The organism is Aliagarivorans marinus DSM 23064 (assembly GCF_000429485.1).
Lineage (GTDB): Bacteria > Pseudomonadota > Gammaproteobacteria > Enterobacterales > Celerinatantimonadaceae > Aliagarivorans > Aliagarivorans marinus.
In genome coordinates this window covers 1-114,291 of record NZ_AUBY01000009.1, presented here as the reverse complement: position 1 = coordinate 114,291, position 114,291 = coordinate 1, and the positions used below count along the sequence as shown (strand labels likewise).

116 protein-coding genes and 2 rRNA genes are annotated in these 114,291 nt (G+C 54.9%); 56 read left to right on the top strand and 62 right to left on the bottom strand.

The window, feature by feature from the left end; all coding sequences use genetic code 11:
* Positions 1-20: 20 nt before the first annotated feature.
* From cls to G461_RS23040, 3 genes are all read left to right on the top strand, one after another.
* Complete coding sequence (gene cls / locus G461_RS0102385; RefSeq protein WP_026970629.1) at positions 21-1,469, top strand: cardiolipin synthase; 1,449 nt, start codon at positions 21-23, stop codon at positions 1,467-1,469.
* 8 nt (positions 1,470-1,477) lie between these two features.
* Complete coding sequence (locus tag G461_RS0102380) at positions 1,478-1,783, top strand: YqfO family protein (RefSeq protein ID WP_026970628.1); 306 nt, start codon at positions 1,478-1,480, stop codon at positions 1,781-1,783.
* A 160-nt stretch (positions 1,784-1,943) separates the two neighbouring features.
* Positions 1,944-2,933: a GGDEF domain-containing protein gene (locus G461_RS23040; protein WP_157360215.1), complete on the top strand. Its 990-nt coding sequence runs from the start codon at positions 1,944-1,946 to the stop codon at positions 2,931-2,933.
* A 66-nt stretch (positions 2,934-2,999) separates the two neighbouring features.
* Here G461_RS23040 and G461_RS0102370 read toward each other — a convergent pair whose 3' ends face one another.
* Both G461_RS0102370 and G461_RS0102365 read right to left on the bottom strand, forming a co-directional pair.
* Positions 3,000-4,526 (bottom strand): hypothetical protein, encoded by a 1,527-nt coding sequence (locus G461_RS0102370; RefSeq protein WP_026970627.1) that lies wholly within the window; start codon positions 4,524-4,526, stop codon positions 3,000-3,002.
* A 146-nt stretch (positions 4,527-4,672) separates the two neighbouring features.
* Positions 4,673-5,173: a CBS domain-containing protein gene (locus G461_RS0102365; protein ID WP_026957504.1), complete on the bottom strand. Its 501-nt coding sequence runs from the start codon at positions 5,171-5,173 to the stop codon at positions 4,673-4,675.
* A 229-nt stretch (positions 5,174-5,402) separates the two neighbouring features.
* On the opposite strand from G461_RS0102365, the gene G461_RS0102360 reads away from it, so the two are divergent.
* The gene (locus tag G461_RS0102360) at positions 5,403-6,314 is read left to right on the top strand and encodes a LysR family transcriptional regulator (RefSeq protein WP_026957503.1); all 912 of its coding nucleotides are present in this window, start codon (positions 5,403-5,405) and stop codon (positions 6,312-6,314) included.
* A 68-nt stretch (positions 6,315-6,382) separates the two neighbouring features.
* On the opposite strand, the gene typA is transcribed toward G461_RS0102360, so the two are convergent.
* Positions 6,383-8,209, bottom strand: coding sequence for a translational GTPase TypA (typA, locus tag G461_RS0102355; RefSeq protein WP_026970626.1), 1,827 nt, complete (start codon positions 8,207-8,209; stop codon positions 6,383-6,385).
* 476 nt (positions 8,210-8,685) lie between these two features.
* Between typA and glnA the strand changes: the two genes are divergently transcribed.
* The 4 genes from glnA to glnG all read left to right on the top strand — a co-directional run bounded on the left by glnA (position 8,686) and on the right by glnG (position 13,291).
* Positions 8,686-10,092 (top strand): glutamate--ammonia ligase, encoded by a 1,407-nt coding sequence (glnA, locus tag G461_RS0102350; protein ID WP_026957501.1) that lies wholly within the window; start codon positions 8,686-8,688, stop codon positions 10,090-10,092.
* Between the two features lie 115 nt (positions 10,093-10,207).
* A complete protein-coding gene (locus G461_RS0102345) occupies positions 10,208-10,744 on the top strand; it encodes a DUF4124 domain-containing protein (protein ID WP_026970625.1) in 537 nt (178 codons plus the stop codon).
* An 84-nt stretch (positions 10,745-10,828) separates the two neighbouring features.
* Entirely contained in the window at positions 10,829-11,872 is a 1,044-nt protein-coding gene (gene glnL / locus G461_RS0102340; protein ID WP_245587138.1) for a nitrogen regulation protein NR(II), read from the top strand.
* Between the two features lie 9 nt (positions 11,873-11,881).
* Positions 11,882-13,291 carry a nitrogen regulation protein NR(I) gene (gene glnG / locus G461_RS0102335; RefSeq protein WP_026957499.1) on the top strand — a complete coding sequence of 470 codons (1,410 nt, stop codon included), beginning with the start codon at positions 11,882-11,884 and terminating at the stop codon, positions 13,289-13,291.
* Positions 13,292-13,295: 4 nt separating this feature from the next.
* On the opposite strand, the gene G461_RS0102330 is transcribed toward glnG, so the two are convergent.
* Entirely contained in the window at positions 13,296-14,171 is an 876-nt protein-coding gene (locus G461_RS0102330) for a LysR family transcriptional regulator (RefSeq protein ID WP_026970623.1), read from the bottom strand.
* A 121-nt stretch (positions 14,172-14,292) separates the two neighbouring features.
* Here G461_RS0102330 and metE point away from each other — a divergent pair, with 121 nt between their 5' ends.
* Positions 14,293-16,575 (top strand): 5-methyltetrahydropteroyltriglutamate--homocysteine S-methyltransferase, encoded by a 2,283-nt coding sequence (gene metE, locus G461_RS0102325; protein WP_026970622.1) that lies wholly within the window; start codon positions 14,293-14,295, stop codon positions 16,573-16,575.
* 85 nt (positions 16,576-16,660) lie between these two features.
* On the opposite strand, the gene G461_RS0102320 is transcribed toward metE, so the two are convergent.
* From G461_RS0102320 to G461_RS0102300, 5 genes are all read right to left on the bottom strand, one after another.
* Positions 16,661-17,983, bottom strand: coding sequence for an anaerobic C4-dicarboxylate transporter (locus G461_RS0102320; protein ID WP_026970621.1), 1,323 nt, complete (start codon positions 17,981-17,983; stop codon positions 16,661-16,663).
* Positions 17,984-18,278: 295 nt separating this feature from the next.
* Positions 18,279-18,851, bottom strand: coding sequence for a DNA topoisomerase family protein (locus G461_RS0102315; protein ID WP_026970620.1), 573 nt, complete (start codon positions 18,849-18,851; stop codon positions 18,279-18,281).
* Positions 18,852-18,993: 142 nt separating this feature from the next.
* Positions 18,994-19,467: a DUF494 family protein gene (locus tag G461_RS0102310; RefSeq protein WP_026957494.1), complete on the bottom strand. Its 474-nt coding sequence runs from the start codon at positions 19,465-19,467 to the stop codon at positions 18,994-18,996.
* 1 nt (position 19,468) lies between these two features.
* A complete protein-coding gene (dprA, locus tag G461_RS0102305; RefSeq protein ID WP_026970619.1) occupies positions 19,469-20,569 on the bottom strand; it encodes a DNA-processing protein DprA in 1,101 nt (366 codons plus the stop codon).
* Positions 20,570-21,637: a LysM peptidoglycan-binding domain-containing protein gene (locus tag G461_RS0102300; protein WP_051333301.1), complete on the bottom strand. Its 1,068-nt coding sequence runs from the start codon at positions 21,635-21,637 to the stop codon at positions 20,570-20,572.
* A 98-nt stretch (positions 21,638-21,735) separates the two neighbouring features.
* Between G461_RS0102300 and def the strand changes: the two genes are divergently transcribed.
* The 5 genes from def (at position 21,736) to G461_RS0102275 (ending at position 27,456) form a co-directional block, all read left to right on the top strand.
* Positions 21,736-22,245: a peptide deformylase gene (gene def, locus G461_RS0102295; RefSeq protein ID WP_026957491.1), complete on the top strand. Its 510-nt coding sequence runs from the start codon at positions 21,736-21,738 to the stop codon at positions 22,243-22,245.
* Between the two features lie 13 nt (positions 22,246-22,258).
* Positions 22,259-23,218, top strand: a complete 960-nt coding sequence (gene fmt, locus G461_RS0102290; protein ID WP_026970617.1) for a methionyl-tRNA formyltransferase — start codon at positions 22,259-22,261, stop codon at positions 23,216-23,218.
* A complete protein-coding gene (rsmB, locus tag G461_RS0102285; protein ID WP_026970616.1) occupies positions 23,208-24,524 on the top strand; it encodes a 16S rRNA (cytosine(967)-C(5))-methyltransferase RsmB in 1,317 nt (438 codons plus the stop codon). Before fmt ends, rsmB begins: the two co-directional genes overlap by 11 nt.
* Before the next feature lie 91 nt (positions 24,525-24,615).
* Positions 24,616-25,992: a Trk system potassium transporter TrkA gene (gene trkA / locus G461_RS0102280; RefSeq protein ID WP_026970615.1), complete on the top strand. Its 1,377-nt coding sequence runs from the start codon at positions 24,616-24,618 to the stop codon at positions 25,990-25,992.
* A gap of 15 nt (positions 25,993-26,007) precedes the next feature.
* Complete coding sequence (locus G461_RS0102275; protein WP_026970614.1) at positions 26,008-27,456, top strand: TrkH family potassium uptake protein; 1,449 nt, start codon at positions 26,008-26,010, stop codon at positions 27,454-27,456.
* Between the two features lie 31 nt (positions 27,457-27,487).
* On the opposite strand, the gene G461_RS23035 is transcribed toward G461_RS0102275, so the two are convergent.
* Positions 27,488-27,721: a hypothetical protein gene (locus G461_RS23035; RefSeq protein WP_084428942.1), complete on the bottom strand. Its 234-nt coding sequence runs from the start codon at positions 27,719-27,721 to the stop codon at positions 27,488-27,490.
* Positions 27,714-28,109: a SirB2 family protein gene (locus G461_RS0102265; protein ID WP_026970613.1), complete on the bottom strand. Its 396-nt coding sequence runs from the start codon at positions 28,107-28,109 to the stop codon at positions 27,714-27,716. The genes G461_RS23035 and G461_RS0102265 overlap by 8 nt, the downstream gene beginning before the upstream one ends.
* Before the next feature lie 211 nt (positions 28,110-28,320).
* Here G461_RS0102265 and G461_RS26200 point away from each other — a divergent pair, with 211 nt between their 5' ends.
* The 4 genes from G461_RS26200 to G461_RS0102245 all read left to right on the top strand — a co-directional run bounded on the left by G461_RS26200 (position 28,321) and on the right by G461_RS0102245 (position 30,401).
* On the top strand, positions 28,321-28,467 hold the full coding sequence (locus tag G461_RS26200) for a hypothetical protein (protein WP_169720128.1): 147 nt from the start codon (positions 28,321-28,323) through the stop codon (positions 28,465-28,467).
* 127 nt (positions 28,468-28,594) lie between these two features.
* Complete coding sequence (locus tag G461_RS0102255; protein ID WP_026970612.1) at positions 28,595-28,909, top strand: DUF1820 family protein; 315 nt, start codon at positions 28,595-28,597, stop codon at positions 28,907-28,909.
* Positions 28,906-29,238, top strand: coding sequence for a hypothetical protein (locus G461_RS0102250; RefSeq protein ID WP_026970611.1), 333 nt, complete (start codon positions 28,906-28,908; stop codon positions 29,236-29,238). Before G461_RS0102255 ends, G461_RS0102250 begins: the two co-directional genes overlap by 4 nt.
* A gap of 194 nt (positions 29,239-29,432) precedes the next feature.
* Positions 29,433-30,401, top strand: coding sequence for a LacI family DNA-binding transcriptional regulator (locus tag G461_RS0102245; protein ID WP_026957483.1), 969 nt, complete (start codon positions 29,433-29,435; stop codon positions 30,399-30,401).
* Position 30,402: 1 nt separating this feature from the next.
* Here the strand turns inward: G461_RS0102245 and G461_RS0102240 are convergent, their stop codons facing one another.
* Genes G461_RS0102240 through G461_RS0102230 form a run of 3 tightly spaced genes read right to left on the bottom strand, consistent with a single transcriptional unit; the run spans position 30,403 to position 32,600 of the window.
* Positions 30,403-30,726: a YdbL family probable chaperone protein gene (locus tag G461_RS0102240; RefSeq protein WP_026970610.1), complete on the bottom strand. Its 324-nt coding sequence runs from the start codon at positions 30,724-30,726 to the stop codon at positions 30,403-30,405.
* Between the two features lie 9 nt (positions 30,727-30,735).
* The gene (locus G461_RS23030; RefSeq protein WP_051326466.1) at positions 30,736-30,927 is read right to left on the bottom strand and encodes a YnbE family lipoprotein; all 192 of its coding nucleotides are present in this window, start codon (positions 30,925-30,927) and stop codon (positions 30,736-30,738) included.
* Entirely contained in the window at positions 30,882-32,600 is a 1,719-nt protein-coding gene (locus G461_RS0102230) for an intermembrane phospholipid transport protein YdbH family protein (protein WP_026970609.1), read from the bottom strand. The genes G461_RS23030 and G461_RS0102230 overlap by 46 nt, the downstream gene beginning before the upstream one ends.
* A gap of 148 nt (positions 32,601-32,748) precedes the next feature.
* Here G461_RS0102230 and G461_RS0102225 point away from each other — a divergent pair, with 148 nt between their 5' ends.
* Positions 32,749-33,093, top strand: a complete 345-nt coding sequence (locus G461_RS0102225; protein WP_026970608.1) for a DUF2500 family protein — start codon at positions 32,749-32,751, stop codon at positions 33,091-33,093.
* A 22-nt stretch (positions 33,094-33,115) separates the two neighbouring features.
* Here G461_RS0102225 and G461_RS0102220 read toward each other — a convergent pair whose 3' ends face one another.
* Positions 33,116-34,003, bottom strand: coding sequence for a DMT family transporter (locus tag G461_RS0102220; protein ID WP_026970607.1), 888 nt, complete (start codon positions 34,001-34,003; stop codon positions 33,116-33,118).
* A 127-nt stretch (positions 34,004-34,130) separates the two neighbouring features.
* Here G461_RS0102220 and G461_RS0102215 point away from each other — a divergent pair, with 127 nt between their 5' ends.
* From G461_RS0102215 to G461_RS25330, 4 genes are read left to right on the top strand one after another with little or no spacing between them, the layout of a single operon-like run.
* On the top strand, positions 34,131-34,580 hold the full coding sequence (locus tag G461_RS0102215; RefSeq protein WP_051333300.1) for a DUF2214 family protein: 450 nt from the start codon (positions 34,131-34,133) through the stop codon (positions 34,578-34,580).
* Between the two features lie 2 nt (positions 34,581-34,582).
* The gene (locus tag G461_RS23025; protein ID WP_035479006.1) at positions 34,583-35,566 is read left to right on the top strand and encodes an alpha/beta fold hydrolase; all 984 of its coding nucleotides are present in this window, start codon (positions 34,583-34,585) and stop codon (positions 35,564-35,566) included.
* On the top strand, positions 35,481-36,380 hold the full coding sequence (locus G461_RS0102205) for an HAD family hydrolase (RefSeq protein WP_245587134.1): 900 nt from the start codon (positions 35,481-35,483) through the stop codon (positions 36,378-36,380). The genes G461_RS23025 and G461_RS0102205 overlap by 86 nt, the downstream gene beginning before the upstream one ends.
* An 18-nt stretch (positions 36,381-36,398) precedes the next feature.
* A complete protein-coding gene (locus G461_RS25330; protein WP_026970604.1) occupies positions 36,399-37,553 on the top strand; it encodes a hypothetical protein in 1,155 nt (384 codons plus the stop codon).
* Positions 37,554-37,564: 11 nt separating this feature from the next.
* On the opposite strand, the gene G461_RS0102195 is transcribed toward G461_RS25330, so the two are convergent.
* Entirely contained in the window at positions 37,565-38,407 is an 843-nt protein-coding gene (locus G461_RS0102195; protein WP_026970603.1) for a substrate-binding domain-containing protein, read from the bottom strand.
* 85 nt (positions 38,408-38,492) lie between these two features.
* Here G461_RS0102195 and G461_RS0102190 point away from each other — a divergent pair, with 85 nt between their 5' ends.
* Positions 38,493-39,680, top strand: coding sequence for a BaiN/RdsA family NAD(P)/FAD-dependent oxidoreductase (locus G461_RS0102190; protein ID WP_035479001.1), 1,188 nt, complete (start codon positions 38,493-38,495; stop codon positions 39,678-39,680).
* Between the two features lie 146 nt (positions 39,681-39,826).
* On the opposite strand, the gene chrA is transcribed toward G461_RS0102190, so the two are convergent.
* Positions 39,827-40,963, bottom strand: a complete 1,137-nt coding sequence (gene chrA, locus G461_RS0102185; protein ID WP_026970601.1) for a chromate efflux transporter — start codon at positions 40,961-40,963, stop codon at positions 39,827-39,829.
* Between the two features lie 103 nt (positions 40,964-41,066).
* Here chrA and G461_RS0102180 point away from each other — a divergent pair, with 103 nt between their 5' ends.
* From G461_RS0102180 to fabG, 4 genes are all read left to right on the top strand, one after another.
* On the top strand, positions 41,067-41,975 hold the full coding sequence (locus tag G461_RS0102180) for a LysR family transcriptional regulator (RefSeq protein ID WP_026970600.1): 909 nt from the start codon (positions 41,067-41,069) through the stop codon (positions 41,973-41,975).
* 198 nt (positions 41,976-42,173) lie between these two features.
* Positions 42,174-42,989, top strand: coding sequence for a hypothetical protein (locus G461_RS0102175; protein ID WP_026970599.1), 816 nt, complete (start codon positions 42,174-42,176; stop codon positions 42,987-42,989).
* Positions 42,990-43,218: 229 nt separating this feature from the next.
* Entirely contained in the window at positions 43,219-43,653 is a 435-nt protein-coding gene (gene hpaR, locus G461_RS0102170; protein ID WP_026970598.1) for a homoprotocatechuate degradation operon regulator HpaR, read from the top strand.
* Between the two features lie 272 nt (positions 43,654-43,925).
* Positions 43,926-44,657: a 3-oxoacyl-ACP reductase FabG gene (gene fabG, locus G461_RS0102165; protein WP_026970597.1), complete on the top strand. Its 732-nt coding sequence runs from the start codon at positions 43,926-43,928 to the stop codon at positions 44,655-44,657.
* 72 nt (positions 44,658-44,729) lie between these two features.
* On the opposite strand, the gene phaC is transcribed toward fabG, so the two are convergent.
* The 4 genes from phaC to G461_RS0102145 form a co-directional block, all read right to left on the bottom strand.
* Positions 44,730-46,544 carry a class I poly(R)-hydroxyalkanoic acid synthase gene (phaC, locus tag G461_RS0102160; protein WP_026970596.1) on the bottom strand — a complete coding sequence of 605 codons (1,815 nt, stop codon included), beginning with the start codon at positions 46,542-46,544 and terminating at the stop codon, positions 44,730-44,732.
* 115 nt (positions 46,545-46,659) lie between these two features.
* Complete coding sequence (locus tag G461_RS0102155) at positions 46,660-47,010, bottom strand: phasin family protein (RefSeq protein WP_026970595.1); 351 nt, start codon at positions 47,008-47,010, stop codon at positions 46,660-46,662.
* Positions 47,011-47,061: 51 nt separating this feature from the next.
* Positions 47,062-48,267, bottom strand: coding sequence for an acetyl-CoA C-acetyltransferase (locus G461_RS0102150; RefSeq protein WP_026970594.1), 1,206 nt, complete (start codon positions 48,265-48,267; stop codon positions 47,062-47,064).
* Positions 48,268-48,281: 14 nt separating this feature from the next.
* Complete coding sequence (locus G461_RS0102145; RefSeq protein ID WP_026970593.1) at positions 48,282-49,028, bottom strand: SDR family oxidoreductase; 747 nt, start codon at positions 49,026-49,028, stop codon at positions 48,282-48,284.
* An 820-nt stretch (positions 49,029-49,848) separates the two neighbouring features.
* On the opposite strand from G461_RS0102145, the gene phrB reads away from it, so the two are divergent.
* Positions 49,849-51,246, top strand: coding sequence for a deoxyribodipyrimidine photo-lyase (gene phrB / locus G461_RS0102140; RefSeq protein WP_026970592.1), 1,398 nt, complete (start codon positions 49,849-49,851; stop codon positions 51,244-51,246).
* A gap of 18 nt (positions 51,247-51,264) precedes the next feature.
* On the opposite strand, the gene G461_RS0102135 is transcribed toward phrB, so the two are convergent.
* The 8 genes from G461_RS0102135 to G461_RS0102100 all read right to left on the bottom strand — a co-directional run bounded on the left by G461_RS0102135 (position 51,265) and on the right by G461_RS0102100 (position 58,557).
* Entirely contained in the window at positions 51,265-52,128 is an 864-nt protein-coding gene (locus G461_RS0102135; RefSeq protein WP_051333299.1) for a DMT family transporter, read from the bottom strand.
* A 46-nt stretch (positions 52,129-52,174) separates the two neighbouring features.
* On the bottom strand, positions 52,175-52,864 hold the full coding sequence (locus tag G461_RS0102130) for an aspartate/glutamate racemase family protein (protein WP_026970590.1): 690 nt from the start codon (positions 52,862-52,864) through the stop codon (positions 52,175-52,177).
* 10 nt (positions 52,865-52,874) lie between these two features.
* A complete protein-coding gene (locus G461_RS0102125; protein WP_026970589.1) occupies positions 52,875-53,120 on the bottom strand; it encodes a DUF2164 domain-containing protein in 246 nt (81 codons plus the stop codon).
* A gap of 10 nt (positions 53,121-53,130) precedes the next feature.
* A complete protein-coding gene (locus G461_RS0102120; protein WP_051333298.1) occupies positions 53,131-54,087 on the bottom strand; it encodes an alpha/beta hydrolase in 957 nt (318 codons plus the stop codon).
* A gap of 84 nt (positions 54,088-54,171) precedes the next feature.
* Positions 54,172-55,152, bottom strand: a complete 981-nt coding sequence (locus tag G461_RS0102115; RefSeq protein WP_026970587.1) for a glycine betaine ABC transporter substrate-binding protein — start codon at positions 55,150-55,152, stop codon at positions 54,172-54,174.
* Between the two features lie 208 nt (positions 55,153-55,360).
* Positions 55,361-56,605 carry a quaternary amine ABC transporter ATP-binding protein gene (locus G461_RS0102110; RefSeq protein WP_026970586.1) on the bottom strand — a complete coding sequence of 415 codons (1,245 nt, stop codon included), beginning with the start codon at positions 56,603-56,605 and terminating at the stop codon, positions 55,361-55,363.
* Entirely contained in the window at positions 56,598-57,497 is a 900-nt protein-coding gene (locus tag G461_RS0102105; protein ID WP_026957458.1) for an ABC transporter permease, read from the bottom strand. The genes G461_RS0102110 and G461_RS0102105 overlap by 8 nt, the downstream gene beginning before the upstream one ends.
* Positions 57,498-57,564: 67 nt before the next feature.
* Entirely contained in the window at positions 57,565-58,557 is a 993-nt protein-coding gene (locus G461_RS0102100) for an ABC transporter substrate-binding protein (protein ID WP_026970585.1), read from the bottom strand.
* Positions 58,558-58,682: 125 nt separating this feature from the next.
* Between G461_RS0102100 and G461_RS0102095 the strand changes: the two genes are divergently transcribed.
* The gene (locus tag G461_RS0102095) at positions 58,683-59,183 is read left to right on the top strand and encodes a MarR family winged helix-turn-helix transcriptional regulator (RefSeq protein WP_342664359.1); all 501 of its coding nucleotides are present in this window, start codon (positions 58,683-58,685) and stop codon (positions 59,181-59,183) included.
* A gap of 10 nt (positions 59,184-59,193) precedes the next feature.
* Here the strand turns inward: G461_RS0102095 and G461_RS0102090 are convergent, their stop codons facing one another.
* From G461_RS0102090 to G461_RS23015, 9 genes are all read right to left on the bottom strand, one after another.
* Positions 59,194-60,312, bottom strand: coding sequence for a helix-turn-helix transcriptional regulator (locus G461_RS0102090; protein ID WP_026970583.1), 1,119 nt, complete (start codon positions 60,310-60,312; stop codon positions 59,194-59,196).
* A gap of 208 nt (positions 60,313-60,520) precedes the next feature.
* A complete protein-coding gene (locus tag G461_RS0102085; RefSeq protein WP_026970582.1) occupies positions 60,521-61,501 on the bottom strand; it encodes an ABC transporter substrate-binding protein in 981 nt (326 codons plus the stop codon).
* 204 nt (positions 61,502-61,705) lie between these two features.
* The gene (gene rimO, locus G461_RS0102080) at positions 61,706-63,112 is read right to left on the bottom strand and encodes a 30S ribosomal protein S12 methylthiotransferase RimO (RefSeq protein WP_026970581.1); all 1,407 of its coding nucleotides are present in this window, start codon (positions 63,110-63,112) and stop codon (positions 61,706-61,708) included.
* A gap of 131 nt (positions 63,113-63,243) precedes the next feature.
* Entirely contained in the window at positions 63,244-64,152 is a 909-nt protein-coding gene (locus G461_RS0102075) for a helix-turn-helix domain-containing protein (RefSeq protein ID WP_026970580.1), read from the bottom strand.
* Positions 64,153-64,183: 31 nt separating this feature from the next.
* Positions 64,184-64,666, bottom strand: a complete 483-nt coding sequence (locus tag G461_RS0102070) for an SRPBCC domain-containing protein (protein ID WP_084428936.1) — start codon at positions 64,664-64,666, stop codon at positions 64,184-64,186.
* 86 nt (positions 64,667-64,752) lie between these two features.
* Positions 64,753-65,589: an SDR family oxidoreductase gene (locus tag G461_RS0102065; protein WP_026970578.1), complete on the bottom strand. Its 837-nt coding sequence runs from the start codon at positions 65,587-65,589 to the stop codon at positions 64,753-64,755.
* A 9-nt stretch (positions 65,590-65,598) separates the two neighbouring features.
* The gene (locus G461_RS0102060) at positions 65,599-66,474 is read right to left on the bottom strand and encodes an alpha/beta hydrolase (RefSeq protein ID WP_026970577.1); all 876 of its coding nucleotides are present in this window, start codon (positions 66,472-66,474) and stop codon (positions 65,599-65,601) included.
* 172 nt (positions 66,475-66,646) lie between these two features.
* Positions 66,647-67,636 (bottom strand): DUF2860 domain-containing protein, encoded by a 990-nt coding sequence (locus G461_RS0102055; protein WP_026970576.1) that lies wholly within the window; start codon positions 67,634-67,636, stop codon positions 66,647-66,649.
* A gap of 85 nt (positions 67,637-67,721) precedes the next feature.
* Entirely contained in the window at positions 67,722-68,624 is a 903-nt protein-coding gene (locus G461_RS23015) for a DMT family transporter (protein WP_051333296.1), read from the bottom strand.
* Between the two features lie 151 nt (positions 68,625-68,775).
* Here G461_RS23015 and G461_RS25325 point away from each other — a divergent pair, with 151 nt between their 5' ends.
* On the top strand, positions 68,776-69,636 hold the full coding sequence (locus tag G461_RS25325; protein ID WP_026970575.1) for a helix-turn-helix domain-containing protein: 861 nt from the start codon (positions 68,776-68,778) through the stop codon (positions 69,634-69,636).
* On the opposite strand, the gene G461_RS0102040 is transcribed toward G461_RS25325, so the two are convergent.
* Positions 69,633-70,154, bottom strand: coding sequence for a cysteine hydrolase family protein (locus G461_RS0102040; protein WP_026970574.1), 522 nt, complete (start codon positions 70,152-70,154; stop codon positions 69,633-69,635). The two genes, G461_RS25325 and G461_RS0102040, sit on opposite strands and share 4 nt — an antisense overlap.
* Positions 70,155-70,259: 105 nt before the next feature.
* On the opposite strand from G461_RS0102040, the gene G461_RS0102035 reads away from it, so the two are divergent.
* Complete coding sequence (locus G461_RS0102035; protein ID WP_051333295.1) at positions 70,260-71,204, top strand: GlxA family transcriptional regulator; 945 nt, start codon at positions 70,260-70,262, stop codon at positions 71,202-71,204.
* On the opposite strand, the gene G461_RS0102030 is transcribed toward G461_RS0102035, so the two are convergent.
* Positions 71,201-71,638 (bottom strand): CreA family protein, encoded by a 438-nt coding sequence (locus G461_RS0102030; RefSeq protein WP_084428966.1) that lies wholly within the window; start codon positions 71,636-71,638, stop codon positions 71,201-71,203. The two genes, G461_RS0102035 and G461_RS0102030, sit on opposite strands and share 4 nt — an antisense overlap.
* Positions 71,639-72,024: 386 nt before the next feature.
* On the opposite strand from G461_RS0102030, the gene aspA reads away from it, so the two are divergent.
* Positions 72,025-73,458, top strand: a complete 1,434-nt coding sequence (aspA, locus tag G461_RS0102025) for an aspartate ammonia-lyase (RefSeq protein ID WP_084428932.1) — start codon at positions 72,025-72,027, stop codon at positions 73,456-73,458.
* A 223-nt stretch (positions 73,459-73,681) separates the two neighbouring features.
* Entirely contained in the window at positions 73,682-75,073 is a 1,392-nt protein-coding gene (locus G461_RS0102020; protein ID WP_026970570.1) for a DUF4397 domain-containing protein, read from the top strand.
* A gap of 74 nt (positions 75,074-75,147) precedes the next feature.
* Here the strand turns inward: G461_RS0102020 and dbpA are convergent, their stop codons facing one another.
* The 10 genes from dbpA to G461_RS0101970 all read right to left on the bottom strand — a co-directional run bounded on the left by dbpA (position 75,148) and on the right by G461_RS0101970 (position 83,557).
* Positions 75,148-76,533, bottom strand: a complete 1,386-nt coding sequence (gene dbpA, locus G461_RS0102015) for an ATP-dependent RNA helicase DbpA (protein ID WP_026970569.1) — start codon at positions 76,531-76,533, stop codon at positions 75,148-75,150.
* Between the two features lie 141 nt (positions 76,534-76,674).
* Positions 76,675-77,916, bottom strand: coding sequence for an MFS transporter (locus G461_RS0102010; RefSeq protein ID WP_245587133.1), 1,242 nt, complete (start codon positions 77,914-77,916; stop codon positions 76,675-76,677).
* Positions 77,917-77,983: 67 nt separating this feature from the next.
* On the bottom strand, positions 77,984-78,763 hold the full coding sequence (locus tag G461_RS0102005; protein WP_026970567.1) for a TatD family hydrolase: 780 nt from the start codon (positions 78,761-78,763) through the stop codon (positions 77,984-77,986).
* Between the two features lie 4 nt (positions 78,764-78,767).
* On the bottom strand, positions 78,768-79,541 hold the full coding sequence (gene tatC, locus G461_RS0102000; protein ID WP_026957442.1) for a twin-arginine translocase subunit TatC: 774 nt from the start codon (positions 79,539-79,541) through the stop codon (positions 78,768-78,770).
* On the bottom strand, positions 79,534-79,959 hold the full coding sequence (gene tatB / locus G461_RS0101995) for a Sec-independent protein translocase protein TatB (RefSeq protein WP_026970566.1): 426 nt from the start codon (positions 79,957-79,959) through the stop codon (positions 79,534-79,536). The genes tatC and tatB overlap by 8 nt, the downstream gene beginning before the upstream one ends.
* Positions 79,960-79,961: 2 nt before the next feature.
* Entirely contained in the window at positions 79,962-80,177 is a 216-nt protein-coding gene (gene tatA / locus G461_RS0101990; RefSeq protein WP_026957441.1) for a Sec-independent protein translocase subunit TatA, read from the bottom strand.
* Between the two features lie 28 nt (positions 80,178-80,205).
* On the bottom strand, positions 80,206-81,834 hold the full coding sequence (gene ubiB, locus G461_RS0101985) for a ubiquinone biosynthesis regulatory protein kinase UbiB (protein ID WP_026970565.1): 1,629 nt from the start codon (positions 81,832-81,834) through the stop codon (positions 80,206-80,208).
* Positions 81,831-82,430 (bottom strand): ubiquinone biosynthesis accessory factor UbiJ, encoded by a 600-nt coding sequence (locus tag G461_RS0101980; RefSeq protein ID WP_026970564.1) that lies wholly within the window; start codon positions 82,428-82,430, stop codon positions 81,831-81,833. The genes ubiB and G461_RS0101980 overlap by 4 nt, the downstream gene beginning before the upstream one ends.
* An 8-nt stretch (positions 82,431-82,438) precedes the next feature.
* A complete protein-coding gene (ubiE, locus tag G461_RS0101975) occupies positions 82,439-83,191 on the bottom strand; it encodes a bifunctional demethylmenaquinone methyltransferase/2-methoxy-6-polyprenyl-1,4-benzoquinol methylase UbiE (RefSeq protein WP_026970563.1) in 753 nt (250 codons plus the stop codon).
* A 114-nt stretch (positions 83,192-83,305) separates the two neighbouring features.
* Entirely contained in the window at positions 83,306-83,557 is a 252-nt protein-coding gene (locus G461_RS0101970) for a hypothetical protein (RefSeq protein WP_026970562.1), read from the bottom strand.
* 343 nt (positions 83,558-83,900) lie between these two features.
* On the opposite strand from G461_RS0101970, the gene G461_RS0101960 reads away from it, so the two are divergent.
* The 7 genes from G461_RS0101960 to G461_RS0101930 all read left to right on the top strand — a co-directional run bounded on the left by G461_RS0101960 (position 83,901) and on the right by G461_RS0101930 (position 93,157).
* The gene (locus G461_RS0101960) at positions 83,901-84,335 is read left to right on the top strand and encodes a hypothetical protein (protein ID WP_157360214.1); all 435 of its coding nucleotides are present in this window, start codon (positions 83,901-83,903) and stop codon (positions 84,333-84,335) included.
* A 129-nt stretch (positions 84,336-84,464) separates the two neighbouring features.
* Positions 84,465-85,142, top strand: a complete 678-nt coding sequence (locus G461_RS0101955) for a GntR family transcriptional regulator (RefSeq protein WP_026970559.1) — start codon at positions 84,465-84,467, stop codon at positions 85,140-85,142.
* A gap of 63 nt (positions 85,143-85,205) precedes the next feature.
* The gene (prpB, locus tag G461_RS0101950) at positions 85,206-86,120 is read left to right on the top strand and encodes a methylisocitrate lyase (RefSeq protein ID WP_026970558.1); all 915 of its coding nucleotides are present in this window, start codon (positions 85,206-85,208) and stop codon (positions 86,118-86,120) included.
* 55 nt (positions 86,121-86,175) lie between these two features.
* On the top strand, positions 86,176-87,303 hold the full coding sequence (gene prpC / locus G461_RS0101945) for a bifunctional 2-methylcitrate synthase/citrate synthase (protein ID WP_026970557.1): 1,128 nt from the start codon (positions 86,176-86,178) through the stop codon (positions 87,301-87,303).
* Between the two features lie 50 nt (positions 87,304-87,353).
* On the top strand, positions 87,354-90,029 hold the full coding sequence (gene acnD, locus G461_RS23005) for a Fe/S-dependent 2-methylisocitrate dehydratase AcnD (RefSeq protein WP_051333294.1): 2,676 nt from the start codon (positions 87,354-87,356) through the stop codon (positions 90,027-90,029).
* Entirely contained in the window at positions 90,022-91,194 is a 1,173-nt protein-coding gene (prpF, locus tag G461_RS0101935; protein WP_026970556.1) for a 2-methylaconitate cis-trans isomerase PrpF, read from the top strand. The genes acnD and prpF overlap by 8 nt, the downstream gene beginning before the upstream one ends.
* Before the next feature lie 64 nt (positions 91,195-91,258).
* The gene (locus G461_RS0101930) at positions 91,259-93,157 is read left to right on the top strand and encodes a propionyl-CoA synthetase (RefSeq protein ID WP_026970555.1); all 1,899 of its coding nucleotides are present in this window, start codon (positions 91,259-91,261) and stop codon (positions 93,155-93,157) included.
* A gap of 16 nt (positions 93,158-93,173) precedes the next feature.
* Here the strand turns inward: G461_RS0101930 and G461_RS0101925 are convergent, their stop codons facing one another.
* Genes G461_RS0101925 through G461_RS0101915 form a run of 3 tightly spaced genes read right to left on the bottom strand, consistent with a single transcriptional unit; the run spans position 93,174 to position 96,382 of the window.
* A complete protein-coding gene (locus tag G461_RS0101925; RefSeq protein WP_026970554.1) occupies positions 93,174-94,526 on the bottom strand; it encodes a sigma-54-dependent transcriptional regulator in 1,353 nt (450 codons plus the stop codon).
* Complete coding sequence (locus G461_RS0101920; protein WP_026970553.1) at positions 94,501-95,010, bottom strand: hypothetical protein; 510 nt, start codon at positions 95,008-95,010, stop codon at positions 94,501-94,503. Before G461_RS0101920 ends, G461_RS0101925 begins: the two co-directional genes overlap by 26 nt.
* Positions 95,000-96,382, bottom strand: coding sequence for a sensor histidine kinase (locus tag G461_RS0101915; RefSeq protein WP_026970552.1), 1,383 nt, complete (start codon positions 96,380-96,382; stop codon positions 95,000-95,002). Before G461_RS0101915 ends, G461_RS0101920 begins: the two co-directional genes overlap by 11 nt.
* Before the next feature lie 402 nt (positions 96,383-96,784).
* Between G461_RS0101915 and G461_RS0101910 the strand changes: the two genes are divergently transcribed.
* Both G461_RS0101910 and asd read left to right on the top strand, forming a co-directional pair.
* On the top strand, positions 96,785-97,132 hold the full coding sequence (locus tag G461_RS0101910) for a hypothetical protein (RefSeq protein WP_026970551.1): 348 nt from the start codon (positions 96,785-96,787) through the stop codon (positions 97,130-97,132).
* A 153-nt stretch (positions 97,133-97,285) separates the two neighbouring features.
* On the top strand, positions 97,286-98,395 hold the full coding sequence (asd, locus tag G461_RS0101905) for an aspartate-semialdehyde dehydrogenase (protein WP_026970550.1): 1,110 nt from the start codon (positions 97,286-97,288) through the stop codon (positions 98,393-98,395).
* Between the two features lie 64 nt (positions 98,396-98,459).
* Here the strand turns inward: asd and G461_RS0101900 are convergent, their stop codons facing one another.
* Entirely contained in the window at positions 98,460-98,858 is a 399-nt protein-coding gene (locus G461_RS0101900) for a GlcG/HbpS family heme-binding protein (protein ID WP_026970549.1), read from the bottom strand.
* A gap of 262 nt (positions 98,859-99,120) precedes the next feature.
* On the opposite strand from G461_RS0101900, the gene G461_RS0101895 reads away from it, so the two are divergent.
* Together G461_RS0101895 and G461_RS0101890 are read left to right on the top strand one after the other, a co-directional pair.
* Positions 99,121-99,402, top strand: a complete 282-nt coding sequence (locus G461_RS0101895) for a hypothetical protein (protein WP_157360213.1) — start codon at positions 99,121-99,123, stop codon at positions 99,400-99,402.
* Positions 99,403-99,444: 42 nt separating this feature from the next.
* Entirely contained in the window at positions 99,445-100,467 is a 1,023-nt protein-coding gene (locus tag G461_RS0101890; protein WP_026970547.1) for a GGDEF domain-containing protein, read from the top strand.
* 4 nt (positions 100,468-100,471) lie between these two features.
* Here the strand turns inward: G461_RS0101890 and G461_RS0101885 are convergent, their stop codons facing one another.
* On the bottom strand, positions 100,472-101,161 hold the full coding sequence (locus G461_RS0101885; protein ID WP_026970546.1) for a hypothetical protein: 690 nt from the start codon (positions 101,159-101,161) through the stop codon (positions 100,472-100,474).
* 136 nt (positions 101,162-101,297) lie between these two features.
* Between G461_RS0101885 and G461_RS0101880 the strand changes: the two genes are divergently transcribed.
* The 5 genes from G461_RS0101880 to G461_RS0101860 all read left to right on the top strand — a co-directional run bounded on the left by G461_RS0101880 (position 101,298) and on the right by G461_RS0101860 (position 105,443).
* A complete protein-coding gene (locus G461_RS0101880; protein WP_026970545.1) occupies positions 101,298-102,110 on the top strand; it encodes a hypothetical protein in 813 nt (270 codons plus the stop codon).
* A gap of 16 nt (positions 102,111-102,126) precedes the next feature.
* The gene (locus G461_RS0101875) at positions 102,127-103,158 is read left to right on the top strand and encodes a Gfo/Idh/MocA family oxidoreductase (RefSeq protein ID WP_035478981.1); all 1,032 of its coding nucleotides are present in this window, start codon (positions 102,127-102,129) and stop codon (positions 103,156-103,158) included.
* A 61-nt stretch (positions 103,159-103,219) separates the two neighbouring features.
* Positions 103,220-103,924 carry a sulfite exporter TauE/SafE family protein gene (locus tag G461_RS0101870; protein WP_026970543.1) on the top strand — a complete coding sequence of 235 codons (705 nt, stop codon included), beginning with the start codon at positions 103,220-103,222 and terminating at the stop codon, positions 103,922-103,924.
* Positions 103,925-103,979: 55 nt separating this feature from the next.
* The gene (locus G461_RS0101865; RefSeq protein WP_026970542.1) at positions 103,980-104,405 is read left to right on the top strand and encodes a secondary thiamine-phosphate synthase enzyme YjbQ; all 426 of its coding nucleotides are present in this window, start codon (positions 103,980-103,982) and stop codon (positions 104,403-104,405) included.
* A 111-nt stretch (positions 104,406-104,516) separates the two neighbouring features.
* Positions 104,517-105,443, top strand: a complete 927-nt coding sequence (locus G461_RS0101860) for a LysR substrate-binding domain-containing protein (protein WP_026970541.1) — start codon at positions 104,517-104,519, stop codon at positions 105,441-105,443.
* Positions 105,444-105,445: 2 nt separating this feature from the next.
* Here the strand turns inward: G461_RS0101860 and focA are convergent, their stop codons facing one another.
* Positions 105,446-106,879 (bottom strand): formate transporter FocA, encoded by a 1,434-nt coding sequence (gene focA / locus G461_RS23000; protein WP_051333293.1) that lies wholly within the window; start codon positions 106,877-106,879, stop codon positions 105,446-105,448.
* A gap of 175 nt (positions 106,880-107,054) precedes the next feature.
* Positions 107,055-107,366: a GIY-YIG nuclease family protein gene (locus tag G461_RS0101850; protein ID WP_245587131.1), complete on the bottom strand. Its 312-nt coding sequence runs from the start codon at positions 107,364-107,366 to the stop codon at positions 107,055-107,057.
* 168 nt (positions 107,367-107,534) lie between these two features.
* Between G461_RS0101850 and G461_RS0101845 the strand changes: the two genes are divergently transcribed.
* Positions 107,535-108,206, top strand: coding sequence for an AAA family ATPase (locus tag G461_RS0101845; protein WP_026970539.1), 672 nt, complete (start codon positions 107,535-107,537; stop codon positions 108,204-108,206).
* Here G461_RS0101845 and G461_RS0101840 read toward each other — a convergent pair.
* Positions 108,203-108,517: an MGMT family protein gene (locus G461_RS0101840; protein ID WP_026957415.1), complete on the bottom strand. Its 315-nt coding sequence runs from the start codon at positions 108,515-108,517 to the stop codon at positions 108,203-108,205. The two genes, G461_RS0101845 and G461_RS0101840, sit on opposite strands and share 4 nt — an antisense overlap.
* Before the next feature lie 2 nt (positions 108,518-108,519).
* On the bottom strand, positions 108,520-108,921 hold the full coding sequence (locus tag G461_RS0101835) for an SMI1/KNR4 family protein (protein ID WP_026970538.1): 402 nt from the start codon (positions 108,919-108,921) through the stop codon (positions 108,520-108,522).
* A gap of 96 nt (positions 108,922-109,017) precedes the next feature.
* On the opposite strand from G461_RS0101835, the gene G461_RS22995 reads away from it, so the two are divergent.
* Genes G461_RS22995 through G461_RS0101820 form a run of 3 tightly spaced genes read left to right on the top strand, consistent with a single transcriptional unit; the run spans position 109,018 to position 111,098 of the window.
* A complete protein-coding gene (locus tag G461_RS22995) occupies positions 109,018-109,503 on the top strand; it encodes a cupin domain-containing protein (protein WP_035478972.1) in 486 nt (161 codons plus the stop codon).
* The gene (locus G461_RS0101825) at positions 109,500-110,426 is read left to right on the top strand and encodes a Gfo/Idh/MocA family oxidoreductase (protein WP_026970537.1); all 927 of its coding nucleotides are present in this window, start codon (positions 109,500-109,502) and stop codon (positions 110,424-110,426) included. The genes G461_RS22995 and G461_RS0101825 overlap by 4 nt, the downstream gene beginning before the upstream one ends.
* A gap of 21 nt (positions 110,427-110,447) precedes the next feature.
* A complete protein-coding gene (locus G461_RS0101820) occupies positions 110,448-111,098 on the top strand; it encodes an alpha/beta hydrolase (protein WP_026970536.1) in 651 nt (216 codons plus the stop codon).
* A gap of 531 nt (positions 111,099-111,629) precedes the next feature.
* Here G461_RS0101820 and rrf (G461_RS0101815) read toward each other — a convergent pair.
* Positions 111,630-111,745 (bottom strand): 5S ribosomal RNA (gene rrf, locus G461_RS0101815).
* Positions 111,746-111,894: 149 nt separating this feature from the next.
* Between rrf (G461_RS0101815) and G461_RS0101810 the strand changes: the two genes are divergently transcribed.
* Complete coding sequence (locus G461_RS0101810; protein ID WP_026970535.1) at positions 111,895-112,569, top strand: YoaK family protein; 675 nt, start codon at positions 111,895-111,897, stop codon at positions 112,567-112,569.
* Here G461_RS0101810 and cowN read toward each other — a convergent pair.
* On the bottom strand, positions 112,566-112,856 hold the full coding sequence (gene cowN / locus G461_RS0101805; RefSeq protein ID WP_026960547.1) for a N(2)-fixation sustaining protein CowN: 291 nt from the start codon (positions 112,854-112,856) through the stop codon (positions 112,566-112,568). The two genes, G461_RS0101810 and cowN, sit on opposite strands and share 4 nt — an antisense overlap.
* 266 nt (positions 112,857-113,122) lie before the next feature.
* Here cowN and G461_RS22990 point away from each other — a divergent pair, with 266 nt between their 5' ends.
* A complete protein-coding gene (locus G461_RS22990) occupies positions 113,123-114,037 on the top strand; it encodes a hypothetical protein (RefSeq protein WP_035478969.1) in 915 nt (304 codons plus the stop codon).
* 181 nt (positions 114,038-114,218) lie between these two features.
* On the opposite strand, the gene rrf (G461_RS26585) is transcribed toward G461_RS22990, so the two are convergent.
* Positions 114,219-114,291 (bottom strand): 5S ribosomal RNA (rrf, locus tag G461_RS26585); the annotation flags it as partial.

Sequence of the window (114,291 nt, the reverse complement as noted above, 5' to 3'; positions counted from 1 at the left end):
ACGGTTAGTGCGGAGGCTGAGTGTTTTCAACCGTATTCTCTTGGTTGGTTGTCGCAGCCTATGCCTTAATGGTTGGCGCAACCACCGTGCAGGTCATTCTCAAACGCCGCCCGGTTGGGGTCACCCTCTCTTGGCTACTCCTGATCTACGCCATTCCGCTGCTAGGGGTGGTCTGCTACCAAGCCTTTGGTGAGCGTTACTTGGGCCGCTTTCGTGCCCGCCGCGCCCGCAATATGGAGCGCAAGTACAAGCTCAATATCAACCGTTCACGCCAATCGGCCTTCACCACTGAAACCGCCCAGTCACCCACCGCCGAACCACTTAACCGCCTCACCCAAGGCCTACTGGGGCTGCCGATTACCACCGGCAATAAGCTGGAGAACTACGATGACTCGCTACAGGCACTACAGCGGCTAAAGCAGGATATCGATGATGCCGAATCGCGGATCTTGCTCGAGTTTTACATTGTAGAGACCGGCGGGCTGGTCGATCAGTGCCTGCAAGCCCTGTGCGATGCCGCCCAGCGCGGGGTAGCAGTGATTCTGCTAGTCGACTCGGTGGGCTCGCGTAACTTTCTGCGCTCGCCCTGGAGCGAGCAGCTGCGCCAGCATGGCGTAAAACTGGTCGAGGCGCTGCACGCCAACCCACTGCGGATGCTACTGCAACGGATCGATCTGCGGCTGCACCGCAAGATTATTGCCATCGACTACCGGATTGCCTACGTCGGCTCGATGAATCTGGTGGACCCACGCTTTTTTAATCGCGACCCTCAGCTCGGCCAGTGGGTCGACCTGATGATTCGCATCAAAGGACCGGCGGCTGCCAACCTCGATGCCATCGTTGCCTACGACTATGAGATGGAAACCGGCATCAGCGTGCTGGAAGATTTCAGCAAGCTAAACTCGATTGCTCCTGCAGGTAACCAAACCGTGCAACTGCTGCCTTCTGGTCCGGGTATCTTCGGTGAACATATCCTGCGCCTGCTGCTCACTTCCATCTATGTGGCGCGCAGCCAGATCATCCTCACCACGCCCTATTTTGTGCCCGACGAAAGCCTGCACACCGCACTGGTCAGCGCCGCGCTGCGTGGGGTGGATGTGCAACTGATCCTGCCCAAGCGTAACGACTCTCGCTTAGTGCGCTATGCCAGCCACTCCTTCTATCAGGAACTGTTGGAAGCGGGGGTGAAGATCTATCAATTTAATGATGGGCTACTGCATACCAAGAGCCTGCTGATCGACAACAGTGTCGCGCTGGTTGGCACGGTCAATTTGGATATGCGCAGCTTCACCCTCAATTTTGAGGTGACTAGCATCATCGACGATCAAGAGTACTGCGCCGATCTGTGCCGGATTATCCAGAGCTACCGCGCACGTAGTGAGTTGGTTGAGCTGTTGCGTTGGCGTAAGCGGCCCTTACACCGGCGCATCACCGAGAACTTTGTTCACCTGATTAGCCCGCTACTTTAGGAGCCCCCATGATCAAACTTGAGTTCTTTGTTCCCGAATCCCATCTTGAGGCGACTAAGCAGGTGGTATTCGCCGCCGGTGCCGGTCGCATTGGCAACTACGACAGTTGCTGCTGGGTTACCGAAGGTCGCGGACAGTTTCGTCCACTGGCTGGCGCTGATGCCTTCATTGGCCAACAAGGCAAAGTGGAAGTGCTCACCGAATTTAAAGTGGAGTTAGTACTCGAAGCCGCCCTCAAAGATGCTGTCGAGCAAGCACTGCTGAGTGCCCATCCTTATGAAACGCCAGCCTACCAGTTTATCGCATTGCTATGAGAGCATTAACCAAGGTCTACACTAACTAACATAACCGCTAAACCTGCAAGGACTGCTTCTGTTAGCCCACGTTGAACGCATCTTAGCCATCGGCACGGCGCAACAAGCGCACGAAGACCAGTATCCAACCCGCATCGTAAACTTGTTGGCGCTTTGGGCTGTGCCACTGACAACGATTAATGGCATCTTTCAAGCACTTAGTTTCGACATCAGCACCCTGTTCATCTCGGTGTACCTCGGGTTGCTAACGCTCGCCTATTTCACCACGCTGCTTTGGAATCACCTGCGCTGGCACGAATTTGCCAAGTTGTGGATTTTCACCGTATTCAGCTTCGATATCACCCTGACTTCTACCTACATCTTCGGTATCGGCTCAGGGGTTTACTGGCACTTGCTGATCACCTTTCCGGTGGCCTTTTTGTTTTGGCCCAAGCCACAACAACTCACCCGCTGGTTAGTCATGCTGCTTGCTCTGTGCTTCGCGCTGATCGTGTTTAGCTATCAAGGACGCAGCATGGTGATACTTAGCCCAGAAGAACAGAATGAGATGCTAGTCAGTGTATTTATCACCAGCTGTGTATTACTGGCCATCACCGGTCATCTGTTTATCAGAGATATTCACCACTATCAATCGCGCTTGTTCACTATGGCTAACACCGATGAGTTGACCGGCATCCTCAATCGGCGTGCCTTGGAGCGTCAGTTTGAGCCGATGCGCCAACAGCACAGCCCGATCGCGGTACTGATGTTCGACATCGACGATTTCAAACAGATCAACGACAACTACGGACACCCGGTTGGCGATCAAGCCTTATGCCATATCGCCAACGAGTTCAAACAGCAACAGCCCTACGATGCCTTGTTTGCCCGTATGGGCGGGGATGAGTTTGCGATGATTTGGCCCTGCCCAGACACCCAGCATGCCTGTGTACTGGCGCAAGCCCTGCTCGCTCATTTAGCCAAGCAACCGCTGATCGTAGGCGACACAAACATCACCATCAACATTAGTATGGGCCTGTGTTGCGACGAGAAGCGCAAGGACATAGACCGCCTGCTCATCCAAGCCGACGATGCGCTCTATGAAGCGAAGCGTGCGGGTAAGCATTGCTATCGGACCAGTGGTAGTGATTCGCAGAATCTGAGTGCTTAGGCGCCCAGCAGATACAAAAAAGCCAAGCCCGGAGGCTTGGCTTAGCACTATCTACGACAGTTAGCCTTAGATGGTAAACAGCGAGTACAGCACACCAGTCAAACCGATTGCCGCCAGGGCAAATACCACTTTCTCAGCCATACGGCCTTGGTTTTCGGTGGCGCGGCCAAACAGACCAAATACCAGCGGGTGAACCAGGAAGGTCATCGCGAAGGTAAAGGTAATCAGGCTAGCAGCGCTGTCACCGAACATACCGTTCTGGATAGCGGCAAACAGACCGAAGTGCGACATGGCCGAAGACGCTGACATGGATACATGATCCAGCGACATACCGGCAACGTTCAGCGCGGTGAAGCTGCCGAATACCGCAATGATCTGCCAACCCAACGAGAACTGCATCAGACCTTTCACCTCGGTAGCAGCTTCACCGTTAGCACCACGCAAGGTTTTAAGTGCCAGAGCAACAAAGGCAATACCAGCCGCGATAAGTGGCAAGGTCCACTGCAGCATAATGCTGCCGCGCTCTGCGCTCGCCGCCAAGATGGTGAATACGAAGATGTGGCCAATAAACGGTACGTTAATCATGATCGGTGCACGTGATGCTGCAGTGGCACCGAAGTCGCCAGCGTTACACGCACCGGTCAGGCCTGAGTGAGACAGACCACCCGCCATACCCGGCGCTAGGTTGCGTACGTGGTTCGCTTGGCCCAGGAAGATAAGCAGTGCCAGACCACCGAACATCCAGAAGATCTGACCCGAGAAGCCAAACAGCATCACGCTTTGCAGACCCGGTAGGCTGAATGCTTCAATCATGTGCGAGCCACCCACCAAGAAGCTGGCGGCCAATACCACAGGAATACCGGCAAACAGCAGCGCGTTCATGGTTGGCCCCAGTTTCCACTTAGGCATAAGCGCACCCAAGCCCGATGAGAGGATCATCGCAAAGAAGATCTGCGGCAGTGCAATCACCGACTCCACCATCGACGACAAGAACAGCGAGGCCTTCAGCACCAATACAATCGCGACAATCTCAGCCAGACCTTTGCGGATATACACCTGCTTGCTGGCAAACTTCGCCTTGTTATCGATGAAGATGATCGCCACTACCAGGCTGATGTAAGCCAGCAGCAGGTAAGAGTCACCCAATGGGAAGTTAAGCGCACGGCCAGAGAGCAGCACGTAAGTGGCTTCAATACCGATTAGCAGGAAGAAGGCGCGGATGATGTATACCAGCTGAGTACTGCTGGTACCGACAATGGCTTCTTCTTGAGAAGGCACAAAGTGGTCATCACTATGCTGCTTTTTCGACAGCAGGCGGTTAATCTCCTGACCGCCCACGAAGAACGAGGCAATCAGGGCGATCACGGTAGTCTGACCCACCAGCAAGATTGCTGGGAACTCAGCCAGACCCGGTCCAGCCATGCCGCTGTGAACCAGCAGCGAGCCCATGGCCAGGCCGAATACCACAATTAACAACAACGACGAGTACTTAGTACCGGCTACCACAGCACGGGACACCAGTACCATGGTGATGACGATACTCATCGCCAAAAAGAAATGATTAAACGCTGAAACGTGCAACAGCTGTTCCATTATTTTTCAACCAACTATTAGTAAAAGTTAAACAAGAATGCCCGTGAACTTGTGCTCATCAGGCGCCGAAACGCAGCGATTCTGACGGCGATATGCTCACCAGGCTGAGTGACGGAGTGTGAAGGTGGCCAGTTTTCACTGTCCTATCAATTTAATTTATCCCGCAACAGCGCAACCACTTGCTGACGGGTGATCTCACCCATCAACTTGCCGTGCTCCACTACCATCACCTTGGCGGGTCGGGATGTGGCGCTGCGTCTGGCTCGCTCGCGCAGCGGTAGCAGTGCTGCTGCCGTAGCGGTGAGCATGCCGTCACTGGTTACTGGATAGACTTGTTCGTGCGCAATGCTCATAAATTCAGCTAGTTGCAGCACGCTGTCGCCAGGCTTGGTGCTTTCAAAGTCACTGCTCATCAGCTCAGTCACCTTGAGGTCGTTGGCGAGCGGGGTGTAGTCCTGACACCAAAGCTCTACCAGCCAGTTTTGCAAAGAAAAAATACCGAGCAGCTCTCCATCGCTGTTCACTACTGGGGCACACTCCTGTTGCGCCTGCTCCAAGGTCTCCAGGGCTTCGCCTAGTGACACATCGGATGGCAGACATACAGAAGCCCGCGCCATGATGTCGCGAACTAAGATCGTATCTAACACTGTCTCTCTCTACTTAAAATTCCCCGATGGGCATCGGGATGCTGGACTCAGCAAAACAGCAGCAATAAATGTTGCCATATCAAATTTTCGCCAGATGTTACTTGGAATTATCTTAATTTAACAATTCATTTTGCTTTGATCTGGTATCAATTTCTCTGATGGCAAATGTGCGATACTCGCTCGCAAATTGTACTGAATCATCAAAAATCGACTATCAGGCTCCATCACTATGCGTTTTTCGTTAAAGCAACTTGCGGTATTTGAAGCAACAGCCCTCTCGGGTAACGTCAGCCAGGCGGCAGAGTCTTTGGCAATGACCCAATCGGCTGCCAGCATGGCGCTCAACCAGCTAGAGCGCTCACTGGGGCACAAGTTGTTCGAGCGCCACTCCAAGGGGGTGAGCCTGACCAGTTGGGGCCTGTGGCTGCGCCCACGCGCCGAAAGCATCTTGTTTAACTCCCGGCAGATCGAGTTTGGCTTTGCCCAGCAGCAATGCATCAGTGGCGCCATTAATATCGGGGTGAGCCTAACCGCCGCCGAACACCTGTTTCCAGAAGTGATCAGCAATATTGACCGGGAGTATCCGGAGGTACGGGTGAACATGGATACCCGCAACACCGAGCAGGTGATCGAGGGGATACGCAACTATCAATATGATTTGGGGGTCATCGAGGGCCAGTGCAACGACAACCGCATCCATCAAGAAGTCTGGTGCCGTGACTACCTCACCATTGTGGCAGGCCCGGAGCACCCCTATACCCGCTTTAAGCGGATCAGTCTTAACCAATTGGAACAGGCCAAATGGGTGTTACGTGAGTCTGGCTCGGGGGTGCGTAAGATCTTCGAGAGTGCCCTGCACGGCCATATCGACGATCTGGATATCTGGCGCGAGTACGACAGCGTCAAATTGATTAAGCGCTTGGTCAGCGCCGGCGACTACCTGACCTGCCTGCCTTACCAAGACGTGAGCGGCGAGATCGCGGCAGGCAAGCTGGTGCCATTAAAAGTGCCACCGCTGAATATGGAGCGGCCACTATCGTTTATCTGGCGCGCTGAAAGTGGGGTGAACGCCCTGCGCGACTGTGTGCGTCAGGAAGCGCAGAAGATTGCCGAGGGCCGGCTGCGCGAACAACCTGTATAAAGGATTGAAGCCAAAACCTAAAAAGGCAGCCGAGGCTGCCTTTTCTATATGCGACGCTTTTCCAAGCTTTATTTAGCTGGGCGAGAGGCGCGCTTACGATCCGCTTCGGTCAGGTGCTTCTTACGAATACGGATGTTCTCTGGGGTCACTTCCACCAGCTCATCATCATCGATGAATTCCAGCGCTTGTTCCAGAGTCATCAGGATCGGTGGAGTCAGTACCTGCGCTTCGTCGGTACCGGCAGCACGTACGTTAGTCAGCTGCTTACCTTTTAGCGGGTTCACGGTCAGATCGTTATCTCGGCTGTGGATACCGATCACCATGCCTTCATATACCTCAACACCGTGGCCAATGAACAGGCGACCACGCTCTTGTAGGTTAAATAGGGCATTGGTCAAGGCTTTACCCGCACCGTTGGAGATCAGCACACCGTTGTTACGCTGGCCGATGGTACCGCCCTTGTGTGGGCCGTAGTGATCGAAGGTGTGGTATAGCAGACCAGTACCAGAGGTCAGCGTCATAAACTCGGTTTGGAAACCAATCAGACCACGGCTAGGTACCATAAAGTCCATACGGATACGGCCTTTACCGTCTGGCGCCATGTCGGTCAGTTCGCCTTTACGCAGACCGATCTGCTCCATCACGCTACCTTGGTTCTCTTCTTCCACGTCGATGGTCACAGTCTCGTAAGGTTCTTCCAGTTGACCGTCCACTTCACGCAGGATTACCTCAGGGCGCGATACCGCGATCTCGAAGCCTTCACGACGCATGTTCTCGATCAAGATACCTAGGTGCAGTTCACCACGACCAGATACGCGGAACTTATCCGGATCATCGGTCTCTTCAACGCGCAGCGCTACGTTGTGTACCAGCTCCTGTTGCAGACGCTCCAGGATGTTACGCGAGGTTACGAACTTACCTTCTTTACCGGCGAACGGAGAGGTGTTCACTTGGAAGGTCATGGTCACAGTTGGCTCGTCCACAGTCAGTGGAGGCAGCGCTTCAACGGCGTTTTGACTACAGATGGTGTCAGAGATCTTCAGCTCGCCCAGACCGGTAATCGCGATGATATCACCAGCGTGTGCTTGATCGGTTTCGTGACGCTCAAGGCCTAAGTAACCCAGAACCTGACCGACTTTACCGTTACGGGTTTTACCGTCGGCACCCACCACAGTTACCTGCTGGTTGGTCTTCACGCTACCACGGGTCACGCGGCCAACACCGATAACGCCTACGTAAGAGTTGTAGTCCAGCTGAGAGATCTGCATCTGGAACTCACCTTCTGGATCGGCATCAGGTGCAGCAACATTATCAACGATAGCTTGGAACAGCGGCTCCATGTCTTCGCCCTGCTCGCTTTCGTCCATGCTGGCCCAGCCATTCAGAGCTGAGGCATAAACCACTTGGAAGTCCAACTGCTCGTCGGTCGCGCCCAGGTTGTCGAACAAGTCGAAGACTTGGTCCATTACCCAGTCAGGGCGAGCACCCGGCTTGTCGATCTTGTTGATAACCAGGATCGGCTTCAGGCCCTGAGCAAAGGCTTTTTGGGTTACGAAACGGGTTTGCGGCATTGGGCCTTCTTGGGCATCCACCAGCAGCAGAACCGAATCCACCATCGACAGAACCCGCTCTACTTCGCCACCGAAGTCAGCGTGTCCCGGAGTATCTACAATGTTGATGTGGTAGTCGTTCCACTCGATGGCGGTGTTCTTCGCCAGAATGGTAATACCACGTTCTTTTTCCAGATCATTGGAATCCATCACCCGCTCTTCGGCATCACCGCGGGTTTCCAAGGTGCCGGATTGTTGCAGTAGTTTGTCTACCAGGGTGGTTTTACCGTGGTCAACGTGCGCAATAATCGCAATATTGCGCAGTTTCTCTAGTTGGACAGACATAAATTGTTCGCCTAAATATGATGGGCTACCCCAATGCAGGGCCCCGCTGGTTTCTACCGTGACAGACACGGTGCATTATTGAGGGCGGAGTATAGCGGCAATTGTGATCAACGTCTTCTTTTTAAGCGATTTTTGTCAGCAAGCCTGCGAGGGGCAGAAAAGCCACCCAGGACACAAGCCGCTAACTGCAAGTACCACGCATTTTTTGTTCAGTAAAAGCAGCACTATTTTTCTAATACTTATTTCGAGTATCATATTTGCGCAGCGCCCAATCGCATTGCACCATTAGAGTGCATAAGCTTTCCAAATTGGTGCGCTCGACTGCACTAAATTGGACATCTGGCTCGACAATCTCAATAAAATCAGAGTAATAAAAGGTGGCATGTTTTTAGCTTGCTTATGCCAAGCACCTTGTTAGCTATTACAGAATAATTGAGTTCGAGCCATCTATTTTGATGACACTGGAGGTTTAAAACATGTCAGCTGAAGTTTTAGCACTTATTAAAGAGCAGGAAGTTAAGTTTGTTGATCTGCGTTTCACCGATACTAAAGGTAAAGAGCAGCACGTATCGATCCCGCATCACCAAATCGACGAAGATTTCTTCTCTGAAGGTAAAATGTTCGACGGTTCTTCTATCGCTGGTTGGAAAGGTATTAACGAATCAGACATGATTCTGATGCCTGACGCAGCTACTGCGGTTCTGGACCCATTCACTGAAGAAGCAACTCTTAACATCCGTTGTGACATTCTAGAGCCAGCAACCATGCAAGGTTACGACCGTGACCCACGCTCTGTTGCTAAGCGCGCTCAAGAGTACATGCGCTCTACCGGCATCGCTGACGAAGTATTCTTCGGCCCAGAGCCAGAGTTCTTCCTGTTTGACGATGTTAAGTTCAAGACTGACATGTCTGGTTCTATGTACAAAATCGATGCTGAAGAAGCATCTTGGAACTCTGACAAGCCTTACGAAGAAGGTAACACCGGTCACCGTCCAGGCGTTAAAGGCGGTTACTTCCCAGTAGCACCTGTTGACTCTTCACAAGACCTGCGTTCAGCAATGTGTCTGGTTATGGAAGAGATGGGCCTAACTGTTGAAGCTCACCACCACGAAGTAGCAACTGCTGGTCAGAACGAAATCGCTTGTTTGTTCAACTCTATCGTTGAAAAAGCTGACGAAATCCAAATCTACAAGTACGTTGTTCACAACGTTGCTCACGCTTACGGCAAGTCTGCGACCTTTATGCCTAAGCCAGTAGTTGGCGATAACGGTAGCGGTATGCACTGTCACCAGTCCCTGGCTAAAGACGGCGTTAACCTGTTTGCTGGCGACCTGTACGGCGGCCTGTCTGAAACTGCTCTGTTCTACATCGGCGGTATCATCAAGCACGCTAAAGCCATCAACGCTTTCGCTAACGCTTCTACCAACTCTTACAAGCGTCTGGTTCCTGGCTTCGAAGCTCCAGTAATGCTGGCTTACTCTGCCCGTAACCGTTCTGCTTCTATCCGTATCCCAGTGGTACCATCACCTAAAGCACGCCGTATCGAAGTTCGCTTCCCAGATCCAACTGCGAACCCATACTTGGCCTTTGCTTCAATGCTGATGGCTGGCCTTGACGGTATTAAGAACAAGATCCACCCTGGCGATGCCATGGACAAAGACTTGTACGACCTGCCTGCTGAAGAAGCGGCTGAGATCCCACAAGTTGCTGCTTCTTTCGAAGAAGCTCTGGCTGCACTAGACGCAGACCGCGCCTTCCTGACCGAAGGTGGTGTATTCTCTGACGATTCAATCGATGCTTACATCGAGCTGAAGAAAGCAGAAGTTGAGCGCCTGAACATGACCACTCACCCAGTTGAGTTCGAAATGTACTACAGCGTTTAATCGCCGATTTATCAGCGAAGCTTCAAAAACCCCGCCATATGGCGGGTTTTTTATTGCCTTTTGTGGGCGATTCTTCCAACGTAAAGTTATCAAAGACTATCCGGCAGGGACTGCTATGTTGCGAACCATCGTATCAATGGGGCTATTGCTTATCTTGAGTGCTGCCGCTGATACCGTTTATCAATGGACCGATGAACAGGGCAACCTGCACTACAGCGATCAGCCCAGAGAGGGTGCTAAGCAAATCGACGTAGATGTTACCCCGCCGATCAGCGAAGGCCCCATCGCGGTGCCACGTCCCCCAGCCGGCAGTGATGCTGCCACGATAGTGCAGTACCAGGTCAGCATCGCTCAACCGCAAGATCAGCAAACGCTCCGCGACAATCAGGGCACTATTGTTGTGCGCGCCACCACTAATCCTCCCGCCCCCTCCAGTTTACGCTACCGCTTGCTCCTCAATGGGGATCCCCAAGGACGACTGCATGAAAATGGACAGTTCCGCCTCACCAATGTTGAGCGAGGCGAGCATTTACTAGCGGTAGAGCTGGTTGATACAACGGGCAAGAAAATTGCATCGTCTCAAGCCATCACCGTGTACATGCACCGAGCTACGCAACAACGCCCTGTTATTGCACCTCTCGGGGGAGGCTGATTGCAGACTCTCCGTTAAAGTGGTTAAACTAAGTGCAGCTGCACCAAATTGGGGCATCTTAGGAGGAGAGTAACGTCTATGACGATTCAAGAGCGTTTGGTTCTGGATAGCCAGATCACCGCTATCATCTTGCTCGATACCCAATTTCAGATTTGCTATGTCAACGCCTCTGCGGAACACCTGCTCGGTCAAAGCGCCAACCGCTTAGAGCACACCTTGCTGCAGGAGCACATTACCCATAGCTCGCTGGACTTGAGTAAAATCAGCACCGTACTGCAATCCGGTCAAAGCTTCACCGACAACGAAGTCACCTTGGTGTTTGATCAGCGCCACGCCTTGGTTGAGCTGTCTGCCACCCCCGTCCCCAGCCAAAGCAATGAACTGCAGATCTTGCTCGAGCTACGTGCCATTGGTCAGCAAAAGAAGATCTCCCAAGAGCTCTACCAACACGCCCAACAACAGGCGGCAAAAGAGTTGGTACGCGGTTTGGCCCACGAGATCAAGAATCCCTTAGGTGGCTTGCGCGGCGCCGCCCAACTGCTGGAAAAGGAGCTGGTTAATCCAGAACTTCGCGAGTTTACCGGCATTATCATTGAGCAGGCCGATCGTCTGCGTAACTTGGTAGACAGGCTACTCGGGCCACAGCGCCCCGGTCAGCATGAGATGCACAACGTACATTCGGCATTGGAGAAGGTGCGCCAACTGCTCACCTTGGATCTTCCTGCCAACATAGAGATAGAACGCGACTACGACCCCAGCATCCCTGACTTTGAGATGGACCATGAGCAACTGCAGCAAGCCTTCTTAAACATTGCGCAGAATGCCATCCAGGCGCTGAAAACCGAAGGTGGCAAGGTCACTATCAGCACCCGTACTGCCCATCAAGTGACCATTGCAGGAAAGCGCTACCGACTGGCCGCCGAGGTGAAAATTACCGATAACGGCCCGGGGATCCCCACAGAATTACTCGACACCCTGTTCTACCCCATGGTGACTGGCCGTAAAGGCGGCACCGGTCTGGGGCTGTCGATTGCGCAAAACCTAATTAATCAGCACAAAGGCAAGATTGAATGCGCGAGTTGGCCCGGTCACACGGAGTTCACCATTCACCTGCCGCTACGACGCTAAGGATGCACCATGACTGCAAGTATCTGGATAGTAGATGATGATAGCTCGATCCGCTGGGTGCTGGAAAAAGCCCTCAAAGCAGCGGGCTACACCTGTGTAAGTTTTGTTGATGCAGAAATGATGCTGCAGCAACTCGACTACGAGCAGCCAGAAGTCATTATCTCGGATATCCGCATGCCCGGTATCGACGGACTGACCATGCTCGAACAGATCCAAGGGCGCTACCCGGATCTGCCGGTAATTATTATGACCGCCCACTCGGATTTGGACAGCGCGGTCAACGCCTACCAACGTGGCGCCTTCGAGTACCTGCCCAAGCCCTTCGATATCGACGAGGCAGTGGCGCTGGCAACCCGCGCAGTAAGCGTGGCCAAAGAGCAGCGCAGCGCTAACCAGCAGCAGAGCCAACAGGCCGATGCCCCAGAGATTATCGGCGAAGCGCCGGCGATGCAGGAAGTATTTCGCGCCATTGGCCGCCTGTCACGCTCGTCAATTAGCGTACTGATCAACGGCCAAAGCGGTACCGGTAAAGAATTGGTTGCCCACGCCTTGCACAAGCACAGCCCCCGCGCCACCAGCAACTTTATCGCGCTAAATATGGCGGCCATCCCCAAGGATTTGATTGAGTCGGAACTGTTCGGCCATGAGAAAGGTGCATTTACCGGCGCTGCAAACGTGCGACACGGCCGCTTCGAGCAAGCCAATGGCGGCACCCTGTTCCTTGACGAAATCGGCGATATGCCGCTGGATATCCAAACCCGCCTGCTGCGTGTTCTCGCCGATGGCCAGTTCTATCGCGTGGGTGGCCACAGTCCGGTACAGGTAGACGTGCGGATTATCGCCGCGACCCACCAAAATCTGGAGAAAAAAGTAGCGGCCGGCGAGTTCCGTGAAGACCTGTTCCATCGCCTCAACGTCATCCGCGTTCACTTACCGGCGCTGAATGAACGCCGTGAAGATATTCCCGCCTTAGCTAAGCACTTTCTTGAGCAAGCCGCCAAGGAGCTGAACGTTGAAACCAAGATGCTCCACCAAGACACCCAGCGTTTTATGATGCAGCTGCCGTGGCCGGGTAACGTGCGCCAGCTAGAGAACGTCTGTCGCTGGCTGACGGTAATGGCCAGTGGCCAAGAGGTACTACCGAACGACTTACCGCCGGAGCTAAGTAAAACCGAGGCGGAAAGCGAGGCAGAAAACAGCGAGAGCAACTGGCGCCAACTGCTTAAATCTTGGGTGAGTCAGCAGCTGCTGGCCGGACAAAGCGACATCCTTAGCGAAGCCATGCCAGACTTTGAGCGGATTATGCTGACCACCGCGCTAGAGCACACCCACGGCCACAAGCAAGAAGCAGCTCGCCTGCTCGGTTGGGGGCGCAACACCCTGACCCGCAAGCTTAAAGAGCTCGACGTAGAGGCCTAAGCCGCTAACCCGCGGCTTGTTCGATAAAGTCTCGTACATAATCTAGCTGGGCATCCTCACTGCGGATGCCCAGATAGATCTGCTTATACAAACCCTGCTCACCCAAAGGCACTGCCTCAATCCCCTGCTGGGCACTTTGCTCGACCATCCAGCGCGGTAGGCTCGCCACACCGCGATTCGCCGCGACTAACTGCAGCATAATGTCGCTGTCCTCAATGGTCTTATGCCGTTTCGGGCGACAGTTTGCAGGTAATAAGAACCCGCTGAATACATCGAGCCGCGCCTCTTCCACCGGGTAGGTAAACAGCACCTCGCCATTAAGCTGTGTCGGTGTTACATGGGGTAGACCCGCCAGCGGATGCGCCTCGGCCACCACCAACACCTGCTCATAGTGAAACACCGGGGTGAAGCTAAGGCCCTTGCGCTCAATTGGGTCGGGGGTAACCAATAAGTCGATATCGTGGGCAAACAGCCCAGCCATACCACCAAACTGGAACTGCTGTTTAACATCCACATCCACCTTAGGCCAGCGCGCCAAAAAAGGCTCCACCACGGTGAGTAGCCAGCGATAGCAGGGGTGACACTCCATACCGATGCGCAATTGGCCCTGCTCACCACGCCCCATCGCTTGCAGACGCTGCTCACTGTGTTCCAGCTGGGGCAGCAAGCGCTGAGCCAGCTTAAGCAGCTCATTCCCCGCCGGGGTGAACTGCAACTTGCGCCCCTGTTTGTGCCATAGCGCCACACCGAGTTGCTGCTGCAGCTTCTTCATTGCATGGCTGAGTGCGGACTGGGTCAGAAACAGCGAATCGGCGGCTTGCGTCAATGAGCCGCAGCGTTCGATCTCGCGCACGATTTGCAAATGTTGTCGCTCAATCATTCATGAACTCCATTCATGTTTTGTTGAATTATTACCATTATTTTTCATTGATTCAAAGCCCTAGACTGCAAGCAACAAGTTCTACAACGAACACAACTGACCAATAAGTAAAGGGATTAACATGGCACGTTTACATAACCTCGGTTTCCCGCGCATTGGCGAAGCCCGACAGCTTAAATTCGCCCAAGAGCGTTACTGGCGCGGCGAATCAAACCTCAATGCCTTACTCGATGAGGCAGCCACGCGACGCAATCAAAACTGGCAGCGCCAGCAGGACTTGGATCTGGTTCCGGTAGGGGATTTCTCGCTGTACGACCATGTACTGGACACCAGCCTATTGGTGGGTAATCTGCCTAAGCGCGTCACCAAGCTCGGTGGCGAGTGGTATCAGCAGTATTTTCGCTCAGCCCGGGGTAGGGCGCCGCAGGACGATGCCTCATCAACCCTGGCTGCCGCCGAGATGACCAAGTGGTTTGATACCAACTATCACTACCTGGTGCCGGAGTTTAGCGCTGACACCCAGTTCTCACTGAACAGTGCCCAGTTACTTACTCAAGTCGAGCAGGCCAAGCAGCAACAAGTGGCTCAGAAGGTGATACTACTCGGTCCAGTGACCTATTTGTGGTTGGGCAAGAGCAAAGATGACAGCGATAAGCTCGCCTTGCTGCCACAACTGCTAAGCGTCTACCAACAGCTTCTGAGCGAGCTAAAACAACACGGCGTCGAATGGGTACAGATCGACGAACCGATCTTGGTGACAGAGCTGAGTAGCGCTTGGCAGCAAGCACTGGTGGATGCCTACCAAACCGATAGCAACACTCGCCCGAAACTACTACTCACCAGCTACTTCGGTGAGCTGCAAGACAACCTTGCCCTGCTGCCTCAACTTAAGGTTGAAGGCTTCCACTTAGATGCCGTGCGCGCTAAGGCCGAAGTACCTAAGCTGCTATCGCAACTTTCCAGCGAGCAGGTGCTATCGCTGGGGGTGGTTGATGGGCGCAATATCTGGAAGAGCGATCTGAATGCCCTGCTGGAATGGCTGGAACCACTGGCCAATGACCTGGTCGATCGCTTGTGGCTAGCACCATCCTGCTCGCTACTGCATGTACCGGTCGACTTGGCTCAGGAGCAAAAGCTCGATGACGAACTGCTGAGCTGGCTGGCCTTCGCCCAGCAAAAACTCGAAGAGTTGCAAGTGCTGGGTAAGGCCCTCAACCAAGGGCGTAGCAGTGTATCTGAAGCTCTACTGAACAACGCCTACGCATTAAGCTCACGAACCTTGTCAACGCGAGTGCACAATGCCGCGGTTAAGCAGGCCTGTAGTAACGTAAGCCCGGCGATGCTGGAGCGCCACCAAGGCTATACCCAGCGCAGCGAACAGCAACAGTCGCATCTCAAACTGCCGCTGTTCCCCACCACCACCATCGGCTCGTTTCCTCAAACCGCCGAGATCCGCAAGCTGCGCCGGGACTTTAAGCAAGGCAGCATAGACCAGCACGACTACCAGCAAGCAATGCAAGCGCAGATCAATCATGATGTTGAGCAGCAGCACAAGCTTGGCTTGGACGTATTGGTGCATGGCGAGGCCGAGCGCAACGATATGGTTGAGTACTTCGGTGAGCAGCTGGCTGGCTATGCCTTTAGCCAACTCGGTTGGGTGCAATCTTATGGCTCCCGTTGTGTGAAGCCGCCGATTATCTTTGGCGATATCTCGCGCCCTGAGCCGATGACCGTCGAGTGGACCCGCTACGCGCAAAGCCAAACCGAGTTGCCGATGAAAGGGATGCTCACCGGCCCGGTCACCATGCTTAACTGGTCGTTTGTACGTGACGATCTGCCGCGCAGCCAAGTGTGTCAGCAACTGGCCTTGGCAATCCGCCAAGAGGTGCTGGACCTGGAGCAAGCCGGCATCGCCATCATCCAGATCGATGAAGCGGCGCTGCGTGAAGGCTTGCCGCTTCGCCAAGCACAATGGCAGGAGTATCTGGATTGGGCAGTGGGCGCGTTCAAGCTGTGCGCCAACGGCGTGGACGATGCCACCCAGATCCACACTCACATGTGTTACTCGGAGTTTAACGACATCATCGCCTCCATCGCCGCCATGGACGCCGATGTGATTACCATCGAAACCTCACGCTCGGATATGGAGCTGTTGGAAGTGTTTGAAGAGTTCGCCTATCCCAACCAGATTGGCCCGGGCGTGTACGATATCCACAGCCCCAACGTGCCCAAGACTGAATGGATGGTAGAACTCATGCAAAAAGCCGCTCAGCATATCCCGCTAGAGCGTCTGTGGGTAAACCCTGACTGCGGCTTGAAAACCCGCCAGTGGCAAGAGGTATTACCGGCATTGGAGAACATGGTAGCCGCGGCCAAGCAGTTGCGGGCGCAACACGCCAGCTAGCCAGCCCAGCCGGGTAAAAACGAAACAGGGGAGCATCACGCTCCCCTCAGTCTTCTTAACGAACGGCTTTCACGCCAATACTGAACTAGTTAACCATCATCGAGATGAAGTAACCCAGTACGGTCGCCGAACCTACACCGATAAAGCCAGGCAGCATAAAGCTGTGGTTCAGTACGTACTTACCGATACGGGTAGTACCTGAACGGTCGAAGCTGATGCCTGCCAGATCGCTTGGGTAGAATGGGAAGAAGAAGTAGGCGTAACACGCTGGTAGCACACCAATCAGTACTACCGGGTCGATACCCAGGGCAAAGCCCAGTGGCAGTGCCACGGTCAGTGCCGCAGCCTGCGATTTCAGGAAGGCTGAAATCACGAACATCGCGATCGCAAAGGTCCATGGGTATACGTTCACCATGCCGCTTACCATCTCAATGATGTAAGGCTTGTGGTGACCGATGATGGTGTCAGAGAACCAGGCGATACCGAAGATGGTAATCACCGCGCTCATACCGGCAGTAAACACGTTCGAGCTAACGATACGCTTAGGCGAGATGTTGGTCGCCAGCAGGATAACCGCACCCACAGATAGCATCATGAACTGAATCGCTACCGACATGCCTACGCCTTCTGGCAGCAATTGCTTGCTGAACAGGGCCAGGATAACCACCGACAGAATACCCAGCAGGAATACGCTCAGGCCACGCTTAGCAGTTTGCTCTTGCTTGGCGCTGTCTTGTGCGTTGCCTTCTTGCTCTGGGTCAACCAGGCTGTTGCGGAACTCTTCATCTTGCAGACGCGCTTGGAACTCTGGGTCTTTGTCCAGGTCTTTACCGCGCTTCAAGCTCCAGGTACAACCGATCAACAGACCACCCAGGGTTGCAGGGATGGTAACCATTAATACGTTAACCAGGTTGATATCCAGACTATTGTCAGCCGCAGTTGCCATAACCACCGCAGCCGCCGCCGCGATTGGGCTAGCAGTGATACCCATCTGCGAGGCAACAGTAGCCATCGCCATTGGGCGCTCAGGACGGATACCTTTTTTGTAAGATACGTCGTAGATAACTGGAAGCAGTGGGTAGACCGAGTGACCCGTACCCACCAGAACGGTCAGGGTGTAGGTACACAGTGGGCCAAGGTAGACGATGTGCTCAGGGTGTTTACGCAGCAGACGCTCCGCAAAACGTACCAGCAGCTTCAAGCCGCCAGTGGCTTCAAGGGTTGCTGAGGCAGCAACTACCGCCAAGATGATCAGCATTACGCCGATAGGAGGCTGACCAGGAGTAATGCCAAACACAAAGGTCATGACAGATACGCCCAAGCCGCCAAGCAGACCGAACGCGATACCGCCGTAGCGAATACCGACAAAAATCACGGTCAGCAGTAAAAGTAAGTGGATCCAGAACATTGGTGCCCTCAAATATTCATGTTGCGTTATGAATCAATTCCACTCTGATCCTCTAGTAACATTCCATTAGGGCGATATTTATACCGTTAAATAACCAAAGATCAATTTTTAATAACGAGCGATTGACCGAGATCATTAACTTCTTAACCATTGTTGCGGAGCTGTGACATCAGCCAATTTTGACAAGTCGCCGCCAGGCCTTGGTTGTGCATAGTTTGTACAGCCAAGGGCAGATGACACTCAAATGATGTGTGTTAACGGAGGAAGAACTAGCGCAGGACTGTGCTAGCCAAAATCAGTCTTCGATCTTTTCTTTATAGTTACAACTTTTCTGCGGACAGATCTTAAACATGCCAGCCGCATACTGTTTTTCCACCAGCAACTCCCAGCCACAATCCGGGCAGGTTTCTGCGCGTGGTTTGTCGTTCACCGCATAGCGACATTTGGGGTAGGCATCGCAGGCGTAGAAGGTTTTGCCATAACGCGACTGGCGCGCCACGATAGATCCTTTGCTGCAGGAGGGGCAGCGAATGTCCTTGGTCTCTTCGGTTTTGGGCTGGGCAGACTCGATGTGCTGACATTCAGGGAAGTTACTGCAGCCGATAAACATGCCATAGCGACCTTGGCGCAGCATCATCTCCTCACCACACTCCGGGCACTCGGTACCGGGCAGGCGCTTTTCCAGAGAATGGTCGTTGGAGTGCAGCGAACGCTTATAATCGCAACTTGGGTACTGGCTACAACCCAGGAAGGGGCCGGCTTTACTCTGCCGATGCACCAGTTCGCCGCCACACTTCGGGCAGACCTGATAGGCCTTCTCGAGGGCATGCTCGTGGGCTGAAAACAACTTCGGGTCAATCTTAGACATGGCCAACTCCCAGCTTGAATGGGCTAAGTGTAACGCCGACCCTGGCTGGAAACTAGGTGAAACGAATCTACTCGCCGGGAATCCCGGCGAATCTAACGCATCACGTAAGCCTAATCGGCTTAATGTGGGCTAAGCGATATGCCTAGTGAACGGCGCCGTCGCCTAAATCGAACAACAGCTCTTCCATTTGCTGGTAGGCGTTCTCACTGCCGGGGACATTGAACAACACCATCAGGATGACCCATTTCAGGTCTTCCAGCTCCAGCTCGGGGCCGTCGAGCTCCATCACACGATCGATCACCATTTCGCGGGTTTCGGCGTTCAACACCTGCATCTGTTCTAAGAACAGAATAAAGCCGCGACAGCTTACATCGATACGCGCCATCTCTTGCTCGGTATAAACGCGCAATGAAGGGCGTTCAGAGGGATTGAGGTAGGGTTGTGTATCGCTGTCCTGAAGGGCAGCTAACTTTTCCAACCAATCCAGAGCTTTGTATATCTCTTCCTTGTGGAAACCAGCGCGACTTAGCTCCTCTGTAAGCTCATCGTGATCCATCATCAATTCCACATCGCTATGGATGTAGGTTTCAAATAGATACATGAGGATATCAAACATGTTAGTTCCTCCTCAGTCTGACGTAACCACCTGGCACTGCGGCCACTACACCTCGTATTTCTAACTCAACCAATTGAGCCAGAACCTCATCAACAGGGCGTTGACTATGGGCTACCACCTGATCGATAGGTGTAACCTCATATCCAACGCTATCTAACAAACCCGCATTTGGCAATGCTTTGTTATCTTCCAGATCCTCGTTTGTCGATACTTGCTCCTCGATTGGTGAAAAATCCAGCAGCTCTTCTACTATATCGACCGGATCAGCCACCAGTTTGGCTCCTTCCTGAATAAGCTTATGACAGCCGGCACGCAGCGGATCATCAATCGAGCCCGGAATGGCGAATACCTCACGGCCTTGCTCTGCTGCATAATTGGCAGTTAACAACGAGCCACTGGGCAAGCTCGCCTCCACCACCAATACGCCCAAGCTTAGCCCACTGATAATCCGGTTGCGCCGCGGAAAGTGCTGCGCCTTGGCCGATACCCCCGGCCAGAACTCGCTAAGTATTAAGCCCTGTTCAGCAATTCGATGGGCCAGTTTTAAGTGCCGCTTGGGATAGACCAAATCCAGACCTGTGGCGACCACTGCGATGGTGCCATCGGGTCTGGCGTTAAGCGCCCCCAGATGCGCCGCTGCATCAATCCCCAAGGCCAAGCCACTGGTGATAGTTAGCCCTTGCAGGGCAAGTTCACTAGCAAAGCGCTCTGCCTGTTTCTGGCCACTCCAGCTGGCATGGCGGCTTCCCACCACCGCAAGCTGAGGGCGCGTCATTAACTCGGGCCGGCCCTTGGCAAACAGAAGCAGTGGCGGGCTGGCGATGTGCTTTAAGGGTTCGGGGTAGTCGCTGTCGAAAAAGCTGTAGAGATGGTGTTCGGCGGCTTCGAGCCATTCAAGGCAGCGTTCAATCCGCGCCATGGGAGGGCTTCGCAGCGCTTGGCGCTGCTTATCGTTCATGCCGAGCTCAGCCAGCGCCGCATCATTGGCCTCGAACAAGTACTGGGGAGGGCGGCCATCGAGCAAGCGCTGCAAAGTGGAGCATCCCAAACGCGGGATGCTGTCCAGAATCAGGCCTTGCTCAACGCTCAGCCGCTTGCTCACCTATAGGCTCTCAACCAAAAACTGTGGATACATAATGATCTTACTCTCCGTGATAATCGCAAAGCTTAGCTTGTCGTAGACCTTAAACACCATCAGCTCTCCGACCTTTTCGCGGGGTAGGGCAACCAGCTGCTGGTCGTCGTTGAACAGGCGATCGAAGGCATTCGCTGATTCTTGGTAGCTCTTACGCGCAGGCTTATCGACGATCAACTTGCCCGGTTGGGCTATCGAGAACATGTCTCCCGCCTCGATGCTATCGCGTGCCCCTTTGTTGATGAGCACCACGTCGTAGCGGCTAAACACCGAGTTATCGTTGGCCGAGGCGACAATCAGGCCATCACTGCTGAGGTCTTTCTGGCGTGGGGTGAAGTAGACTGGCAGCTGATCTTGCTCTGGCAGGGGCAGCAAGATATCGCCTTGGCGCATCTCCTGGCGGATGTCGATAACCCGAAACTCGCTGATATGATCATGGTGGGCACCCACCACCTGGCCGATCGCCAAAAACGTCACTGCATGGCCGAGCACCTCAGAGCTTTCTGGATCGACATAGGGCTCGCCAACCCGATAGACCCCGTAGTACCGCTGCTGCTCAACCTCACCGCGCGCATACACCGGGCGGCCAATGGCGATGCGGGTCTGGGCATCGTTGTCGCCCAGTACGTAGGGCAGGCCTTCCAGCAACTCACTATCAATCACATGGTCACGACTTAAGAAAGGCGCTAACACTGACAGTGGCAGCGTGGGAATCGGCTGCTCCTTGGGCTTGAGGCGTGAGGTGGGCGACATGTGCAGCATCGGTTTACGCACCAAGCGCGGCTCGCCATCGATAATGGTCAGGGTGAGCACATCACCGGGGTAGATCAAATGAGGATTGTCGATTTGCGGGTTATGTTGCCACAGCCGCGGCCACTTCCATGGGGAGTTGAGATAGAGCGCCGAGATATCCCACAGGGTGTCGCCCTTTTTCACCACATAGCGGTCGGGGAAATCCGGTTTTAAGGTCAACTGATCGGCCCATACGCTCACTGCGCTCAGCAGACATACCAGTGCCATTACGACTGTTTTCATGTGCAATCCTTGCCCATTGCCTATCAAGGCTGTAATTCGGCTTAATAAATGACTAAAATTACCCAATTCTTATCTATATCGAGCAAAAAACATTAGCTATGGCCGTCCTTGAAGTACTGCGCTTTCCCGATGAACGTCTGAGAACTATTGCGCAACCTGTTAAAAGTATTGACGATAATACGAAAATTACTATCGAAAATATGTTCGAAACAATGTATGCCGAGGAAGGAGTAGGGCTGGCTGCGACACAGGTCAACATTCACCAACGCATCGTGGTTATCGATGTGAGTGAAACACGAGACCAACGTCTGGCATTGGTCAACCCAACCATCGTCGCCAAAGATGGGGTTGAGCTTAACGAAGAGGGCTGCCTGTCAGTCCCCGAGTACCGTGCCCAAGTTGAGCGCGCTCAGCAAGTGACCGTGAACTACCTCGACGCCGATGGCAACGAACAGTCACTTGACGCCGATGGCCTACTGGCGATCTGCATTCAGCACGAGCTGGACCACCTCGAAGGCAAACTGTTTATCGATTATCTGAGCCCACTCAAGCGCCAGCGGGTTCGCGCCAAACTTGAGAAGCTCGCCCGCCGCAGCAAACGCGCCTAATCTGGAGAACATCGTGACCCCATTGCGAATCATTTTTGCCGGTACTCCGGATTTCGCCGCTCGCCATTTGCAGGCCTTGCTCGACTCAGAACACGACGTCATCGCTGTATACAGCCAACCTGACCGCCCGGCTGGTCGCGGTAAAAAACTCCAAGCTAGCCCGGTTAAGCAACTGGCGGTGGATGCCAATGTTCCCGTATACCAACCTGAGAACTTTAAGTCTCAGGAAGCCAAAGATGAGCTGGCCGCGCTCAACGCCGATCTGATGGTGGTGGTGGCCTACGGCCTGCTGCTACCTAAAGCGGTGCTGGACACGCCGCGCTTGGGCTGTATCAACGTGCATGGCTCGCTACTGCCGCGCTGGCGCGGGGCTGCGCCCATTCAACGTTCTATCTGGGCAGGCGACAGCGATACCGGCGTCACCATCATGCAAATGGATGAAGGCCTGGATACCGGCGATATGCTACTGCTAGACAGCCTGCCCATCGAGAGCAACGACACCAGCGCCAGCCTCTATGAGAAACTGGCCGCAACCGGCCCGATTGCGCTGCTTAAGGCCCTTGAAGGTATCAGCGACGGCAGCATCCAAGCGGTCAAGCAAGATGATGAGCAAGCCAACTACGCCAAAAAGCTCAGCAAACAGGAAGCGCGTATTGACTGGCGCCAAGACGCCGCGTTTATCGAGCGTTGCGTACGCGCCTTTAACCCGTGGCCGGTGAGCTACTTCACCCTGCAAGACCAGAACATCAAGCTGTGGCAAAGCAGCGTGGCGGAGTATCAAGGCGATGCCGCCCCCGGCACCATTATCAGTGCCGACAAGCAGGGCATCATCGTCGCTACCGGCCAGCAGGCGCTGCGCTTGGAGAGCCTGCAGATCCCCGGCAAGAAGGCGATGGCTGCCGCCGATCTGCTTAACGCCCGTAAAGAATGGTTCACCCCGGGCACGCAACTGGAGCTAACCGATGGCGAATAAGCCACGTCAGCTTAGCCCGCGCGCCGCGGCGGCATCGGCCCTGTTTCAGGTAGTCGATCAAGGCCAATCGCTCAGTGCCGTGTTGCCTCGGCTACTCGGCCAAGTCGAAGTCAAAGACCATGGCTTGGTGCAAGAGATCTGCTTCGGTGTACTACGCTGGCTACCGCGCCTGGAGTGGGTGATCCAACAACTGATGGAGCGCCCCCTCACCGGCAAATCGCGCAGCGCCCACTTCCTGTTGATCGTTGGTGTGTACCAGCTTTTCTATATGCGCATTCCGGCCCATGCTGCTCTGTCGGAAACGGTTGAAGCGACCCGCGACCTGAAGTTTGCTCATCTCAAGAAGCTGATCAATGGCGTGCTACGCAGCGCCCAGCGCCAACAAGATCAACTAGTTTCAGCCCTCGAGCAGAACGACAAGCTGCAAGATTGCCACCCAAGCTGGCTGCGTAAGCAGCTACAGCAGGCCTACCCAGACCAGTGGCAAGACATTGTTGCCGCGAACAACCAGCAGGCACCGATGTGGCTGCGTGTTAACGCGCAAAACCATAGTGCCAGCGCCTATCAGCAGCTGTTGGCAGAGCAGGGGATTGAGGCCTCTTTGTGTGAACGCGCTGCCCAAGCTATCCGCCTGCACAAGGCTCAGCCGGTCGGCAAGCTGCCCGGCTTTGAACAAGGCCATAGCTCGGTGCAAGATGGCGCCGCCCAGATGGCAGCCAGCCTGTTAGATGCCCAACCGGGTGAGCGGGTACTCGATGCCTGTGCAGCCCCCGGCGGAAAACCCTGCCATATCCTCGAGATACAGCCTGAGCTGGCGCACTTGATGGCCATCGACGCCGATGCCCAACGACTGCAACGGGTTGAGCAAAACTTACAGCGGATTGGTTTGCAAGCCGAGCTGCTGTGTGCCGATGCCAGCCAACCGGACGCGTGGAACAGTGAGCCCTTCGATCGCATCTTGCTGGATGCGCCGTGCTCGGCCACTGGCGTGGTTCGCCGCCACCCGGATATTAAATGGCTGCGCCGCGCCTCGGATATCGATGAGCTGGTAGACCTGCAGGGCAAGATCCTGCGCGCGATGTGGCAACAACTTAAACCCGGCGGTGTATTGCTGTATGCCACCTGCTCGGTACTGCCGCAGGAGAATGCCCAGCAAGTGGCGCGCTTCTTGGCAGAAACCGACGATGCCAAACTGGTTCCCGTAACAGATGGCGAGAGCGTCACCCAGCCCGGATGGCAGTTACTCCCCGGCGAACAGCACATGGATGGCTTCTACTACGCCAAGCTGCGCAAGCAAGGCGAATAGACAGATGAAACGCAATCAGCAAGCGCTGGTTGCGTTTCGCGCAAGATGCCCGCAAACTAACCTCGACAACTTTCTAAGGCGTTGTTAGGCAATGAAAATTATTATTCTTGGTGCAGGTCAGGTCGGCGGAACGTTGGCCGAGAACCTGGTCGGCGAAAAATCCGATATCACCATCGTTGATACCGACTCCGAACGCTTACGCGATCTACAAGACCGCTTCGACCTGCAGGTGGTGACCGGCCATGCCGCCCATCCCAATGTGCTGCGCGAAGCCGGCGCTCAAGACGCTGACATGCTGGTCGCGGTGACCAACAGCGATGAAACCAATATGGCCGCCTGTCAGGTGGCCTACACCCTGTTTAACACTCCCAACAAGGTGGCGCGGATCCGCTCTGAAGAGCTGTTGGCCGAGAAAGAGGCGCTGTTCAACGACGAGGCCTTCCCGCTCGACCACCTGATTGCCCCAGAGCAGCTGGTGACCAACTACATCAGCCGCTTGATTGATTACCCCGGCGCCCTGCAGGTGATGGAGTTCGCCCACGGTAAGGTCGGCTTGGTGGCGGTCAAGGCCTACTATGGCGGCCCATTGGTGGGCAACGCGCTGTCGTTGCTGAAAGACCATATGCCCAATGTCGAAGCGCGGGTAGCCGCTATCTTCCGTCAGGGCCGGGCGATCCGCCCGCAAGGCACCACCGTGATCGAGGCCGATGACGAGGTGTTCTTTGTTGCTGCCAGCGCCCATATCCGCGAGGTAATGAGCGAGCTGCAAGAGCTGGAACGTGCCTATCGCCGCATCATGATTGTCGGCGGCGGTAACATCGGTGCCGCATTGGCCAAGCGCCTTGAGAGCTCATACAGCGTTAAGCTGATTGAGCGCAAACAGCGCCGCGCCGAACAATTGGCCGAGCAGCTCAACAACACCATCGTGTTCTGCGGTGACGCCTCAGACCAAGAGCTACTCAGCGAAGAGAATATCGAGCAGGTGGACGTGTTTATCGCGGTCACCAATGACGACGAAGCCAACATCATGTCTGCGATGCTGGCCAAGCGCATGGGCGCCAAGAAAGTGATGGTACTGATCCAACGCGGCGCGTATGTGGACTTGGTGCAAGGTGGCGCCATTGATATCGCAATCTCGCCGCAGCAAGCCACCATCTCCGCCCTGCTGACCCATGTTCGCCGGGCCGACATCGTCAACGTGTACTCACTACGACGCGGAGCAGCGGAGGCCATCGAGGCAGTCGCCCACGGCGATGAGAACACCTCCAAGGTGGTGGGACGCAGCATTGGCGAACTAAAACTGCCTCCCGGCACCACCATTGGTGCAATTGTAAGGGGCGACGAGGTGATTATCGCCCACGACCATACCGTGATTGAGCAGGACGACCACGTGGTGATGTTCTTGGTGGATAAGAAGTTTATCCCCGAAGTCGAACGACTGTTCCAGCCGAGCCCGTTCTTCCTTTAATCTCTGGGCAAAGTGATGGACCGCTTACTCCCCCTCGCGCTGGTGTTTGGCTTGGTACTTTCCAAGCTGGCACTGGCGATGCTCGCCCCGTTGGCGATCGGTATCTGGCATAACGAGCCAGAGTATGTCGACTTTATCTACGCGTTTTTGCTGACCCAAACCGTCGCATTACTGCTGATCCATATCGGCCGTAAGCGCCCCTTCCACCTGCAAGTGCGCGAGATGTTCCTGCTCACCAGCAGCGTGTGGCTGCTGGTGTGGCTGTTCGGCGCGCTGCCGCTGGCGTTTTACCACGGCATAAGCTGGACCGACGCCTGCTTTGAGGCGATGTCAGGGCTAACCACCACCGGCTCCACCGTGCTACAGGGGCTCGATGATATGCCCTACACCATCTTGCTATGGCGCTCGATGCTGCAGTGGCTCGGCGGGATTGGCTTTATCGTATTGAGTGTGGCGATTCTGCCGTTCTTGAATGTGGGCGGGATGCGCCTGTTCCAGACCGAATCCTCCGATTGGTCCGACAAAGGCAACCCCAAAACCAAGCATGTGGCGGCCAATATGGTTTGGCTCTATTTGGGCCTAACCTTAGCCTGCACCCTCGCCTACAAGTTCAGCGGTATGAGCTGGTTTCACGCCACCAACCATGCCATGACCACCCTCTCCACCGGCGGCTATTCCACCTCGGACGAGTCGATGGCCCACTTCTCCCATGCCAGTCACTGGGTCGGTAGCTTGTTTATGTTCCTCGGCGGCATGCCGTTCTTGCTGATTATCGCCGGGCTGCGTCAGCGGCAAATCAGTAAGGTCTTTAACGACACTCAGGTACGCGGCTTTATCTGGTTGGTTGTGGTGGTGGGCACCATGATGAGCTTGTGGCTGTGGCTGGAGGGCAAGTTTCCACTGGAGGCGGCGATCCGCATCAGCGTGTTCAATATTATCTCCATCGTCACCACCACCGGCTTTGGCCTGACCGACTTCAGCCACTGGGGCAGCTTTACCACGGTCCTGTTTGCCTTCTTGATGGTCTGCGGCGCTTGCTCCGGCTCCACCTCCGGCGGGGTTAAGCTATTCCGCTTTCAGATTGCCTGGGGGATCCTACAGCGCCAACTGAATCAACTGATCCACCCACGCGCCTGCTACCCGCAGCGCTATAACGGGCGGATTGTCAGTGAAGACACGATTCGTTCGGTAATTGCGTTTTTGATGGCCTTCGGCTTTACCATTATCTTGCTGGCGGCCTGTCTGGCGCTGATTGGCCTCGACCCGGTGACCGCCATCTCCGGCGCGGTCACTGCCGTGGCCAACGTTGGCCCGGGGCTAGGTAGGGTGATTGGACCTGACCATAATTTCCACGAGCTGCCCGATTTAGCCAAGTGGCTGTTGTCCTTTGGTATGTTGCTGGGCCGCTTGGAAGTGCTGACCTTTGTGGTGCTGCTGCTACCGCGTTATTGGCGCTACAGTTAGGCCTGCTTTTGCTTTTTGCTTGGGCTTGGGGCTAGAGCTTGTGTTGACTCACCCGGCCGACCCGAGGATTGAGCTTCCACCACACCAACAGATACACCAGATATAAGCCCACCACTGCGCCTTTGTGCCAGTTGCTGCCTTGGTCGAGGTCGGCAAAGCTCAGCTCATTGACCTGACAGTACAGGTAGGCGATCAGCGGGAAGCTCAGTAGCGAGGAAAGCCGCCACAGGTTATGCAATAAGGGGCGTAGCAGTAACTCAAACACCGGCCAACAACCCCATCGGTGAGCGAGAGAAGGCGATCGCCAAGATCTGGGCAAAGCACAGCAGCGCAGCCAAGCCATAAAGTAGCTGCTTAGCGCGAGTCTTGGCCCACTTCAGCGCCGCCAAACCCAGCCAGATATACAGCACCAAGAAGCCGACTTTGGCGCTTAGCCATAGGCTGACAAAGGGATACTGACGGAGGATCCAGCACAACATCAGGGCCGAAACCAGCAGCACCGTATCGATAATATGCGGTGCCACCTTCAGCCAACGCTGCTGGCGGATGGGCGAGTTACATAACGCCAGCACCCAGCGAAACGTGAAGCCGATCACACTTAACAAAGCAAACGTCATATGCAAGTGTTTAAGCATGGGGTAAAGATTAGCCATTACTGTTGTTTTTAAGTGATTGTATTTAATGCAGTGTATCGATTGAGACGCCGACTTACAAAGTTTTCCCGGGGCGACTCTGCCACTAAAGTCGGGTAGCTCTTCTGCTATATTGTGATAGAACTCACTAAACAAACGCAGTTTGCTATGGCAAAGTGTACGGCCCTCTGCAGAGGGAATTCGGTCAACAATTAGTGCAAAGGAAAGCAATATGGCAGATGCTCATTCGCTCTTACCTGCAATCGAAATCCTGATGTGCCACACCGGTGCTTCGTTTATCGATGCCTGTGAAGAGCTTGGGATCGATCCACAAGAAATGTCACAGTATCGCGATCCCAACCACGAAGATGAAGAATAGAGAAAAAGGCAGCCTCGGCTGCCTTTTTTGTTCACACTGACCAAAATTTGCTGCTCTCGCCACTCCCACCTGTATACAATGCACCAACACACCCCGTCAGATAACGTTTAGTCCACAAGTGGTAACCATGGATCAGGTCTATCGAGTATTGTTCAACCTCGGCGATAAACGCTACGAGGTCTACGTAAAAGAAGTCACCCAGAGCAGCTTGTTCGGCTTTATAGAACTGGCCGACTTCGTCTTCGACAACCACGCCCAGCTGTTGGTCGACCCCAGCGAGGAGAAACTCAAAAGCGAGTTCTCCAAGGTGCAGCGCACCTTTGTGCCAATGCACAGTATCCTGCGCATTGATGCGGTAGAAAAAGCCGGACCAGCCAAGATCCAAGAGCACGGCTCGGTCACCCCCTTTCCCGGGCCGATCTACACCCCGAGTCAGTCATGAGTCATTCCGATACCCTGCTCGACTGGCCCAAGCTATTCGCTCAATACTCTCAACCGGCCCTGCTGGCCGACTGGTTGGCCCAAGTGTTAGACGGACTCGCCCAAGAGCAGCAGCTACTCAATCAAGCCAGCGAACTGGGTGAGATTCAGGTGGCCCAGCGGATCCAACTGCAAGGTTTGGCCGCGGTGGTATGCAGCCCCCGCCTCACTTATCTATTGGAGCAGAGCAAGCACAGCGACCCGGCGCAGCATCCCGAACTGATCGCGCAGTGCCAGGCATGCTTGACCGCCATTGAACATGAGTTGCAGCGCTACCTGCAGCAGCAGTGAGAGCCCTCTCAATTTCGCGATGGTGCCGATGAAACCGCCAGAGCAACGGATGCTTTTTCACAACAGCGGTGGTATACCAATCTGCATAGTTAGGTGATTGCAGTTCCACCTGTTTAGCGGAGCTTTGCTTACCGCCCGACACCCAACGATAACCATAACAGCGCCTGCCAAAGGCAGACAGTCAAGGAAAATACGTGGTAAACATCTACAAAGTTGCTGAGCATGCTGGCGTTTCGCGCAGTACGGTTTCGCGCTACCTCAATGGCAGTCCCAACGTTTCCGACAAGGCCAAGCGTAAGATCCAAGCCGCCATCGACGAGCTCGACTACCACCCCAATGCAGTTGCCCAATCCTTGGCGCGACGTCATTCCAACTGTATTGGGATGGTGGTTGAGACCCTATCTGGCCCCTACCATAGCGAGATTATTCACGCGGTACAGCATGAGCTGCGCAGACTAGGTAAGCACTTGATTGTCACCGCTGGCGGCCACTCCAACGACGAAACCTTGGAAGCGATTAACTTCCTGCAGTGTCGCCAGATCGACGGCTTACTGGTGCTCACCTCGCGGCTTAACACCGAGATGCTGCTGGAGCTTAATGGCAAGATAAAGAACATGGTGGTGCTGGGTCGCCGCATTCCCGAGCTGGAGTCTCAGTGTATTTGGGTGGACGAGGATCTGGGCGGCCGCATGGTAGCGCGTCATCTGCTGGAGCGCGGCTATAAAAAGCTCGCCTGTTTGCGTGGCGCAGAGCATATTCCCGATGTGAATGAGCGCATGGCGGGCTTTCTCGATGAGTTGAGCGGCAAAGGGGTCAGCCTGGAGCAAGGCGCGATCCTCAACGCCGAGATGCAAGAACAGCTCGCCTATCAGCAAGCCTTGGAGTTTTTGCCCAAGTTTGCCCCCGACGCGCTGTTCTGCTGCAACGATAATATGGCGGCAGGCGCGATTCGCGCAGCTAATCAGTTAGGAATTAAGGTGCCCGAGCAACTGGCGATTGTGGGCTACGATGACAACTACTATGCGCAGCTATCTCATCCGGCGCTATCCACCGTGGCCCAGCCGCTCAACGAGATGGGAGAGCTGGGCGCTCAACGGGTCTGTCAGGAACAAGCTGAGGGCGTAATGGTTTCCCCCAGCTTTGTACTGCGCGAGTCGAGTTAACTCAGGGCTTGGCGACAAAGCGGCCGTCGGCGGCTTCCACCATATGCCCGCGGTCACTGCGCTCTATCGCTTTCTTACCCGCTAGCTGGCCAACCTGCTCAACACTAAGGTTGTTGTCGGCGGCAATCTTCTTATAACGGCTCTCACGTTTCTTGTTCACATCGGCCACCAGCGCGGCAACCCCGCTCTGATTGCTGAGCACCGCCAGCATGCCGTTACGCTGCTCGCCCACCCAGCCTTGCTGTTTCGCATCGGCCAAATCCAGCGCCATACTTGAGAAGCTGACACTCAGCAGTAATGCGATTAACCACTTATTCCACGTCATCATGCTCTCCTAAAATAGTCCGCTGTCTTCGCTGAACAACTCGTCCAGCTGTTGATCGACCTTGACCCGGATCTCGTGGTCGATCTTCACGTTTAAATTCACTGTGATAGGTTTGTCGACGGCCACCTCCACGCGGGGGGTGCACGCAAACAACATCACGGTGAGGGCGAGGAAGCAGAACCTGTTACGGTATCTATCCATTGTTGCACCTGTCCTGATAGTTGGTCGCCAATGCGCAAGCTGCGCAGTAACTGGTACATATTCTCTTGATGATGGTAGTTGAGTTCTACCGGCCTTGGCGATACCTGTTGATTGCGGCCATAAAGGTTCACCCGCATATCCAGATCGCCCTCGGGGCTGAAGTCCACTTCGGCCCCTAACTGACTGTAATTAAAATCCTCTAACAAGCTCAGCGAGAAGTCCAGCCCGGGATGCTGCTGCTTGAGACTCGCCAAGGCAGCGTGGTTGATCTTAATCCGTCCCGGCGGGCGCTCAACAAACAGCTTCCCACCTTCCACCGATACGCCCTGCCCTTGCCACTGCCACGGCAAGCTACCGGCCAGTTCCCCCTCCACCAGCAAGCCAATATCCGGGTACAAGCCACTCAGACTCGGCAGCGAGACGCCGCTGAACACCAGCTGTCCTTTATAGGTCGGTGATAGCGAGAGCAGATTCACCACAGCCTCACCACCGAGCAACTGAAACGCCAGCGGGCTGAGCTGCAGGGCCTCGATCGCCAAAGGTTCTGGCTGCCAAGGCTGCTGCCAGCTGCCTTGTAGCGAGCGTAAGCTCAGGCCAATATCTATCTCGTCGACCCACCATTCGCCTTGGTGCTGCCAGCCTTGAGCGGGTTGGTACTCCAGATAGCCGCTGAGCGCAGCGTCCTTGATGGGATTATCGCCCAGTAATGCATTGAGCGCCGTAACATCGGTGGAGAGTGTGAGCGACTCAGGCTGATAGGCGAACTGGCCATTGGCCTGCCCGCTGAGCCAACGAAAGTCACTGGCCCCCGGCACCAAGTCGGCCAGTGGTAGCTGCAGTTGCTTCACCGCAAAGCGCCCACTCAGTGCCAGTGGCGCCAGCTGCCAGCGCCCTTGCGCCTCGATGTTCCAATCCGCCATCCCGAGCTGCCAGAGATCAGGAGTGAGTTGCCATTGGCTGGCAGGTAGCAGCAGGTCATTCGGCAAAGTGACTGCCGAAAACTGGGCATGCATCAGCCAAGGTGCGGTCATCTCCAGCTCGAGTTGCGCACTGAGATCACCTAGCGCCAATTCCGCCTGCCACAGCCCTTCTGCCAAGCTGGCATTTAGCTGCAAAGGCTGTAAGCGTGCGGCGGGATAGTGTTGGTTGATGAACTCAGCAACACCAAGCGCGTTTAACAGGGAGCTAGAGAGCCTAGCGCGCAACGCTGGCGGCGTGTGCGCGTGCAGGGTGAGTTCAAGCTGGCTACCGCTATCTTCGACTAGCTGCAGCGACCAGCTGTCGTGGTCCCGCTGGAGCGTGGCAGAACCTGAAAGCGGCGGCAGGTTCGGGCTGGTGACCTGCCAATCGCTAACGACCAAATTGAGTTGCTTAGGCAGTGGCAACTGGGCAAGGGCGGAGATGGCTTGCTGCAGCTGCGCATCGAGCTGCTCTGGGGACGGAGGGGCGCTATCGGCGGGGTTCTCTTGGCTGCAGCTCAGGTCGATATCCAGTGAGGAAAGCATCCAACTCGATTGCTCCAGAGCGAACTCGCCAACCCGTAGCTGTGGGCAGCCTCCCCAACTGAGGACCTGCCAGCCCGCCGTCACCGATGCTTGAAGCTGGAAGGAAAAAAAATACAGCGAGGCCAACGGCACGATCAACCACTTTGATTTGCTAGTCGCTTGCCACATCCAACGCTCCCTGCTGAGGACTTTCAGCCAGACATTCTGTATTCGCCGAGAAACCTAAAAAATCTTGCTAAATCGGTAGCTTGTGGTCACTCAGACAGTTCCTTAATGACAACTATACTATGGATGAATTTTTAACAGGAGAATTGTTATGCCGTGGTGGTGGCTGTTAGCACTTATCGTGATCTTATCCTTATCAGCCTTCCAGTTTTGGCGAAAGGCCCAAGTTAATCGCTGGAACCGACAACAACCGCTCCACTCGCTCGATGCCACCATTACCGAACTGGAAGAACGCCCGGTTCGCCGCTCACCTAACCCCGATGCCCATGAGAACTTCCCCGAACGCTGCCGTTACTTCGTGGACTTTCAGCCCTCAGCAGGCGGGGAAGCACGCCGCTTCGAGATCCAACGCGGGATATTTCGCGAGTTAAAAAAGGGGGCACAAGGAGAGCTCACCGTGCAAGGCACCCAGTTTGTGAGCTTTCACCCGAAATAGCCAGGCTGCTGGTTTAAAAGAACTAACGCGCCGAACGATACAAGGCCATCACCAGACCAAGGGCAATCAGGCCCGCACCTTGGGCGTGGAACCATGCCAGCTGCTCGTCGAGGATGGTCAGCGACAGCCCCGCGCCAAACAAGGGCATCAGGTGGATGTACTGCCCGGCGGTGGCCGCGCCAAGCACCTTCACCCCTTGATTCCATGCCATGTAGGCCAGTAGCGAAGGAAAGATCGCCACGTAGCTGAGCGCGCCGACATTCAGTGGGCTCAGCGCAAATGGTGTGCGCGGTATCCACCACCAGTAGAGCGGGCTGAGCACCAGCACGCCAATGATTAAGGTAACCCCGAGAAAACTCCCACCACTTAACTCCGCCGGTTTAAAGCGTAGTCCCAACGAGTAGCCCGCCCACACCATCGAGGACAGCACGATCCAAGGGTCGCCGGCGTTAATCTGCAAGCAGCTGAGCGAGCGCCAGTCTCCTTTTACCAACAGCGCCAACACCCCTAGGAAAGAGAGCAGCATTCCCAGCAACTGGCGTTTATCCAACCCGCCCTTGAGCAAGGCCCAATTGAACAGCAGGATAAACATCGGAATGGTGGAGTTGATGATCAAGGCATTGGTCGCGGTGGTGTTCTGCAACCCCAAGTAAACCAAAGAGTTAAAGCTGGCAACGCCCAAGGTGCCCAGCAGTAACAAGATGCCCCAATGCTTAGCAATAACCCTACGTTGGCGCCACATCCCACCAGCTACCCAGGGCAGCGCCAGTAACATGGCCAGCACCCAACGCCAGTACGACAGCGCCATGGGGGGCACTGAGTCAGCCACCAGCCGCCCAGCGATAAAGTTTCCGGCCCAGAACAATGGCGGTAACAGCAACAACCAATAGGCCCCGTTTTTTCCCTGCATAAGCTTTCCTTTTCAACTACTTGTAGGCTACCAAGCTCGCCTATGGCATGATAGTGTGAATTGCAGTAACATCGCGTTTTCGCTGACAACGCTTGCAAAGGACACCCCCACCGATGAGAGCTGCTGAATGATGCTGCTTCAAGCAATCAATGCCGGACTTCACGTGATAGCCATCGTATTGCTTGCCGGTGCTCTATGCTCTGAAGCGTTTCTGTTTCGCCAGGGAATGCGCGAAGACGATGTCGAAAAGCTGCTCATGGCGGACTTTCTGCATGCCTTTTCCACCATCATGATTTTTATCACCGGTGCCATGCGCATCGTGATCTTTGAAGAAGTCTCCGCCAACTACCTTGATAACCCTTATTTCGGTCTGAAGATGTTGGTGTTTTTTGTAGTGGTTTTACTGTCGCTGTATCCCACCACCACCTTCTATCGCTGGCGGAAAGCCATCCGTCAGGGCAGCCCATCGATGATCTCTTACCGTCAACATGGCGCGGTTATCTGGTTGATTCGACTGGAGCTATGCTCACTGTTAGTAATCCCGATGTTGGTGGCCTTATCGCGGATGGGTAGCTAGCGTTGAGCGCCCTGCCATTTACCCAAGCCAGCGCATTGCCCGAGGCCTATGAAGCCTCGATTCTGCCCTACTGGCAGCAACACAGTCAGCAATACCAGATTGAAGGACAAGCTGGCCTGAGCATCAACTACTACCTGCTCAGTGCCCCCTTCCCCAGCCAGCAGTTAATGGTGATATCACCGGGGCGCAGTGAAGCCGCCATCAAATATCAAGAGCTGGCCTTCGACTTTGCTCAGCAAGGCTACGACTGTTTGATTGTCGACCATCGTGGCCAAGGCTTCTCAGAGCGAGAATCTGACCAGCAAGAACTCGGTGATGTCGCCAAATTCGATTACTACGCCGACGACCTGAACCAGATCATCCAGCAGCAAAGCAAGCGCGTCGCCTACCAACAGCAAGTGCTGCTCGCCCATTCAATGGGAGGCTGTATTGCCGCACGCTATCTACAGCTCTACCCCGGTCATATCGAGGCGGCGGTTCTATGTGCACCGATGTTTGGGATCAATACTGGCGTTGTGCCACAACCCATCGCCAAAGTACTGGCCAAGACCTTGTCTACACTGGGTCGCTTGTTTAAACAAAAGCCACGTTATGCCCCGGGGCAAGGCGCCTACAAGGAAAAGCCTTACCAAGACAACGAGCTGAGCCGCTGCCCTGAGCGCTATCAGAATATGTACTCGCAATATCAGCAGAACCCGCTGATCCGCTTAGGTGGGCCAAGTAGCCGCTGGCTAGCACAAAGCTTTGAGACGATGAGTCAGGCCATCAAGCAAGCCGACCAGATCCAGATCCCCTTGCTGGTCTTACAGGCAGAGCTGGATAGCGTGGTCACCGCCGCGGAGCAAGACGCCTTTTGCGCCGCCCGTGGCGAGCAAGTGGTGGTGATCAAGCAAGCCCGCCATGAGATACTGTTCGAACGTGACGAACTACGAAACCACGCCTTGGAGAGAGTCAGCCAGTTCTTTGCCGATCCCCCAAGCCGCTGATGCCTGTTTGGAGATCTCGATGCAACGCCTTATTGTCAGCGACCTAGACGGTACGCTGCTAAACCAGCACCACCAACTTAGCGCGCGCAACCGCGACACCATCCGTCGCCTGCACCAGCAGGGCCATCACTTTGCCATTGCCACCGGCCGCCATCACTGCGATGTTCAGCACATCGCCGCGCAGATCGGCTTTCCGATGTACTTAATCACCGCCAATGGTGCGCGGGTGCATAATCCTCAAGGCGAAATCATCCACCGTGCCGATCTCGCGCCCTCGCTGTTCCACGAACTACTGGCCTTTAGCGCCAGCTTCCCAGTGCTGCGCAACGCCTACTGTGAGGATGAGTGGCTGGTCGAGCAAGAGAATCCTTTGGCGCTGGCCTACACCGAAGAGTCGGGCTTCGTCTATCGACTCTGCGCACTGGCATCCCACCCCGGTAATCACATCAGTAAGCTGTTTTTCGTTGCCGAGCCAGAACAATTGCTATCATTAGAACAAGCACTTAAGCAGCAGTTTGGCAATCTTATCAGTGTCACCGCTTCGATGAGCAACTGCCTCGAGGTGATGTCGCCAGAAGTCAGCAAAGGCGCTGCCTTGCAGTTCTTGTTAGAGCAACAACAGCTAGGCGCTCAAGACTGCATCGCCTTTGGCGATGGCATGAACGATGTCGAGCTGCTGCAAGTTGTGGGTACCGGAGTGGTTATGGCAAATGCCTCTGAACGACTAAAGCAGCGCCTGCCGCATCTTCCGCAAACCACCAGTAACCATCATGATGGTGTGGCCAACTACTTAGAGGCCACGTTCAACCTTTAACGGATTAAGGGAATGACCATGCTGCCTCAACTGCCTCGTTTGCTGCTATCGCTCAACGCTGCGCTAGTTATTTTCGCTTCCTCAGCGCTGGCCACTGAGACGGTGAGCAGCGATAACCAAACCTTGGTCAGAGGCATCTTGGTCGAGCAGGGCAGCGATTTTGTCGTCAAAGGGTGTGATGAGCAGCGCTACTCATTGGCGTTAACCCTCCAAGATAAACAGTTGCTAGCGGAGTTTCCGCGCTTTACTCGCCCCTATGTGGAAGTACAGGGTGTATGGCAAGAGCAGCAGCTCAGCGCGTTACGCTGGCAGCATATCGCCCCAGAAAGCCGCGGCTGCCAGCAACAGCGAACCCGTATTACCGCCATGGGCAATGAGCCGGGCTGGCGAGTCACGGTTGACCCGTCGCAACTTCGCTTAACCAGCATCAACGGCGAAGCAAGCGATGCCTTACTCGACCAAGGCGTTAGCCAACAGGGCATGTACTGGCGCGGCCAGCAGTATCAGCTACAGATTAGCCAAGGGGCCTGTCGTGGCACCATGGACGGCGCTTATTTTGCCTATCAAGCCACCCTGCAAACGCCTGAGCGCGAGCTGAACGGCTGCGCGCTACTGCCCTTCGCCACCGAGCCACAAGCGCCAGCGACGGCTTCCTTACCCTCTCAACCAGCACTGCCGGTACAGGCTGAGGCCGACAGCCTTACCACACTTGATGCCAGTAGCGCTGCCAACCCCAAGGTGGAGGCGGCCTTACAACGTTACTTTGAACTGCACCGAACCACGCCCAAGGGCGAGCGTTATCAGTGGTGGGAGTATGATCTCAACGGCAACGGAGTGGCCGAACTGCTGGTGTATGTCAACTGGTGTGGCAGCGGCGGCTGCACCCTGCTGACCTTCGAACAGCAAGACGGCCATCACCGCTTTGTCAGCCGAACCACCTTGGTACACAGCCCGCTGATTATCTCGGCGAACAGCCACAACGGCTGGCAAGATCTGTTGCTTCAAGTATCTGGGGGTGGTGCCAACCCGGGAATCGTGGCGCTGCGCTACGATGGCTTTAGCTATCCACTCAATCCATCAATCCAGCCACGACTCAGTCAGCCTTTTCCCTACAGTGGTGTCAGTTTGCGCGCCCAGCCGTTTGCTCAGGGAGTAGGTCAGCGCCTTTATTGAACGAGAGCCTCTCAGTGGTGATGATCATCATGCGCCTCATGATGATTAGGCTCTGACGCCTGCGTATCAGGGCCACTGTGAGGCTGTACATGATGGTCCAGCAATGGATGACTACGCAGCCATTCCACTAGTTGCCGTTGCTTAGCTGTCAACGGCTGACGACTCACCAGTTGTAAGGGACGTCGCAGCTGATAGTCCTGGTAACCCGGCTTATGCCCCTCAACCGACAACATCTTTACGTTCTCATCGCGACGAAAAACGACTTGGGCATGCGCCATCCACGTCACACCGCCGGATACTCGCGACACCTGCTGAACAAGCTGTTCAACCCCTGCGAATACCGCGTGATGGTTTGACAGAGATGCCTCACCACCTAGATGCCGATGCATAAACTGCGACGTACTATCCTGATCTCCCAAGCTCATCCAGGAAACAGGAGCCACAAAACCTAACGTGTGCCAGGTCATATCGCCTTGATACAACGATTGGAGTTGCAGCATGCTCACTTGCTCCACAGGATTGGCCTCATTGACTAACACCGCGACATCGTCTTCTGCGAAGTGATATTGAAGAAGCCCACTAGCTAGCTCCTCCTCGCTGAGCGGGCGAGATAGCATTGCCAACACATCTTGAGAGTGGCTATCCAGCTTTGCCATCCCGACATGCTCGCCACCGGCTCGGATTACAATATCGATGCCCAGTTCTTGCTCGATCTCCCAAGTATGTGGCTGCAGGTAGGCATATACCGTATCCGAGCCAACCAGTACCAAGCGCTCTGCAAAAGCCAAGGTAGAGTGTGAGACGAATAGCAGTAAGGTTAACAACCAAGGTTTAGCTGAAGGGGTGTTGAGCATTTCCGTGCCTCTTTGTTGCGACAGTAACCAGCGGTGACACAACTCAGTATAGTCATTACAATGGCGCCTGATTTTGGGGGTAGATATGACTGAACACTTTGACGTAATCATCATTGGCGCTGGTGCCGCAGGGCTAATGTGTGCTGCACAAGCCGGCTATCGGGGCCGCTCGGTGTTGGTGATCGATAACGCCAAAAAGCCTGGCCGCAAGATCTTGATTAGCGGCGGTGGCCGTTGCAATTTCACCAACCTCAGTGTCAGCCCAGAGAACTACCTGTGTGGCAATCCCCACTTTGTGAAATCGGCGCTGGCTCGCTATCCCTCCAGCGATTTCATTGAGCTGGTTGAGCGCCATGGCATCGACTATCACGAGCGCGACCACGGCCAACTGTTTTGCGACGACAGCGCCAAACAGATTGTGGATATGCTGTTAACTGAGTGTGAGTGGGCTGGTGCTAAGCTGAGGATGCGCTGTGAGTTACTTGAGATAACGGCACTCGATGAGCAAGGTTTCGCCCTAAAAACCAGCAGCGGCGATCTGCAATGTGACTCGCTGGTCGTAGCAACCGGCGGGCTATCAATGCCTAAACTTGGCGCAACCCCGTTTGGCTATCAACTCGCCGAGCAGTTTGGCCACACGGTTACCGCAACCCGCGCCGGTCTGGTGCCGTTCACCTGGCATGCCGACACCAAGCAGCGTTTTGAGGCCTTATCGGGTATCGCAGTCCCCGCTACCATCACCGCCGAGAATGGCAAGCAGTTTAGCGAAGCGCTGCTGTTCACCCACCGCGGCCTGTCTGGCCCCGCAGTGTTACAGATCTCCAACTACTGGAAGCCTGGCGAAGCCATCCATATCAACCTGCTTCCCGGCCAAGATGCACCTGCGCTGCTGGAGCAGGTGCTCAGCCAGCACCCCAAACAAAGCCTGCGCAACACCATCGCCCAGTGGCTGCCCAAGCGCTTAGTGGAAGCCTTGTTTGATGAGACCCAGCTAGGCAAAGCTCTCAATCAGCTTGGCCACGGCGAGCGCGAAGAGATAGCCGCCACGCTGAATAACTGGCAGCTGGTGATGAATGGCACCGAGGGCTACCGCACCGCCGAGGTTACGCTCGGTGGAGTCGATACTGCCCAGATCAGCTCAAAGACCATGGAATCCACCCAAGTGCCGGGGCTGTATTTTATCGGTGAGGTGATGGATGTGACCGGCTGGCTCGGCGGCTACAACTTCCAATGGGCGTGGGCCTCAGGTATGGCCGCGGGCCTGGCTTGCTAACTCCTACATGCATGTGGATAAGCTTGTGAATAGCGCCTTAATATGGGGTTGATAGTGCGAGGATAAACTCACTTGCTGACACAAAAACAAAAGCCCGGGCAGTCTCTGAGATTACACGGGCTTTTAACTAACTGGCGATTGCCTAACTAGAACAAGACCCCACCGCATAGAGCGAAGAAGGCTATCACCCACGCGATATGCAGCTTCAACTGTTTGAGCATAAACATCCCCACCACGATCAGGGCCATATCCAGGTTTGAGCTTACCGCACTATCAAACACCGGAGTGTATAGTGCAGCCAGCAGCAGACCGACCACCGAGGCGTTTACACCTTTCAGCGCTCCGGCCACTCGCGGTTTCTGTGCCAGGCTCTGCCAGTTACCGATCACGCCAATCACTAGCAAGAAGCCCGGCAGGAATACCGCAAAGGTGGCGATCAGGGCACCGGCCAATGGAGCCGCTGGTAGCAACTCGTAACCAATGTAGGTAGCAAAGGTAAACATTGGACCGGGAACGGCCTGGGCGGCGGCGTAGCCAGTTAAAAACGCGTCTTGCGATATTTGATCGCCCACCAGATTCTGCAGCAATGGCAGCACCACGTGACCACCACCAAACACCATCGAACCGGCTTGATAGAATTCACTGAACAGCTCTACCCCGGGATGCAGGCCGGCCAACAGCGGCATACCCAGCAGCAAGGCGACAAACAACAGCAGCGCGCTTAGCTTGAACTTAGGTTGTTCGAAAGATGCAGCGGAGTCCGATTGCAACATAACCCACCCAACCAGCGCAGCCACCAGCAATACCCCCATCTGCGCCCATAGCGAGGGGAACACCAACAGGGCAACGGCCGTCGCCACGCACAACACCACCGTCAGACGCTGTTGGCAAAAGCTGCGGAACATCCCCATGGTGGCATCAGCCACTACCACCACAGCAAGCAGCTTCAAGCCATGCACCACGGCTTCGAACAGCGGCGCGCCGGCGATCTGATGACTCAGTACCGACAGCAGCAACATAATGATAATCGAAGGCAGGGTAAAGCCGAGGAACGCCAACCACGCCCCCAACATACCGCCCTTGCGGTAGCCGATGGCAAAGCCGACCTGACTTGAGCCCGGCCCCGGCAAAAACTGACTAAGCGCGACTAATTGGGCGTACTCTTCATCGCTCAACCAACCCAGCTTCTGTACGAAGGTTTGGCGAAAATAGCCGATATGCGCCGCCGGACCACCGAAGCTGAACCAGCCTAGTAAAAAGAAGGTTTTAAACAGGGTAAACATAACAACACCAACATGGATAACGATGTTGGCGATCTTGGCGAATCGACATTCATGAATCAAATTGGTAGTTTTAATTACTACTATTAGTAAAACAGGATTGCCTGTGAGCGAAATCGATTGGCGAAAAGTCGACTTGAACCTGTTGGTCGCATTTACCACCCTCTACCGCACGCGCAGTGTCAGCAGTGCTGCAACCAAGAGCTATGTGAGCCAGTCGGCGATGAGCCACACTCTGCAAAAGCTACGCAAGCTATTTGCAGATCCGCTGTTTGAACGACGCGGCTATCGCATGCAGCCCACCGAAAAAGCCGATCAGTTAGCGCCAGTCATCGAGCAGATACTTCAGCAGATCAGCAATGATGTGCTGCAACAAGAGCGCTTTGAGCCAGCCAGCTACCAAGGAGTAGTCAGGATTGGCCTGACCGACTACGCCGAGCAGGTGTTTGCGCCGATGATCTACGATCAACTGCGCCTGCAGGCGCCGCAGTGTCGGGTAAGCTTTATCAACGTTAACCGCAGCAACTACCAACAGCAGTTTGAAGCGCACAAGCTCGATGTGGTCATCGGCAGTATCTCGCCACTGGCCAAGGGCTATAGCTCTGAACACCTCTACACCGAGCAGCATGTCTGCCTCTACGACCCCGAAGTGCTATCGCTATCAGGCTCGATGTCACCCCAAGACTTTGCTGGCATCGAGCAAGTACTACTTAGCCCCGCGGGCGAATTTAGCTCACAGGTAGATAGAGAATTAGCATCACTAGGGCTAACACGACATGTTGTGGCAACGGCCAGCAACTTCCTGACTTTGGCCCGGCTTATTAAGGGGCGTCGCTTAATCTGCATCATCCCACGACTAATGGCCCAACAAACGCGCGCTCTGGAGTATGCCGCGCCCCCTATCCCGGTCAGTGACTTCGCCATTGCCGCCATTACCCTGAACCACAAACTCGCCAACGAGAAAAGCCGCTGGCTGCGTGCATTGTTGCAACAAGTGGTTTTTGCTGCTGATTGATTAGCCCCCGATCGTGCGGCTAACTCCGCTAAACGTCCGACAAAAATCAGCGACTACCAAGAAAAATGATTATTCTGTCACTGAAATACCAGCACGACTTGCAGTTCCCCCTTGGGTGATGGCACAGTAGGCAAAGCCAAGCGGGAACGGAGCGCCAACTGGAATGGCCCCGCCAGAAATTTATCCAAGGAGTAGTCAGTGGCTGCAGTCGAAATCCCCAATTCAAGCCTGAGTTTTGACCAGCAACTTAGCGTTTTACTCGAACAAAACGCGTGCTGTGTTTCGCCGGATGGGGAGCTGATTATTGGTACTCAGCTGCGCGAAGGCTATCAACCGCCGACCCTCTCGCAACTCGATAATGTCCGCCACGTTGCTTTTTGGTTGGGCGAGCAGGGCTTGGGTATCTTTCAAGCATTTTGCCGAAGCCCTTGGGCTGAGCAGATAGCCTGGCTGCGCTTTGGCAGCTCTACCGACGCCTTGGGTGGCGGCCGCGACTACGCCAGTTTTGTACAGGCCATGCAGCAGAGCGAATGGCCAGCCCTGGTAGGCCTCAGCCTTGGTGAAGTGGAACATTTTCAAAACACGGTGGGCGAATTTGGCCAACTCGGTGAGCTCAGCGCGCTACTGGAACAGTTGGCCAACTTGCAGGCTCTTGCGATACACGGACACTTCGAACTGGCGCGCCCCTGCCATCTGCCCCAGCTACGCGAGTTAAGTGTGGCGCTATGCGACGAAGGCGGCATTACCGATGTCGGCCTTAGCCAGCTCACGGTGAGTAACCTGCTTTCCTGTCGCTTAGATAGCGTTGAGCATCTGTACATCGATCTGGCGGAAAGCGAAATAGACGGCGGCTATCGGATCCCCTCGCAATGCTTTAGCGCCGATCAATGGCCATCTCTGCAAGAGCTGCTCATCAATGGCGAGTTTCGCTTCTCCGATCAAGCCAAGTTGCTACGTAGCCCCATTGCACAGCGCCCCAACCTGAGCCGACACTTGTTCGGTCATGCACATTGAACACCACCAAGGGATAGCGACGATGTTCAACGCTTAGGGCGAATCGCTTTGCCAGCAACCGCTCAGATCTCTACTTAATATCTGCATTAAATCAACTGCTTACTCTACTATAGTTGGTAGAATGCGGCTTCATTTACATGATCTGGTTACAGAATCAGCAACAATAACTAAACAGTACGCCAGAACTTAAGTATATTTAATGTATGTACCGAAGAGACAATCCCAACCCATGAGAAAGTTTAACGACTCGTTACCGCTCAAGCTGTTACGTACCCGCGACAAGCTAATGGGCTATTTTCGTCCGCTGTTTTTGCAGTATGAATTGACCGAACAACAGTGGCGAGTTCTGCGAGCACTCTACGAATATAAAGAGCTAGAGCCTTCTCAACTCGCCGAGTACTGTAATATCCTGACCCCAAGTATGACCGGCATACTGAACCGGCTGGAGCAGGCCGGGCACATCTATAAGCGCAAGGGCTCAGAAGATCGACGCCGCTTTGTGGTTGGCATGACTGCACCAGCACGGGATCTGTTCGACGACCTCAGCCCAGAGGTGGAAAAGTGCTATGACAAGATGCGCGCCGATATCGGCAATGACAAAGTCGACGAGTTAAGCGAGCTGTTAGATCAAGTGCTAGAGCGCCTCGATAGTCTGGAAGACTAGCCCCCGTTTAAAACCCAGGCCAACGGCTTGGGTTTTATCTATATATTTCAATAGATTAAAATATAGTTCCGCACAATGTGCTTAGAACACCTTATTCTGCAAATTATTTTTGTGCTTTTACTCAAAATCGCTAGTTAACCAGCATTTTTCACTCGAATACTTCGCTTTCCCTGTCTAAGTCAAAAGTTTATCAACTAGACTCAGCCCTGATTTTCACCTCCTTCAATCGAGGGATTACGCAAGCATTCTGGTAGTAGGCAGTAGAGGTATTCATGCAAAACAAAATCTGTATCGTCACCGGCGGCTCAAGAGGAATCGGAGAGGCCATCGTCACCAAGTTCGCCACTCAACAGGCCGAAGCCGTATTCGCCGTAGATATGAACATTGACGGCGCTAAGGCGCTGGAACAACGCTTCACCAACGTGCACCCCATTCAGCTTAACGTCACCGACGCGGGTGCCATCAACGACTTCATCGCCACTGTAAAACAGCGCTACGGCCGAGTAGATGTGTTGGTCAACAACGCTGGTATCACCCGCGACAACTTGATTCAAAACATGAGTGAAGAAGAGTGGGATTTGGTGTTAGACGTAAACCTGAAAGGCGTGTTCTTTATGACCCGAGCGGTCGCACCACTAATGATGGAAAACGATGCTGGCTCAATTATCACCATCGCATCGATTGTCGGTACTGATGGTAACGTCGGCCAGTCAAACTACGCCGCCACTAAGGGCGGAGTGATTTCGATGACCAAAGGCTGGGCAAAAGAGTTCGCCCGCAAAGGTGCCAAAGTCCGCGCCAACTGTGTCGCACCCGGCTTTGTTGAAACGCCTATGGCGAAAGAGGTCCCTGAAAAGATCCTCGATGCCATTGTTTCCAAAACTCCCTTGAAGCGCTTGGGCCAACCGGAAGATATCGCTAACGGCGTGGCTTTCCTGGCCGGCGATGAAAGCAACTTTATCACCGGGCAAACACTCAAGATCGACGGTGGTTTGGTGCTATAAGCCGTTTTAAGCATTCACTACATAATAAGAAAGGGGCGCAAAGCCCCTTTCTGTTTCTTGGCAATTAACAATCTACGCTGTTTCTGCTTCTTCTGCGTCAGCGGTTACCGGCATAATCGGCAGTTGCTGCAGCACATAGCTACCTGGCGCGGCTTGCAAGGAGTTCGCCTTATCAATCTGTCGTGCCTCGACATCTTCAGACTTCTCATCTTGCTTGTTCAACCACTCGGCCCAGTGCAACCACCACGAACCATCATGGTGTTCAGCGGTGTTGAACCACTCATCGGAGTCCAGCACCCGCTTGCCACCTTCCCAGTAGCCATATTTTTCTTTTGCAGGAGGGTTAACAACGCCTGCCACATGGCCTGACTCGCCTAACACAAAGGTCACGTTTGCAGAGAGCAGGTGGCTACCTTTGTAGGTGGTCTTCCACTCCGCAATATGGTCTTCGCGGGTCGACAAGAAGTAACACGGTGTTTTGACCTTACTTAGGTCAATGCCGGTGCCATGGATCTTGATCTCTTTTGGCGTGGTGAGTTTGTTTTCCAGATACAGCTCACGGATGATGAAGTTGTGGCAAGCTGCGGTCACATTGGTGGAATCGTTGTTCCAGTGCAGCAAATCAAAGTCCACTGGACTCAAGCCCTTGAGGTAGTTATCTACATAGTAATTCCAGTAGAGGCTATTCTCCCGCAAGAAGCTAAAGCTCACGCCCAGCGCCCGACCATCCATAAAGCCCATGGCGTTATTTTGCATCTCGAGGGCACTGACGATCGGCTCGTTGATGAACACACCAATCTCACCCGGCTGCGAGAAGTCCAAAATGGTGGTTAGCAAGGTGGCGCTCTTAATCCGTTGCTTCATACGCTTGCTGACCATGTAGGCCATCGCAATCGATAACAGTGTGCCGCCAATGCAGTAGCCCAAGGCATTAACATGGGCTTCGCCGGTCAACTGCTCGATTTTCTCCAGAGGCTCGATAATCCCCTGAGTCACGTAGTCTTCGAAGCCCACCTCGGCCATTGATACATCCGGGTTACGCCAGGAGATCAAGAACACCGTGTGGCCCTGCTCGACCAACCAGTTCACTAGTGAGTTCTTCTGGCGCAGGTCCAGAATGTAGTACTTGTTGATGAAAGGCGGCACGATCAGCATCGGTCGTAGCTTCACCTTGTCAGTTTTCGGGTGGTATTGGATAAGCTCCAATAGCTCATTGCGGAACACCACCTCACCGGGCGTACTGGCTAAGTCTTTACCGACATCGAAGGCATCTTTGTTGGTCATCCGAACCCGCAGCACTTCAGCGCTGGTCTGCAGGTCTTCTTGCAGCTGTTCCATTCCCTTAATCAGGTTGGCACCGTTTTGCTCCATGGTCAGTCGCAACAGTTCTGGGTTGGTTGCAATAAAGTTGGTCGGCGCAACAGCGTTAACCATTTGGCGAGTAAAGAAGGTCAAGCGAGCTTTAACATCGTCATCCAAGCCTGCTGTGTTTTTAATCATGTCCAACATATTGTTGGCGAGCAGCAGGTAGGATTGCTTGATCACATCAAACATCGCGTCTTCACTCCACATTGGGTCTTTGAAGCGCTTGTCACCTTTCTCGGGTTCAATAACGTTGCCGATTTCGGGGTCTGATGCTTTTAGAAATGAGCTTTGCCAGATCTGCATTTGGTCTTGCCACCACTTCATCTGGGTTTGCATCACCTTGGTTGGCTGGCGTGAAGCCTCGTCCATAAAGGTGCCCAGATCCTTGGCATTCACCTGCAGCATGGCTTTGTGTAATGGGTTATCTACGGTTGATTTTTCTTGAAAGGTCTTAAATAGCTGAGCATTACATTCGCAGAGCTTTTCGAAGAACTCGCCGTATGAAATTTCCGTTGACGGCATGCGCGCCTCCTACTAGTTGGTCCCTCAAATCAAGAAGGCCCCAACAGATAGAGGCTCCCGACTCACTCAACAAAGCGAAAGCCGGGAAGCCATACCGGATGGAGCCTAGTGCTATTTATACTACTGGAGAAGCCTTCTCTAGAGTTTCGCTAGCCATTTCGTCCAGCTCACTCTTGAAGTCTTGGCCCAATTTAGCCAGCTTCTTGCCGTCTTCGATCATTTGCTGACCCAGGCGAGTCATGGCTTCAACTTGTTGCACGTTGAAATCAACCAGGCCTTGCACATCAGAGATTTCAGAAGCGGCTTTCAGTTGCTCAACACCAGCGTCAGTGTAGCTTTTCATTGCAGACAACTGCAGGGCAGTCAGCTCTTCAATGTTTTTCACTACCAGCTTGTTGTAGTTGGTGATTGGACCGAAGGCTTTCTCGCCTTGCTCGGTAAAGGTTTTAAATAGTTCGCTATACATGGTCTAACTCCATTTAAGTTTTAAAGGTGGAAGTCGCAGCTTCCGCTAACATCACACACGTTTCACTACCACGGCGGTACCCATACCACCCCCAACACACAGAGAAGCCAGCCCCAGTTGGCTTCCCTGCTTTTGCATCTCATGCAACAAGGTAACTAAGATGCGATTTCCTGACGCCCCAAGAGGATGACCTAGCGCGATGGCGCCGCCATTCATGTTGCAACGCTCCATCATCTCTTGCTGTGACTGGCCGTGTTCCTCTTCCAGCTGCTTGAGCACCCCAAGCGCCTGACCAGCAAAGGCTTCGTTAATCTCCAGCAGCTGCATATCTGCCAAGCTTAGCTCGGCTTTTTGCAGTGCCTTGCGAATAGCAGGAACCGGACCTAGCCCCATAAATTCAGGGTCGACCCCGGCTTGGGCGTAACTCACCAGCTCAGCAATCGGAGTAAGGCCGAGTCGCTCAACCGCCTCTTCTGAAGCCAGAATCACCGCACTGCCACTGTCATTAAGACCCGAGGCATTACCGGCGGTGATGGTGCCTTCTTTGGTGAAAGCTGCGCGCAGCCCTGCCAGTTTTTCGATAGTGGCATCGGCTTTAGGATATTCATCGGTATCCACCACTTTGGTTTGCCGTCTGCTCACCACTTCCACTGGCACAATCTCATCGGCAAAACGACCAGACTCCACGGCAGCTACCGCCCGTTGTTGGCTGTTCAGCGCAAAAGCATCTTGCTGCTCACGGGTGATACCCAAGGTCTGGGGGATCTGCTCGGTGAGCAAGCCCATGTGCTTCTTGCCAAAGGCGTCGGTGAGACCGTCTTTGATCAGCGCGTCTTCCATCTCCAGGCTCCCCATCTTGTGGCCATCGCGTAGCTTGGCACTCATCAAGTAGGGGATCTGCGACATGTTTTCTGCACCCGCTGCTACCACCACTTCCGCGTCACCGGCTTTGATGTGCGCAGCGGCATCCATCACCACCTTCATGCCACTGCCACAAATCATGTTCACAGTGTAAGCCGGAACTTCTTGGGGCACGCCTGCAAGGATCGACGCTTGACGACCGGGGCCCATGCCCTGGCCGGCAGCAATAACATTTCCCAGTATGACTTCATCGACATCTTTGCCACTGAGGCCCGCTTGCTCCAAAGCAGCCTGAATAGCTGCCGCACCCAGTTTAGGTGCAGCAACCGACTTAAGAGCGCCACCAAAACTTCCGATGGGGGTGCGTTTCGCAGCAACGATCAATACTTTCTTCATAGTCCTTCCTGTAACTAATGCATGTATTGGCCGCCGTTAAGCGACAAGGTTTCACCAGTGATATAGGCAGCAGGCCCACTCGCCAAATAGGTGACCGCACCAGCGATCTCTTCTGGCAAGGCCAGACGCTTCATCGGCACCTGAGAGGTAATCTGCTCCAACACCTCATCCTTGATGGCTGTCACCATCGGTGTCGCGGTGTATCCAGGAGCGATGGCATTAACCGTCACTCCTTTGCCCGCCCCTTCCAGGGCCAGCGCCTTGGTGAAGCCGATAATACCGGCCTTAGCTGCAGAGTAGTTCACCTGACCAAACTGGCCTTTCAGGCCATTAATGGACGAAATATTGATAATTCGACCATGGCCCTGCTCGCACATCGCCTTAAACACAGGCTGCGTAACGCTGTACAGACTAATCAGGTTGGTATTCAGTACTTGATACCAGCTATCGAAGCTCATCTTGCGGAACAGGCCATCACGGGTGATGCCTGCGTTGTTGACTAGCAACTCGACACTACCGAACTCTGAGAAGATCTCTTTGATGACTTCTGCGGAGGCTTGGCTATCGGTGATATCGAGAAATTTGAAGCTAACGCTGGCTCGATCAATTTGCTGTTCATCTAACCAATCGTTGATTTGTTGCTCAGTGCGCCCTCGGCTGAGAGCTACCACGAAAAAACCACTTTCGACCAGGGCTTTGCAGGTTGCGCTACCAATGCCACCTAGGGCACCGGTAATAACCGCTACTCGTTTGTTATCCATTCGTCCACTCCATGTCGCTAGTTATTATTTAATGTCACTTACAACACCCACCAGATATTTTCCCTTTCTGGTGAGATATAAATCAATATGATCTATTTCACATATTGTCAATACCTTGAAGTTCAGAAGCTAACTACCTTATGTTACCGATATGTTGCGAGGTGGAGATCGTTAAATGACACCTCGGCTTGATAGAACTGCTGCTCTAGTTGACGCCCCTTGCACCGACATGAAGCGCCACTCTAGAGCACCACAGCTATTAACATTTATCTAAAAACTTATAATTCAATAAGATAGAGTTATACCTGCTAAATAAAACCTTCCCATGAAACTGGTTTCTTATTATTTTTTGGTTTTAAAATCACCTATTAAAATTAAAATAGACTTCAAATGTTACACTAGTAATATTTCAATCAATATAATAAATAGTTATTAAAAATACTAAGCGAGAGATTATTTAATATGTTTAATGGTCATACCATTTTGATAATTGATTAACCAAAATATCCAAGTGGACAACAATTATTCGAAGGGCCAAATTCAGAGTGATTCACTAGTTAATTATCTGCAACAGCATGATCGTTCTACTGTTAGTAAGCAGTTTCGCTTTTTGCAGGTCTGGTCCACCAAATGTGTGGAGTTTTTTAGTGCGCTGTTCGCTGCAAACAGCCGTCAACACTGGCACTCTGTCATTTTGTAATCACACTAAAGGAGTAGAGCAGTTGTATACTCTTTGAACAGTCTCGCTATCGTGAGACCTTTGAGTAAACCAACCGGGCATAGGGATACGTAGTGCACTCATACACTAAGGAGTAGCAAGATGAAGCACGGCACAGTTTGGTTCAGGAAAGACCTGCGAGTTACTGACAACCCAGCACTCTATCAAGCCCTTCAACACGCGGACCGCGTCAGCGCTGTCTACGTCGATTGTCAGGAGCTGCGCTCTCCCAGCAATAACCAACAGCGCTTTATCCAAGAAAGTATTAATCAACTGGCCTACTCATTGGCGGTGCGCGGCATACCGTTCTCGGTACTCACCTGCGAAACCAAGCAACGCTTGCCTGAAGTCATGGAGCAGCACGCCCAGCTGAATATGATTAGTGGCTACTTCGCCAACTATGCGATAGACATAGAGAGCCGCCGAAGTGACCACGACGTGGAGCAGCACCTCTCCGTCCCGCTGCAACTGTTTAATGGCGATTGCGTGCTACCACATGGCAGTATTCGCACCGCTAACGGCTCGATGTACCACGTGTACACGCCGTTTAGCCGCGCCTGGGTGCAGCAACTGCGCCTGTGCGGCTACAGTTGTTTCCCCGCCCCCGAAGCGTGCGATGAACAGCAAGCCAGTGCACCGCCCTTCCCCGGTGTGGCCGAACAGATTGACTGGCCTGCAGGCGAAGTCGCGGCACAGCAGCGCTTGAAACGATTCTGCATTGAATACTTAGAGGACTATGAACGGGCTCGGGATTTCCCTAGCGTTAGCGCAACCAGTCAACTCTCTCCCTACCTGGCTGTAGGCAGCTTAAGCCCTAATCAGTGTTTACAAGCACTCAAGCAGCACCTCGGACAACTGCCAACTGAGCGCAGCCAACCCGGCTTTGCTTGGTTAAATGAGTTAATCTGGCGCGAGTTCTACCGCCACTTGCTCTACGAGTATCCGCGACTGGGTGCCCGCCAGGCGTTTAAGCCCGACACCGAAAAAGTGCGCTGGAAGCAAAACCCGCAAGGGTTGAGCGCATGGCAAGAAGGGATGACCGGCTACCCCATCGTCGATGCAGCAATGCGCTGCCTGAAACGCAGCGGCTGGATGCACAACCGATTACGGATGATTGTTGCCAGCTTCCTGACTAAAGATCTGCACATCGATTGGCGGGTGGGCGAGAGCTGGTTCAGCCAGCTGCTCATTGACTACGACTTGGCAGCGAATAACGGAGGTTGGCAATGGGCGGCCAGTACAGGTGCGGATGCCGCGCCCTACTTTCGGGTGTTTAACCCAACCACCCAAGGGCAGCGCTTCGATCCTGAAGGCGCGTTTATCAAGGCCTGGGTTGAGGAGCTGGCGGAGGTCCCGGCGAAACACATTCATCAACCCCATGAGTGGCTAGCAGCGCAGCAGCCCGACACCCCCTACCCGCAGCCGATTGTTGACCACAAACAAGCGCGCTTAGATGCGATAGCGATGTTCAAGCAAGCCAGCACAGAGGCCACCACTTAGGGGCCTCTCGTGTATCGCTCACCCGCGCTTTAATCGCGGATTCATAACCAATAAGATCCCCACCAGCACCACCAGCATCGACAGTAACAACTCAAGCGACAAGGCTTCTTGCAGGTAGGCCGCCCCCATCAGCGCGGCAATCAGCGGCACACTTAGCTGCAGCACTCCGGCCAAAGATGCGCGCATCGGCGCAATCGCAAAGTACCAAAGGGCATAGCCAATCGCCGAGCAGAGCATACCGGATAGCAGGGCATAGCCGACCGCCAAGGTATCCAGTTGCATCGGTGTCTCCAGATAGAGCGGCAATGCGAGCAAACTGAGCAGCGAGGCCAAAATAAAGTTGCCGCTGCTCATCAGCAGCGGCTCGCCCGCACCTTTTCCCGCAAGGGTATAACCTGCCCAAGCAATCCCCGCAACCACCATTTGCAAAGCCGGCATCACCGCAGGGGTGCTCCAGCCCTTTGCAAGTAACAGCACTAGCCCAGCAAAGGCGATGATCACCCCGGCAACCTCCCGGCGAGTGTAGCCCTCGCCTTGCAGGCGGCTCCAAAACCACAGGCTTATCTGTACGCTGGCGAACAGCAGTAGCGCACCCACCGCGGTCGACATCTCCCGATAAGCAAAAGTAAACAACAGCATGTAAGCGATTAGCCCAACACCGCCGAAGCGGCTTCCAGCATGGGATTGCTCTGGGAAAGAACGCCCTCCTACCAGCCTTGCCAGCACCAACAAGGTGATACAACCAGAATACAAGCGAAGCAGGCTAAAGCTGAGCGGGTCGATGGGGGTCTCCAGCAAGGCTGCACGGGTGAGTAAAGAGTTGCCAGCAAACGCCAGCAAAGCCAGCAAGAGCGCCGCAATGCGGGTGGGTGATTGATGCATCTTTGGTATTCTCTTTCTTGTGGCCGTCACACCATAGCCGCTGACACTAGGCCAACGCCCAGTTCACCGCTTGCTCGATATGGATCGCGGTGGTGTCAAACAGCGGCACTGCGGTGTGCTGAGCATCCACCAGCAAGCCTATCTCGGTACAGCCCAGAATCACCCCCTGTGCGCCCTGCTTGGCCAGGTTATCGATAATCTGCAGATAGCCTTGGCGGGAGCTATCAACAATCTGCCCATTACATAGCTCGTCATAGATCACCCGATGCACAAGTTCGCGCTCGGCCACATCCGGCACCACTACCTCGATGCCACGGGCCTCGATCCGCTCACGGTAAAAGGCTTGCTCCATTGTAAAGCGAGTACCGAGTAGCCCAACGCGGCGGATACCCTGCGCCAACAAATGCTCGGCGGTGGCGTCTGCCAAGTGCAGCAGAGGAATGCCGATACCTGCAGCGACGGGCTCAGCAACCTTGTGCATGGTATTGGTGGCAATCAATAAGCCCTCGGCACCGGCCGCTTCCACTTGGCGGGCATTGGCTGCCAGCAGCTCGCCGAGCTGTTGCCACTCGCCCTGATGCTGCAGCCTTTCAATCTCGGCAAAGTCGACACTGAGCAGCACCAACTTGGCCGAGTGAAGCCCGCCCAAACGCTGTTTAACCGCGCGGTTGAGTCCTTGGTAGTACGTCACTGTCGACTCCCAGCTCATTCCACCGAGTATGCCTATGGTTTTCATCATTGCTCCTTTAGTCCGGATACACTTCTTGGGCTTCAATATCTTCCAACACCAGCTCGATCCGCTGTCGCACCACCGCTTGGGCATCTTGCAGGCCTTGGTTGTAGTAGCTGGGGCCCAACTCACGACTAATAAAATCGAGCAGAAACTCCGCTTCAAACTGGCCGACTGGGCGCTCCAGCTCCTGATCCATGTAGTTGCTTATCTTTTCAAGCAGGGCCGCACGACGCTGCGGGCTTAGGGTTATCTCTGCCATTCAATGAGTCCTAATCGGCGTTAAGGGCGGTTGCCCAGCTTACCTTCTGGTGAAGAAACTGTTCAATGATCTGTTCAACCGCTTCGGTTGAGTCGGGTGAGAGTACCCTGCCCGCTAACACGTGCTGCCCGGGGTCACGAGCATCGGTATAAGCGGTCAGCTGTTTAATTGGCGAGGCCAGTTGCTGAAAGGCTCGCTCGGTGGCTTGCGGGTCCACCACCTGATCCAACGGCGAGTAGATAACTAACACTGGTACTTCGACGCTGGCAAGCAGCTCAGGCGTTATCAGCTCTACCAGCCCCATCATCGGCAGCAGGCTCTCAGTGGGGTAAGAGGTGGTCCAATAGCGATGCTGTAAGGGATTTTGCGCGTGCCAGCTACGCCGCTCACCAGTGACTAACTTGGCCAACTGCTCGCCCCAGGGCCACAGCAACGCTCGTGCACCGGAGTCAGCGGGGCCAAAGTTGGGCGAGATCAGCACCAAGGCGGCCAATTGCTCGGGCGCTTGGGCGGCAAGCCAAGTGGCAATGGTTGCGCCAGTGGACACCCCCAACAGCACCACCCGCTCGCCAATCGCCTCGCCAACGGCTAGCGCCTCATAGCCGTCTTCCAGCCAGCGCTGCACACTGCCCTCGCTCATGGCGTCGGGGTGTTTGCGCCCATGACCGGTCAGGCGGGTAGCAAAAAGGTTGGCAGCAAGATGCTTGGCAAGGTTCTCGCTCAGTGGCGCAGTCTCTTGGCGAGAGGCGGAAAAGCCATGCAGGTAGACCACACTCAGTGGGGTTTGAGCGTGTGGCTCGGCGTGCCAATGCAGGTACTTTTCCGTACCCGCAACAATATCGTGGTAGCGCCCTTCTGACTCGGCAATATGAGCATCGAGTTCAACGGGCAGAGCTGGGCGCGAGTTCGGCGTAGTGAGATCGACTCTTGGGCCAAGTAAAGCTACGACAAGCAGCAGAGCGACCACGATGTTGGCTTTTGCAAACCTCGATTTCAGCATCTCAGATAAGGATGGTGACGATTAAAGCCTCAACATAGCACCCGCTCTGGCTTAATTGAAGCTTGCCCGCAGTGCATCAGCCACCTCGGCGGGTAACCACGCCTGCCACAGCTCTGGGTTGGTCTCGAGGAAGTAGCGGCTGGCCTGCTCACTGCTGGCTTGATTGCGCTCCATCCATGCCAGTAACTGGTTCATCTGGGGGTTGCTGTAGCTGCGTTGCTCAAGATAGGTGAACGCAGCCGGTTCACGCTCAGCAAAACTGCCGGTTGTTAGGGTGAGCACGGGCGTGGGCGGATACATGGTCGGCTGCGCCTCATTACAAATACTGCGACTAATGCAATCCTGAAAGTGTTTTTCATCGATACCGCTGCCAAAGTCGACCTTTACCATCGGATACTCGCCCAATACCGCGGTCGGCGCCCAGTAGACACCCAGCCAACCACGCTGCTCTTGATAGGCCGAAGAGATAGAGTCGGCAAGCAAGGTGCCCGAGGCGGCTTCAACCAACTCGAACCCGGCTTGCTCAAGCTGTAGCGCTTTGAACAAGTTGGCGCCGCTTACCTGGCAGTTCCACCCGGACGGGCAGTTATGAAAGGTAGGACTGGCGTCCTCATCAGGTCTAAACAGCTTGGCATGCTTGATAACTCCGTCGATGGTGGCCAGCTCTGGGTGCTTTTCAACCAGGTAGGCCGGTACCCAGAAGCCTTCCTCACCGCCATCCGATAGGGTGTCGCCAGCATAGCGCAGCCGCTGGTCCATCACCGCCTTGTTGATGGCGGTTTTCATCGAACCCAACCAGTATTCCGGGGCAATATCCGGGAAGCCTTGGGTTAGCATCGACACCGCGGTGGGCAAGGTATCGCCATCGACTAACTCCACCTCACAGCCAAAACCATGTTCTAAGACATATTGATCAATATGCGCGACCACACTAGCCGAGCTCCACCCCATTTCCGCAATTGTTACTTTTTCACATGCCTGTGCCGTACCGGCCAGTACCGCGAGCATCAAGCCAATGCACCACTTTTCCATTACTGCCTCCATCAAAAGAGCATCAACTATAGCTGAAGCTGGCACCGATTATAGAGTGATATTCCCAAGCCTGTGTGCGTGATCGTCGATTATTTTGAGTAAAGAATCTAAACAAGATTGGAGAAGGGGTGAGAATGGTCAGTTGCTGATAAAAGCGTTAGCAATCAACCTGTTTACGCTATGCATAAACAGGTTGAAGACAACACGCTTAGGAGGCTTTTGGCTCCGGCTCCTCCTCGTTGGCAGCCTCTGTAGGCTCGATATCGCTCGATTCTGGCTCAGCAAACACCTCTGCCACATTCTCGGCCGCAACCAAGCCTTTTAGGTTACCGTCGTCATCCACCACAGGCAGCGAATAATCACTCTCGATGGTATCGCCAACGATCTGCTCGATCGGCGTATCGGGTGATACCACTGGCACATCTTCGTAGACCTCTTCAGAGATCTCCTGCTGATGCAGCGACTTGTTCACCTGCTCCAACCCCTCTTGTGTCAGCACCCCCTGATAGCCTTCCTCGGTCACATGGTAGGCATAGTCATCCTTCAGACGCTTCATCTGACTCAAGGCTTCGCCCAAGGTTTCGGCGGTGATGCGGCTAACCGGCGGCTTCATTACGGTTTCCACCGTCAGTGCCCGGGCCCGGTTTACGTCTTTGACGAAGGCCTCTACATAATCATCGGCCGGGTGTAGCAAGATCTCATCGGGAGTACCCTGCTGCACCAGGGCGCCATCTTTAAGAATGGCGATGCGATCGCCCAAACGAAGTGCTTCGTCGAGGTCATGGGTGATAAAGATGATGGTTTTGTGCAAGCTGCTTTGCAGCTCGATCAGTTGGTCTTGCATCTCACTGCGGATTAACGGGTCGAGCGCCGAGAAGGCCTCATCCATTAGCAGGATTTCGGCATCGGTTGCTAAGGCGCGAGCCAAACCTACCCGTTGCTGCTGACCACCGGAGAGCTGCGATGGGAACTGGGCGGCATAGCCATTGAGCCCCACCGTTTCCAGCCACTCTCCCGCGACTTTCTGTCGATGGGCCTTTTCGATGCCTTGGATCTCCAAGCCGTATGCCACGTTATCCAGCACGTTACGGTGTGGTAGCAGGCCAAAGCGCTGGAATACCATCGACATCTTATGTCGGCGAAACTCCTGCAGCTGACCTTGGCTAAGCTTCATCACATCGGTGCCGTCCACCCAGATCTCGCCCTCGCTGGGCTCGATTAGGCGGTTAAAGTGACGGATCAGGGTCGACTTACCGGAGCCGGATAGCCCCATAATCACAAAGATCTCACCTTTGTTGATGTGCAGGTCGATCTCTTTAAGGCCCACCGTGTGGCCCGTTTCAGCCAAGATCTGGTCTTTGCTCTGCCCTTGCTTAACCCGCGGTAACACTTTCTGAGGCTGGCTACCGAATACCTTGTAGAGGCCTTTAACTTCAATCAGCGGCTTAGTCATGCTGTAGCCCTCCCAAGTGCGCTTGGGTGCGTTTGGCGTAGGCCTGCGATACCCGGTCGAAGATAATCGCCAAGGCGACAATCGCCAGGCCATTCAACAGCCCCAAGGTAAAGTATTGGTTGGTAATCGACTTGAGCACTGGCTGGCCCAAGCCTTTCACACCGATCATCGAGGCAATCACCACCATCGACAGCGCCATCATAATGGTCTGGTTGATGCCCGCCATAATAGTCGGCATCGCCAGCGGCAACTGCACCCCGAGCAGACGTTGTCGAGGATTAGCGCCAAAGGCAGTAGCTGCCTCGAGAACTTCACGGTCCACCAGCCTAATCCCCAAGTTTGTCAGGCGAATCACCGGCGGAATGGCATAGATAACCACCGCAATCAGGCCTGGGATCTTGCCGATACCTAGCAGCATGACCACCGGGATCAGGTAAACGAAGGCTGGCATGGTCTGCATAATGTCCAGCATCGGAGTAACAATCGACTGGGTCCGATTAGAGCGGGCCATGGCGATACCGATGGGAATACCCAATACAATCGCCAACAAGGTACACACGGTGATAATGCTGAGGGTGCGCATGGTGTCGTCCCACATGCCGAGATAACCAATCAGCAGCAACGAAACGATACTGCCCACGCAGAGTTTCCAAGATCGGCTGGCAGCATAAACAAGCGCTGCAACTGCCGCTAATACGATCCACCAAGGAGTCGCCAGCAGTAATCGCTCAAACCACACTAAAAAAGATAATAGAGGCTCAAAGAAGGCCTCGATGCTCTCGCCATAATCGCGCGAGAATTGTCGGTAGGCACCATCCAAGGTTTTGCGGATAGCAGCAAGCTCACCACGCTCCATTTTCGGGAAGCTAGTGAGCCAGGAGTTGTCAGCCATATCAAGTTGTCCTTTCTTACTTACACGCTGAAGGAGCAAAGGCTCCTTCAGTACATCCTATGTAGTATTAACGCAGCGCAGCCGCTACTTGTTCGGATACCTCAGGGCTAAGCCAAGCCTTCCAAACATCTGGGTAGGTTTCCATGAAGTAGTACATGGTATCTTCACCAGTGGCTTGGTTATCTTCCATCCACGCCAATAGCGAGTTCATCTGAGCATTCGGGAAACTGCGACTGGAAATGTAAGCAAATGCAGTGGGGGACTTGCTGGCAAAGCTTTCTGTGGTCAAGGTATGCACCGGCGACGGCGGGTACATGGTGACTTTGGGGTCTTCACACTCTTCGGCAGTGGTACACTCAACGAACTCTTCTTCGTCTACACCCGAGCCAAAGTCGACCTTAACCATCTCGTATTTACCCAGTACCGCGGTAGGCGCCCAATAGTAACCAAACCAGCCTTGCTCACGCTCATAGGCCTTGGCTATCGAGCCCGCCAGGCCTGCACTCGAGCCAGGATCGATCATCTCAAAACCCGCTTCTTCCAAGCCCAAAGCACGGAACAGGTTGCCGGAACTGATCTGGCAGTTCCAACCCGCTGGACAACCATAGAAACCGGCCACTTCATCGGTTTCTGGGTGCTCAAACAACTTGGCATGTTGCTTAACGCCTTCAATGGTAGCCAGTTCAGGATATTGCTCGACGAGGTACTTGGGCACCCAGAAGCCCTCTTCACCGCCATCCGAAAGCGACTTGCCCGCGAAGCGTAAGCGCCCTTCTTCAACGCCTTGCTCGAGAGCCTCTTTCATGGAGTTAGACCACATCTCAGGGGCGATATCGGGCTGACCTTTCTCGATCATCGAGGTACCAGTGGGCATGGTATCTCCGGGCACCAGCTCAGCCTCGCAGCCAAAGCCATGCTCCAGAATAAAGCGATCAATATTGGCGATTAAACTGGCAGAGTTCCAATTCATCTCGGCAATCGTGACCGCTCCGCACTCACTTGCTTGTGCGGCGTGAGCACCAAAGGCCAAAGGTACCAAGGCTAAATAGCGTAGTTTCATTACTTGCATCTCCATTGCAAAAATATCGTTAATTACCATACAGCTCAAATAATTAGATCTCAAACCATTTGAGCTGTACCAAAACCTCTCGTCTCGATTAATATTAGCCAACTTAAGTACTTGAGATGGAATTAATGGAAAACAGCCAATACTGGCAAGAGGTGTTGATCTCACTACGCCGCATCATTCGCGCCACCGATCTGCAGTCAAAACGCATCGTAAAAGCCTGTGGCATGACCATTCCTCAGGTGATGGTGCTACGTGCCATCGAAGAGCTGGGCGACGTAACCGTGAAGACCATCTCCCACCATGTATCGCTGAGCCCGGCAACCGTCACCACCATCCTTAATCGCTTGGAGGAACGCCAGTTGGTGATTCGCCAGCGCAGTACTCAAGACCGCCGTATCGTAAACGCCCGCCTTACCGAGCTGGCCACCTCGCTGCTCGAAACCGTGCCGCCACTGCTTCACGAAGAGTTTATCGATAAGTTTGAGTCTCTCGAGGAGTGGAACAAAACCCAGATCCTCAGCTCGCTACAGCAGGTTGCCCAGATGATGGACGCCACCGCCATTGATGCTGCACCGCTGCTGGATATCGAAGCGCCTAACAAAGATCTACAGCGTTAATAAACAGGCCCTAAAGCAAACCGCTTTTAAACTGGCTGAGCTTCACCATCAGGTCCATCTGGGTACTGACGTGCAGCTTCTTGTAGATGTTCTGAATATACGAGCGCGCGGTGGTGACCTTAATCCCCATCTCGTCGGCCAGACAAGACACACTTTTGCGCTTGTAGATCCACTGCAGCAGCTCTACTTCCCGTGGGGTTAACTCATACTCCTGATTGATAGCATCCCAGTTCAGTGCATCGTCGGCGCTGAGGGTGACCAAGCAACAGGCCTGCGCCTCTTGGCGGCCAAAATACTTGTCTTTGAGCGGGCTTAGGCCAATCAAGATATCGGCACTGTCCTCATGCCCTTCCAGCAATAGCGATTGCTCCGCATCACCTTGGAAGAAACAGTTCTGCTTGAGCATGGCTCTGAGGCGCTTGTTGAGATAAGGGGTATGTAAGCTGAGCGTTGTGCTGTCGTCCACCAAGTGGTGGCTATCGGTCAGTAGCTGTTGTGCGGCGGGGTTCATCGACAGGATGCGGCCCGACTCGTCACATACCAGCAGGCCGTTGCGGGTCGCCTGAGAGATGGTGGTGAGGATGTTGGCATGGTTCTGGGCGAGTTTGAGTTGGGTATGGATGTTGGCGGCTCTGCGCAAATGGGGGGTGACTTGGGCTAAAAAGGCGAGATCGCGTTCATCGTAGGCTGGGGAGTCGGCGCCGCGATTAAACACCACATAGCCATCGTGGACCCCGTCGCGCACCACGGTTGCCCCAACACAATGGTGGGTCTTCATTGGTACAAACACATCTTGATAAATACTAAGGGTTTGGATTTGCTCGATGGGTATCTCGTCAGAGAAACGGTTAATCTCTCCCTCTAGTTTGGCCAGAGAAGACTGATACCACGGGTCTTCCGGAAAACGCTGTAGATAGCACTCCATTACCGCCGGGTCATAGTCAAAATCGGTGACCATCTCGAAGCTTATCATGTCATTGTCGGGGGCATTCCACAGCGCAAAAAAGGCCTTGTTCGACCCCATGACAATGCGCAGCCGCTCAAGTAAGTCCTTCCAATTACCGCTAATCGCGCAATCGTAGATATCCCCTATCAGTGACGACAGCTCAGTTCCGTTGATATGCGGCATGCTCCCTTGCCTATCTCAATATTTGCTTACATCTAGTATCAACCGCTTTATTGAGCTTTCAAGCCACGCATCACAATTACATAATATTTTTATCAATCGACGTGAGAGGCGAGAAGCAGGAAGGACAGTAGGGAGATCAGTAGGGGGTTAGCCAGAGGAGCACAAGCAGCGGTTAACAGGCTGTGCCTGCTAACCGATGAGATCCTAGCTACAGCGCATCAGCCACTTGTTTGGCGATGGCCGGGTCCAGCCAGGCTTGCCACATCTCAGGATAAGACTCCATAAAGTAATACATCGCCTCCTCACCATCGGCCTGATTGTCTTCCATCCAAGCCAGCAAGCCATTCATAAAGGCATTGGGGAAGCTGCGGGTGGCGATGTATTTATAGGCCTCAGGCGCTTGACTGGCAAAGCGCTCGGTGGTCACCGTATGCACCGCGGAAGGTGGATACATGGTCACTTTAGGGTTCTCACACTCCACTTGAGTGGTGCAGTCCACATACTCCTCAAAGTCGATGCCAGAACCGAAATCGACCTTCACCATCGGGTACTTGCCTAACACGGAGGTGGGCGCCCAATAGTAACCAAACCATGGCTCTTGGCGCTCATACGCCTTGGCGATGGAGCCTGCTAAGCCAGCACCCGAGCCAGGGTCGATAATCTCGAAGCCGGCATCCTCAAGGTTTAGGGCGTTAAACAGATGCTCCACGGTGATCTGGCAGGTCCAACCCGCAGGGCAGCCATAGAAGGCGGACAGGTCGTCAGATTCAGGATGCTCAAACAGCGCACGGTGTTTAAGCACGCCTTCAATCTTGGCCATCTCGGGGTATTGCTCAAACAGGTACTGCGGCACCCAAAAGCCCTCTTCGCCGCCGTCTGACAGCGAATTACCCGCAAAGCGCAGCCGCTGCTCGTCCACTCCACGGGCCAGCGCTTCTTTGGCCGAGTTAGTCCACAGTTCAGGGGCGATATCCGGCTGGCCTTTTTCGACCATTGAGGTGGTGGTGGGCATGGTATCGCCGGGTACGAGTTCGGCCTCGCAGCCAAAACCGTGTTCTAAGATAAAGCGGTCCATATTGGCCAGAAAACTGGCTGAACCCCAGTTCATCTCAGCAATAGTGACGGTGCCACACTCTTGAGCCTGCGCGCTCAGAGCCAACGGAAGTAACGCAAGATAACCTAGCTTCATGATTTGCTTCTCCTTGCAAATAACACAACGGTATCCCTGTTTGATGGTGCTCAGGCTAGCGCCTGAGACAAGCTCAATTTAGCACTTTCGCACAGCAATGGTAGCCCAGCTAAGCCACTGAAACTGTGGGAACCTGACCGCGCTCACGCACTGGCACAAAAAAAGCGGCGTAAGCGCCGCTTCAGTGTTTTTACATGCCCTTGCTTATCGCTTGAGCTCAGCCCACAAGTCGTAGTCGTCGCTGTGGGTGATGGTCACTTCCACAAAATCCCCCACCTGCAACTCGGTCTCGCCGTTAAGGTAGACCATGCCATCAATCTCGGGGGCATCGGCGTAGGAGCGAGCAATCGCGCCCTCTTCGTCCTCCTCGTCGATAAGCACCGTCATGCTCTGCCCAACACGTTTTGCTAACTTGTCGCGACTGATGGCTTTTTGCACGTCCATAAAGCGCGCCAAACGCTCTTCTTTGATCTCTTCCGGCACCTGATCAGCCAGTTCATTGGCGGCAGCGCCCTCCACCGGGCTATAAGCAAAACAGCCGACGCGGTCTAGCTGCGCTTCACGCAGCCAATCCAGCAGCAACTGGAAGTCTTCTTCAGTCTCGCCCGGGAAGCCAACGATAAAGGTGGAACGCAGTACCAACTCGGGACAGATCTCGCGCCATTTCTTGATACGCTCCAACACCCGCTCGGCTTGGCCGGGACGCTTCATCGCCTTAAGGATTTTCGGGCTGGCATGTTGGAAGGGAATATCCAGATAAGGCAGGATCTTACCTTCAGCCATCAGTGGGATGATCTCGTCTACGTTCGGATATGGATACACGTAGTGCAGGCGCACCCAAATTCCCATCTCGCTGAGCTTTTCACACAGCGCTTTGAGCTGAGTCTTCACTGGCATGCCATTCCAAAAGCCGGTGCGATGCTTGGTATCCACGCCGTAGGCGCTGGTGTCTTGCGAGATCACCAACAGTTCTTTCACCCCAGAAGCCTTGAGGCGCTGCGCCTCATCAAGGATCTCGCCAATCGCACGACTTTCCAGATCGCCACGGAACGAAGGGATAATGCAGAAGGTACAACGGTGGTTACAGCCCTCTGAGATCTTCAGATAGGCAAAATGACGCGGGGTCAGTTTTACCCCGATATCCGGCACGAGTTGGGTAAAAGGATTGTGCTCCGGCTTAGGCAAAAACTCATGCACCTGCTCCAGCACATTCTCGTAGGCGTGCGGGCCGGTAATCCCCAGTACATTCGGGAACACTTGGCGGATTTCATCTTCTTTCGCGCCCAAACAGCCGGTCACGATCACCTTGCCGTTTTCCGCCATCGCCTCACCGATAGTATCCAGCGACTCTTCCACCGCACTGTCGATAAAGCCACAGGTGTTCACAATCACCAAATCGGCGTCGTTGTAGGTGTTGACCACCTCATAGCCCTCGGTACGCAGCTGGGTAAGGATACGCTCTGAATCCACCAAGTTCTTGGGACAGCCCAGGCTGATAAAGCCGATACGCTGGCCGCCGGGACGAGAAGGATCAGCCAGCACGGAGTCCTGCACATCGATCTGCGCACCTTCGCTCACGCTCTGTTTAGGGTCAAAGGTATTTACTGTCATATCGCACCTTGGTTTGCGCCTTGAGGGTTCAATAAGTCCATTGTTGAAGCGAAATCCCAGCCAGGAGATCCCACACTAAACAAGGTAATCCGGGCCGCGGATTATACATCATTGCTCCCACGCCAACAGCCTTAGGCGCGCTTGCGATACTCCAGCGGGCTCATACCGGTTTTGTTCTTGAACAGCTTACTGAAGTGCTGGGGATAATCGAAGCCTAGGTCGTAGGCGATTTGGCTGACTTGCTGATCGCTGCCCAATAGCTGATTGCGAGCCCGCTCGATCAGGTAGTCCTGAATATGCTGCTGCGCCGTTTGGCCAGTCTCGCTTTTCAGCAAATCACTGAGGTAGTAAGAGGACATATTCATTGCTTCACTGAAATACTTCACTGTCGGCAGGCCGAGCTCTTGGGTTTTGCCGGATTCAAAGTAATCGCGTAGCAGCTCATCGAGCTTGCTGACCAAATCGAGGTTATGATTGCGCCGCACATAGAACTGCCGCTCGAAATAGCGAGTACAGTAATCCAGCAACAAGCCAATATTGGACACGATCAGCTTCTGGGTATGCTTATCAATATTCTGTTGGTACTCCTGCTCAATCTGACTTACCAGCTCTGCCAGCACCCGTTTTTCTGGCTCTGAGACATGCAGCGCTTCATGGGTTTCATAGGAGAAGAAGGAGTATTGCTCTATCGAACGCCCCAGCTCAGAGCGGCGGATAAGGTCGGGGTGGAACAGTAGCACCCAGCCGCTCTCACCATCCATTTCTCGGGTGTTTGAATAACTCTGCGCCTGGCCTGGTTTGGTAAACACCATGGTGCCTTCGTGAAAGTCGTAGCTATTGCGGCCATAGAGGATATCGCCTTTGATACCAGACTTGAGAGCGACCTGATAGAAGCCAAACACATAGGTATGGTCGCCATAGTCATAGCCGGTGACTTTCTCGTCGATGGGAATCAACGATACCAGCGGATGACGCGGTGATGGCAGACCCAGTGCTTGATGGATCTCAGCGATGCTGTCGAGGCGAACAATATCATTCATAGCAGCAGACGATTTAACCAGTGAGTACATATCAGTTTACCGCAATCACCCGTAACTTCAGTGATTCAGCCAATCTTTGGTAGGCCTGCTCCACCGGAGTTGGATCCCAAAAATGCACTCCCAGACCGGTGTACTCCTCATAAATAGTCAAGCGAGTCCCACTGTCGATGGGCTCCAACAGGTAGTTATGATCGAAGGTGAGTATGCCCCAATAACCGCCCACCTGATTGAGGTTGTGCATCGCGTGGATTTGCTTCACCCGGGCACTCATCTCGGCCGTGGTCTGCTGATCTTGTTGGAAGCGATAGCGCAGAGTGTTGCCCTCTGCCAACTCGCCTTCCAGCGGCACCAACACCGGATTCCACTCAGAATAGGCGTCGGTATCCATCAATACCTGCCAAACCTGCTCCGGTGGCGCTGGGATATCCACCGTGGCCGTCACCGACTTAACACCGAGCATCGAGCTTAGTGATGCGGCTGCTACTAAAAATGTCGCCATAACTCGTTTACGCATTCGCGCCCTCGTTATTGGGTGAGTAAAAATGAGTTGATGAAGGGCTGGGATATACCACCAGCCCGTTAGACTATTGGCCTCGCCGCTTATTGCGGCAGTAACATCTGCTGCATATTCTGCAGGAACTCATCGCGTGGCTGTCCCAGCTTCATCTCCAACAGCATCTGCGCATCGGCACCCACCGCGTTGTGGATGGGCATATCTTCGGTAGCACAGCGATAGATCAGATCGGCCACCTGCTGAGGGTCAGCGTCCTCACCACCGTAACGGAGCATCTGTTCTGCTAACCCACCGATATGCGCCGCCATGGCTTGTGCTTGGTCTTGCACTTGCTGATCACCGGCGCTAAAGGCATTGTCGGTAGCTGCGTTAAAGTTAGTGCCAAATGCACCGGGAGCGATGGTGTTCACCTTGATATTGAAGGGCGCCAACTCAATCGCCAGACCTTCAGACCACCCCTGCACCGCAAACTTGCTGGCTGAGTAGGTGGTGGCAAAGGGCAAACCTATCTCCCCGGCCATCGATGTCACATTGATGATTCGTCCACCGCCTTGCTGACGAAAATGCGGCAGCAGCGCCTTGGTAAGGCGCATAGGACCATACACATTGGTGTTGAACATCGCGTCGATTTGCGCTTCTTCAAACTGTTCAAACAGCGCATGACCGCCATAACCGGCATTGTTCACCAGTACATCGATAGCGCCAAAGCGTACAAAACCCTGGTCAATGGCCTGCGCAATGCTGTCGGGTTTGGTCACATCCAACGCTGTCACCAACACATTCTCAAACTTGGTTAGTTCGCTCTCTTTCTCCGGCGAGCGCATGGTGGCAATCACATTCCAACCAACTTGCTGAAAGGTGCGCACCGCCAAGCGGCCAAAGCCTGAACTGCAACCGGTGATAAGTACGGTTTTATTTGTCATAGTCATTCCTTACTTCATGTATTTATTGAAAAATTCACTGAGTTTTTGGGGAGAGGTACCCAGCCAGTCGTAGGCAGCGGCTCGGTTCTTGGCCAGATCCAGCCACAGCATTTCTTTTTCCCCGCCGATTAGTTGGTAGTACTCGCGTACCGAATCCATATTGGTCCACGGGTCATTGGAGTTTTGAATCACTAAGGTCGGTACGTGGATATTGGGCACGTATTCAAAAAAGGAGTCCGACAAGTCGGCACCGCCGCGTTTGATGTTGTAGGCGTTCACTCGACGAGTCAGAAAATCGGGCATACCCATCGCCTTCATGTAATCGAGGTAGCGCAGTGGCTGCACCGAGATCAGCGCTTTAATGTTTGAGTAGCTCTGCAGGCCACCGGGCAATCCATAGGCGAAGGCCGTGGCGCTGGTGCCCATACAGATACTGAGCAGGCCGATATCTGCACCCTGGTAGTCGGGGTGTTGGCTGATAAAGTCCACCGCCGCAACCACATCCTTCGCTTCTTCACAGCCCCACGCTATATAAGGACTGGTGCCTTCTCCACTGTTGCCGTGGTTGCGCAGGTCATACATCAGTAGCGAGTAGCCTTGCTCGACCAGCGACTTGGCTTGACGCAAAAACGAGATGTTTTGCTTGTATAGCTTGGGGAAGCCCTTGCCTTGCGGGGTATAGCCAGCGCGGCTGCACTGCACACCAAAGTGAGATTGGATAATCACCCTATCGCTGCCGCCGTGAATCAACCAGCCCGATAAACTCACACCGTCGGAGGTGGTGAAGGTGACATCCTGATAGTCCAAGCCATATGCGTCCGGGCTTTCGAACACCGGCGCTTGACCGCCGAGGGTCATCATATTGGTCACGTATTTAGTCAGCATCGTAGTCTCCTTTTTTCAGGCGAAGTCGGGTTAAGCAACAACCCGCTCAGTCTACGAAGCGCTGACTAAATCGACGTATACATCTTCAGGAAAGATGTATACATCCTTAAAACTGACTTAGATGGGAGGGCAGGCACAACCCATTGGTTATGCCTTTACAAGGAGCGACGTGTTAGAAGTGGTAGGTGACACCTGCCGAGACAATAAAACGCTCGGTTTCGTCGTAGAAGTTGATGTTAGAGTCGCGCTCACTGAATGAGATGATCCCGGTGAAGGCCCAGTCCTGCCAACCAAAGATATCGGCGTACTCGTAACCCATGGTTAGGCCCCACTGGTCATCTTCGCGGGTACGATTAAACACCGGGTGGCTGGCATCGAAGTCGTAGTTGCTGTACTCAGCCGACAGTGAGTAGCGATGGCGCCCGATAAAGCGGACATAGGTGGCGTCAGCCTGCCAGCGCGTGTAGCTCATGGCATCACCGTCAGCATCGAAGACTTGATAACGTAATGCAGGTGCGAGTATTGCTCCCTGCCCCACAGGCAAGCGGTAGCTTAACCGGGAGTACCAACCATCGCCATCGCGACGCAGCGCGTCCATATCATCCGCGGCAAGGGCAGCCCCAGAGCGTTCTTTATCCACCTCTTGCTCAAACCACGCAAGGTCCAGATTGAGCTGGCTGCCCAGAATATTGTCATACTGCAACCGCACCGCATTGCCTGAGGCGTCAGTCTCCTTACGGGCCGCATTCAACACAAATGGATCTTCCCAAGTTTCATCGTTGACCACGGTAGGAAGATAAGACAGCGCGATGCTGGAGTTTGGGCCAACCTCTCGCTTATAGCCTGCTTCCAGCGCCACCAAGCCGGTGATTACATCTTCCCGCGCGGTACCTAGAAACAGCTGGCTCTTGGCCCCTTGACCGAAGGTGTAGCGCAGCTGCCCCAGCGGAAAAACCACAATACTGCTGTCTGATTCACCGCGGCTATTCAGCTCACCGTTTTTGACCGCGTTGTCGGTATTAAAGTTACTCTCCTGCGAGCTATAACCGGCTAACACAGACAACTCGCCATCGAAGCCGTGCTCGGCCAAGGCCGCCTGCGAGCTCTCACTCACCATTGCCCCGCTCACAGCCACGCTCAGCACCATCCCTAGATACTTCATCCTTCACTCCATTGAAAACTACTTTAACTGTTAAAGATTAGCAGCACTGGTGAGCGAACCATGGCAGTTTGATGAATAATGACCTTCAGTTGGCCTGTCGTACCAGCGAGCGTGTAGTGGGAAAACGCAGCTGACCGTTGATAATCAAGTTGCCAGCAATCACCAGCAGCATCCCCAGCAGTGACCACAGCGACCACTGGTAGCCCTCAAACAGCGCCGACAAACTCAGCGCCACCAGCGGAAACAACACTGTGGCGTAGGCCGCTCGGGTTGCCCCAATCCGCGCCACCAGCATCAAGTAGGCAGTAAACGCGAAGATCGACCCAAATACGCTTAGATAAACCAAGGCTCCCCAGTAAGTGGGCGAGCTGGGCAGCACCGGCGCTTGGCCGGTTATCAGTAGGATCAAGCACAACAGCAGCGAGCCATAGCCCATCCCATAAGCATTGGTGGTCAGCGGCGAGAGCCCCTGCAAGCTATTGCGCTTCGAGATCATATTGCCCAGAGAGAAGAACAGTGTGCCCAAAGCCGCCAACGCAACCCCTTTTACCACATGCTCTGATTGGGTTTGCCGCAATTCTGGCAGGAACAGCACCAGCAGCCCTACCAGCCCCACCAACCCCGCCACCAGCACCCGCACGTCCAATTTCTCGTGATAAAACAGCCGATTGCCCAGCGCATTGTACAAGGTAGCCAGAGAGAAGATCACCGACACCAGCCCACTGGGAATGTACAAGGTTGCATTGTAAAAACAGATAAAGTTAAGCGAAAACAAGCACATGCCTTGGAGCACCACAAAGCCTTGGTCGCGCTTGCTCAAGGGTTGCAGGCGTCCGGTCAGCTTTAATAGCGGCCAAAACAGCAGCGCAGCCAAGATAAAGCGATAGGCCACCGACACCACCACGGGCGCTTCACCCAGTTGAAAATAGATAGCCAACCAGGTGCTACCCCAGATCAGCACAGTACTGAGATACAAAAACAGATTCATTGCCGCTTCCTTAGCAAACAGCATGCATTCCAACAACGAACCAGTATTGTGCGCCAGCTTGCTCATCAGGATTTGCACAATCTTGCGCTTAGTTAAGGGGCCAAAAGGTCTGTGGCTTGCCAGCACCGACCGACGCAGTTAGGGTTGAAGCATGAAGCAGCAAAGCGTGTTTGAGACTTTATCGCGCTCTAATGCCAAGCTCAGGGCCGAGCGACGAATCAACCAGTCGCTACGCGTGGCATTTTGGAGTAACGATAGCGACCGGGTGCACTATCAAAAAGACAGTGTGCACACCCTCGCCTTTTATCTAAGGGGCGGAGAAGGCAGCCGCCGGGTCGATGCAGGTTATCGCCAGCCCAAGCAGCATGGTAGCAGTGGCGTGGTGTGCCTGCTGCCGCAAGGGCAGTGCTCCAGCTGGGAGATCTCGGCACCGTTTCAATTTGCCCACCTGTATTTTCGCGAGCAAACCATCAAGCGCTACGCCCAGCGCGAGCTGGATATCGACCCGCGCCAAGTGGTAATGCCGGAGCTGACTTTTCATCGCAGCCCCGCACTCAATCAGCGCTGCCTCGAGCTGTTTACTACTCCACTGGATGACGACCCGCTGAGTTTTGAACAGGCGAGTAACCAGGTATTTGCCGCCCTGCTCGACGAGGCGCTACCCGCCAAGGCGCAATTTCAAGGGGGCCTTGGTAGCCGTGAGAAGCGGATTGCGCTGGATTACCTGCATAGCCACTGGGCCGATAAGATTGTGCTGGGCGAACTCGCCCAACAGTGCGGGCTCAGCGAGTTCCATTTCCAGCGCATGTTTAAGCAAAGCCTCGGCTGCTCTCCAGCCGATTATCAATTGGAGCTGCGACTCAGCCAAGCCCGCCAACTACTGGCCGCTGGCTTCAGTGCCCTGCAGGTTGCCATGGAGTGTGGCTTCTCCAGCCAAGCCCATTTTAGCCGCCGCTTTCAGCAGCAACTGGGGCTAAGCCCCAGCGCTTATCAAAAAAGCCTTCGCAACTAGGCGAGCGCTTGCTGGTAGGTCGACAGCAAGCCACGCGGCGCAACCGCGTTGAGTGCAATCAGGTGCAGCATCTCATCCACCGTGGTACAACAGTCAGCCAAGATACTCACCTGATACTTCTCCGCCGCCTTAGAGATAGCGGTATGGGTGACACAGTTTTGCGTCATCATCCCGCACACCAGTAGCTCCTCCACCTGCAGCTCGCTTAACACCGCTTCCAGCCTGGTTTGCTCGAAGCTATCGGCAAAGCGCTTGATCACCACCTCGGCATCGGGCGCGGCGCTCAGGATTTCCGGGTGGATGGCTGCGCCCTCGGTGTCTTCGTTAAAGAATGGTGCCAAGCCGAGTGCCGGATCGGCGATATGTTGGATATGGATTACCGGCACATCGTTTTGCTGGGCCAGCTCGATAGCGCTTTTGATATTGCTTAAGGTTTGCTCTGTATTCCACAGCGGATACAGGCCGCCGGGAAAGTAGTCATTCTGTAGATCGATAATTAACAGTGCTTGCTTAGCCATGTGCTTGCCTCGGTTGTGTTTGCGACCAGTTAAGTATCGCCACTATTCAGCGCCCCATCGAGTGGCTAAAATGACAACTACTAGTTTGAATCGGACAAGCTACTTATGTGCAGTGATGTTAGCGGGGATAGCGAGATATCTAACACTCAAGTTGTGATCGTGCATTACCCCCAAGCCTTGCAATCGGCGGTATTTGGCTTGCAAGAGGCCTTTCAGCTGGCTAACCGCGCATGTGGCGAGCTCGCGCTCCAGCACAGCTTTACCCCAGTGGTATGCGATTGCACCCAACTCTCGCCTTCCCCAAGCGACCTAGTGATACTGCCACCCAGCCTGCAGCAAGATTACTATCTCAAACCAGATAACAGCTTGCTGACTTGGCTACAACAGCAGCACCAGCAAGGCGCTGTTCTGGCGTCCGCCTGTGCCGGGAGCTTTATCTTAGCGGCAGCTGGCCTGCTAAACGGGCGCAGCTGCACCACCCACTGGGGCTTGGCGGAGCTATTCAAGCAACACTACCCGACACTTTCTCTTCGCCCGGAGCGTTTGCTTATCAACCATGGCGATATCGTCACGGCAGGCGGGATGATGGCCTGGGTCGACTTGGCACTCGAGCTGATTGGCCAAACCGCCAGTGCTCAAGCCATGCGGGCGGTGGGAAAGATGCTGGTAGTGGATACCAGCCCACGTGAGCAGCGTTACTACCAGCAGTTCCGCCCTAACCTGCAGCATGGCGATCAGCCCATCTTGGTGATACAGCAGCAACTTAGTGACCAGCTTGCCCAAGCACTGAGCGTGCAGCACTTTGCCGAACAGGCCTGTATGAGCCAACGCAACCTGCTGCGCCGCTTTAGCAAAGCCACCGGCTTCAGCCCTCAGCAATACCTACAACGACTGCGGGTACAGCAGGCCTGTGAGTTATTAGAAAGCACCACCCAATCTAGCGAGCAGATCGCCCTAGCCGTGGGCTATCACGATCATGGGGCGTTTAGAAAAACCTTTATCCGGGTGATGGGCCTGAGCCCAGCGGCGTTTCGCCGACGCTTTGCCTAGGGCGAGTTGGCAAGCTCAGGCTGATAAGCCGCCGTTCCCCATAGCGGCACCGTCGACAGGGCATGCTTGTAGCTACCGTTGATCTCCTTGGTGGAGTACGACAGATACATGAGGGTTTGCGATTGTGGGTCGTAGATACGGCGTATCTTTAAACTCTTAAATAGTATGCTCTTTGACTTCTTGAACACCACCTCACCAGAGTCGGAGCGGTCGATAGACGCCAGCATCTGTGGGGTGATCTCGCCGGTTTGACGACAAGCGATGCTCATATCAGACGGATCGGACCAATCCAGATCGGCAACGATGTTCGAGATATGACAGGTAACCCCTGGCACTTGCGGGTCCTGCATCACCTCTACCTTGATGTCCTTGGTGGTAAGCAAGCCCAGCGACACGCTGGCAACTTCCTCCTTCCTGCCACACCCCGCTAACATCAACGATATACACACACTGAGCACTACAGCCTTCACGATTTCATCCTTTTTCCACGGGTTCTGGTTGCGATAACTGTTTTATACATTAACTACCCGGAAGGGACATCAATAAAACATCATTAGCAAAAGTAATAGAAAACACTAAATTAACTAATCTTGGCCAGATATTATCCCTAAAAAATCATACAAATACGGTTTATATAACCATTAATTATTCCCACATCGGGATCGATATCAAAAACATATATAATCTTACTGGTAAACCACCCCTGATTTCTCGACAATCCCAGTGTCGTTGAACAAAGCTTGTTCGACAAGCTCAAGCAACGCAACTGAACATCAAGGCCTACCTTGACCTATAACAACTCTCTTTTAGGGGAAACATCGTGACCAACGAGACCTCAACCGCATTTCGTACTGAAGAAGACCTGCTAGGTGAACTACAGATCCCAGCTGGTGCTTACTACGGCGTACATACTCAACGTGCCGTAAACAACTTCGACATCAGTACTCAAACCATCAGTGACTACCCTGAGTTCATCATGGGTATGGTGATGGTAAAGAAAGCGGCAGCACTGGCGAACGGAGAGATTGGAACCATTAAACAGGAAGTTGCTGACGCCATTGTTAAAGCTTGTGACAAGATTCTAGAAGAACGTGTATGCCTGGATCAGTTCCCCGTGGACGTATTCCAAGGCGGTGCAGGTACTTCGGTAAATATGAACACCAACGAGGTTATCGCTAACCTTGCATTGGAACTGATCGGCGAAGAAAAGGGCAATTACGACGTCATTAACCCTAATGATCACGTAAACAAGAGCCAATCGACCAACGACGCCTACCCAACTGGCTTCCGTGCTGCATCTTACTACTACACCAACCAGCTGCTGGCACAAGTAGAAAGCCTTGCTGATGCCATGGAAGTAAAAGCACAAGAATTCCAAGACGTACTGAAGATGGGCCGCACCCAGCTTCAAGACGCAGTGCCAATGACCTTGGGTCAAGAATTCCACGCCTTCGCCGTGACCCTGCGCGAAGAGCTAAAAAGCATCAAACTGATTCAAGAGCTGCTGCTGGAAGTAAACCTGGGCGCAACCGCTATCGGTACCGGCCTGAACACCCACGAAGCCTACTCGAAGATGGCTATCGCTAAGCTGGCTGAAATCACTGGTTGGGGCTTCAAGCCTGCCGAAGATCTGGTAGAAGCGACCTCAGACTGTGGCGCTTACGTAATGCTGTCTGGCGCGCTCAAGCGTTGCGCAGTGAAGCTGTCTAAGATCTGTAACGACCTGCGTCTGCTAAGCTCTGGCCCACGCGCTGGCCTTAAAGAGATCAACCTGCCTGAACTGCAAGCGGGTTCTTCTATCATGCCAGCCAAGGTTAACCCAGTAATCCCAGAAGTGGTAAACCAAGTGTGCTTCAAGGTTGTGGGTAACGACACCACCATCGTGATGGCCGCTGAAGCCGGTCAGCTGCAGCTGAACGTGATGGAGCCAGTACTGGCTCAGTCTCTGTTCGAGTCTATCCACCTGCTGGAAAAAGCCTGTGTGGCACTGAAAGACAAGTGTGTGGTTGGCATCACTGCTAACCCAGAGATCTGCTTGAACAACGTGATGTCTTCTATCGGCATCGTGACCTTCTTGAACCCATTCATCGGTCACCATAACGGCGACAAAGTGGGTAAGATCTGTGCCGAAACTGGTAAGAACGTGCGTGAAGTAGTCCTGGAACTAGGTCTGCTGAGCGAGCAGGAAGTGGACGAAATCCTGTCTGTTGAAAACATGAAGAATCCAAAGTACATGGCAAAACTGTACAAGTAAGCCGGTACCGCGAGACTAAAAAAGCCAGCGCCTAGCGCTGGCTTTTTTGTATTAGCAAAACCTTAGTCAAACGCGCTAGCCATCCACTTAGATCGCGAGCAATTTCAGCTTTTCCTAAAACTTCTAACTAACTCAAACTTCCACGCATACAGGCTTGAATTACTGATCGTCCACTCGGTAGCCGCCGTTGAATCGCTGTCAACAACACATAAAGGACGAACCTATGAACCGTTTTGCCCCTGTAGGGCTGGCAGCCCTCGCAACACTCACGATTGCCGCATGCAGTGACGACGATGATCACGTAGCCGCAGAAGCCGTATTGCGAATCTTTCACGCCTCACCGGACGCCCCAGCTGTAAACGTTTGGCTAGATGGTAGTCCCGCTCTAGAAGGCGTTGACTACCAAGCCAGTTCAGGGCAAATCAGAGTGGCTGCTGGTAGCCACACTGTACAGATTGATGCCATTTTAGCTGATGATTCTACGCTGACAGTACTGCCTGAAACCACGCTAGACCTTGCCGAGAACATGGAATACAACGTGCTCGCCATGGGCCGCGCGGCTGAGATTGGCAGCGGCAACGACACCGAGTTCGGTCCGCAGATCGTGGCTCGAGATTACCTGATGCCAGAAGGCGCGCGAGTTCAAGCCATCCACGCCTCCCCTGACGCGCCCACCGTCGATGTGTTTATCACCGCACCGGGTGCCGACCTAAGCGGAGAGATGCCCTTTGCTGATGACTTGGCCTACACCATGTACAGCGATGCCGTCGAAGTCCCGGCTGGCGATTATCAAATCCGCATTACCGATATGAGCGATAGCAGCATTGTCTACTTCGACTCCGGCACCGTTAGCGTACCTGCAGGCGGAGACTGGGTAGCAGCAGCGGTTACCAATACCGATGCTGGCGGCTCACCGGTGAGCTTGGTGGTAGATACAGGCGCAGCATCGCTAGTGGTACAAAGCGCTGATAGCACTGCCAACTTACGAGTGGTTCACACCATCTCTGATGCACCGGGAGTCGATATCTGGGTAAACGGCACCGCGCCAGATGCCAGCAGCCCGCTATTTAACCTGATGTACAAAGAGTTTACCGATTACCTCGCCCTTGATGTCGGCATGAGCTACGACTTTGCGGTTGGCGTAAACGGCAGCGACCCAGTAGTGGTAGTCGACGCCCTAGGCCTTAGCGACGTGATGCTCGATGCAAACACCAGCTACAGCGCCATCGCGATTGGCAACCTTGGTGATATGCTGGATAACGATGAAACCTACGTGGTCGTGGACGCTAACACTCGCCGCGTCGCCACCGAAGCCAAGGTGCGTGCAATCCACGCCTCAACACTGGCCGGTAATGTCGATATCTATATCAGCGAAGACGCCACCCCAAGCATGGACGATATCATCCTCGAAGGTGTGGCTTACAAAGGCGATAGCACCGTGCTGTCAATTACTCCGGGAGCTCGCTATGTGATGGTAACCCCTGCAGGCGATGACACCGTGATTGCAATTGGCCCAGTGGAGTTCCCGTTTGCGGGCAACACCCTGACCACCATTATCGCGCTGGACGACCCAATGAGCGCAACCGGTGTTAGCGCAATTAGCATCGACGACTAATCACCTAGGGTGATACAGCAAAAAGGGAGGCTCAGCCTCCCTTTTTGAGTCAATGCGTTTAGGTCAATGCGCTGCTAACCGCGCAGCACCCGCACCCGGAACTTACGCCCTTTCATGGTGCCGCTTTCCAGCCGCTTAAGCGCGGGCTTAAAGGCTTTACGGGTCACTGCCACAAACGCGGTGTTGGCCATCACTTTAATCTTACCTACCTGATCGCCAGCAATGCCCTGCTCGCCGGTTAACGCGCCCAAGATATCGCCCGGACGCAGCTTCTGGCGTTTACCGCCATCGATCTGCAGGGTCATCATCGGTGCTGGCTGCGGCTGTTGGTTAAGAATGGCTGCATCAGGCAAGGCGGTGGTTGGCAGGTCGTAGCCCAAGTAATCGCCGAGCAGCGCCATCTTGTAGTCGTCTTTATCATCGAAGAAAGTACACGCCAGACCTTCACTCCCGGCGCGGCCAGTACGGCCAATCCGGTGAATATGCACCTCAGTGTCATGGGCCACTTGGAAGTTCACCACCAAGTCCAGGGCCTGGATATCCAAACCGCGCGCGGCCACATCGGTGGCTACCAAAATCGACACACTGTGGTTGGCAAAGCGCACTAAGGCCTGATCACGGGCCTTCTGTTCCAGGTCGCCATGCAGCGCCAGCGCGCTAAAGCCATGCACCGCCAACTCGGAGGCTACTTCCTGCACCTGCTGTTTGGTGTTACAGAACACCACGGCGGCCTGCGGCTGTTGCTCCAGCAGCACCCGACGCAGCGCGTCCACCCGGTCAGCGAGGGCGACATGGTAGAAATGCTGTTTGATTGCCTGCTGGTTGTGGGTCGACTCCACCTTAATGTGCTCCGGCTCGCGCAGCACGCTAGAGGCAATCCACTGGATCTGGCTGGGGAAGGTGGCGCTGAACAGCAGGGTTTGACGCTCGGCCGGGCTGGCTTCAACCACGCTATCGAGCTCTTCTTTAAAGCCCATCTCCAGCATTCGATCGGCTTCGTCTAGCACCAGTAACTTAAGTTCGCTCAAGTCCAAACGCTGCTTGCGGATATGGTCATCCACCCGCCCCGGCGTACCGACGATAATATGTGCGCCATGCTCCAGCGAGCCGATCTGCGGGCCAATCGGGGTACCGCCACACAGGCTCAATACCTTGATGTTATGGATAAAGCGCGCCAAGCGGCGGATTTCTACCGCAACCTGATCGGCCAGCTCACGGGTAGGACACAGCACCAAGGCCTGTACCCGAAAACGCTTCACATTGAGGTGATGCAAGATCCCTAGCGAGAACGCCGCTGTTTTACCCGAGCCGGTCTTGGCTTGAGCAATCACATCTTTGCCCGCCAAGATAGCCGGCAGGCTTTGCGCCTGAATCGGCGTCATCTGCTGATAATCCAGCGATGTCAGGTTCTCCAGCAGTGCCGTAGATAAAGGAAGTTGGGAAAAAGAATGCTCGCTCACGACAGCTCCTGAAAGATTACCCGGTTAATCGATACCCCCAGCGATTAACGCCAGCGGTCAAAGGGCGCAGAGTATAGACTTTTGCGCGAGCCTCGTCGCCTGCTTTTTCAACAATCAGCAAAAAATTGCTTCCTCGCTAATCTAGCTGACAGTAAGCAGTTGCTGCTGACTACGCTGCTTAATCGGAATATGCAGCAAGGTAGCCAGCGCCCCAAGAGCGATACCGCAATACCAAATGCCATCGTAGCTGCCAAAGCGCTGATACAGCCAACCGCCTAGCCACACCCCACTAAAACTGCCTAGTTGGTGGGAGAAAAACACCACGCCATAGAGAAAGCTCATATAGCGAGTACCGAACAACGCTGCCACCAGGCCCGAGGTCGGCGGCACCGTCGCCAGCCACAAAAAGCCCATGCAAGCGCTAAACACCAATACTGAGGTTAACGACATCGGCAGCAACACGAATAGGCTGATCGCCACCACTCGCCCGGCATAGATAAGGCTGAGGATGCGCGCCATCGGCCGACGGCTTGAAAGCAGCCCCGAGCAATAGGCGCCAATCACGTTACACAAACCAATCATACTCAGGCTCCAGGCCCCCACCTGCGGAACAAAGCCCTTGTCCACCAGATAGCCCGGCATATGCACAGTAATAAAGGCCACATGAAAACCACACACAAAAAAGCCGATGGTCAGCAGGCTGTAGGAGGGCACTGTTAGCGCTCGCCGCAATACCTCCATAAGGCCCAACGACAGCTCTTGCGGTTGAGAGCTGGCGCTGTTCGCGCCACCAAAGGGCGTAAGAGGTAGGGCAAAAATCGCCATTAACAAGGCACAGATCCCCAACAGCTGCAGGGCCATAAACCAGCCACTTAACTCAATAAGCTGCTGCATGATCGGCACCAGCAAGAACTGGCCAAAGCTACCCGCAGCGGTGCCCAAGCCCAAGGCCCAGCCACGCTTCTCCTCTGGGACCGCACGCGCTATCGACGGCAATACGATGCCAAAGGATGTACCGGCAATGCCCGCTCCCACCAGCAAGCCGGCGCTGGAAATAAGCTGCCACTGCTCGGCTGAATGGGCCATTAGCAGCATGCCCACGCCATAGAACAGCACACCCGCCAGCAAGACCTTCAGGTTGCCAAAGCGATCGGCCAGGCCACCGGCCAATACCGCCACCGCGCCCCAGGCCAGATTTTGGATGGCCAAGGCCAGCGAGAACACGTCCCGCCCCCAGCCATTGGCCTCAGACATCGGCTGTAAGAACAGCCCGAAGCCGGCCCGATAGCCAAACGAGAGCATCAGCAGGAAACAGGCGCTCACCAGCACCGGAAGGTAACGGGTTTGATCGTTGGTGATGTTGCTAGCAGGCTTAGGCTTCACGGGGCTCTCCATCCTTGAGATAAACACCGTGGTCGCGCTAGCGACCCGGCGGGCTACCCAGCATGGACTAAATCCCGAATAACTGCGAGATATTCGTCTGGATCTGCTGGCTCATCTGAGCCAGCGGCTCGCCACGCAGCTCGGCCACTCGCTGGTAGATATGGGCGATATAGGCAGGTTGATTGCGCCGCGACTTAGGCTTGGGCTTAAGGTCGCGCGGCAGCAAGTAAGGCGCATCAGTCTCTAGCATCAGTCGATCGGCAGGGATGTGTTTGACTAGCTGTTGCAGCTCTTGGCCACGGCGCTCATCGCACACCCAGCCGGTAATCCCGATATGCAGACCCGCATCCAAGCAAGTATCCAGCGCCACTCGATCACTGGTGAAGCAGTGCAGCACCCCGCCCACCAGCTTGTCCTGCCATTGACGGTAGATCTCGATAAAACGTTGATGGGCGTCGCGCTCGTGCAGCAGCACCGGGAGTTGCAGCTCCGCCGCCAGCGCTAGCTGGGCATCGAAGATCAGCTCTTGTTGCTCGGGAGGCGAAAAGTTGCGGTTAAAGTCCAAGCCACACTCGCCCACGGCCACCACTTGCGGCTGCTGCCATAGGGCCTTTAGCGCCAGCAGATCGTTTGGCGTACAGGATTTAGCATCATGCGGGTGCACCCCGGCGGTGGCGAAGCAAAAGCCCGGCCACTGGGTGGCCAGCTCGGCGACTTGCTGGCTCTCGTCGATATCCGAGCCCAGTAGCAGCATGCCGCTTAGGCCAGCGGCTTGGGCATCTTCAACCACCTGCTGGCGGTCTTTGTCGAACTGAGAGCTGGTCAGGTTAACCGCGATATCAAACATCAATCTAGCTTTGCTCGGCGTTGTCTTGTTGTTTGCCGTCTTGAGCCTGTGGGCCGGCCTCATCGCGCGGGGTGTAGAAGCGGGCCACAAACAGGCCTAACTCAAACAGCACCAGCATCGGCAGCGCCAGCAGGGTCTGCGAAATCACATCCGGCGGAGTAAGCAACATCCCAACCACAAAGGCGCCCACCACCACGTAAGGGCGTTTGGTCTTCATCTCCTTCACGGTGGTTGCGCCGGTCCACACCAACAGCACGGTAGCAATCGGGATCTCAAAGGCCAGACCGAAGGCGAAGAAGATTTTTAATACGAAATCGAGGTAACTGGCGATGTCAGGGGCAACAGTCACCCCTTCCGGCGCCACCGAGGCGAAAAAGGCAAAGGCTAGCGGGAATACCACGTAGTAAGCAAAGGCAACGCCGGCATAGAACAGCAGGCCAGAGCCAATTACCAGCGGCACCAGCAACTTACGTTCGTGCTGATACAGGCCGGGTGCTATAAAGCCCCACACCTGTCCCAGCAGGTAGGGCATCGCCACAAAGATGGCGGTCACTAAGGTCAGCTTAATCGGGGTAAAGAATGGCGATGCCACATCGGTAGCGATCATGGTGCTGCCCTCCGGCACCACCGCCAAGATGGGCGTGGCCAGCAGGGTATAGATATCGTTGGCAAAATAAACCAGCGCCAAAAACACCACCAACACCGCCACCACGGCGCGCAGCAAACGGCTGCGCAGCTCAATCAGGTGGCTGATGAGCGGCATGGCTGAATCACTCATGGGGCTTGTGCTCACTATTCGGGAAGGTTTCCGCTTCTGGCTTATCGGCCTTGGCGGAGTCAGCTGCTTGCTTAGTTGTTGATGGGGTTTCGCTGTCGTCAGCTTGCTCGGCCCGCGGCGCATAAGGTCGGGTTACCTCATCGGCGCGCGCCCGCAGTTCGTCGAGGCTCTCTTTGAGACCGCTATTGGCACCGTTGAGGCTTTCCAATCCCTGCTCTTCAGCCTTTTTTAGGTTGGCGTGCAGTTCATCGATCTCCAGCTCTTGTTTAAGCTCGGTACCCACTTGGGAAACGCTCTTTTTCACCGCGTTAACGGTTTTCAGTACGCTACGAATCGCACCGGGCAGACGCTCCGGCCCTAAGATCAGCAAGCCGATGCCAGAGATGACAATCAGCTCCCAAAAGCCAATATCAAACATGCTTAGCCTTGCTGCTTATCTTGCTCTTCAACAGACTCTTTTTTCTGAGCGGTGGCTTCATCGAGTTGCTTAGGGTCTTTCTCATCCTTCATCGCATCTTTAAAGCCTTTCACTGCCGTGCCCAAATCACCGCCCATACCACGCAGTTTTTTGGTGCCGAACAGTAGCACTACGATTACAGCTACAATCAATAGCTGCCAAATACTGATACCACCCATGTCTACTCCTTTTGACTCTTTCTCTAAGCTATTTTAACTCACGCCAGCCAGCTCCGGCTGAAACCAGGCATACCACCAACAAACCACCAGCAAGTAAGGGCTGGTCGCTGTAAAGAACCGCGGCCGACACCAAGCTGGCAGCCGCGCCAATACTTAACAAAAGACTACGCTGGCGCCTGCGCTGGTGCAACCAATATTGGTCCACAAGCTGTTGAAATTGTTGCTGGTGCTGCCGGGCTAACTGCAGGTTATCGACGATCAACTCGGGCAGCTGAGGCAACGCCTCCAGCCATTGTGGGGCCTTCTCTTTGACCGTCTTCAGTAGCGCCTCGGGGCCGACCTGTTTACGCATCCATGATTCCAGATACGGCTTGGCAGTCGCCCACAGGTCCAGTTGCGGATAGAGCTGTCGCCCTAAGCCTTCGATATACAGCAAGGTCTTTTGCAACAGCACCAGCTGCGGCTGCACTTCCATATTAAAGCGCCGCGCGGTATTAAACAGGTTCAGCAGCACATGGCCGAAGCTGATCTCAGCCAACGGTTTAGCGAAGATCGGCTCACACACCGTGCGGATCGCCGCCTCAAACTCTTCCACCTTGGTATCGGCTGGCACCCAGCCGGAGTCGATATGCAGCTGAGCCACCCGGTGGTAGTCGCGGTTGAAAAAGCCCAAGAAGTTCTCGGCCAAGTAGCGTTGGTCTTGTTTATTAAGAGTGCCAACGATGCCACAGTCGATCCCAATGTACTGCGGGTCTTCCGGGTGCTCGCGGCTAACAAAGATATTGCCCGGGTGCATATCGGCATGGAAGAAGCTGTCGCGGAACACTTGGGTGAAGAACACCTCGACACCGCGCTCGGCCAATAGCTTCATATTGGTGCCTTGGGCTTCCAGCTCGGCAATATTGGAGACCGGTACGCCGTAGATCCGCTCCATCACCAACAGTTGGCGGCGGCAGTGGTCGCTATAGACCTTGGGCACATACAGCTCGCGCGAGCCATCAAAGTTGCGCTTGAGCTGAATGGCATTGGCCGCCTCACGGCTAAGGTCGAGTTCATCGACCAAGGTCTTGCGATACTCTTCAACCACTTCCACCGGGCGCAGCCGACGGCCATCTTTCGAGAAGTAGGCAATCAGTCCGGCAAAACGCTTCATCAAGGCAACGTCAGATACAATAGTGCGTTCGATGCCCGGACGGATCACCTTCAGCACCACCTCTTCATCGTTCTCTTTTAACCGAGCGGTATGCACCTGCGCCACCGAGGCAGAAGCCAGCGGCTGTAAGTCGAAGTCACTGAACAGGCTGTCGATATCACAGCCCAGCGCTTGCTCTATCTGCTGCTTGGCTTGCTCTCCCGGGAAGGGGGCGACTTGGTCTTGCAGCAGCGCCAGCTCCTCGGCGATATCCAGCGGCAGCAGATCGCGGCGGGTCGATAGCATCTGGCCAAACTTCACATACACCGGCCCCAGCTCTTCCAAGGCGCGGCGGATCCGCTCACCCGCTGGTTTGTCGGCATGGCGATTGCGCCAAAACAGCATCATGCCGCGCGCCATCCGCAGCGGCTTGGGCCACAGGCTTTCCGGGAGTAGCTCATCGATGCCGTAGTGGCAAAGGGTGCGGCTTATACGGTAGAAACGGGCAAACTCTTTCGGGGTCATTCGGCCAAGGCCTCCACCCGGGCACTGAGGGCCTCGAGGCGATCTTGCAACTGCGCCACCTGCAGCGCCCAGCGCTGATACTCGCCATTGCCCACCAATAGCTGCCACTCATCGCGCGCCAACTCGGCGACATGAGCAGGGCTCTGCTCGGCTAAAGACTTGATAGTACTTTGCAACTGTTTAAACGCCCTTGCGGCTAAGTGCGCTGGCGCATCGCCGATAACCGACGAGAGTTTCTCTTCCAGTTGCGGTTCGAGTTTGAGGAACAGATCGGCAAACTGCTGGGCCAGTTTGATGTCACCCTCCACCTGCAGTTTGTCTTGCTTAAGTAGTTCGGGAAGGCGCTCAGATTGGCTTAATTCGGGAAGGCTGGAGATATGCAGGCTCAGGCCACAATCCACCTCGCCTTCATACTGACCGAGAACATCGAGTTGCTGCTCACTGACCACAAAGAACAAGGGCTTCAGTGGCCGCAGCTCAATGCGTAGAACTTGTCCCTGTAGCTCACTGCGTCGCTGGCCGCTGGCTTGATCCAGTTGCAGTAGTTGGTTACTGAGGGTTTCCAGCCCCGCGGTCAGCAGATTATCAAACGGCATGGCCACTCCTAAAACTTGTAGCCGCGATGAAGGGCGACAACGCCTCCAGTGAGGTTGTAGTAGCCGACGCTCTCAAAGCCCGCCTGCTCCATCATCTCTTTGAGGGTATCTTGGTCGGGGTGCATGCGGATCGACTCGGCCAGGTAGCGATAGCTTTCAGCATCGTCGGCAATCACCTGTCCCATTTTGGGTAGCAGGTGGAAGGAGTAGGCATCGTAGGCCTTCGACAGGGCTTCCTGCTCGGGCTTGGAAAACTCCAGTACCAGCAGTCGACCGCCGGGCTTAAGCACCCGAAACATCGAGCGCAGCGCCGCATCTTTATCGGTCACATTGCGCAGGCCAAAGCCAATGGTCACCAGGTCAAAGTAGTTATCCGGGAACGGCAGGTTCTCGGCGTTGGCTTGCACATAGTTAATGTTGCCAGCGATACCCATATCGCGCAGCTTGGCGCGACCAACCTTCAGCATCGAATCATTGATATCGGCCAGCACCACCTCGCCTTGCTTGCCGACAATGCGCGAGAACTTGGCGCTCAAATCGCCGGTACCACCTGCTAGATCCAGCACCTTTTGCCCCGGACGAATGCCGCTGCAATCGATGGCGAAACGCTTCCACAAGCGGTGGATACCACCTGACATCAGGTCGTTCATTAGATCGTATTTGGCAGCTACCGAGTGGAACACATTGGCGACCATGCCAACCTTGTCTTCCTTGTTAACAGTTTGATAGCCGAAGTGGGTGGTTTCCTTGGTTTGACTCATAGCGATTCCTGCTTAAACAACACCAGCTAGTGTACTTGAGCTGTGGCTCGGCGCAAGCACAGTGCTCACGCCGAAGAAACAAGCAGTTAACAAAGCGGCCCGAAGGCCGCTTACTCACGTCTCCTCCCCCTCTTGCCGGGGCTTGTAGAGCAATCCCGCGCCGCGGTTTTTCATCTCCGCTTCAGACGGCGGCGCATCCTGCAGTGGGGTGCGCATAACACCGTCGGGGTCGGCGCCGATATCCCGGTACAGATGCGGATTCAGTCCGTCAATACGTAGTGCGCGACTCTGCTTGTCGACTAAGCGTCGCTGTAACATCCGCGCATACCAAAGATGCAAACTGTTGGTGAAGGGTGATAGGTCCATCTCGTTCTCTCCTGAGTGAAGAGCCCGATATCAGCGGTCGAAAAAAGAAGCAAAAACCAAGAGGTGTTACGTGATGCTCCGAACCGCTGATCTCGCGGCTCGGATAACAAAAAGTGATTACCGGAGCTCGCGCGACGATGAACCTGATCGTTTCATCGCTGGGTTTAACGCAAGGTTAAACACACAGTTCAGCGCAACAGGGGATGAGGACATCTGCAGATGGCTAGTGAATGTAGTCATGATGTTCTCCCTGTTAGTAGCTGCCGGAACGTTTAATCTACCGTAGTCTACAATTTAAGCAATACATTTTTTGAGCGAATTTGGAAATAATTCAGAGGCTTATATGCGTGCCCATGGTCACTTTAAGATTCTGGTAGAGCCGCAGATGATCCTAGCCAGCCTCCACGGCAGCTGGAACAAACGTTGCACCGAGGACTACCATCGCGCCTTTCAGCGCTGCGCCGATCAGCTCGCGCCCGAGCCCTGGCTGGGTATCTTTGATGCCCGAGACTGGCAATTGCTTACCCGCGACTGTTACCCGATTATGAGCCTGCAGTTCGAAGACAGCCTGCGCAAAGGCTTGAGCCACAGTGTTTTTTTAGTCTCAAACCCCGGGCTTTCCTCCTTTGTCCACAAGCAGATCGACTACCAGCGACCAAGCCGAGAGCAAGTGGCCTTTCTACAGACCGCCTCGGTCGATGAGGCGCTATCTACCATCGCAGGCTGGGGCTGGGAGCTCAGCGACGCCTTCCTTCAAAAGCTAGACCGTAAGCTGTAGACAATCTCACTGCTCGTTTCCTTATCTACCCACCTAATACCAATGTCTACCTTTAGATTGTCGACAATCACTTGAAGGGATTGTCGACACCGCCTAATCTTTAACCACTTCGCAACATTAGGCGCAAATATGCAAAACCTTCGCAACATTGATAAACAGAGCCTGCTCTCTCAAGACCTTGGCGAACTGCTCACTGAGGCCATCGTACAAGGCGTTATCCCGCAGGGCTCAAAGATCTCCGAACCAGAGCTAGCCCGCCGCTACGGGGTCAGTCGCGGCCCGCTGCGCGAGGCCATGCTGAAGCTGGAGGGGATCGGCTTAGTGGAACGCATTCCCCATGTGGGCGCTCGAGTCGTTGAGTTAAATTGTCAACAATTACTCGATATCTACACCATTCGCGAACCCTTAGAGGGGATGGCTTGCCGCTTGGCCGCCGAGCGTCTCACCCAACGCCAACTCAACGAACTGCACGATCTACTGGAGCACCACCAGCAGTATCTCGACGACAACCACGGCGAGGCCTACTTCGACCAGCAAGGCGACTTCGACTTCCACTACCGGATTATTAAGGCCACCGGCAATCAGCGGCTGGTGACCTTGCTATGTGATGAGCTCTACCACCTGCTGCGGATGTACCGCAGCACCTCCGCCCGCCAACATGCCCGCCCGAAGCGCGCCTTACAGGAGCACTGGGCAATCTGGCAGGCACTGAATGACCGCGATGGAGAACTGGCCGAGATCCTGATGCGCCGGCATATCAGCCGTGCCCGCAAGGTGATCGAACAGCTCTCTTCCCCCGACAGCTAAACCCTACAAACAACTAAGCCTTACAAACAACGAGGCCCTACAAACAAAAGGAAAGGAACCACCATGAGCCAAGGAGCGAAATTTCGGCAGGCAGTGACACAAGCACTGCAACCACAATCGAAAGGCCCCCTGCAAATCGTCGGCACCATCAACGCCTACTGCGCGATGATGGCCCAGCGCGAAGGCCATCAGGCGATCTACCTAAGCGGCGGCGGTATCGCCAACGCCTCTTATGGGCTGCCCGATCTGGGCATTACCACCATGAATGATGTGCTGGAAGACGTGCGACGGATCACCGCCGCCAGCGACCTACCGCTGTTGGTCGACATCGACGTCGGCTTTGGCGGCGCCTTTAACATCGCCCGCACCATCAAAGAGATGGAGCGGGCGGAAGCCGCCGCGGTGCATATCGAAGACCAAGTGGCGCAGAAACGCTGTGGCCACCGCCCTAACAAGGCCATCGTATCCAGCACGGAAATGGTCGATCGCATCAAGGCCTGCGTGGATGCCCGCCGCGATGAGCAGTTTGTGGTGATGGCGCGCACCGATGCGCTGGCGGTGGAAGGCATCAATGCCGCCATCGACCGCGCCTGTGCCTGCGTCGAGGCCGGTGCCGACATGATCTTCCCGGAAGCGATGAACACCCTTGAGCAGTACCAGCAGTTTGCCGAAGCGGTGAAGGTGCCGATCTTGGCCAATATCACCGAGTTCGGCCAGACCCCACTGTTCAGCGGCGAAGAGCTGGCACGTGCTGGCGTGGGCATGGCGCTCTATCCGCTATCGGCCTTCCGCGCCATGAATCAGGCGGCGCTCAATGTCTATCGCAGCCTGCGCGATCAGGGCCACCAGCGCGACGTGGTGGAGCAGATGCAGACCCGTAGCGAGCTCTATGACTACCTCGGCTATCACGATTTCGAGGCCAAGCTCGACCAGCTCTACAGCGCCACACCGGACAAGGCGCAATCACAAGATAACTAAGCGGCATCAGACCGTCCCTACACGATGACCAAGACAAGGACTGAAGGAGAGCATCATGGTACAAAAATCCCTTAACGGCGCAGGCCTACGCGGCCAAAGCGCGGGCGAAACAGCCCTCTGCACCGTCGGCCAAAGCGGCTCTGGCCTCACCTACTGCGGCTACGACATTAAACAGCTGGCCGAGCAAGCCACCTTTGAAGAAGTGGCCTACCTGCTGTGCCACGGCGAGCTACCCACTCAGGCGCAATTGGCGGCCTACCTCGATCGCCTGCATCAACTGCGCGAGCTGCCCGACGCACTCAAGCAAGTGCTAGAAGCGATCCCGGCTGACGCTCACCCCATGGATGTGATGCGCACCGGCGTCTCGATGCTCGGCAACCTTGAAACCGAGCAAAGCTTTAGCGAGCAGCAGCAACAGACCGATCGCCTGCTGGCTACCCTGCCCGGCATCATCTGCTACTGGTATCGCTACAGCCATGATGGCGTGCGCATCTCCACCCAAAGCGAGGCGGGTTCAATTGCTGGTCATTTCCTTAGCCTGCTACATGGCAAGCCGGCCGATCCGCTGCACGAGCAAGTCATGCAGTGCTCGCTAATCCTCTATGCCGAACATGAGTTCAACGCCTCCACCTTCACCGCCCGGGTGATCGCCTCCACCCTCAGCGATATCCACTCGGCGATCACCGGCGCGATTGGCGCGCTGCGCGGCCCACTGCACGGCGGTGCCAACGAAGCCGCCATGGCGATGATTGAGCAGTGGCAAAGCCCCGAGCAGGCCGAACAGGAAATCATGGGGATGCTGGAGCGCAAAGAGAAGATCATGGGCTTTGGCCACGCCATCTACCGCACCAGCGATCCGCGTAATGCGCTGATCAAGGAGTGGTCACGCAAACTCAGCGCGCATACTGGCGATCAGCACCTGTTTGCGGTGAGCGAGCGGGTTGAGCAGGTGATGTGGCGCGAGAAAGAGCTGTTCTGTAACGCCGACTTCTTCCATGCCAGCGCGTATCACTTTATGGGCATTCCCACCAAGCTGTTCACCCCGATCTTTGTCTGCTCCCGCGCCAGCGGCTGGGCGGCCCATTTGATGGAGCAGCGCAGCAACAACCGGATCATTCGCCCCAGTGCCGACTACACCGGCGCCGAACCGCGTGATTATGTGCCACTGGCCGAGCGTGGCTAAGCCCCGCCGCTGCACAAACGGCAAAGCAGAGGCAAACAGGGAGAGCCTTTATGAACAGTGCTTATCGGGTGCCACTCGCTGGCACCGATCTCGACTACTTTGATGGTGCCAGCGCAGTCAATGCGCTGGTGCCCGGCAGCTACCAACAGCTGCCTTACACCAGCCGCATCTTGGTGGAAAACCTGCTGCGGCGCTGCCCGCCCGATCAGCTAGAGCAGAGCCTGCTGCAGATCATCCATGGCCAACAGCAACAGGATTTTCCGTGGTATCCGGCGCGGGTGGTCTGTCACGACATCCTCGGCCAAACCGCCTTGGTCGACTTGGCCGGGCTGCGTGATGCGATTGCCGAACAAGGCGGCGATCCGGCCCAGGTCAACCCAGTGGTGCCCACCCAGCTAATCGTCGATCACTCGCTGGCGGTGGAGCATGGCGGCTTTGACCCCAATGCCTTCGAGCGCAACCGCCAGATTGAAGAGCGGCGTAACGCCGACCGTTTCCACTTTATCAATTGGTGTAAACAGGCCTTCGACAACGTCGACGTGATCCCAGCCGGCAACGGCATCATGCATCAGATTAACCTGGAGAAGATGTCGCCGGTGGTGCAGGTGCAACACGGCGTGGCCTTCCCCGACTCCTGCGTCGGCACCGACAGCCACACCCCCCACGTCGACGCGCTCGGGGTGCTGGCCATCGGGGTCGGCGGACTGGAAGCGGAGAATGTGATGCTCGGGCGCGCCTCGATGATGCGCCTGCCGGAGATCGTTGGGGTCAAACTCAGCGGCCAGCGGCAAAGCGGCATTACCGCCACCGATATCGTGCTGGCTCTCACCGAGTTCTTGCGCGAGCAGCGGGTGGTGTCGGCCTATCTGGAGTTTTTCGGCGAAGGCACCCGCTCACTGAGCATTGGCGATCGCGCCACCATCTCCAACATGACCCCAGAGTACGGCGCCACCGCCGGGCTGTTCTACATCGACCAGCAGACCTTGGATTACCTGACCCTCACCGGCCGCGAGCCACAGCAGGTTGAGTTGGTTGAGCGCTATGCCAAGGCCAATGGCCTGTGGGCTGAGCAGCTCAGCGAGGCGCGCTATCCACGGCTGCTAGAGTTTGATCTCTCCAGTGTGGAGCGCAACCTGGCAGGCCCCTCTAACCCGCACCGCCGCCTGCCCACCAAGGCCTTGGCCGAGCGCGGTATCGCCCAAGACCTTAGCAAGGTACAAGCGCAAGAAGCCGCCGGCCAGCTGCCCGATGCCGCCATTATCATCGCCGCCATCACCAGCTGTACCAATACCAGCAACCCGCGCAATCTGATTGCCGCCGGACTGCTGGCACGCAAGGCCAACCAGTTGGGGCTAAATCGCAAGCCCTGGGTGAAAACCTCGCTGGCACCCGGCTCGAAGGTGGTACAAAGCTACCTGCAGGAAGCGGGCTTGCTTAGCGAGCTTGAGCAGTTGGGCTTTGGCATCGTCGGCTTTGCCTGCACCACCTGTAACGGCATGAGTGGTGCCCTCGACCCGGTGATTCAAAAAGAAATCGTCGAGCGCGATCTGTATACCACCGCGGTGCTCTCGGGGAACCGCAACTTCGACGGCCGCATCCACCCCTATGCCAAGCAGGCCTTCCTGGCCTCGCCGCCGCTAGTGGTGGCCTATGCACTGGCCGGCTCGATGCGCTTCGATATCGAGCAAGATGTACTCGGCCATGACAGTGCCGATAAGCCAGTGCGCTTGAGCGATCTGTGGCCGAGCGATGCCGAGATCGACGACTACGTAGCGCGCTTTGTTAAGCCCAGCCAGTTCAATGCGGTATATCAGCCGCTGTTTAACAAGCCGCTCGATGTGAAAGTGGATTATGGCGAGCGCGCCAACCCACTCTATCAATGGCGCGAACAAAGCACCTATATCCGCCGTCCGCCCTATTGGGAAGGCGCGTTAGCCAAGCCGCGCAGCCTAAGCAAGATGCGCCCCTTGGCACTGCTGGGCGATAACATCACCACCGATCACCTCTCACCGTCGAATGCGATCTTGGCCGACAGCGCCGCCGGCGAGTATCTGGCCAAGATGGGTCTGGAGGAGGCCGACTTTAACTCCTACGCCACCCACCGCGGCGATCACCTGACCGCCCAGCGCGCCACCTTCGCCAACCCGAAACTGCTCAACGAGATGGTCCGCGATGAGCAAGGTGAGGTGGTACAAGGCTCGCTGGCACGCATCGAACCCGAAGGACGAGTAAGCCGGATGTGGGAAGCCATCGAGCACTATATGCAGCAGCAACAGCCGCTGATCATCGTCGCCGGCGGCGACTACGGCCAGGGCTCCTCGCGCGACTGGGCCGCCAAAGGCGTGCGTCTAGCGGGGGTGGAGGTGATAGTCGCCGAAGGCTTCGAGCGCATTCATCGCACCAACCTTATTGGCATGGGAGTGCTGCCGCTTGAGCTACCCGAAGGGGTTAGCCGCCACGATTTGGCCTTGGATGGCAGCGAGCTGTTCTCGGTGACCGGCGATCTGGCCCCTGGCGCCGAGCTGCAGTTATTGATTGAGCGCAGCAGTGGCCAGCGCGTATTGATCAACGTGAACTCCCGGCTAGACACCGCCGAAGAGGTCGAGGTCTATCAAGCTGGCGGGGTGTTGCAGCGCTTTGCCCAAGACTTCCTGGAAGGCCAGCAGCCCTCAGACAAACGCTCAGCTCCACGGTCAACCCAACAACAGGAGGCGACTCATGAGTAAGCAGCTACGAATACCCGCCACCTATATGCGTGGCGGCACCTCCAAAGGTGTGTTCTTTAGTCTCGACGACCTGCCGCTGGCGGCCCGTCAGCCCGGCCCCGAGCGCGATGCCCTGCTGCTGCGGGTGATTGGCAGCCCAGACCCCTACGGCAAGCACATCGACGGCATGGGCGGTGGCAGCTCCAGCACCAGCAAGGTGGTGCTAGTGAGCAAAAGCGACCGACCCGACCATGATATTGACTACCTGTTTGGCCAGGTGGCCATCGACCGGCCTTTTGTCGACTGGACCGGCAACTGCGGCAACCTAAGCGCCGCAGTGGGGGCCTTCGCCATCCGCCGAGGACTGATAGACAGGCAGCAGCTACCTGACAACGGCCACAGCCGGGTGCGGATCTGGCAGTGCAATATCGAGAAGACCATTGAGGCGCAGATCCCAGTCTGCGAGGGCGAGGTCGAGGAAGCGGGCGATTTCTATCTCGATGGGGTGGCCTTCGCCGCCGCCGAGATTGAGGTGAGCTTTATCGACCCGGTGGACAGAGCGCTGCTGCCCACCGGGCGGGTGGTTGACGACCTCAGCGTACCGGAGCTAGGCAGCTTTAACGTCAGCTATATCAACGCCGGGATCCCCACCCTGTTCCTCAATGCCAGCGAGCTGGGACTGACCGGTTGTGAAAGCCAGGCCGAGGTAAATAGCCAGCCTGCGCTGCTGGAGAAGCTCGAGAAGGTCCGCGCTCACGGCGCGCTGGCGATGGGACTAATCGACGATCTCAGCCAAGCCAAAGCGCGCCAGCATACCCCCAAGATTGCCTGGGTTGCTCCGGCAACCAGCTACCAAAGTTCCAGCGGTCGAGAGATAGCTAAGCAAGACATTGATTTGGTGGTACGCGCCATGTCGATGGGGCAACTGCACCACGCCATGATGGGCACCGCTGCAGTGGCTATCGCCTCCGCCGCCGCCGTGCCGGGCACGCTAGTCAGTCGCGCCGCCGGTGGCACCAGTAAGACAAGGCTTTGCTTTGGCCACCCGTCAGGAACCCTGACAGTGGGGGCTAAGGCCAGTGAGCAAGATGGCCAGTGGCAGATCGACAAGGTGGTAATGAGTCGCAGCGCACGGGTACTCATGGACGGCTGGGTGCATATCCCAAGCCTATCGCCAGCCTTTTAACGCAGCTAACTGACTCAGCGACTACCGGCTATGCCTGTACAAGGCTAAGACAAGGAATCAACAAATGAGCTACGCAACACAGAAACAGCAGTCGACTAACGATCCCCAAGGCTTCTGGCTAGAGCAGGCCGCCAAACTCCCGTGGTATCAAATGCCCACTCAGGGCCTGAGCGAAGATGGTGATAACCCAGCATCCGGCCAACAGCGCTGGTTTGCCGATGGCCAGATGAACACCGCCTATATGGCGCTCGACTACCACATTGAGCAGGGCCGCGGCGAGCAAGTGGCCCTCTACTACGACTCGCCAGTCACCGACACCAAACAGCAATACAGCTACCTGCAGCTACGCGATGAAGTGGCGCTCTGCGCCGGGATGCTGGCCGCCCAAGGCGTTACCAAAGGTGACCGGGTGGTGATCTACATGCCGATGATTGCCCAAGCGGCAATCGCTATGCTGGCCTGCGCCCGGCTGGGGGCAATCCACTCGGTGGTGTTCGGCGGCTTCGCTGCCCAAGAGCTGGCGGTGCGCATCGATGACGCCCAGCCCAAGCTGATCCTGACCGCCTCCTGCGGTATCGAGATCTGCAAGTTGCTGCCCTACCAGCCCTTGGTCGAACAGGCACTCAAGCTTTCAAGCTTGCCTGAGTTACCGGTGGTGGTTTGGCAGCGCCCGGAGCACCCGGCTAAGTTCGACAGCCAATTCCTCGACTGGCGGGCCCTGCTGGCACAAAGCGAACCGGCGCCCTGCACCCCAGTCAATGCCACCGATCCGCTGTATATCCTGTATACCTCCGGCACCACCGGCAAACCCAAGGGCGTGGTGCGCGATAACGGCGGCCATGCGGTCGCCATGCACTACTCGATGCAGGCGGTCTACAACATGCAGCCCGGCGAGGTGTTTTGGGCGGCCTCTGATGTGGGCTGGGTGGTGGGCCACTCCTATATCGTTTATGCGCCCTTACTGGCAGGTTGTAGCACCATCTTGTACGAGGGCAAGCCGGTGCGTACTCCAGATGCCGGCGCGTTCTGGCGGGTGACCGAGGAGTATCAGGTGAAGGTGCTGTTCGCCGCCCCCACCGCCTTTCGGGCGATCAAGAAAGAAGACCCCAATGCCGAGGCGCTGCAAGGCTATGACATCAGCTGCCTGCAAGAGATCTTTATGGCGGGCGAGCGCCTCGACCCACCGACCCTCGAGTGGACCGAACAACACACCGCCAAACCGGTCACCGACCACTGGTGGCAAACCGAAACCGGCTGGGCGATCGCCAGCAACCCGCTAGGGCTGGAGCGCTTCGCAGTGAAGCCCGGCAGCGCCACCAAGCCCATGCCCGGCTTTCAGGTGGAAATCCTCGATGAAAGCGGCCAGCCTTGCGAGCCCAACCAGCAAGGCTTTATCGCCATCAAGCTGCCGCTGCCGCCAAGCTGCCTGCCCACGGTATGGGGCGATCACGCACGCTTTGAGTCGGCCTATCTGCGCCAGTTCCCCGGCTACTATGTCAGTGGCGATGGCGGCTATATCGACGACGATGGCTACCTGTTCGTGATGGGTCGCATCGATGACGTGATCAATGTGGCAGGGCATCGCTTGTCCACCGGTGAGATGGAAGAGGTGGTCGGCGCGCACGCTGCGGTGGCCGAGTGTGCGGTGATTGGCTGTCACGACGAACTCAAGGGTCAGATCCCCTTCGCCTTGGTGGTAGTCAAAGACGGGGTAAACATGGACAGCGCCCAGTTGGAGCAGGAGCTGATTGCCAAGGTGCGCGCAGAGATAGGGCCGATTGCCTGCTTTAATCAGGCCACCGTGGTGCAGCGACTACCGAAAACCCGCTCCGGCAAAATCTTGCGGCGTACCCTACGCCAGCTGGCAGAAGGCGAGGACTACAGCGTACCCTCGACCATCGACGACCCGGCCAGCCTGAACGAGATTGCCGACCAGCTGGCCCACCAGCGTCAGCTGATCTAACGGTGTGCTAGGCAGGTTAACGATAAGCCTCTGGCTTGAGTTGATGCCGCTCCAGCAGTTTGTAAAACTCGGTGCGGTTTCGCTCAGCCAGTTTCGCCGCATGGCTGACATTGCCGTCGGTCATGCGTAACAGCTTAGCCAGATAGCGCCGCTCAAACTGCTCGCGGGCCTGGCTAAAGCCCAGCCACTGCTGCTCTTCACGCAGGGCGCGACGCACCGCATCTTCATCGATAAGCTCCCCCGGCACCAAGATAACCAATTGCTGAACCACATTCGCCAACTGACGCACATTACCCGGCCAGTTGGCCGCCATCATCAGCGCCATCGCAGCGGGGGCAAACTGCTTGCTGCTCGCCAATGCGCCTACTTGGCAGAAGTGGCTAATCAGCAGCGGGATATCTTCTTGGCGCTCGCGCAACGGCGGTATCACCAGCTCAAAGCCGTTGATGCGATAGTACAAGTCATCGCGAAAACGCCCTTCACTCACCGCCAGCTGCAGATCTTGGTGACTGGCGCAGACCAAGCGAAAGTCCACCGGGATCGGCTGGGTGGCACCGACCGGTCGCACCTTACGCTCCTGTAACACTCGCAGCAGTTTGACCTGCACCGACAGCGGTAGCTCGGCAATCTCATCGAGGAACAGCGTGCCGCCATCGGCAGACTGAATCAGCCCTTTGTGGTCACGGGTGGCACCGCTGAAGGCACCTTTAACATGGCCAAACAACTCGGACTCGAACAGCTCTTCAGGTATCGCGCCACAGTTCACCTCGATAAACGCCCCCTTGCTGCGGGGGCTAGCCTGATGCAGCCCTTGGGCAAACAGCTCCTTGCCGGTGCCGCTCTCGCCGCGCAGCACCAGCGATAGTTCGCTCAAGGCCAGCTGCCCTAGCTGCTCCAGCAAATGATGCATCTGCGGATTGGCGGTAACGATCGCTTGTCGCCAGGCCGGCTGAGCGTCATGGCTAGTGTTGCCAGAACGAGGCTGGGCGCGCTGGCAGGCCGAGGCCACCAGAGTGAGTAGCTGCTCTGCCTCATAGGGTTTGGTGAGATAGGCAAACACTCCTTGCTGAGTGGCCTCCACCGCATCGGGAATGCTGCCATGGGCGGTTAGTAGTATCACCGGCAGACCGGGATAGAGTCGCTTGAGCTGGCCGAACAGATCCATGCCGTCCATCTGCGGCATGCGCACATCGCTTATCACCAACTGGCAGGATTGACTCTCCAACTCAGCCAGCGCCTGTTTGGCGGACTCGGCAGCCACCACCTGATAGCCATTGGCTTGCAAGCGCATGCTAATCAGCCGCAGCAAGCTGGGATCATCGTCCACCACCAGGATACGGTGGCTAGCGCAGGTCTTGGGTTCGTTCATGGATCTGTTGCTCTATCTGTTGAAGTTGCTGGAGCTGTTCGCGTAGCTGCTGGTTATCCTGCTGTTGTTGCTCGGCCAAGTGCTGCTGCTCCAGGTAGCGCTCATACCAATACAAGGTGTCATCGAGTTGGGCCTGTAGCGCCAGCAGCATGGCGCCTTGTTCCGGCGCTAGGGGTTGTTCCAGCAGACTTTTTATCAGCTTGTTGGCACGATGGGGGTTTTTCACCGGCGAGCGGCGGTAGGCGATAAACAGGGCGCGCTGCGGCTGGAGACTCGGGCAGTCATCGCACGATAGTCGCTGCCATTCCAACTCCAGCTCGGCGATGCTCATCGCTTCTAGCTGCAGGTAGTAATCGAGTAAGGGGGTAGCATGTTGCTGAGGGCCATCGTGCAACACCTCCACGGTGGGGGCTGGCTCCTGTAGCTGTTGGCTACAGCCAGCGAGCAGCAACGCGCCCATAATCATTAAACGGCTATGCCACATCAGCCGCCTCCTCAAAACCACTGAGTTGAAAACGGCTACCCTGCTCTAGGCGCTGGTAACTGAGCACCAAGCCCAGTCGCTTGGCCAGCTCGCCGGCAATTGCCAGTCCCAAGCCTGAGCCCTTAACCGAGGCACTGGCCACCGCATCGCCCTGATAGAAGGCTTCAAACACCCGCGCCTGCTGCAGCTCATCGATGCCCGGCCCTTGATCGTCCACCCGCAGTGCCCAATGGCCATGTTCAGTCACCAAACTCAGCTGAATACAGCCACCCGCGGGGGAGAACTTCACCGCATTGGAGATCAGGTTGTCGATAATCACCTGCAAGGACTCACTTTCGCTAAACAGCTCATGCTCCAAGGCCAAGTCCTCAACAATCAGCCCGCGGCTAAGGATGGACGGACGGTGATTTAGCAGCACCTTGGGCACTAACTCGGCTAGATTCACCCGCTGCTCACGGTGGCGCGGGGCTGCCAGTAGATGGTTGAAGTCCAGCAGCCGCTCGATAAGCTGCTGCAGCCGCAGGCTGCTGTCATCGAGGATATGGGTGAGTTCGCGCTGCTGCGGGCTAAGGCTGCCAATGCTGTCGTCGCTGAGCAGTGCATTGCCCTCGCGGATGGCTGCCAGCGGGGTTTTCAGTGCATGGGAGAGGTGGCGCAGGTAGTCGCTACGCTGCTGTTCAATTTGTAGAAGCCTTAGCCGCATATCGTCCAAGGCCTCGGCGATCTCCACCAGCTCGCACAAGCCCTTGACCTTGATCGGTTGGCCGAGGCCGTGGCGTTTTAGCTTGGTGATCTGCTGTTGCATCAGGGTAAGTGGCCGGGTGGTGCCCCACATCAGCAAAAAAGCCACAACCGCCGCCAAGGGCAGACTGGCCAGACTGATTAAGATGCCCTTGCGCGCTTGCTGGCGAAACAGGTCGAACTCACTGGCGCCGAGCAACAAGTCTTGCTGCTGCTGTTGCTCCCACAGTAGCAGGGCATTGTTGATGCTAACGAAGTAGTCGTTCAACGGCGGTAGTTGCTGTTGCTCACGGGCCAGCTCAAAGCGAGCTTGAAACTGCTTGAGTTCGGCAAACTCTGGCAGCGCGATAGTTTGAGAGAGTCGCCACTGGTGCCATTCGCCCAACAGGCTATCGACTCGTTGGTCTGCCTGTGGGTCACGCAGCACCACCGCTTGCTTGCTGGTTCGCTCAAGGGTATCCAGCTGCTGTTGTAGCTGCTTACGTAGCTGGCTGCCATCACTGGCCTGTGCCACCAAGCTATGCGCTTGCTGCGAGAGCAGCTCAACGTGGCGCAGACTCAGGCTTAGGCTAACCAGTAGCGGCACCCCAAGGATCGCCAGCGCGACAAAGCTCAGGTGGCGGATAGACATCCACTGTCTAATATAGTGTCTTGGCAACACAGGCGAGATAACTCCATTTATCAATAGGTCTGTATACAGTGAGGACTCAATAGCTACGCTGGACAGACAACGCATCATCATGCCAGAGCGCCGCGCAAAACCCCACTGTTGCCAGTTGGCGACAACCGCTGCCCGTCGCCAATTACCTCGTACCAACATGATATTTAACAAGAAAAATATTTCGCCCGACCTTGTAAACCCTGTTTCACTGCTTGCTGGCGCATTCTCCCTATTGCCACTGTCGCTATTTAACGACAACCAAACCAAGACTCACTCACTAACCAACTGTTTTAAATGACTATTTTCTTTTGGCATGAAGTCTGTATTAGCTCAGCCACTGCAATAACACTTTCGATTCATGGATGAGGCACTATGCAACTACCGACCATAAGACGTATTCAGATTGGCGATTGGATTTATGAGGTAAAGGCGGTGCGCGCAATCCGCGCCTCCAGCTACGGACAAGCCTACGATGCCTGTGCCAGCTTCACCTTCAACGGCAATAGCTGTTATATCGAAGGGCAGATGACCCGCGATGACAGCCCCTTCACCAGCCAGGACTACGCCAGCTTCTACCAACTCTGCCAGATGATGGAGGTTGATGAGGCCCACTACGACCGCTATCAAAACGGCCAGCGCCGCTCTCGCCGCGTCAAAATCCATGGCGGCGAGCCCAGCTCGCCCGAGGTCGTGCCCTTTGCCAACAAGCGCAGCGCTTAAACCAGCATGTCCGACCTTTTGCTGTGCAATGCTTAGTTGCACAAAATTCGAGCACAAATATTCACCAGCCCCTAGCAATTCCCACGTTGCCAGTGGTAGATTGAAAGGTCACACAACATGCATACACACATAATTTAAGGATAAGCAGTCGTCATGAAAGTAGGTTTGATTGGCTGGCGCGGAATGGTGGGTTCCGTGCTCATGCAGCGGATGCGAGAGGAGCAAGACTTTGCTCATATCGATCCTGTGTTCTTCAGTACTTCTCAGGTAGGTATTCCTGGCCCAGATGTAGGCAAGGGAAGCACCACATTGGAAGATGCCTTCGACATCACCAGCCTGAGCAAGATGGACACCATCATTACCTGCCAAGGCGGCGACTACACCAAAGACGTTTACCCTAAGCTGCGTGAAAGCGGCTGGCAGGGTTACTGGATCGATGCCGCATCGGCCCTGCGTATGCAAGACGAAGCGATTATCGTACTCGACCCAGTCAACCGTGGCGTCATCGATCAAGCCCTAAGCGCGGGCAGCAAGACCTTCGTCGGCGGTAACTGCACCGTATCACTGCTGCTGATGGCCATCGGCGGTTTGTTCGAGAAAGACTTGGTGGAGTGGGTAAGCCCAATGACCTACCAAGCGGCCTCTGGCGCTGGTGCCCGCAACATGCGTGAGCTGATCTCACAAATGGGCGTACTGCGTGATGAAGTGGCTGAGCAACTGGCCGATCCAGCCTCTGCTATCTTGGAGATCGACAAAAAAGTTGCCGAGACCATGCGCAGCGAAGACTTCCCAACCGACCAATTCGGCGTTCCTCTGGCAGGCAGCCTGATCCCATGGATTGATGTGCCAGTAGCCAGTGGCCAGAGCAAGGAAGAGTGGAAAGCCCAGGTAGAAGCCAACAAGATCTTGGGCACCTCTGATAACCAAACCCCTATCGACGGTATCTGCGTTCGCGTAGGTGCGATGCGCTGCCACAGCCAAGCGCTAACCATCAAGCTCAAGCAAGATGTGGCGGTGGAAGAGATCGAGAAAATCATCGCCGAGCACAACGACTGGGTAAAAGTGATTCCCAACGAGCGTGATATCACTGCCCAAGAACTCAGCCCAACCAAGGTAACCGGTACCCTGAGCATTCCGGTAGGCCGTATCCGTAAGCTGGCCATGGGTCCTGAGTACGTTGCCGCGTTCACCGTGGGCGATCAGCTACTATGGGGCGCTGCCGAGCCGCTGCGTCGGATGCTACGCATCCTGCTGGAAAAGTAGTACACCAGCCTTAGAGCCACTAAAAAGCCCGCATTAAGCGGGCTTTTTTATGACTAGCAGTCAGTTACTGCAATCGCTGCACATCGATGGCCTGCGACGCCAAGGCTTCATCTTCTTCCTCGCTCAGCCCTGAGACGCCGATCGCTCCCACACATTGTTCATCGACGAATATCGGTACGCCGCCCTTAAATCCGGTTACCCGCGCATCGTTCCAGTAACCCATGTCTTTGCCGGTATCGCGCGCCCATTGTCCAAGGTTGCCCGATGGCTGACGTTCTCTGGCTGCGGTATAGGCTTTGTTTTGCGCCAAGTGGATCGACGGTAGACCCACGCCATCGTGGCGAGTAAATGCCATCAGTTCGCCATGGCTATCGACGACGGCAACCGCGATCGCTTGCTGGTTTTGTTGGGCGAGCTGCAGGGCAATTTGACAAAGTTGTAGTGCTTGCTGAGAACTTAGCATGGTATTTCCTTATAGTGGTGTTGATCTTTCCCGCGCCCATTCTACTCTGCATCGGCGGAGAATTTCTGCTCCTTTGGCCATATATTTACTAAGCTAATGATCGGGTTAGATAAGTGCGCGTTTGCTGCCGCCTTTGACGCCCAATACGAATGGATTGATACCAGTAAGTGCTTGTCTTTTTGAGGCAATTCTAAACCAGCCAGCTTGATTCGCCTGATCCATGGCGCACTGATTAAGCGGGCACTTCAGCGGAGGATGGGTAATGAAATTAGCATGGTGTGTGGCGATGGCGAGCTTGGCCTTGGGCGCGTGCTCCTCACAATCGGACGGCCCTTCATCTGGCGTTACCTATAATGCCAGCGATATGCAGGCTTGCCTTATCCTCGCGACTTTGGGAACCTCTAAAGAGCGCTGGGAGCAACAACAACCGGAGTTCAGTCAGGTTAATCGCGAGCTAGGCGGCGACACGCTGCATATTCTAGAGCTCAGCTATGACCAAGGCGACGAACTGCTGGTCTCAGCCTACGCATGTCAGGATGGTTAACCCGAACACGCTTTATTGTTTCACCGCTAGACCGGAAGTTGTATGTCAGATCGCTTATTTGCCAGGGCAACGGCTGTACTTAAGAAGTCCGTTGCCTTGATGATGAAACACAAGATTGCTGCTACCCCGCATAACTACGCCCTTTGGTATCTCTATGTCGAGAACAACAAAGACGAGTTAAAACAGGCCATGGAGCAAACCCTCGACACCTATCAGACGATTCCTCCCTCCCAAGGAGATCAGCTCTACAACCAGTTTATCGAGGAAGAGCAAAACCTTGAGGTTAAAGAGATGCGCCAAAACCTGGAAGCCATGGTGCAAGAACTGCAGCACACCATGCGTGATACAGGCACCGACACCGCTAACTTCCAAAGCACCATCGACAGCAGTTTCGATAAGCTGGAGAACGCCGAGCGTGATGGCATGGCGCTGGATCAGGTTATGGACCTTGTCCGCCACCTGATCGATCAAGCCGCAACCATCCGCAAAAGCACCAACTTCTTCAATGAGCAGCTAAGCAGTGCCCAGGAAGAAATTTCCAAACTGAAAGACCAGCTCAAGCAAACCGAAGAGCAAGCCATGCACGATGCCCTGACCGGCATCTATAATCGTCGCGCTTTCGATCTCGATTACCAGCAACTCCTGCAACATAAGCGCGAGTTTGCGGTAATCGCCTGCGATATCGACCACTTCAAGGCATTTAACGACAACTACGGACATGTGCTCGGCGATCAGGTGCTAAAGGTGGTGGCCAAGCGCTTAAATGAAGGCTGCCGCGAAGGGATGAAGGTTTATCGCTACGGCGGTGAAGAGTTTATGGTTCTGATGCCTGATGCTGACCTGCGCAAAGCCCGCTACCTGGCAGAAACCATGCGCCGGGCAATTGAAAAGCTATCGCTCAAAGACCGCCGCGCCAATCGCCAGATCAAGAACATCACCACCTCCTTTGGGGTGGCGGTCTTCGACAAACTGGCACCGAAACGCTCTCCGGTCGAAGAGGCCGACAAACAGCTTTACGAGGCCAAGCGACTCGGGCGCAACCGGGTGATGCCGATCCTTAACTAAGGATTTAGTTTGCCAAGCTAGCTGCCTTAACCGGCGGCTTGCTTAGCATCGTCACAAGCAAGCTGAAGAAACACAGCACAATGTTAAACAAGGGGATCTGCAGGTTTAGCGGCATGGTGTAGACTATCGCCACCGCCGGTATCCAAATCAGCCAGTTGGTCAGCACCATACTCAGCACTTTTTGCTGCCAGAAACGGCGGTTTAGCTCCCGCCCCATACCCCGAAAGACAAAGCCGCGATCCTTCCAGTGATATACCAGAGCGATACCCGGAATCGACCATAGCGCCGCATAGATAAACTGATCCACCGCCACCTTGGTGGCCACGGTTTGCCAGTCCGCCCCTTCGCCAAATACCCGCGCCTGCCACTGGTACACCAAGTCAACCTCTACCCCTTTGTAAGCCCATAGCAGCCCCAAGCAGAGTATCTGCGGCCAGATACGTCCGCTCACCTGACCACTCCAATAAGCAATCGCGAAGGGGATTAGCCCACCAAACAGCGCGGTGGCGACAGCACTGAAACGCCATTGGTACTGCGCCTTAAGCGATGCGAGTTGGTCAAATGCCAACTGCGCGGCAGGCCAGTGAAAGTAGCTAAGCGCCAACATCAGGGCAAACAGCTGTAGCAAAATTCCCGGTATCAGGTTGCTACGCAGCGCCTGTTGAATATCATGGATTAGCGAGCGGTTGAGCATAGTCTCTCCTTGTATAGTCGCTCCAAGATACGCAAAATCCTCCCCAACAAGGATTGTGATTTTTAGATTGTTGCTAGTGTTTTTTGTTGTTGATTCCCACGACACCAATGCGGCAATGGAATAATGGAAGAAACTGATGTGGAAAGTATTCACAGCCGTCGTGTTGGTCGTCGCAGTGGGTTTGGTGGGGCGGGTAGCCTTCCCACCACCAAGCGCTCAAGCACCGGTAAACAGCCCCTCCGCCCAGCTCACCCCACTGGCTTATGGTGAGTTTCCGGCAACCCCGAGTGCGATAGTATGGCTAGAGCCACTGCAGCAATGGTGGATTAGCAGCGCCCTGCCCCAAGATAAGTTAGCCAATCAAAATTCCATGCTCTATCGTTTTGACGCGCAGCTCTCCACCGGCGATAGCGTGCCGTTGCCCGCGTCTGGCAATGTCAGCGATTTCAGCATCATCGACCAGCAGTTGGCCGCCCTCGACGGACAGGGGCGCTTTCTGCTGTTTGGCGACTATGCTACCTCTCGCTTGGCCCATCGCCGCAAGCTGTTGCGCGATGGCCTGTCCCATCAGCTCGCCGCCTTTGCCTGGCTTGCGGAATCGCAACAACTGATTACCTGTGAACAGCAAGGCAAGCGCCTGTGCTACCTGTTTGATCGCGAGCTGAAACTGCAGAAAACCCTGGAGCTGCCACCGCTAAGTAATGGCGACAGTAGCTACAGCATCGATAGCTTGGCGGTCCACCGTGGCACCTTGCTGGGCTTAAGCCGCAGCCACCAGCTGTTGATAGAGATTAGCTCTCTTGCCAACCCGGCATTACGGCCCTACTTGCTGCCGTTAGATATTGACGAGCGGGCATTGTCACTCACCACCCAGGATCAACAACTGGTTTTGCTGACTGTAAATAATCAGCAAACTGATGGCGTTAAGCTTTGGACTATAGACAGATAAACCGCTGGAGCTTCGCATGTTAAACGCAGCCATTGTCGGCTTTGGCCTATCAGGGCGGGTATTCCATGCCCCCTTGCTCAGTGCCAGTGAGGATTTTCACCTAAGCACTATTGTCAGCAGTCAGCAGCAAGCCATTGCTGAGCTCTATCCTGATGCCAAAACCGCTAGCTTTGAGGCGGTACTGGCAGACCCTGCCATCGATCTGGTGGTGATTGCCACCCCCAACGATCTGCATGCACCCTTCGCTCAGCAAGCTTTGCTGGCTGGTAAGCATGTGGTGGTCGAAAAGCCAGTCGCCATTCAAAGTGAAGAATGTCAGGTGCTGGCAGAGCTTGCCGAGCAGCAGCAGCGCTGTTTAAGCATCTTCCATAACCGCCGCTGGGATGGCGACTTTCAGACCATCACACAGCTTTTGGACGAGCAAAAACTGGGGCAGTTGCACACCTACAAGGCTCACTTTCATCGCTACCGTCCTCAGGTTAAGCAGCGCTGGAAGGAGCAAGACTCCGCTGGCGGTGGGGTACTTTACGACTTGGGCGCCCATTTGCTCGATCAAGCGCTGTGCCTGTTCGGCCTGCCCGAGCGGCTGTCTGCTCAGGTAAAAGCCCTACGCAGCGGCGCGCAAGCGCCAGATTTCTTTGATATTCAGTTGTACTATCCGGGGCTGAACGTACAACTTAGCTGCAACTCATTGGTGGTTGAGCCCGGCCCTCGCTATGAGCTGCATGGCGCTCTGGGCTCCTACGCCAAGTGGGGCACCGATCCCCAAGAGTCGCAACTTGCCGCTGGCCAGTCACCTAAGGCCAAGCACTTTGGCAAAGACGTACAGCGCAGTGAGTGTCACCTCGCCAATAAAGCTTTGGTGCATCAAAAGATGCAACGCGGCAACTACCCGGCGTTTTATCAAAATGTTGCGGCTGCAATCCGTGGCGAAGCACCTTTAGAAGTGACCATCGAGCAAGCCCGCTTGGTGATCTATCTCATCGAGTTGGCGATGCAAAGCGAAGCCGAAGGGGGCCGCCCGCTGGCCGTGGCAAAGCCTGCTTAGATCAATACCTTAAAACAGAAAGCTGTTATCCTGATCACAGTCTATCTAGTGGTTATTAGTCGTGATTTCGTTAGCTGCTTTCTGTTTAGTTTTTCTTGGCGCATTAGTGCAGTACACCGTTGGCTTTGGCATGGCGGTGGTGGCAGCTCCGCTACTGTTCTTACTCTCCCCAATTTATGTGCCCGGCCCACTGGTTATCCTCGCGCTGGTTGTCTCAATCCTGAGCAGCTATGAGAACCGCAAGAATATCTCCTTAGGCGGCCTGAAAGCGGCGCTTATTGGTCGACTACCCGGCTCGATTGTCGGTGGCGTATTGCTCACTCAGATTGATGTCTCCGAACTATCGCTATGGCTTGGCGTAGCAGTGCTAATCGCTGTGGTAATCAGCCTGTTACCATTTCGGGTTAACCCCACTCCAAGGAGGCTGGCAGTAGCTGGCTTTCTATCCGGCTTTATGGGTACCAGTACCTCAATTGGGGGCCCGCCGATGGCGCTGCTGATGCAGCATCAACAGGCCGACCTGCTGCGGGCTAACTTGGCGGCGTTCTTCCTGGCCAGTAGCCTGATGTCTTTGGCGGTCCAGATCCCCACTGGCTATATGAGTTGGCAACACCTGATGGCGAGCTTGCCGCTCATCCCGGCGGTAATTCTGGCATCACGGGCTTCCAAGAAAGTACGCCGTTGGCTTCCTCCAGAGCAGATGCGCTATTGGTCGCTGGGGCTTTGTGCTATATCAGGGTTAACCGCGATTATCGCTTCATTCTAGGAGCGCAGCTCCTAAAGCTTTGCGTAACCCTATCCGATCAAAGGAACCTATAGCCATGTGGCAACAACATAGCTTCAGCTTAAAGCCCCGCGCCCGAGGCTTTCACTTAATCACCGACGAGGTGAGCAGACACCTTTCCATGCTCTCAAGCTACCAAGTGGGCCTGTGTCAGTTGACCTTACTGCATACCAGCGCCAGCCTGACCCTCAATGAGAACGCCGATCCCAGCGTGCGTAGCGACATGGAAGCCCACTTCCTGCGACTAGCGCCGGAGAACGCCCCTTACTATCAGCACACCTATGAAGGTGCCGACGATATGCCCGCCCATATCAAGAGCAGCCTGCTCGGCGTTAGTCTCAGCCTGCCGATCCGCGATGGCCAGTTTGCCTTGGGTACCTGGCAAGGCATCTACTTAGGCGAACACCGCAACCACGGCGGCTCCCGCAGAATCATTGCTACAATCAATGGTGAGCAGTATTAAGCTCTGCCTCTGCGCAAGATCACATTAGAAAGCCCCGAATTCACCCCGTCTAATTTTCCTTTAGCTTACCATCAATTATATTGATGGTTTTTAGCTTGGATCTTGCCGGATATGCGTAAATACACCCTCAAACAGCTAAGTGTTTTTGATGCGGTTGCCAGCGCAGAGAGCGTCAGCGATGCCGCTAAAGCATTGTCGATGACCCAATCGGCAGTGAGCATGTCTTTGCAGCAGCTGGAAAAGCAGCTTGATCGGCAACTCTTTGAAAGGAGAGGGAATCGTCTGGTGTTGAGTCATTGGGGCAACTGGCTCAGGCCGCGCGCCAAACAGCTGCTGCAATCTGCCGATGAGATTGTCTCAGGGCTGCATCATCAGCATGTACTTAGCGGCGCGATCCGGGTTTGTGCCAGTCAAACCGCGGCTGAACATTTATTGCCGACCCTAATCAGTAAGATTGATAGTGACTTTCCCGATATTCATATCGAGCTCACCTCAGCCAATAGCGACCGGGTCATCGAGAGTCTGCTCGATTTCGAATCCGACCTAGGTGTTATTGAAGGGTGGCTGAGCGATGACCCCAGGCTGCATCGCGAAGCCTGGCTGGACGACCACTTAGTCATCATCGCCTCGCCTCATCACCCCTATGCCGGCTATGAGCAGGTGTCGTTGTCACAGCTAGAGCAGGCCCAGTGGATCTTACGCTCATCTGGCGCAGGCACCCGACGCACCTTTAATGGCGCGGTGCAAGGTAAGCTGGAAACCGTTAACGTATGGCGAGAGTACGACAGCGTGGCGGTTATCAGAGCACTCGTAGCGAACGGCCCCTACCTAAGCTGCATTCCCTACTTTGATGCGGTCAACGATGTGGAAGCTGAGCGGCTGGTGATTATCAATACGCCGGAGCTGGACTTGCATCGCAGTATCTCGTTTATCTGGCGTAATGACAGTTTAGAGAGTCCGATAAGAGAGGGGATATTGCGGGAAGCCCGGCGACTGGTGCGCCGCCGGGGTAATTGGCCAGCTAACTCAGGTTTGTAAACCTAAGCGGCTTGGCCTTCTTTGGCAACCTGTTTGCCGCGGCTGATAAATGCAGCCAGCTCCGAACGGCGAAGCATCCCGAGCAGTCGACCGTTCTCAACAACCGGATACTGGCTAGGCATATGGGAGGCCGCTTCCAACAAGCGTTGCTCAAAGCTTTGTGGTTCATGGCTCATTAAGAAGCCACCACCGTTAACCGGGTAAAGCTTGTCTTTGTTCACAATCATCAACTCAAGCACCTCAATCAGGCTCTCGTTGGGTGATAGCACCTTGGTCTTGCGTTTTACCAGGCTCTCCACGGTGGTGCTAGAGTCTTGATCGAACTCTTCTGACCACCATAGGCGTAGCAGGTCTTGCTCGCTCAAAAAGCCCAGGTAGCAGCCGTCTTCAGCGACGACTGGCGCGCCGCGCAGGCGGTAATCAACCAGCTGGCTAAGCGCCTGCTTGACGGTGATATCTTGGTTAAGGGCAAACGGATTCTCTTCCATAAGATCCGCAACAAGGGTTGAAGATAAACGCTGATACATAAATGAGTACTCCTCAAGCGGATTGGATGAAAGTGCATTAGCAGCACTCGGTTTTTTGTGGCCACTGGCTTGTTCCACATACCAGTTACCCAACCCGATAAACACCGCGCCACCGACAATATTGCCCAAGGTGACCGGGATCAGGTTGTGCATAACAAAGTGCAGCCAAGTCAGATCGGCGTAATGCGCAATCTCGACCCCTTCGCCCAGATTCAGATAGCTGCCTGACAGGCTGCGGGTCATAATGCCCAGTGGCACCATAAACATGTTGGCAATACTGTGCTCAAAGCCGGTGCTGACAAACATCGCCACAGGCAGAATCAGCATCAGACTTTTCGCCCATGACTCTTTGCAGGTAAAAGTCATCCAAATACCTAAGCAAACCAGCATGTTACAAAGCAGGCCCAAGCTAAATGCCTGCAGCCAACTATGGTGAATCTTATGTTGAGCGATGTTCAGTACGTTGACGCCCCAGGAGCCGGCATGTAGCTCGGGCAACTTAGCCATTAGCACCAAGGCCAACATCACAAAGGCGCCAATCAGGTTGCCCAGATAGACTCGCGCCCAGCAGGTCAGCAAATCACGTCCGCGGACATGCCCTTCCGCCCAAGCGACCGAGCTCAACACGGTGCTGGTAAACAGCTCGCCACCACAGACCACAACCAGCATCAGCCCCAAGCTAAATGCCAGCCCACCGGCCAGACGTGTCATGCCCCATGGCATGCTTGCAGCACCGGTGGTCACCGTGGTGTAGAAAATGAAGGCAATCGCGATGAATACGCCGGCAAAGACGGCTAAGCCAAGCGACTGAGCTTTGGCCTTCGCCACTTTGGCGCTGCCATAGCTCGCTGCGTCTTCAACCAGACTGGTTGCTGCAGCTTTAGGAAAACGATGAATTTTAGCAGACACGACCCACTCCCCCTGCTCGCCACTTCCAGAGAACTTACATCAGGTAAGTTACTGAGCGGCAATTGTTACCGGAGTAGCAGTCTATTGAACTCAGCAATAATTAATATCTGATAATTCTCATAGTAAATATCAATTAAATTGATTTGGAGGCAATTGCAGCAGCTAGCAATAAAACTCAGTCAAGCACCACCAACTCATCCAATGCTGCGGTTCCCGCAGCCAAAGACTCCTTGCTGCGCTTGGACAGTCGTTTGATCCGATACTCGTAACGGGCAGCTTGGGATTTACTGCCCACCTTTTGTTGAAACACCAATAACAGTGGTCCCTTCCCCTTGAGAAACTTCGCACCTTGGCTGGCGTGTTGATGCGAGTGAAAACGCCTCTCTACATCGTTAGTGATGCCGGTATATAGATGCCCATGGCGGGTACGAATCATATACACGCTCCAGTTATCCTCACTGCAGCGAACCACCGAATCTTGCGTCAATTTACCCTCGATTTGTGTAGAAATAACTAAAAATCAAACAATTCACTTGCCATTAAGTACTTGTTATTGCTTAAATATCCGCCATCCTACCAAACATAGGTGGGAGCGACTAACTTACAAGAAAAGCAGAGCCCTATCTCATGAAGATGGGGACCCCAAGGACTTACAATGATAATACTTGTTGGCGGGGAGAAGGGTGGTACCGGAAAGACCAGCCTCTCACAAAACCTTGCCGCTTGTTTGCAACTGCGCACCCAAAGCCGGGTAGCGTTGGTCGATTGCGATCCCCAGCGCTGCACATCGCAATGGGAGCAAGCACGGCAACAACTATCACTACCGAAAATCGATTGCGTACAACTCTACGGTAATATCGGCAACGATCTGGCCAGCCTGCAACGCAGCTATGGCATCGTGATCGTCGATTGCGGCAGCAGCGATCAGCGAGCCCTCCGCTCCAGCTTTATGGTGGCCGACTATGCCCTGCTACCGCTGCGCCCCAAGTTGGGCGACCTGCGCACCCTCTCTCAACTCAACGAGCTAATCTATACCTGCAAGTTGGTTAATCGCAAGCTCAAGCATGCCATTGTGCTCACCCAGTGCCCGGTCGCCACGCCCCTGCAAGCGCGCCTTGCCGATGCGATCCAGGTGTGTCGCGACAACGGGGTCAAGCTATTGTCTGCCGCCACCCATGAACTGGACATCTACGACGACTGTCAGGCCTCGGGCTATAGCGTAGGAGAGCTGGAACCTCATGGGCATGCAGCCCAAGAGATCGAAGCGATTGCCGAAGAACTGTTAATGGAGCTGGAGCTGTTGCCAGAGATGGAGCAGGTTAGCTAACCGCCCTGCCACAGATAGTCTTTGAGTCGGACCTTCGCGCCGATAAACACCACGCCCTCTTCTTCCAGGTGCGCGCGTTGGCGTAGATAGGCATCTGAGCCCTTGGGAAAAGACAGCTCACCCTTGGCATTGATCACCCGAAACCAAGGAAGCCGGCTGTCTTTGGGCAACTGCTTGAGGCAGCGCCCGACCGCTCGGGCCATCCGTGGGTAGCCGGCCATCTCGGCGACCTTACCGTAGGTACACACTTGGCCGGCGGGGATATTGGCAATCACCAGATAAAAGCGTTGCAGGTATTCGGGCTGGCTCATGTTTAGCTAATCAGCCACACTTCCATAGCCCAGTCCCAGATGGTTTCCCACTTGGGCTCGACATCATCAAAGCCCTGCCACAGGCCAATCTGGTTGTCTTCGCGGATAACGTAGTAGTCCTCGCCCCGCTGGCAGATCGGGATAAGGTGACGGGGCACGCCTTGACTCCAGGCCTCAGCCGCCACCTCGGGCAAGTAGGTATGCATATTCGGGTCGGCAATGGTCACTGGCTCCAAACTGCCAATCACCAGACTGCTTACCGTAAGCTGAAAGGTACGTAAGTCGCTAGGCATCGCCATCAGAAGCTGTTCCTCAACCTCAACCAACTGCACCTCATTTGGCAACTCCATGGGATAATCGCCACTTTGATCGGCCGCTTTTAGCTCATCTATTTCATCAAACATGTTATTTCTCAACGCTTAGTGCTGGGCTAAGTTTAGCTTTATGCGGGTTTGATAAAAAGGCATGATAGCGGCACGTTCGCTTAGCCCTTGACGTCTATGAAGAATTCCAGTCCACACTTTAGCGCAGAGCAGTTCCACCACGGCGATGCGCCAGTTTTCAGCGGTACCGATCCACAGTTTAAACGCGATGCAGAGATCAGCCGGGTGAGCTATCAGGCAGCGCACCATAACCCCACCGCCCCCAGCGGCCAACAAGGCGGCGGAGCGCTCGTCGGTAAGTGGCTCTATTGCGAAGAACCGGGCAAAGCCGAAGGCCTGCTCAAAAGTGGTGTAGAGCTGTTTATGGACTCCCACCTCGAGCCCCACGCGGTGATTGGCTTGCACCAGCATCACGATACCGAAGAGCTCTACTACCTGCTGGAGGGCAGCCTCACTATCACCTTGTATGACCAACAGCAGCAACGATGTGTTGAGTTATTGCCGGGGGATTGTCACTGCATCCAGTGCGGTCAGGCCCATGCAGTAAGCGCAGGTGAGCAAGGAGCACGCTTTATGGTGGTGGCCGCCAAGGCGCCGCTATGAGCAAGGTCATTCGCAGCACCGCGATTATCGGCAGCAACTGGGGCTTAACCTACCTGCGACCACTGCGTGAGCGCGGCATTCAGCCCAAGCTGTTAGTCGGCCAAGATCCAGCGCAACTGGCCGTTATTGCCAAGCGCGAAGGCTTTAGCGGCTTTAGCACCAATGTCGTTGATGCACTGGATTGCGATCTAGTGATTGTTGCCAGCCCGGCAGACAGCCATAGCGCTATGCTCAGTCAATTGGACGGCCCCTCACTGATCTGCGAGAAGCCACTGCTCGGCACCCGCAGCCCACAACACTCACTACCCGCCCATGCTGACCAGCTCTGGGTGAACTATGCCTTCCCCCAATTACAGACGGCCCAGCTGGCAGCGCAACATCTTGGCGAGCTTGGCACCGTGAGTAAGGTCAAGCTGCGCTCTGCGGTTAACTTGCCGCTGCAGTTTACCTTGGAACAATGGATACTGGAGACCAGCTCCCACCCTCTGGCTTGGCTGCTTCATCAGTTTGGAGAGCCCCGCTTATTAAAGCGGCGCAGCTACGCGCGACAGCTGGAGCTGCAGTTTGCCTGTGGCGATACTGAGCTAGAACTGAGCTTTAGCCTGAGCGGATTTGAAGGTATTTACCATCACTTGGAGCTAGTCGGTAGTACTGGCAACATGCAGTTCTCCGGCTACTACTATCCCGGCCAAGCGTGGCAATATCGTCCGGTCATCCTCAATGGGCGCCCCCTTAATCAAGGCGAGTACAGCGACAGTGATTGCTGGCTGGATGCCAATAATCGTAATGTGCAATTGATGATCGATCAGTTTGAAGGCCGCCTCAGCCGCACTCAGGCGCGCCGCCAAGGGCTGTTTGATGTTGAGCGCGCACTCTGGTTAGATAAGCTCATGACCACTCCCTGCCCAGTCAGTCTGACTTAAGTTCATCATAAGTAACCAATCATGCTTGAATCCCTTGTTCTCGAAAGCCAACTCCCCGCCGACAGCGCTGTTATCTGCCTACACGGCTTGGGCGCCGCCCCGCAAGATGTTGCCCCTATCGCGAAGTTTCTGTCACCGGGCCTGCCCAACACTCGCTTTATCTTTCCCGCAGCGCCTTATCGTCGGGTAACCGCTAACGGTGGCTACGAGATGCGTGCTTGGTACGATATCCTGCGCTTCGAGCCACAGAGAGAACTCAATCATCAGCATATTGAGCAGATATCCCAGACAGTGCGCGAGCTGATTGTCCAGCAACGCAAACAAGGTATCGATAAGGTGGTACTGGCCGGCTTTTCCCAAGGCGGAGCGATAGCTTATCAGACAGCACTTTCTCACCCCGAGCTACTGGCAGGCTTAGTGGTCATGTCCAGCTACGTGCCCAGCGAGCTAAGCCGTTTCGATTCAAGCAAGCCCTTGCCCACCTTGATTCAACACGGCAGCTTAGACGATGTAGTAGCACCAGCGCTTGCCGACCATGCCAAGCAACACCTCGAAGCATTGGGGCTACAACCGGAACTTGAGCTTTATCCGATTAGCCATACCATCGGCCATCAGCAAATCAAATCGCTTGAGCGTTGGCTAGAGGCAACGCTAGGCTCACCAAGCATCTAACTTCTCCTTTATGCCTATCATGAAGAGCACGATGCACCTCACCTACTTACACATGGGGCTTGATGCGCCACAGGCGCGCTCTTTATGTGCTTCCCAAAATTAAAGCCGGTCAGCTTCGCAAGTGCTGAATGCAAAACGCTCCGCTCGTTAGCAGCTGGTACTGTACGATTGATAAACCGCGAAGCCTTTCACATGGGGGAGGAGCAGGGGTTTCGAGAAGCAGCGCTTCGAGCCTGCGGAGCGCGTGCAGCTCTGCTGCTCGCTGGACGCCCCACCCTGTGGGCTGATGGGGACGTCTGTCACTGGGTAATGTGGTTTAAGGTAAGGCCTGCGCTCGTGGTGAGTAGGAGCCAATACCAGAGGTATTGTCTCCGCCTGGCGTTCGGCGCGCTGCGCCTCACCTACTTACACATGGGATTTGATGCGCCAAAGGCGCGCTCTTTACCTGCTTCCCCATGCAAAAGCAGGTCAGTTCGGTATGCGCAGAATGAAAAAAGGCCCCGCTCAATGAGCAGGGCCTTTCTATTGGGTGCCTGGCAGTGACCTACTTTCACATGGGGAAGCCCCACACTATCATCGGCGCAGTTGCGTTTCACTTCTGAGTTCGGCATGGAGTCAGGTGGTTCCACAACGCTATTGCCACCAGGCAAAAACTTGTCTCTTAGCTCGTCTGCTTTAGTGCCACAGCCGAGGTAATCATTCGAGAGGCAGGCATTATAACCAGCTAATCGGGAATTACAATCCCTATCGATAGGGGCTAACTACACTTGTATTAGATGCTTTACAGGAATCTGCCATGTTGACCCGACATCCCCCTTGGTTAGAGGGAGGAACCCTCGCCTTAGCCCTAATAGCAGGCAGCCTCAACGTAGTCGGACTGCTCGCTTTTGAGCACCAGGCCATCTCCCATCTCAGCGGTGTCGCGTCGCGACTCGGTGAAGACTTAGCGACCGATCAAAGCCATACACTGAGCCTTTTAGGTATCTTAGTCAGCTTCGCGCTCGGTGCAGCCCTAAGTGGATTCATTGTGGGGCGATCAGCGCTAAGGTTAAGCCACAACTACACCTTGGTGCTCGCCCTAGAGTCCCTGCTCATAGCAGGTACTCTGTTAGCAATTGATAACCAAACTCCTATCAGCCACTACCTAGCCGCCATCGCCTGCGGCCTGCAAAACGGTATGTTCACCACCTATAGCGGTGCCATATTGCGAACCACCCATGTAACCGGCATCGTGACCGATCTCGGGCTAATGCTCGGACGGCGACTACGCGGCCACAAGCAAGACCAACGAAAAGCACGACTATTTCTGATCATTCTCAGCAGTTTTATCCTCGGCGGATATATCGCAACCAAGCTATTTAACACCCATGGCTATCAGGCACTGTGGTTCCCACTGAGTATGTGTCTGTTGTTGCTGGTCGTGCATGGAAGCTATTTAATGATCGCTAGAAAGCCACTCGATATGTCTTAGCAGCACTCTTGCTCAATCTGATACAACAGCTCAAGCGCAGAGGCATCTTCACAAGCTTCGAAGTATTCGTACAAAGGATTCAGCTGATTGCCAATAAAGTGCAGATTGTCACGTTTCATCTTTGCTTGCTCGGCCCTCTTTTGCTGAAAGTACTGACACCATGTCTCCCCGCCACTTCCAGAATCAAGCTGACTTTCTAGTTTTGCTATCAGCGTGTCAGCCTTTCCATCACAATCTAGCCCGCAAAAACTCACGTAACGATCTAGCTCTTCAACAGCATCTTTCATTGGTCTTCCTTACTACCTATTCTATGACCGACAAGGATTAACATTACATTTATCAACGAATACTGAGCAATTAGCACGCCGGAAGCTATCTCGTTGTTTTTCTTGAACTAATAACTCTTTGCTAATCAAACAGGTAGGACCAGACCCAACAAAATGTGGACTTTGCGACACTCGCTGCTGTTTTCGAAACTGGTGCCTTAGCCAACATAACTAACTGTTAGACTCTAGCCATAGGATAAAACTAACAGCAACTTGATGGTCAGTTTATGAAAGTAGATAAGGTCACTAAGGTATGGGATTCAGGCAAGCATTGCGCGTTTACCGACCTATGTATGTTTAACGGCTCTCTCTGGCTGTGTTTCCGTGAGGGTGACTCACATGTCAGCCCCGATGGCCAAGTACTGGTTCTCAAGTTCAACTCAAGCGACAACTGCTGGCAAGAACAGGCGCGGATAATCCTTGCCGATGCAGACTTGCGCGACCCCAAGTTGATGGTCTTTGAAGAGCAACTAATGCTGACCTGCGCGGCGAAGCAAGGTTTCGACGAGCGCCCCTACCACCAAAGCTATCTAAGTTGGTCAAGCGATGGCAAACAGTGGAGCGATCTCAAGCCGGTGGCAGAAAAGAGCATGTGGCTCTGGCGAAGCCGCGCACTTAGCGACGGCATTTATTCCATCGGCTACAAGGCTGCGGAACAGCAAATCACCCTCTACCGTATGGACCAAAGGACCTATCAGCCATGGGTAGCGCCATTGTTTAGTAAACAGCTAAATGGCCTTGGCTATCCCAACGAGCACGACATGTGCTTAGTAGACGGTAGCCGCGCAGCCTGTCTTCTCAGACGCGATGCAGATACTGCATCAGCTCAGCTAGGCATTGCGGATCCCCCTTACACCGACTGGCAATGGCACGATCTCGGCACGCGTATTGGCGGACCAGCAATGATTAAGCTCAGCAGCGAGCAGCTACTTTGCGCTGTGCGCCTGTATGAGCCCGTCCGCACCAGCCTTTGCTGGCTACATTTGGGCGACAAACCAGAACTAGAGGAGATCCTTACCCTTCCTTCAGGCGGAGATTGCAGCTATCCGGGCTTAGTACAGCAAGGAGATAAGATCTATTGCTGCTACTACTCAAGCCATGAAGATAACTGCTCGATCTACTTCGCAGAGTTGTCTCTGTGATTGATTAGCTCTCTGAATGAAGGGTTTCTAAACCTTTTACCGAGTCTTTGCTCGTTGGATAAGAAAGCTACTTACACACAGGCGCGCTTTCCACCTGCTTCCCCATGCAAAAGCCGGTCAGTATCGTGTGCGTTGAATGCAAAAAGGCCCCGCTCGTTAGAGCAGGGCCTTCTTATTGGGCGCCTGGCAGTGACCTACTTTCACATGGGGAAGCCCCACACTATCATCGGCGCAGTTGCGTTTCACTTCTGAGT

Bases quoted from the DNA above. Each gene is read 5' to 3' on its own strand.
- G461_RS0102380 (WP_026970628.1), top strand. From the start codon at position 1,478: ATGATCAAACTTGAGTTCTTTGTTCCCGAATCCCATCTTGAGGCGACT.
- G461_RS0102370 (WP_026970627.1), bottom strand. From the start codon at position 4,526: ATGGAACAGCTGTTGCACGTTTCAGCGTTTAATCATTTCTTTTTGGCG.
- G461_RS0102360 (WP_026957503.1), top strand. From the start codon at position 5,403: ATGCGTTTTTCGTTAAAGCAACTTGCGGTATTTGAAGCAACAGCCCTC.
- typA (WP_026970626.1), bottom strand. From the start codon at position 8,209: ATGTCTGTCCAACTAGAGAAACTGCGCAATATTGCGATTATTGCGCAC.
- glnA (WP_026957501.1), top strand. From the start codon at position 8,686: ATGTCAGCTGAAGTTTTAGCACTTATTAAAGAGCAGGAAGTTAAGTTT.
- G461_RS0102345 (WP_026970625.1), top strand. From the start codon at position 10,208: ATGTTGCGAACCATCGTATCAATGGGGCTATTGCTTATCTTGAGTGCT.
- glnG (WP_026957499.1), top strand. From the start codon at position 11,882: ATGACTGCAAGTATCTGGATAGTAGATGATGATAGCTCGATCCGCTGG.
- G461_RS0102330 (WP_026970623.1), bottom strand. From the start codon at position 14,171: ATGATTGAGCGACAACATTTGCAAATCGTGCGCGAGATCGAACGCTGC.
- metE (WP_026970622.1), top strand. From the start codon at position 14,293: ATGGCACGTTTACATAACCTCGGTTTCCCGCGCATTGGCGAAGCCCGA.
- G461_RS0102320 (WP_026970621.1), bottom strand. From the start codon at position 17,983: ATGTTCTGGATCCACTTACTTTTACTGCTGACCGTGATTTTTGTCGGT.
- G461_RS0102315 (WP_026970620.1), bottom strand. From the start codon at position 18,851: ATGTCTAAGATTGACCCGAAGTTGTTTTCAGCCCACGAGCATGCCCTC.
- G461_RS0102310 (WP_026957494.1), bottom strand. From the start codon at position 19,467: ATGTTTGATATCCTCATGTATCTATTTGAAACCTACATCCATAGCGAT.
- G461_RS0102300 (WP_051333301.1), bottom strand. From the start codon at position 21,637: ATGAAAACAGTCGTAATGGCACTGGTATGTCTGCTGAGCGCAGTGAGC.
- def (WP_026957491.1), top strand. From the start codon at position 21,736: ATGGCCGTCCTTGAAGTACTGCGCTTTCCCGATGAACGTCTGAGAACT.
- rsmB (WP_026970616.1), top strand. From the start codon at position 23,208: ATGGCGAATAAGCCACGTCAGCTTAGCCCGCGCGCCGCGGCGGCATCG.
- trkA (WP_026970615.1), top strand. From the start codon at position 24,616: ATGAAAATTATTATTCTTGGTGCAGGTCAGGTCGGCGGAACGTTGGCC.
- G461_RS0102275 (WP_026970614.1), top strand. From the start codon at position 26,008: ATGGACCGCTTACTCCCCCTCGCGCTGGTGTTTGGCTTGGTACTTTCC.
- G461_RS0102265 (WP_026970613.1), bottom strand. From the start codon at position 28,109: ATGGCTAATCTTTACCCCATGCTTAAACACTTGCATATGACGTTTGCT.
- G461_RS26200 (WP_169720128.1), top strand. From the start codon at position 28,321: ATGGCAGATGCTCATTCGCTCTTACCTGCAATCGAAATCCTGATGTGC.
- G461_RS0102255 (WP_026970612.1), top strand. From the start codon at position 28,595: ATGGATCAGGTCTATCGAGTATTGTTCAACCTCGGCGATAAACGCTAC.
- G461_RS0102250 (WP_026970611.1), top strand. From the start codon at position 28,906: ATGAGTCATTCCGATACCCTGCTCGACTGGCCCAAGCTATTCGCTCAA.
- G461_RS0102240 (WP_026970610.1), bottom strand. From the start codon at position 30,726: ATGACGTGGAATAAGTGGTTAATCGCATTACTGCTGAGTGTCAGCTTC.
- G461_RS23030 (WP_051326466.1), bottom strand. From the start codon at position 30,927: ATGGATAGATACCGTAACAGGTTCTGCTTCCTCGCCCTCACCGTGATG.
- G461_RS0102230 (WP_026970609.1), bottom strand. From the start codon at position 32,600: ATGTGGCAAGCGACTAGCAAATCAAAGTGGTTGATCGTGCCGTTGGCC.
- G461_RS0102225 (WP_026970608.1), top strand. From the start codon at position 32,749: ATGCCGTGGTGGTGGCTGTTAGCACTTATCGTGATCTTATCCTTATCA.
- G461_RS0102220 (WP_026970607.1), bottom strand. From the start codon at position 34,003: ATGCAGGGAAAAAACGGGGCCTATTGGTTGTTGCTGTTACCGCCATTG.
- G461_RS0102215 (WP_051333300.1), top strand. From the start codon at position 34,131: ATGATGCTGCTTCAAGCAATCAATGCCGGACTTCACGTGATAGCCATC.
- G461_RS0102205 (WP_245587134.1), top strand. From the start codon at position 35,481: ATGAGATACTGTTCGAACGTGACGAACTACGAAACCACGCCTTGGAGA.
- G461_RS25330 (WP_026970604.1), top strand. From the start codon at position 36,399: ATGCTGCCTCAACTGCCTCGTTTGCTGCTATCGCTCAACGCTGCGCTA.
- G461_RS0102195 (WP_026970603.1), bottom strand. From the start codon at position 38,407: ATGCTCAACACCCCTTCAGCTAAACCTTGGTTGTTAACCTTACTGCTA.
- G461_RS0102190 (WP_035479001.1), top strand. From the start codon at position 38,493: ATGACTGAACACTTTGACGTAATCATCATTGGCGCTGGTGCCGCAGGG.
- chrA (WP_026970601.1), bottom strand. From the start codon at position 40,963: ATGTTTACCCTGTTTAAAACCTTCTTTTTACTAGGCTGGTTCAGCTTC.
- hpaR (WP_026970598.1), top strand. From the start codon at position 43,219: ATGAGAAAGTTTAACGACTCGTTACCGCTCAAGCTGTTACGTACCCGC.
- fabG (WP_026970597.1), top strand. From the start codon at position 43,926: ATGCAAAACAAAATCTGTATCGTCACCGGCGGCTCAAGAGGAATCGGA.
- phaC (WP_026970596.1), bottom strand. From the start codon at position 46,544: ATGCCGTCAACGGAAATTTCATACGGCGAGTTCTTCGAAAAGCTCTGC.
- G461_RS0102155 (WP_026970595.1), bottom strand. From the start codon at position 47,010: ATGTATAGCGAACTATTTAAAACCTTTACCGAGCAAGGCGAGAAAGCC.
- G461_RS0102150 (WP_026970594.1), bottom strand. From the start codon at position 48,267: ATGAAGAAAGTATTGATCGTTGCTGCGAAACGCACCCCCATCGGAAGT.
- G461_RS0102145 (WP_026970593.1), bottom strand. From the start codon at position 49,028: ATGGATAACAAACGAGTAGCGGTTATTACCGGTGCCCTAGGTGGCATT.
- phrB (WP_026970592.1), top strand. From the start codon at position 49,849: ATGAAGCACGGCACAGTTTGGTTCAGGAAAGACCTGCGAGTTACTGAC.
- G461_RS0102135 (WP_051333299.1), bottom strand. From the start codon at position 52,128: ATGCATCAATCACCCACCCGCATTGCGGCGCTCTTGCTGGCTTTGCTG.
- G461_RS0102130 (WP_026970590.1), bottom strand. From the start codon at position 52,864: ATGAAAACCATAGGCATACTCGGTGGAATGAGCTGGGAGTCGACAGTG.
- G461_RS0102125 (WP_026970589.1), bottom strand. From the start codon at position 53,120: ATGGCAGAGATAACCCTAAGCCCGCAGCGTCGTGCGGCCCTGCTTGAA.
- G461_RS0102115 (WP_026970587.1), bottom strand. From the start codon at position 55,152: ATGGAAAAGTGGTGCATTGGCTTGATGCTCGCGGTACTGGCCGGTACG.
- G461_RS0102110 (WP_026970586.1), bottom strand. From the start codon at position 56,605: ATGACTAAGCCGCTGATTGAAGTTAAAGGCCTCTACAAGGTATTCGGT.
- G461_RS0102105 (WP_026957458.1), bottom strand. From the start codon at position 57,497: ATGGCTGACAACTCCTGGCTCACTAGCTTCCCGAAAATGGAGCGTGGT.
- G461_RS0102100 (WP_026970585.1), bottom strand. From the start codon at position 58,557: ATGAAACTACGCTATTTAGCCTTGGTACCTTTGGCCTTTGGTGCTCAC.
- G461_RS0102095 (WP_342664359.1), top strand. From the start codon at position 58,683: ATGGAATTAATGGAAAACAGCCAATACTGGCAAGAGGTGTTGATCTCA.
- G461_RS0102090 (WP_026970583.1), bottom strand. From the start codon at position 60,312: ATGCCGCATATCAACGGAACTGAGCTGTCGTCACTGATAGGGGATATC.
- G461_RS0102085 (WP_026970582.1), bottom strand. From the start codon at position 61,501: ATGAAGCTAGGTTATCTTGCGTTACTTCCGTTGGCTCTGAGCGCGCAG.
- rimO (WP_026970581.1), bottom strand. From the start codon at position 63,112: ATGACAGTAAATACCTTTGACCCTAAACAGAGCGTGAGCGAAGGTGCG.
- G461_RS0102075 (WP_026970580.1), bottom strand. From the start codon at position 64,152: ATGAATGATATTGTTCGCCTCGACAGCATCGCTGAGATCCATCAAGCA.
- G461_RS0102070 (WP_084428936.1), bottom strand. From the start codon at position 64,666: ATGCGTAAACGAGTTATGGCGACATTTTTAGTAGCAGCCGCATCACTA.
- G461_RS0102065 (WP_026970578.1), bottom strand. From the start codon at position 65,589: ATGACAAATAAAACCGTACTTATCACCGGTTGCAGTTCAGGCTTTGGC.
- G461_RS0102060 (WP_026970577.1), bottom strand. From the start codon at position 66,474: ATGCTGACTAAATACGTGACCAATATGATGACCCTCGGCGGTCAAGCG.
- G461_RS0102055 (WP_026970576.1), bottom strand. From the start codon at position 67,636: ATGAAGTATCTAGGGATGGTGCTGAGCGTGGCTGTGAGCGGGGCAATG.
- G461_RS23015 (WP_051333296.1), bottom strand. From the start codon at position 68,624: ATGAATCTGTTTTTGTATCTCAGTACTGTGCTGATCTGGGGTAGCACC.
- G461_RS25325 (WP_026970575.1), top strand. From the start codon at position 68,776: ATGAAGCAGCAAAGCGTGTTTGAGACTTTATCGCGCTCTAATGCCAAG.
- G461_RS0102040 (WP_026970574.1), bottom strand. From the start codon at position 70,154: ATGGCTAAGCAAGCACTGTTAATTATCGATCTACAGAATGACTACTTT.
- G461_RS0102035 (WP_051333295.1), top strand. From the start codon at position 70,260: ATGTGCAGTGATGTTAGCGGGGATAGCGAGATATCTAACACTCAAGTT.
- G461_RS0102030 (WP_084428966.1), bottom strand. From the start codon at position 71,638: ATGTTAGCGGGGTGTGGCAGGAAGGAGGAAGTTGCCAGCGTGTCGCTG.
- G461_RS0102020 (WP_026970570.1), top strand. From the start codon at position 73,682: ATGAACCGTTTTGCCCCTGTAGGGCTGGCAGCCCTCGCAACACTCACG.
- G461_RS0102005 (WP_026970567.1), bottom strand. From the start codon at position 78,763: ATGTTTGATATCGCGGTTAACCTGACCAGCTCTCAGTTCGACAAAGAC.
- tatC (WP_026957442.1), bottom strand. From the start codon at position 79,541: ATGAGTGATTCAGCCATGCCGCTCATCAGCCACCTGATTGAGCTGCGC.
- tatB (WP_026970566.1), bottom strand. From the start codon at position 79,959: ATGTTTGATATTGGCTTTTGGGAGCTGATTGTCATCTCTGGCATCGGC.
- tatA (WP_026957441.1), bottom strand. From the start codon at position 80,177: ATGGGTGGTATCAGTATTTGGCAGCTATTGATTGTAGCTGTAATCGTA.
- ubiB (WP_026970565.1), bottom strand. From the start codon at position 81,834: ATGACCCCGAAAGAGTTTGCCCGTTTCTACCGTATAAGCCGCACCCTT.
- G461_RS0101980 (WP_026970564.1), bottom strand. From the start codon at position 82,430: ATGCCGTTTGATAATCTGCTGACCGCGGGGCTGGAAACCCTCAGTAAC.
- ubiE (WP_026970563.1), bottom strand. From the start codon at position 83,191: ATGAGTCAAACCAAGGAAACCACCCACTTCGGCTATCAAACTGTTAAC.
- G461_RS0101970 (WP_026970562.1), bottom strand. From the start codon at position 83,557: ATGGACCTATCACCCTTCACCAACAGTTTGCATCTTTGGTATGCGCGG.
- G461_RS0101960 (WP_157360214.1), top strand. From the start codon at position 83,901: ATGCGTGCCCATGGTCACTTTAAGATTCTGGTAGAGCCGCAGATGATC.
- G461_RS0101955 (WP_026970559.1), top strand. From the start codon at position 84,465: ATGCAAAACCTTCGCAACATTGATAAACAGAGCCTGCTCTCTCAAGAC.
- prpB (WP_026970558.1), top strand. From the start codon at position 85,206: ATGAGCCAAGGAGCGAAATTTCGGCAGGCAGTGACACAAGCACTGCAA.
- prpC (WP_026970557.1), top strand. From the start codon at position 86,176: ATGGTACAAAAATCCCTTAACGGCGCAGGCCTACGCGGCCAAAGCGCG.
- acnD (WP_051333294.1), top strand. From the start codon at position 87,354: ATGAACAGTGCTTATCGGGTGCCACTCGCTGGCACCGATCTCGACTAC.
- prpF (WP_026970556.1), top strand. From the start codon at position 90,022: ATGAGTAAGCAGCTACGAATACCCGCCACCTATATGCGTGGCGGCACC.
- G461_RS0101930 (WP_026970555.1), top strand. From the start codon at position 91,259: ATGAGCTACGCAACACAGAAACAGCAGTCGACTAACGATCCCCAAGGC.
- G461_RS0101925 (WP_026970554.1), bottom strand. From the start codon at position 94,526: ATGAACGAACCCAAGACCTGCGCTAGCCACCGTATCCTGGTGGTGGAC.
- G461_RS0101920 (WP_026970553.1), bottom strand. From the start codon at position 95,010: ATGTGGCATAGCCGTTTAATGATTATGGGCGCGTTGCTGCTCGCTGGC.
- G461_RS0101915 (WP_026970552.1), bottom strand. From the start codon at position 96,382: ATGTCTATCCGCCACCTGAGCTTTGTCGCGCTGGCGATCCTTGGGGTG.
- G461_RS0101910 (WP_026970551.1), top strand. From the start codon at position 96,785: ATGCAACTACCGACCATAAGACGTATTCAGATTGGCGATTGGATTTAT.
- asd (WP_026970550.1), top strand. From the start codon at position 97,286: ATGAAAGTAGGTTTGATTGGCTGGCGCGGAATGGTGGGTTCCGTGCTC.
- G461_RS0101900 (WP_026970549.1), bottom strand. From the start codon at position 98,858: ATGCTAAGTTCTCAGCAAGCACTACAACTTTGTCAAATTGCCCTGCAG.
- G461_RS0101895 (WP_157360213.1), top strand. From the start codon at position 99,121: ATGAAATTAGCATGGTGTGTGGCGATGGCGAGCTTGGCCTTGGGCGCG.
- G461_RS0101890 (WP_026970547.1), top strand. From the start codon at position 99,445: ATGTCAGATCGCTTATTTGCCAGGGCAACGGCTGTACTTAAGAAGTCC.
- G461_RS0101885 (WP_026970546.1), bottom strand. From the start codon at position 101,161: ATGCTCAACCGCTCGCTAATCCATGATATTCAACAGGCGCTGCGTAGC.
- G461_RS0101880 (WP_026970545.1), top strand. From the start codon at position 101,298: ATGTGGAAAGTATTCACAGCCGTCGTGTTGGTCGTCGCAGTGGGTTTG.
- G461_RS0101875 (WP_035478981.1), top strand. From the start codon at position 102,127: ATGTTAAACGCAGCCATTGTCGGCTTTGGCCTATCAGGGCGGGTATTC.
- G461_RS0101865 (WP_026970542.1), top strand. From the start codon at position 103,980: ATGTGGCAACAACATAGCTTCAGCTTAAAGCCCCGCGCCCGAGGCTTT.
- G461_RS0101860 (WP_026970541.1), top strand. From the start codon at position 104,517: ATGCGTAAATACACCCTCAAACAGCTAAGTGTTTTTGATGCGGTTGCC.
- G461_RS0101845 (WP_026970539.1), top strand. From the start codon at position 107,535: ATGATAATACTTGTTGGCGGGGAGAAGGGTGGTACCGGAAAGACCAGC.
- G461_RS0101840 (WP_026957415.1), bottom strand. From the start codon at position 108,517: ATGAGCCAGCCCGAATACCTGCAACGCTTTTATCTGGTGATTGCCAAT.
- G461_RS0101835 (WP_026970538.1), bottom strand. From the start codon at position 108,921: ATGTTTGATGAAATAGATGAGCTAAAAGCGGCCGATCAAAGTGGCGAT.
- G461_RS22995 (WP_035478972.1), top strand. From the start codon at position 109,018: ATGAAGAATTCCAGTCCACACTTTAGCGCAGAGCAGTTCCACCACGGC.
- G461_RS0101825 (WP_026970537.1), top strand. From the start codon at position 109,500: ATGAGCAAGGTCATTCGCAGCACCGCGATTATCGGCAGCAACTGGGGC.
- G461_RS0101820 (WP_026970536.1), top strand. From the start codon at position 110,448: ATGCTTGAATCCCTTGTTCTCGAAAGCCAACTCCCCGCCGACAGCGCT.
- G461_RS0101810 (WP_026970535.1), top strand. From the start codon at position 111,895: ATGTTGACCCGACATCCCCCTTGGTTAGAGGGAGGAACCCTCGCCTTA.
- cowN (WP_026960547.1), bottom strand. From the start codon at position 112,856: ATGAAAGATGCTGTTGAAGAGCTAGATCGTTACGTGAGTTTTTGCGGG.
- G461_RS22990 (WP_035478969.1), top strand. From the start codon at position 113,123: ATGAAAGTAGATAAGGTCACTAAGGTATGGGATTCAGGCAAGCATTGC.